Annotated in this window: 103 protein-coding genes; 47 read left to right on the top strand and 56 right to left on the bottom strand. The window is 75.8% G+C overall.

Annotated elements, in window-relative coordinates; all coding sequences use genetic code 11:
• Positions 1–52: 52 nt before the first annotated feature.
• The gene (locus ABT014_RS24835; protein WP_350641313.1) at positions 53–1,648 is read left to right on the top strand and encodes a glycerol-3-phosphate dehydrogenase/oxidase; all 1,596 of its coding nucleotides are present in this window, start codon (positions 53–55) and stop codon (positions 1,646–1,648) included.
• Between the two features lie 113 nt (positions 1,649–1,761).
• Here ABT014_RS24835 and ABT014_RS24830 read toward each other — a convergent pair whose 3' ends face one another.
• From ABT014_RS24830 to ABT014_RS24820, 3 genes are all read right to left on the bottom strand, one after another.
• Entirely contained in the window at positions 1,762–3,447 is a 1,686-nt protein-coding gene (locus ABT014_RS24830; protein ID WP_350641312.1) for a glycosyl hydrolase family 79 C-terminal domain-containing protein, read from the bottom strand.
• Positions 3,448–3,694: 247 nt separating this feature from the next.
• Positions 3,695–5,122, bottom strand: coding sequence for a GntP family permease (locus ABT014_RS24825; RefSeq protein ID WP_502895093.1), 1,428 nt, complete (start codon positions 5,120–5,122; stop codon positions 3,695–3,697).
• Positions 5,119–5,658 carry a gluconokinase gene (locus ABT014_RS24820; protein WP_350641310.1) on the bottom strand — a complete coding sequence of 180 codons (540 nt, stop codon included), beginning with the start codon at positions 5,656–5,658 and terminating at the stop codon, positions 5,119–5,121. The genes ABT014_RS24825 and ABT014_RS24820 overlap by 4 nt, the downstream gene beginning before the upstream one ends.
• A 112-nt stretch (positions 5,659–5,770) precedes the next feature.
• Between ABT014_RS24820 and ABT014_RS24815 the strand changes: the two genes are divergently transcribed.
• Both ABT014_RS24815 and ABT014_RS24810 read left to right on the top strand, forming a co-directional pair.
• Positions 5,771–6,466 (top strand): FadR/GntR family transcriptional regulator, encoded by a 696-nt coding sequence (locus ABT014_RS24815; protein ID WP_350641308.1) that lies wholly within the window; start codon positions 5,771–5,773, stop codon positions 6,464–6,466.
• 113 nt (positions 6,467–6,579) lie between these two features.
• On the top strand, positions 6,580–6,900 hold the full coding sequence (locus ABT014_RS24810; RefSeq protein ID WP_350641307.1) for a hypothetical protein: 321 nt from the start codon (positions 6,580–6,582) through the stop codon (positions 6,898–6,900).
• A gap of 36 nt (positions 6,901–6,936) precedes the next feature.
• On the opposite strand, the gene ABT014_RS24805 is transcribed toward ABT014_RS24810, so the two are convergent.
• From ABT014_RS24805 to ABT014_RS24795, 3 genes are all read right to left on the bottom strand, one after another.
• Positions 6,937–8,253: a diacylglycerol/lipid kinase family protein gene (locus ABT014_RS24805; protein WP_350641306.1), complete on the bottom strand. Its 1,317-nt coding sequence runs from the start codon at positions 8,251–8,253 to the stop codon at positions 6,937–6,939.
• A 793-nt stretch (positions 8,254–9,046) separates the two neighbouring features.
• Positions 9,047–9,325 (bottom strand): PASTA domain-containing protein, encoded by a 279-nt coding sequence (locus ABT014_RS24800; RefSeq protein ID WP_350641305.1) that lies wholly within the window; start codon positions 9,323–9,325, stop codon positions 9,047–9,049.
• A 72-nt stretch (positions 9,326–9,397) separates the two neighbouring features.
• Positions 9,398–10,489: an NADH:flavin oxidoreductase/NADH oxidase gene (locus ABT014_RS24795; RefSeq protein WP_350641304.1), complete on the bottom strand. Its 1,092-nt coding sequence runs from the start codon at positions 10,487–10,489 to the stop codon at positions 9,398–9,400.
• A gap of 101 nt (positions 10,490–10,590) precedes the next feature.
• Between ABT014_RS24795 and ABT014_RS24790 the strand changes: the two genes are divergently transcribed.
• Positions 10,591–10,965 (top strand): ArsR/SmtB family transcription factor, encoded by a 375-nt coding sequence (locus tag ABT014_RS24790; protein ID WP_350641303.1) that lies wholly within the window; start codon positions 10,591–10,593, stop codon positions 10,963–10,965.
• Positions 10,966–10,968: 3 nt separating this feature from the next.
• Here ABT014_RS24790 and ABT014_RS24785 read toward each other — a convergent pair whose 3' ends face one another.
• The gene (locus ABT014_RS24785; protein WP_350641302.1) at positions 10,969–11,163 is read right to left on the bottom strand and encodes a hypothetical protein; all 195 of its coding nucleotides are present in this window, start codon (positions 11,161–11,163) and stop codon (positions 10,969–10,971) included.
• A 282-nt stretch (positions 11,164–11,445) separates the two neighbouring features.
• Here ABT014_RS24785 and ABT014_RS24780 point away from each other — a divergent pair, with 282 nt between their 5' ends.
• Entirely contained in the window at positions 11,446–13,107 is a 1,662-nt protein-coding gene (locus ABT014_RS24780) for a glycosyltransferase family 2 protein (RefSeq protein WP_350641301.1), read from the top strand.
• Between the two features lie 15 nt (positions 13,108–13,122).
• Complete coding sequence (locus ABT014_RS24775; protein WP_502895092.1) at positions 13,123–16,083, top strand: SGNH hydrolase domain-containing protein; 2,961 nt, start codon at positions 13,123–13,125, stop codon at positions 16,081–16,083.
• A gap of 37 nt (positions 16,084–16,120) precedes the next feature.
• Here ABT014_RS24775 and ABT014_RS24770 read toward each other — a convergent pair whose 3' ends face one another.
• From ABT014_RS24770 to ABT014_RS24760, 3 genes are read right to left on the bottom strand one after another with little or no spacing between them, the layout of a single operon-like run.
• Positions 16,121–16,663 (bottom strand): GNAT family N-acetyltransferase, encoded by a 543-nt coding sequence (locus ABT014_RS24770; RefSeq protein WP_350641300.1) that lies wholly within the window; start codon positions 16,661–16,663, stop codon positions 16,121–16,123.
• 57 nt (positions 16,664–16,720) lie between these two features.
• Positions 16,721–16,930 carry a DUF397 domain-containing protein gene (locus tag ABT014_RS24765; RefSeq protein ID WP_350641299.1) on the bottom strand — a complete coding sequence of 70 codons (210 nt, stop codon included), beginning with the start codon at positions 16,928–16,930 and terminating at the stop codon, positions 16,721–16,723.
• The gene (locus ABT014_RS24760) at positions 16,914–17,753 is read right to left on the bottom strand and encodes a helix-turn-helix domain-containing protein (protein WP_350641297.1); all 840 of its coding nucleotides are present in this window, start codon (positions 17,751–17,753) and stop codon (positions 16,914–16,916) included. The genes ABT014_RS24765 and ABT014_RS24760 overlap by 17 nt, the downstream gene beginning before the upstream one ends.
• Before the next feature lie 152 nt (positions 17,754–17,905).
• On the opposite strand from ABT014_RS24760, the gene ABT014_RS24755 reads away from it, so the two are divergent.
• The 3 genes from ABT014_RS24755 (at position 17,906) to ABT014_RS24745 (ending at position 20,636) form a co-directional block, all read left to right on the top strand.
• A complete protein-coding gene (locus ABT014_RS24755) occupies positions 17,906–18,124 on the top strand; it encodes a hypothetical protein (RefSeq protein ID WP_350641296.1) in 219 nt (72 codons plus the stop codon).
• Positions 18,117–18,386 carry a hypothetical protein gene (locus ABT014_RS24750; RefSeq protein WP_350641295.1) on the top strand — a complete coding sequence of 90 codons (270 nt, stop codon included), beginning with the start codon at positions 18,117–18,119 and terminating at the stop codon, positions 18,384–18,386. The genes ABT014_RS24755 and ABT014_RS24750 overlap by 8 nt, the downstream gene beginning before the upstream one ends.
• Before the next feature lie 66 nt (positions 18,387–18,452).
• Complete coding sequence (locus tag ABT014_RS24745) at positions 18,453–20,636, top strand: TerD family protein (RefSeq protein ID WP_350641294.1); 2,184 nt, start codon at positions 18,453–18,455, stop codon at positions 20,634–20,636.
• A 126-nt stretch (positions 20,637–20,762) separates the two neighbouring features.
• Here the strand turns inward: ABT014_RS24745 and ABT014_RS24740 are convergent, their stop codons facing one another.
• From ABT014_RS24740 to ABT014_RS24730, 3 genes are read right to left on the bottom strand one after another with little or no spacing between them, the layout of a single operon-like run.
• Positions 20,763–21,734, bottom strand: coding sequence for an NAD(P)-dependent alcohol dehydrogenase (locus tag ABT014_RS24740; RefSeq protein WP_350641293.1), 972 nt, complete (start codon positions 21,732–21,734; stop codon positions 20,763–20,765).
• The gene (locus ABT014_RS24735) at positions 21,731–21,964 is read right to left on the bottom strand and encodes a helix-turn-helix transcriptional regulator (protein WP_350641292.1); all 234 of its coding nucleotides are present in this window, start codon (positions 21,962–21,964) and stop codon (positions 21,731–21,733) included. Before ABT014_RS24735 ends, ABT014_RS24740 begins: the two co-directional genes overlap by 4 nt.
• Positions 21,958–22,386 carry a hypothetical protein gene (locus tag ABT014_RS24730; RefSeq protein WP_350641291.1) on the bottom strand — a complete coding sequence of 143 codons (429 nt, stop codon included), beginning with the start codon at positions 22,384–22,386 and terminating at the stop codon, positions 21,958–21,960. Before ABT014_RS24730 ends, ABT014_RS24735 begins: the two co-directional genes overlap by 7 nt.
• A gap of 219 nt (positions 22,387–22,605) precedes the next feature.
• Here ABT014_RS24730 and ABT014_RS24725 point away from each other — a divergent pair, with 219 nt between their 5' ends.
• The 3 genes from ABT014_RS24725 (at position 22,606) to ABT014_RS24715 (ending at position 25,078) form a co-directional block, all read left to right on the top strand.
• Entirely contained in the window at positions 22,606–23,685 is a 1,080-nt protein-coding gene (locus ABT014_RS24725) for a beta-ketoacyl-[acyl-carrier-protein] synthase family protein (protein ID WP_350641290.1), read from the top strand.
• Positions 23,682–24,224 carry a hypothetical protein gene (locus ABT014_RS24720; protein WP_350641289.1) on the top strand — a complete coding sequence of 181 codons (543 nt, stop codon included), beginning with the start codon at positions 23,682–23,684 and terminating at the stop codon, positions 24,222–24,224. The genes ABT014_RS24725 and ABT014_RS24720 overlap by 4 nt, the downstream gene beginning before the upstream one ends.
• 62 nt (positions 24,225–24,286) lie before the next feature.
• Entirely contained in the window at positions 24,287–25,078 is a 792-nt protein-coding gene (locus tag ABT014_RS24715) for a hypothetical protein (RefSeq protein ID WP_350641288.1), read from the top strand.
• Between the two features lie 15 nt (positions 25,079–25,093).
• Here the strand turns inward: ABT014_RS24715 and ABT014_RS24710 are convergent, their stop codons facing one another.
• The 3 genes from ABT014_RS24710 to ABT014_RS24700 form a co-directional block, all read right to left on the bottom strand.
• Complete coding sequence (locus ABT014_RS24710) at positions 25,094–29,665, bottom strand: hypothetical protein (protein WP_350641287.1); 4,572 nt, start codon at positions 29,663–29,665, stop codon at positions 25,094–25,096.
• Positions 29,666–29,740: 75 nt separating this feature from the next.
• Positions 29,741–30,613, bottom strand: coding sequence for a hypothetical protein (locus ABT014_RS24705; protein ID WP_350641286.1), 873 nt, complete (start codon positions 30,611–30,613; stop codon positions 29,741–29,743).
• Positions 30,614–30,698: 85 nt separating this feature from the next.
• Complete coding sequence (locus tag ABT014_RS24700) at positions 30,699–32,231, bottom strand: hypothetical protein (RefSeq protein ID WP_502895091.1); 1,533 nt, start codon at positions 32,229–32,231, stop codon at positions 30,699–30,701.
• A 167-nt stretch (positions 32,232–32,398) separates the two neighbouring features.
• Between ABT014_RS24700 and ABT014_RS24695 the strand changes: the two genes are divergently transcribed.
• From ABT014_RS24695 to ABT014_RS24680, 4 genes are all read left to right on the top strand, one after another.
• Positions 32,399–32,929 carry a hypothetical protein gene (locus ABT014_RS24695; protein ID WP_350641284.1) on the top strand — a complete coding sequence of 177 codons (531 nt, stop codon included), beginning with the start codon at positions 32,399–32,401 and terminating at the stop codon, positions 32,927–32,929.
• A 119-nt stretch (positions 32,930–33,048) separates the two neighbouring features.
• Complete coding sequence (locus ABT014_RS24690) at positions 33,049–33,825, top strand: LamB/YcsF family protein (RefSeq protein ID WP_350641283.1); 777 nt, start codon at positions 33,049–33,051, stop codon at positions 33,823–33,825.
• Complete coding sequence (locus ABT014_RS24685; RefSeq protein ID WP_350641282.1) at positions 33,825–34,454, top strand: 5-oxoprolinase subunit B family protein; 630 nt, start codon at positions 33,825–33,827, stop codon at positions 34,452–34,454. The genes ABT014_RS24690 and ABT014_RS24685 overlap by 1 nt, the downstream gene beginning before the upstream one ends.
• Positions 34,455–34,530: 76 nt before the next feature.
• Complete coding sequence (locus ABT014_RS24680) at positions 34,531–35,400, top strand: 5-oxoprolinase subunit C family protein (protein WP_350641325.1); 870 nt, start codon at positions 34,531–34,533, stop codon at positions 35,398–35,400.
• A gap of 129 nt (positions 35,401–35,529) precedes the next feature.
• On the opposite strand, the gene ABT014_RS24675 is transcribed toward ABT014_RS24680, so the two are convergent.
• The gene (locus ABT014_RS24675) at positions 35,530–36,930 is read right to left on the bottom strand and encodes a beta-propeller fold lactonase family protein (protein ID WP_350641281.1); all 1,401 of its coding nucleotides are present in this window, start codon (positions 36,928–36,930) and stop codon (positions 35,530–35,532) included.
• A 368-nt stretch (positions 36,931–37,298) separates the two neighbouring features.
• On the opposite strand from ABT014_RS24675, the gene ABT014_RS24670 reads away from it, so the two are divergent.
• Positions 37,299–38,174, top strand: coding sequence for an alpha/beta fold hydrolase (locus ABT014_RS24670; RefSeq protein WP_350641280.1), 876 nt, complete (start codon positions 37,299–37,301; stop codon positions 38,172–38,174).
• Here ABT014_RS24670 and ABT014_RS24665 read toward each other — a convergent pair.
• Complete coding sequence (locus ABT014_RS24665; RefSeq protein ID WP_350641279.1) at positions 38,171–38,983, bottom strand: SDR family NAD(P)-dependent oxidoreductase; 813 nt, start codon at positions 38,981–38,983, stop codon at positions 38,171–38,173. The genes ABT014_RS24670 and ABT014_RS24665 overlap by 4 nt on opposite strands.
• A gap of 109 nt (positions 38,984–39,092) precedes the next feature.
• A complete protein-coding gene (locus tag ABT014_RS24660) occupies positions 39,093–39,467 on the bottom strand; it encodes a hypothetical protein (protein ID WP_350641278.1) in 375 nt (124 codons plus the stop codon).
• A 230-nt stretch (positions 39,468–39,697) separates the two neighbouring features.
• Here ABT014_RS24660 and ABT014_RS24655 point away from each other — a divergent pair, with 230 nt between their 5' ends.
• A complete protein-coding gene (locus ABT014_RS24655; RefSeq protein WP_502895094.1) occupies positions 39,698–40,543 on the top strand; it encodes an undecaprenyl-diphosphate phosphatase in 846 nt (281 codons plus the stop codon).
• A gap of 38 nt (positions 40,544–40,581) precedes the next feature.
• Here the strand turns inward: ABT014_RS24655 and ABT014_RS24650 are convergent, their stop codons facing one another.
• The 4 genes from ABT014_RS24650 to ABT014_RS24635 all read right to left on the bottom strand — a co-directional run bounded on the left by ABT014_RS24650 (position 40,582) and on the right by ABT014_RS24635 (position 45,168).
• Entirely contained in the window at positions 40,582–40,917 is a 336-nt protein-coding gene (locus tag ABT014_RS24650) for a YnfA family protein (protein WP_350641275.1), read from the bottom strand.
• Positions 40,918–41,021: 104 nt separating this feature from the next.
• Entirely contained in the window at positions 41,022–41,756 is a 735-nt protein-coding gene (locus tag ABT014_RS24645; RefSeq protein WP_350641274.1) for a DUF1775 domain-containing protein, read from the bottom strand.
• Positions 41,757–41,868: 112 nt separating this feature from the next.
• Complete coding sequence (locus ABT014_RS24640) at positions 41,869–43,305, bottom strand: HEAT repeat domain-containing protein (RefSeq protein ID WP_350641273.1); 1,437 nt, start codon at positions 43,303–43,305, stop codon at positions 41,869–41,871.
• 393 nt (positions 43,306–43,698) lie between these two features.
• On the bottom strand, positions 43,699–45,168 hold the full coding sequence (locus ABT014_RS24635) for a DNA-binding protein NsdB (protein WP_350641272.1): 1,470 nt from the start codon (positions 45,166–45,168) through the stop codon (positions 43,699–43,701).
• A 419-nt stretch (positions 45,169–45,587) separates the two neighbouring features.
• Between ABT014_RS24635 and ABT014_RS24630 the strand changes: the two genes are divergently transcribed.
• The gene (locus ABT014_RS24630) at positions 45,588–46,778 is read left to right on the top strand and encodes an aminoglycoside phosphotransferase family protein (protein ID WP_350641271.1); all 1,191 of its coding nucleotides are present in this window, start codon (positions 45,588–45,590) and stop codon (positions 46,776–46,778) included.
• Between the two features lie 31 nt (positions 46,779–46,809).
• Here the strand turns inward: ABT014_RS24630 and ABT014_RS24625 are convergent, their stop codons facing one another.
• From ABT014_RS24625 to ABT014_RS24615, 3 genes are all read right to left on the bottom strand, one after another.
• A complete protein-coding gene (locus ABT014_RS24625) occupies positions 46,810–47,997 on the bottom strand; it encodes an acyl-CoA dehydrogenase family protein (RefSeq protein WP_350641270.1) in 1,188 nt (395 codons plus the stop codon).
• Positions 47,998–48,291: 294 nt separating this feature from the next.
• Entirely contained in the window at positions 48,292–48,786 is a 495-nt protein-coding gene (locus tag ABT014_RS24620; RefSeq protein ID WP_350641269.1) for a hypothetical protein, read from the bottom strand.
• A gap of 744 nt (positions 48,787–49,530) precedes the next feature.
• The gene (locus ABT014_RS24615) at positions 49,531–49,791 is read right to left on the bottom strand and encodes a DUF397 domain-containing protein (protein ID WP_350641268.1); all 261 of its coding nucleotides are present in this window, start codon (positions 49,789–49,791) and stop codon (positions 49,531–49,533) included.
• Between the two features lie 236 nt (positions 49,792–50,027).
• Between ABT014_RS24615 and ABT014_RS24610 the strand changes: the two genes are divergently transcribed.
• Positions 50,028–50,546, top strand: coding sequence for a PTS-dependent dihydroxyacetone kinase phosphotransferase subunit DhaM (locus tag ABT014_RS24610; protein ID WP_350641267.1), 519 nt, complete (start codon positions 50,028–50,030; stop codon positions 50,544–50,546).
• Between the two features lie 114 nt (positions 50,547–50,660).
• The gene (locus ABT014_RS24605; protein WP_350641265.1) at positions 50,661–51,590 is read left to right on the top strand and encodes an NAD-dependent epimerase/dehydratase family protein; all 930 of its coding nucleotides are present in this window, start codon (positions 50,661–50,663) and stop codon (positions 51,588–51,590) included.
• A gap of 41 nt (positions 51,591–51,631) precedes the next feature.
• On the opposite strand, the gene ABT014_RS24600 is transcribed toward ABT014_RS24605, so the two are convergent.
• The 6 genes from ABT014_RS24600 to ABT014_RS24575 form a co-directional block, all read right to left on the bottom strand.
• Positions 51,632–52,126: an NUDIX hydrolase gene (locus ABT014_RS24600; RefSeq protein ID WP_350641264.1), complete on the bottom strand. Its 495-nt coding sequence runs from the start codon at positions 52,124–52,126 to the stop codon at positions 51,632–51,634.
• A gap of 34 nt (positions 52,127–52,160) precedes the next feature.
• Entirely contained in the window at positions 52,161–52,775 is a 615-nt protein-coding gene (locus ABT014_RS24595; RefSeq protein ID WP_350641262.1) for a NeuD/PglB/VioB family sugar acetyltransferase, read from the bottom strand.
• Positions 52,776–52,860: 85 nt separating this feature from the next.
• Positions 52,861–53,529, bottom strand: coding sequence for a sugar transferase (locus tag ABT014_RS24590; protein WP_350641260.1), 669 nt, complete (start codon positions 53,527–53,529; stop codon positions 52,861–52,863).
• 55 nt (positions 53,530–53,584) lie between these two features.
• Positions 53,585–54,754: a glycosyltransferase family 4 protein gene (locus tag ABT014_RS24585; protein WP_350641259.1), complete on the bottom strand. Its 1,170-nt coding sequence runs from the start codon at positions 54,752–54,754 to the stop codon at positions 53,585–53,587.
• A complete protein-coding gene (locus ABT014_RS24580) occupies positions 54,747–55,580 on the bottom strand; it encodes a polysaccharide deacetylase family protein (protein ID WP_350641257.1) in 834 nt (277 codons plus the stop codon). Before ABT014_RS24580 ends, ABT014_RS24585 begins: the two co-directional genes overlap by 8 nt.
• 210 nt (positions 55,581–55,790) lie before the next feature.
• Positions 55,791–56,048: a hypothetical protein gene (locus ABT014_RS24575; RefSeq protein ID WP_350641255.1), complete on the bottom strand. Its 258-nt coding sequence runs from the start codon at positions 56,046–56,048 to the stop codon at positions 55,791–55,793.
• A 297-nt stretch (positions 56,049–56,345) separates the two neighbouring features.
• Here ABT014_RS24575 and ABT014_RS24570 point away from each other — a divergent pair, with 297 nt between their 5' ends.
• On the top strand, positions 56,346–57,362 hold the full coding sequence (locus ABT014_RS24570; RefSeq protein WP_350641253.1) for a polysaccharide deacetylase family protein: 1,017 nt from the start codon (positions 56,346–56,348) through the stop codon (positions 57,360–57,362).
• A gap of 149 nt (positions 57,363–57,511) precedes the next feature.
• Here the strand turns inward: ABT014_RS24570 and ABT014_RS24565 are convergent, their stop codons facing one another.
• Complete coding sequence (locus ABT014_RS24565; protein ID WP_350641252.1) at positions 57,512–58,291, bottom strand: glutamate racemase; 780 nt, start codon at positions 58,289–58,291, stop codon at positions 57,512–57,514.
• Positions 58,292–58,347: 56 nt separating this feature from the next.
• On the opposite strand from ABT014_RS24565, the gene ABT014_RS24560 reads away from it, so the two are divergent.
• Positions 58,348–59,502: a glycosyltransferase gene (locus tag ABT014_RS24560; protein WP_350641251.1), complete on the top strand. Its 1,155-nt coding sequence runs from the start codon at positions 58,348–58,350 to the stop codon at positions 59,500–59,502.
• A 55-nt stretch (positions 59,503–59,557) separates the two neighbouring features.
• On the top strand, positions 59,558–60,304 hold the full coding sequence (locus ABT014_RS24555; RefSeq protein WP_350641249.1) for an SAM-dependent methyltransferase: 747 nt from the start codon (positions 59,558–59,560) through the stop codon (positions 60,302–60,304).
• 105 nt (positions 60,305–60,409) lie between these two features.
• Here ABT014_RS24555 and ABT014_RS24550 read toward each other — a convergent pair whose 3' ends face one another.
• The 5 genes from ABT014_RS24550 to ABT014_RS24530 all read right to left on the bottom strand — a co-directional run bounded on the left by ABT014_RS24550 (position 60,410) and on the right by ABT014_RS24530 (position 65,679).
• Positions 60,410–61,609, bottom strand: a complete 1,200-nt coding sequence (locus ABT014_RS24550; protein ID WP_350641247.1) for a glycosyltransferase family 4 protein — start codon at positions 61,607–61,609, stop codon at positions 60,410–60,412.
• Between the two features lie 2 nt (positions 61,610–61,611).
• Positions 61,612–62,805 (bottom strand): ABC transporter ATP-binding protein, encoded by a 1,194-nt coding sequence (locus tag ABT014_RS24545; RefSeq protein ID WP_350641244.1) that lies wholly within the window; start codon positions 62,803–62,805, stop codon positions 61,612–61,614.
• Positions 62,795–63,694 carry an ABC transporter permease gene (locus ABT014_RS24540; RefSeq protein ID WP_350641242.1) on the bottom strand — a complete coding sequence of 300 codons (900 nt, stop codon included), beginning with the start codon at positions 63,692–63,694 and terminating at the stop codon, positions 62,795–62,797. The genes ABT014_RS24545 and ABT014_RS24540 overlap by 11 nt, the downstream gene beginning before the upstream one ends.
• A 128-nt stretch (positions 63,695–63,822) precedes the next feature.
• A complete protein-coding gene (locus ABT014_RS24535) occupies positions 63,823–64,470 on the bottom strand; it encodes a thiol:disulfide interchange protein DsbA/DsbL (RefSeq protein ID WP_350641240.1) in 648 nt (215 codons plus the stop codon).
• Between the two features lie 120 nt (positions 64,471–64,590).
• Entirely contained in the window at positions 64,591–65,679 is a 1,089-nt protein-coding gene (locus tag ABT014_RS24530) for a glycosyltransferase family 4 protein (RefSeq protein ID WP_350641238.1), read from the bottom strand.
• A gap of 247 nt (positions 65,680–65,926) precedes the next feature.
• Here ABT014_RS24530 and ABT014_RS24525 point away from each other — a divergent pair, with 247 nt between their 5' ends.
• The 11 genes from ABT014_RS24525 (at position 65,927) to ABT014_RS24475 (ending at position 80,425) form a co-directional block, all read left to right on the top strand.
• Positions 65,927–67,057 (top strand): glycosyltransferase family 4 protein, encoded by a 1,131-nt coding sequence (locus tag ABT014_RS24525; protein ID WP_350641236.1) that lies wholly within the window; start codon positions 65,927–65,929, stop codon positions 67,055–67,057.
• A 467-nt stretch (positions 67,058–67,524) separates the two neighbouring features.
• Positions 67,525–69,288 carry a nucleotide-binding protein gene (locus ABT014_RS24520; RefSeq protein ID WP_350641234.1) on the top strand — a complete coding sequence of 588 codons (1,764 nt, stop codon included), beginning with the start codon at positions 67,525–67,527 and terminating at the stop codon, positions 69,286–69,288.
• Complete coding sequence (locus ABT014_RS24515; protein WP_350641232.1) at positions 69,285–70,385, top strand: glycosyltransferase; 1,101 nt, start codon at positions 69,285–69,287, stop codon at positions 70,383–70,385. The genes ABT014_RS24520 and ABT014_RS24515 overlap by 4 nt, the downstream gene beginning before the upstream one ends.
• 34 nt (positions 70,386–70,419) lie before the next feature.
• Positions 70,420–71,481, top strand: a complete 1,062-nt coding sequence (locus ABT014_RS24510) for a GNAT family N-acetyltransferase (protein WP_350641230.1) — start codon at positions 70,420–70,422, stop codon at positions 71,479–71,481.
• The gene (locus ABT014_RS24505) at positions 71,481–73,016 is read left to right on the top strand and encodes a hypothetical protein (protein WP_350641228.1); all 1,536 of its coding nucleotides are present in this window, start codon (positions 71,481–71,483) and stop codon (positions 73,014–73,016) included. The genes ABT014_RS24510 and ABT014_RS24505 overlap by 1 nt, the downstream gene beginning before the upstream one ends.
• Positions 73,013–74,209, top strand: coding sequence for a DegT/DnrJ/EryC1/StrS family aminotransferase (locus ABT014_RS24500; RefSeq protein WP_350641226.1), 1,197 nt, complete (start codon positions 73,013–73,015; stop codon positions 74,207–74,209). The genes ABT014_RS24505 and ABT014_RS24500 overlap by 4 nt, the downstream gene beginning before the upstream one ends.
• A gap of 206 nt (positions 74,210–74,415) precedes the next feature.
• Positions 74,416–74,856 (top strand): large conductance mechanosensitive channel protein MscL, encoded by a 441-nt coding sequence (gene mscL / locus ABT014_RS24495; protein WP_350641224.1) that lies wholly within the window; start codon positions 74,416–74,418, stop codon positions 74,854–74,856.
• Positions 74,857–75,141: 285 nt separating this feature from the next.
• Positions 75,142–75,792 carry a DUF6643 family protein gene (locus ABT014_RS24490; protein WP_350641221.1) on the top strand — a complete coding sequence of 217 codons (651 nt, stop codon included), beginning with the start codon at positions 75,142–75,144 and terminating at the stop codon, positions 75,790–75,792.
• Between the two features lie 191 nt (positions 75,793–75,983).
• Positions 75,984–76,877 carry an MOSC domain-containing protein gene (locus tag ABT014_RS24485; protein ID WP_350641219.1) on the top strand — a complete coding sequence of 298 codons (894 nt, stop codon included), beginning with the start codon at positions 75,984–75,986 and terminating at the stop codon, positions 76,875–76,877.
• 192 nt (positions 76,878–77,069) lie between these two features.
• Complete coding sequence (locus tag ABT014_RS24480; RefSeq protein WP_350641217.1) at positions 77,070–79,529, top strand: right-handed parallel beta-helix repeat-containing protein; 2,460 nt, start codon at positions 77,070–77,072, stop codon at positions 79,527–79,529.
• A 59-nt stretch (positions 79,530–79,588) separates the two neighbouring features.
• The gene (locus tag ABT014_RS24475; RefSeq protein ID WP_350641215.1) at positions 79,589–80,425 is read left to right on the top strand and encodes a DeoR/GlpR family DNA-binding transcription regulator; all 837 of its coding nucleotides are present in this window, start codon (positions 79,589–79,591) and stop codon (positions 80,423–80,425) included.
• A gap of 45 nt (positions 80,426–80,470) precedes the next feature.
• Here ABT014_RS24475 and ABT014_RS24470 read toward each other — a convergent pair whose 3' ends face one another.
• The 4 genes from ABT014_RS24470 to ABT014_RS24455 all read right to left on the bottom strand — a co-directional run bounded on the left by ABT014_RS24470 (position 80,471) and on the right by ABT014_RS24455 (position 85,337).
• The gene (locus ABT014_RS24470; protein WP_350641213.1) at positions 80,471–81,577 is read right to left on the bottom strand and encodes a PLP-dependent cysteine synthase family protein; all 1,107 of its coding nucleotides are present in this window, start codon (positions 81,575–81,577) and stop codon (positions 80,471–80,473) included.
• A 195-nt stretch (positions 81,578–81,772) separates the two neighbouring features.
• The gene (locus ABT014_RS24465; protein ID WP_350641212.1) at positions 81,773–84,340 is read right to left on the bottom strand and encodes an FtsX-like permease family protein; all 2,568 of its coding nucleotides are present in this window, start codon (positions 84,338–84,340) and stop codon (positions 81,773–81,775) included.
• Complete coding sequence (locus ABT014_RS24460; protein WP_350641211.1) at positions 84,337–85,092, bottom strand: ABC transporter ATP-binding protein; 756 nt, start codon at positions 85,090–85,092, stop codon at positions 84,337–84,339. Before ABT014_RS24460 ends, ABT014_RS24465 begins: the two co-directional genes overlap by 4 nt.
• Positions 85,089–85,337, bottom strand: coding sequence for an SHOCT domain-containing protein (locus ABT014_RS24455; RefSeq protein ID WP_350641210.1), 249 nt, complete (start codon positions 85,335–85,337; stop codon positions 85,089–85,091). Before ABT014_RS24455 ends, ABT014_RS24460 begins: the two co-directional genes overlap by 4 nt.
• 270 nt (positions 85,338–85,607) lie before the next feature.
• Here ABT014_RS24455 and ABT014_RS24450 point away from each other — a divergent pair, with 270 nt between their 5' ends.
• Positions 85,608–86,192, top strand: a complete 585-nt coding sequence (locus ABT014_RS24450; RefSeq protein WP_350641209.1) for a hypothetical protein — start codon at positions 85,608–85,610, stop codon at positions 86,190–86,192.
• On the opposite strand, the gene ABT014_RS24445 is transcribed toward ABT014_RS24450, so the two are convergent.
• From ABT014_RS24445 to ABT014_RS24430, 4 genes are all read right to left on the bottom strand, one after another.
• The gene (locus ABT014_RS24445) at positions 86,153–86,824 is read right to left on the bottom strand and encodes a response regulator (RefSeq protein ID WP_350641208.1); all 672 of its coding nucleotides are present in this window, start codon (positions 86,822–86,824) and stop codon (positions 86,153–86,155) included. The two genes, ABT014_RS24450 and ABT014_RS24445, sit on opposite strands and share 40 nt — an antisense overlap.
• A complete protein-coding gene (locus tag ABT014_RS24440) occupies positions 86,821–88,011 on the bottom strand; it encodes a sensor histidine kinase (protein ID WP_350641207.1) in 1,191 nt (396 codons plus the stop codon). The genes ABT014_RS24445 and ABT014_RS24440 overlap by 4 nt, the downstream gene beginning before the upstream one ends.
• An 84-nt stretch (positions 88,012–88,095) precedes the next feature.
• Positions 88,096–88,983 (bottom strand): PhzF family phenazine biosynthesis protein, encoded by an 888-nt coding sequence (locus ABT014_RS24435; protein WP_350641206.1) that lies wholly within the window; start codon positions 88,981–88,983, stop codon positions 88,096–88,098.
• A gap of 58 nt (positions 88,984–89,041) precedes the next feature.
• Positions 89,042–90,601: an MFS transporter gene (locus ABT014_RS24430; protein ID WP_350641205.1), complete on the bottom strand. Its 1,560-nt coding sequence runs from the start codon at positions 90,599–90,601 to the stop codon at positions 89,042–89,044.
• A gap of 97 nt (positions 90,602–90,698) precedes the next feature.
• On the opposite strand from ABT014_RS24430, the gene ABT014_RS24425 reads away from it, so the two are divergent.
• On the top strand, positions 90,699–91,319 hold the full coding sequence (locus ABT014_RS24425) for a TetR/AcrR family transcriptional regulator (RefSeq protein WP_350641324.1): 621 nt from the start codon (positions 90,699–90,701) through the stop codon (positions 91,317–91,319).
• Here the strand turns inward: ABT014_RS24425 and ABT014_RS24420 are convergent.
• Both ABT014_RS24420 and ABT014_RS24415 read right to left on the bottom strand, forming a co-directional pair.
• Positions 91,291–91,713, bottom strand: coding sequence for a VOC family protein (locus ABT014_RS24420; RefSeq protein WP_350641204.1), 423 nt, complete (start codon positions 91,711–91,713; stop codon positions 91,291–91,293). The two genes, ABT014_RS24425 and ABT014_RS24420, sit on opposite strands and share 29 nt — an antisense overlap.
• A 76-nt stretch (positions 91,714–91,789) precedes the next feature.
• Positions 91,790–93,040: an ROK family protein gene (locus tag ABT014_RS24415; protein ID WP_350641203.1), complete on the bottom strand. Its 1,251-nt coding sequence runs from the start codon at positions 93,038–93,040 to the stop codon at positions 91,790–91,792.
• 17 nt (positions 93,041–93,057) lie between these two features.
• On the opposite strand from ABT014_RS24415, the gene ABT014_RS24410 reads away from it, so the two are divergent.
• The 5 genes from ABT014_RS24410 (at position 93,058) to ABT014_RS24390 (ending at position 97,178) form a co-directional block, all read left to right on the top strand.
• The gene (locus tag ABT014_RS24410; protein WP_502895090.1) at positions 93,058–94,356 is read left to right on the top strand and encodes an MFS transporter; all 1,299 of its coding nucleotides are present in this window, start codon (positions 93,058–93,060) and stop codon (positions 94,354–94,356) included.
• A gap of 115 nt (positions 94,357–94,471) precedes the next feature.
• A complete protein-coding gene (locus ABT014_RS24405) occupies positions 94,472–94,678 on the top strand; it encodes a cold-shock protein (RefSeq protein ID WP_350641201.1) in 207 nt (68 codons plus the stop codon).
• 208 nt (positions 94,679–94,886) lie between these two features.
• A complete protein-coding gene (locus ABT014_RS24400) occupies positions 94,887–95,453 on the top strand; it encodes a HutD/Ves family protein (protein WP_350641200.1) in 567 nt (188 codons plus the stop codon).
• A 270-nt stretch (positions 95,454–95,723) separates the two neighbouring features.
• A complete protein-coding gene (locus ABT014_RS24395) occupies positions 95,724–96,617 on the top strand; it encodes an NAD-dependent epimerase/dehydratase family protein (RefSeq protein WP_350641199.1) in 894 nt (297 codons plus the stop codon).
• Between the two features lie 105 nt (positions 96,618–96,722).
• Positions 96,723–97,178 (top strand): group II truncated hemoglobin, encoded by a 456-nt coding sequence (locus tag ABT014_RS24390; RefSeq protein WP_350641198.1) that lies wholly within the window; start codon positions 96,723–96,725, stop codon positions 97,176–97,178.
• Between the two features lie 15 nt (positions 97,179–97,193).
• Here the strand turns inward: ABT014_RS24390 and ABT014_RS24385 are convergent, their stop codons facing one another.
• Positions 97,194–97,940 (bottom strand): acyltransferase, encoded by a 747-nt coding sequence (locus tag ABT014_RS24385; protein WP_350641197.1) that lies wholly within the window; start codon positions 97,938–97,940, stop codon positions 97,194–97,196.
• Positions 97,941–98,021: 81 nt separating this feature from the next.
• Here ABT014_RS24385 and ABT014_RS24380 point away from each other — a divergent pair, with 81 nt between their 5' ends.
• Positions 98,022–98,777 (top strand): maleylpyruvate isomerase family mycothiol-dependent enzyme, encoded by a 756-nt coding sequence (locus ABT014_RS24380; RefSeq protein WP_350641196.1) that lies wholly within the window; start codon positions 98,022–98,024, stop codon positions 98,775–98,777.
• Positions 98,778–98,781: 4 nt separating this feature from the next.
• Here the strand turns inward: ABT014_RS24380 and ABT014_RS24375 are convergent, their stop codons facing one another.
• Positions 98,782–99,546, bottom strand: coding sequence for an enoyl-CoA hydratase family protein (locus ABT014_RS24375; RefSeq protein ID WP_350641195.1), 765 nt, complete (start codon positions 99,544–99,546; stop codon positions 98,782–98,784).
• 129 nt (positions 99,547–99,675) lie between these two features.
• On the opposite strand from ABT014_RS24375, the gene ABT014_RS24370 reads away from it, so the two are divergent.
• Positions 99,676–100,467, top strand: a complete 792-nt coding sequence (locus ABT014_RS24370) for an ATP-grasp domain-containing protein (protein ID WP_350641193.1) — start codon at positions 99,676–99,678, stop codon at positions 100,465–100,467.
• A gap of 433 nt (positions 100,468–100,900) precedes the next feature.
• Here ABT014_RS24370 and ABT014_RS24365 read toward each other — a convergent pair whose 3' ends face one another.
• Positions 100,901–102,169: an MFS transporter gene (locus tag ABT014_RS24365; RefSeq protein WP_350641192.1), complete on the bottom strand. Its 1,269-nt coding sequence runs from the start codon at positions 102,167–102,169 to the stop codon at positions 100,901–100,903.
• A gap of 72 nt (positions 102,170–102,241) precedes the next feature.
• Between ABT014_RS24365 and ABT014_RS24360 the strand changes: the two genes are divergently transcribed.
• Both ABT014_RS24360 and ABT014_RS24355 read left to right on the top strand, forming a co-directional pair.
• A complete protein-coding gene (locus ABT014_RS24360) occupies positions 102,242–103,222 on the top strand; it encodes an ArsR/SmtB family transcription factor (protein WP_350641191.1) in 981 nt (326 codons plus the stop codon).
• Between the two features lie 122 nt (positions 103,223–103,344).
• The gene (locus ABT014_RS24355) at positions 103,345–105,627 is read left to right on the top strand and encodes a glycosyl hydrolase family 18 protein (RefSeq protein ID WP_350641190.1); all 2,283 of its coding nucleotides are present in this window, start codon (positions 103,345–103,347) and stop codon (positions 105,625–105,627) included.
• An 81-nt stretch (positions 105,628–105,708) separates the two neighbouring features.
• Here ABT014_RS24355 and ABT014_RS24350 read toward each other — a convergent pair whose 3' ends face one another.
• Both ABT014_RS24350 and ABT014_RS24345 read right to left on the bottom strand, forming a co-directional pair.
• Positions 105,709–107,016: a geranylgeranyl reductase family protein gene (locus ABT014_RS24350; RefSeq protein WP_350641189.1), complete on the bottom strand. Its 1,308-nt coding sequence runs from the start codon at positions 107,014–107,016 to the stop codon at positions 105,709–105,711.
• A gap of 83 nt (positions 107,017–107,099) precedes the next feature.
• Positions 107,100–107,828, bottom strand: a complete 729-nt coding sequence (locus tag ABT014_RS24345) for a DUF4184 family protein (protein WP_350641188.1) — start codon at positions 107,826–107,828, stop codon at positions 107,100–107,102.
• Between the two features lie 66 nt (positions 107,829–107,894).
• Here ABT014_RS24345 and ABT014_RS24340 point away from each other — a divergent pair, with 66 nt between their 5' ends.
• The gene (locus ABT014_RS24340) at positions 107,895–108,611 is read left to right on the top strand and encodes a hypothetical protein (protein WP_350641186.1); all 717 of its coding nucleotides are present in this window, start codon (positions 107,895–107,897) and stop codon (positions 108,609–108,611) included.
• A gap of 18 nt (positions 108,612–108,629) precedes the next feature.
• Here the strand turns inward: ABT014_RS24340 and ABT014_RS24335 are convergent, their stop codons facing one another.
• The 3 genes from ABT014_RS24335 to ABT014_RS24325 all read right to left on the bottom strand — a co-directional run.
• Positions 108,630–109,685: an NUDIX hydrolase gene (locus tag ABT014_RS24335; protein ID WP_350641184.1), complete on the bottom strand. Its 1,056-nt coding sequence runs from the start codon at positions 109,683–109,685 to the stop codon at positions 108,630–108,632.
• A 133-nt stretch (positions 109,686–109,818) separates the two neighbouring features.
• Entirely contained in the window at positions 109,819–111,234 is a 1,416-nt protein-coding gene (locus ABT014_RS24330; RefSeq protein WP_350641182.1) for an acyl-CoA synthetase, read from the bottom strand.
• Between the two features lie 145 nt (positions 111,235–111,379).
• A partial coding sequence (locus ABT014_RS24325) for an electron transfer flavoprotein subunit alpha/FixB family protein (protein WP_350641180.1) occupies positions 111,380–111,754 on the bottom strand: 375 nt, incomplete at its 5' end.

Genomic DNA, 111,754 nt, shown 5'->3' with positions numbered 1-111,754 from the left:
CACACCGAGAGGAGAAACGGCGCCGCCCGACCCGCGCCGCCGTACACACACCATGGCAACCATCCCGACCCTGGGCGCCGAGCGCACCGCCGGCCGTACCGCCTCCCGCGCCGAGACCCGCGAACTGCTGGGCAAGGCCACCTACGACCTGCTGGTGATCGGCGGCGGCATCCTCGGCACCGCCACCGCCTGGACCGCCGCCCAGGCGGGCCTCAAGGTCGCCATGGTCGACGCCGGCGACTTCGCCGGCGCCACCTCCAGCGCCTCCTCCAAGCTGGTCCACGGCGGTCTGCGCTACCTGCAGACCGGCGCGGTCAAGCTGGTCGCGGAGAACCACAAGGAGCGCCGCGCGCTGGCCACCGACGTGGCCCCGCACCTGGTGAACCCGCTGACCTTCTTCGTCCCGGTCTACAAGGGCGGCCCGCACAGCGCCCCCAAGCTCGGCGCCGGCGTCTTCCTGTACTCCGCGCTGTCCGCCTTCCGCGACGGCATGGGCCGGGTCTCCACCGCCGCGCACGCCGCCCAGCAGGTGCCCGCGCTGCGCACCGAGGGGCTGCAGGCCGTCGCCGTCTACGGCGACCACCAGATGAACGACTCCCGGGTCGCCGTGATGACCGTCCGGGCCGCCGTGGACGCGGGCGCCGTCGCGCTCAACCACGCCGAGGTCACCGGCCTGCGGTTCACCGGCACCCGGGTCACCGGCGCCGAGCTGAAGGACCGGCTGGACGGCACCGAGTTCGGCGTCAGCGCCCGCCTGGTGCTCAACGCCACCGGCCCGTGGGTCGACCACCTGCGCCGGATGGAGGACGCGGGTGCGGCCCCGTCCATCCGCCTCTCCAAGGGCGCCCACGTGGTGGTCAAGCGCCGCAGCCCGTGGCGCGCGGCGCTCACCATCCCGATCGACAAGTACCGCGTCTCCTTCGCCATCCCGTGGGAGGACCACGTCCTGCTCGGCACCACCGACGAGGAGTACACCGGCGACCCGCAGGACGTCCGCGCCACCGAGGCCGACATCGACCAGATCATGGACGAGGCCGGCCACGCGATCCGCGACGAGCACCTCGACCGCGACCTGATCACCTACTCGTTCGCGGGCCTGCGGGTGCTGCCCGGCGGCCCCGGCGACACCGCCGCCGCCAAGCGCGAGACCGTGGTCACCGAGGGCCGCGGCGGCATGCTGTCGGTGGCCGGCGGCAAGTGGACCACCTACCGGCACATCGGGCGCACCGTGCTGGAGAAGCTCAAGCACGTGCCCGGCACCGGCCTGGCCGAGGACGTCTCGCCGTTCCCGGCGACCGTGCCGCTGCCCGGCATCGGCGCCCCGAACGCCGTGGCACACCGCCTGCTGATGGACCGCGAGGCCGGCTCCCGGATGGAGCCGCTGGTCGCCAAGCACCTGGCCAGCCACTACGGCACGCTCTCCTTCGACATCGCGCGCCTGATCGCCGACCGCCCCGAGCTGGGCGAGCCGATCCACGCCGACGGCCCCGACGTGTGGGCCCAGGTCGCGTACGCCGCCGACAGCGAGTGGGCGTACACCGTGGACGACGTGCTGCGCCGCCGCACCACCATGACGGTGCGCGGCCTGGACACCGACGAGGTGCGGGCGAAGGTGGAGTCCTTCCTCGCGGAGCGCCGCCAGGGCTGACCACACCGACGGCCGGAGCCGCCCCGCGGGACTTCCCGCGGGGCGGCTCCGTCGTTCCGGTCGGCGGCGTGCGGCTCGGTCGTTCCGGCCGGCGGCCGTGGCCGGTGGGCGGCTCAGGCCCGGCGGTGGGTGCCGCGGCGGCGCTGGGAGGCGAACACCGCCCCGCCGATCAGGATCAGCCCGGTGCCGGCGGTCAGGGCCATCAGCTCGGTGCCGTCGGCGCCGGTGGAGGCGAGCTCGGGACCGGTGCTCGGGTGCGCGGACGCCGGGTGCGGGGTGCTCGCGGACGGGCTGGGCGCGGCGGTCGGCGTTTCCGGGCGGGAGGCGCTCGGGGTGGCGCTCGGCGTCGGCGTGGCGGTCCGGGTCGGGGCGGGCGTGGCCGGCGCGGGGGCCGGGGTGGCGGCCGTGACGGTGCCGAGCACCACGGCGGTGTACGGCGCCAGGGTGATCCGGCAGGTGCCGCCCGGGCAGTCGGCGTGGTCCGGCGCGCCGGGGGTGAAGCTGCCGTCGGCGGCGACCGAGGCGCCCTGGATGGTCACCCCGGTCTTGGCGTCGAGGCCGGGGGCGGTCATGGTGAGCACCGACACCCGGGTCGCCGACCCCACCTGCACGCCGAGGGTGGCGGGTGCGCCGTCGAGGTTCTCCAGCAGGACCCGGGTGGTGCCGTCGGCGTTGCGCACGGCGTGCGCGGCCAGGTTGCCGCCGCCGGAGATCTTCGCCGGCACCACCTTGCCGGTGCCGAGCTGGTGGGCCAGCAGCATGCCGTAGTAGGACGGCGCGGCGGTGTAGTGGCGCTTGCCGTCGGACAGGATCGGGCTGTAGGCGTTGCCCAGGGCGCCGGTCAGGTAGGTGCCGGAGAGCCCGCCGTGGATGTTGACCCCGGCGGCGCCGTGCTCGGCCGCGGTGAGCAGGAAGTCCGCCATCCACAGTGCGGAGGCGTAGCCGTCGGTGACGCCCGCGATGCCGCCGCAGGAGATCGAGTTGGTCTCCGAGAGCCGCAGCGGGACGCCGAGGCCGGCGGCGGTGGCGGACAGCTTGCCGATGGTGCTCGCCGCCGCCGAGGCGCGCTCACGGGAGAGCAGGCCGGCCGCCGTGGCGTCCTTCGACCTGCAACCGCTGATCGCGTAGTAGTGCTGGTCGAGCAGGCCGATCTTCCCCTTGGCCCAAGCCGCGTAGGCGGGCAGCATCCCGGTACTGGCCAGGTCCGGGCCGGCGAACGGGACCTGCGGGGCGCCCTTGCGGACGGCGTCCAGGCAGCGTTGGGCGTCGGCCGGCAGGTCGTCGGACCCGTAGCCGGCCGGGCGGTAGCCCTTGCTCTGCCAGCTGCTCGGCTCGTTGCCGCAGGCGAGGGCCGTCAGGGCGGGGCCGAGTGCGGCGCTGACCGCGGCCACGTCCTTGGTGACGGCGGCGGCGTCGAAGCGGGCGCCGTTCTCGGAGTAGATCACCCGCCAGCCGGTGGCGTCGGTGAGCCGGCGCAGCGCGGCCAGCGCCTCGGGCGAGGAGGTTTTGAAGTCCTTGTCCACCGTGTTGCCGCCGAAGCGCAGCACGCCGGGACCGAGGTTCTTCAGCAGCTGCGGGTAGCTGCCCTGGGCGTCGAACTCGCCGCTCTCCAGGTGGGTGGACTCGTAGGAGAAGCCGAGGAAGTCGGCGGGCAGGGTGCCGATCGCGGCCTGGTCGGCGCCGATGGTGACGGTGGCCTCCGCGGGGGTGGCCTTCGGCGGCGCCGCGGCGGCGGTCGGCGCGGTCAGCAGGACCAGCGCCACGGCGCTGAGCAGCGAGGCGCTCTTCGGCAGGGCCACGGTGAGGTGCCACCCATCTGTCGGTCGGGGCCCGGGCGGCGGCCCGCCGCGGGCTCGGGCCCGGCGGTCGTCGCCGGACACCGCCATGCGGAACGGCCTGCGGCGCCGGCGGGTTCACCGGGTCGGCACACGAACGGTTGCGCGGGCGGACCGGGTTGACGGTGGGTCACCCCGGGGCAGGCCTCGTCGGGTACGGCGCAGGGGCACCCGGTGGCCCGGGTGCCCCTGCGCGCCGCCCGTACGGCGGTCAGACGATCAGACTCAGCGGCATGATCAGGGCGATGGCGACCACCGAGATCACCGTCTCCATCACCGACCAGGACTTCACGGTCTGGCCGACCGACATCCCGAAGTACTCCTTGACCAGCCAGAATCCGGCGTCGTTGACGTGCGAGAAGAACAGCGAGCCGGCGCCGATGGCGAGCACCAGCAGGGCCGCGTGGGTGCTGGAGAGGTCGGCGGCGAGCGGGGCCACGATGCCGGCCGCGGTGATGGTGGCGACCGTGGCCGAGCCGGTGGCCAGCCGGATCAGGACGGCGATCAGCCAGCCGAGCAGCAGCGCCGAGATGTGCCACTTGCCGGCCCACTCGCTGACCGCGTTGCCGACGCCGACGTCGATCAGGGTCTGCTTGAAGCCGCCGCCGGCGCCGACGATGAAGACGATGCCGGCGATCGGGGCGAGCGAGCGCTCCAGCGTGCGGGAGATCCGGGCCTTGTCGAAGCCGGCCGCCCGGCCGAGGGTGACCATGCCGAGCAGGGTGGCGGCGAGCAGGGCGATCAGCGGCGAGCCGATGAAGTCGAAGATCCGCTGGAGGGTGGCCTTCGGGTCGTCGATCACCACGTCCACCAGGGCCTTGCCGAGCATCAGCACCACCGGCAGCAGGATGGTGGCGAGCACGGCGGCGAACCGCGGGGTGTGCTCGGGGCGTTCGGCCGCGCTGTCTTCGGCCTCGGTCCCGGCGGCCTTGGTCCCGGCGGGGGCGTCGGCGGCGGGCAGGTCGAGCGGGCCGACCCAGCGTTCGGCGACCCGGGCGAACAGCGGGCCGGCCACGATCAGGGTGGGGACGGCGATCAGCAGGCCGAGCGCCAGGGTGATCCCGAGGTCGGCCTTGAGGGCGTCGACGGCGACCAGCGGGCCGGGGTGCGGGGGCACCAGGCCGTGCAGGACGGAGAGTCCGGCCAGCGCGGGGATGCCGATCCGCAGCAGCGGTATGTTCCCGCGCCGGGCGACCAGCAGCACGATCGGGACCAGCAGCACCACGCCGACCTCGAAGAACAGCGGCAGACCGAGCAGGGCCGCGATCAGCGCCATCGACCAGGGCAGCGCCCGGCGGCCGGAGCGGGCCAGCACGGTGTCGGCGATGATGTCGGCCCCGCCGGAGTCGGCGAGCAGCTTGCCGAGCATCGCGCCGAGCCCGATCAGCAGGCCGACGCTGCTCACGGTGGCGCCGAAGCCGGCGGCGAAGCTGCTGGTCAGCTTGTCGAAGGGGGCGCCGGCCACGGCGGCGAGCAGCCCGGAGCCGATGGTCAGGGCGAGGAAGGGGTGCAGCTTCAGCTTGGTGATCAGCAGCACGATGGCGGCGATGCTGACCAGGACCGCGATCAGCAGCGTCGTGTCGTCGCCGGTGTGGGGCAGGGCCGGTGGGGCGGCCGCGAGCAGCGAGGTGGGGGTCACGCGAGGTCTCCATTGACGGGCCGCAGCAGCTGCGCGGCCATCTCGGCGAGGTCGTCGGGGGCAGGTCCGACGTCGAGGACGGCGCCGTGCTCGTCGGGCCGAAGCGGTTCGAGCGCGGCGTACTGCGAGTCGAGCAGGGTGGTGGGCATGAAGTGGCCGCTGCGGTGGGCGAGGCGGTCCTCGACCAGCCGGTGGCTGCCGCTCAGGTGCAGGAAGAAGGCGTCCGGGCAGTGCGCGCGCAGGATGTCGCGGTAGCCGTGCTTCAGCGCGGAGCAGGTCACCACTCCCCCGGTGCCGGCGCGCCGCCGTTCGCCGAGCCAGTCGCCGAGTGCGTGGAGCCAGGGTTCGCGGTCCTGGTCGTCCAGCGGGGTGCCGGCCGACATCTTGGCGATGTTGGCGGCGGGGTGGAAGTCGTCGGCCTCCGCGTACGGCAGGTGGAGGCGCTGGGCGAGCAGCCGGGCGACGGTGGTCTTGCCGACGCCCGAGACGCCCATGACGACGACCGCGGGCGGCTGGTTCTCGACGTTGAGAGCCATCGATGGTGCTCCTGTTCTGCCTGTTCCGTCGGCCACTGTGGCGTAAAGGTATGACTTATTCAAGACGATGAAACTTAATCGTCATACTTTTGCTGCCCGCTAGGCTGTCGGGATGGAGATCCAGGGCCTGCCCGGCCGCCTGCTCGCGGACCTCGGTCCGGCCATCGCCTCGGGCGAGATCCCGGTCGGCACCGTGCTGCGCGCCGAGGAGCTGGAGGCCCGCTACGCGGTCTCGCGCACGGTGGTGCGCGAGGCGGTGCGGATCCTGGAGTCGATGCGGATGGTCGAGTCCCGGCGGCGGGTCGGCAGCACCGTGCTGCCGCTCAGCGCCTGGGACGTCTTCGACCCGCTGGTGATCCGCTGGCGGCTGGCCGGCGCCGACCGGGCGGCCCAGCTGCGCTCGCTCGGCTCGCTGCGGGTCGCGGTGGAGCCGGCCGCGGCCGCCCTGGCCGCGCGGACGGCCAGCGACGACGACCGGCGCGAACTGAGCTCGCTGGCAGTCGAGTTGACCGTCACCGCGCGCGCCGCCGACCTGCAGTCCTTCCTGCGGCACGACATCGCGTTCCACTCGGCCGTGCTGCGCGCCAGCGGCAACGAGATGTTCGCGCACCTGGGCGACACCGTGGGCGCCGTGCTCACCGGCCGCACCGAGCACGACCTGATGCCCCACCAGCCCGCCGATTACGCCGTGCGACTGCACCGGGAGGTCGCCGACGCGATCTGCGCCGGTGACGCGGAATCAGCCGAACGGGCGATGCGCACGATCGTGCTGGGGGCGCTGGAGGAGCTGGACGCGACCCTGGACTGAGCCGAGCGCTGCGCCGGCGGGGTGGATTGTTCCCGGGCGCACGGGGCAGGCTCGGCGTGGGCGCACCGGTACCCGGCACTCCGGCGCGCGCCGAGACCTGGGGGGTTTTCCGCATGGCCGCCGCTCGCCGCCGACTTCCGGACGAGGTACGGTCCGCCGCCGTCCGGGCCGTGCTCTGCATCGCCTTCACCGTGGTGGCGCTGACGATCGCACTTCTGGCCTCGTACGCGCACAGCGGGCTGCTGACGCCTGCCCTGCTCGGCATGGCGCTCGGGGTGTTCGGCTGCGCCTGGTGCCTGCTGGAGATCGTGATCGCCCGTCAGATCGCCGCCCAGCGGCTGCGCGGTCCGAACGCGGCCTCCCCGCTGGCCGGCAGCCGGGAGCGCGGGCGCCACCCGCGCGGGGTGGAGCAGCGGGCACCCTCGCGGGGCTGACGGGCGGGACCACCCCAGGGCCCGGCCGCGACCGGGTCAACGGGCCAGGGTGCCCAGGCGGCGCCAGTTGCGCAGCAGACCGGTCGGCACGCTGCCCGGGCGGTCGCGGGGCACCCGGACCCGCAGCGCGCCCGGCCGCAGGGCGCAGTGGACGGGCACCAGCAGCACCAGGGACTCGCCGTCGACAGCGACCGGGATCTCCCGCTCGGCGGAGGTGACCACCACCTCGCGGGCGGTCAGTTCGGTGAGCCCGGCGGACTGCCCGCCCAGCGCCACCGCCGCGGCCTGCGCCGCGTTCTGGAGCCGCACGCCGAGCACCCCGAGCCGTCCGGTGTCCAGTCGCGGCCGGCGCCCGCCGCCCAGCCGGTCCCGGGTGTCGTACGGGTTGTTGCTGATCAGCAGCGCCTGCGGCTCGGTCAGCAGGACCCCGTCCGCCTCGGCCGTGAACCGCGCGCCGGCCTCGCCCGCCAGCAGCTCCGGGAGCGCGTCGAGCGCCGTCCCCGCCTTGGCGTCGCGGTAGGCCGGGCTCTGCACGATCTCGGCGTAGGCGCCGAAGGAGACCGTGTTGACGAACGGGCGCCCCGCCACCGTGCCCAGGTCGACCCGGAGTTCGACACCGTGCACCAGGGCGTCCAGGCAGCGCGCGGGGTCGGTGCGGTCGAGCCCGAGGTCCATCGCGAAGTGGTTGCGCGTCCCGGCGGAGACCACCAGGAACGGCAGGTCGTGCTCGGCGGCCACCCCGGCGACCAGCGCCTGGGTGCCGTCACCGCCCGCGACACCGAGCAGGTCGGCGCCGTCGGCCACGGCCCGCCGGGCGATCGCGGCGACGTCCTGCGGCGTGCCGGTGTCCAGCACGATCACCTCGGCGCCCAGCGCCTCGGCCCTGGCCACCAGGTCGAACCGCTCGACCTTGCCGCCGCCCGAGCGCGGGTTCATGATCAGCACCGCCCGCTCCGGGCGCGGGCTGACCCGGGCCAGCATGTGCGCGACGGGGCGGGTGAGCCGCAGCGCGCGGTCCGCGCAGACCAGGGCGGTGGCCCACAGCGCCAGCGCGGTGCCGGCGGGCACCCACAGTCCGCTGCTGACGAGGAACGCCAGCACCGCCCCCACGGCCGCCAGCACCAGCGCCGCACCGAGCAGCCGGACCACGCCCCGGCGGGCCAGGGTCCACCATGCCCCCGCGGCCGCCGCGGCCAGTCCGCCCACGGCGACCAGCAGCACCCAGGCCCCGCGCAGCCCCACCATCACCAGGACCGCCACCAGGGCCAGCGCCCCGCAGACCAGCGCCACCCTGGCCAGCCGCCTGGCCCGGACCCCGGCCTCCTTCAGCCCGCTCGTGCTCGGCTTCCGCACCTGTCCCCCGCTCCCCGCACCCGACACGCTCCGCAGGGACGGTAGCGCGGCACCCGCCTCCCGGGCACGCCCGCCCGGCACCACCGGGGGCGGACGGGGGCGGACGCAGGAGGTGCGCCACCCGGTGACCGACGGCAATCGTCGGCGGAGGTGGGGCAGTTGGCACGGTCCCGGGCCGGCGCCGAGCCCGCCGGGCGCGCGGCGGACGGGAGGGCGTGGGGACGATCCCATCGGGTTGGGGGCGGTGGGGTGGTCGGGACGGGGCCCCGGGGTGGTCGCGGCCGTCGCGGAGCGCACCGGAGCAGCCGGCGGCGGTCGGCGTACCGGAATTCCGGCCCGGGAGAAGGGCGTTCGACGGGGCACCCGGCGCTACTGCCGTCGGAGCGTCGTCCGGTCCGGCGATCGGGTGGGCGCACCGGTGCCGGCCGGCGTGCGGGAGCCGGACATCTACCTGGTGCCGGTACGCCCGCTGCTGCGGGGACGCCGGCGGCCCGGGATGCGATGTGGTTCGCGCTGGTGCCGCCGCTGCACCGCCCCTTCTCGCGAGCCCGCTGCGTCCGGCTCGGGCAGCGCCGGTCGGCTGCGCGGTCGGCCTGCTCCTGCCCTGGGGCGCGACCCGGGTACGGCCTGCCCGGCCGGCCGGGCACGGACCGCCTGGTGACGGCGAGGGTGGTCCCGGGCCGGCGCGATCGCGACCGGACGGCGGTGTCTCCGACCGGCCCCGGGTGGCGTTCGCGGTAGCCGTGGCTCCGGACCGGGCGGTGCGCTCGTGGCCGTCGGCATGCCGGGGGCCTCAGGCCGTTGGTGGGGGCGGTTGCTCGTCGGGGCGGGCCCTTCGGAACTCGATGGCCACCGAGCCGCGCCGGTGGAGGCGGGCGCCGGGGGCCGGGGTCTGGGCGGTGACCACCCAGACCCCGGGCCAGGTCAGTGCTCCCACCGGGGGGCCGTCCGGGTCGGTGGCGGCGATCACCACACCCGCCTCCCAGGCGACCTTCCGGGCGTCGGTCACGGTCAGCCCGACCACGTCGGGCACCGTCACCACGTCGGCGTTGCTCGGTCCGATCCAGCTCATGTCGGCCTCCCCGAGGCAGCATCCCGCCGATCGCCGACGGAGGGAAGACCGCGCCCGGCCGGCGGCGCTCGGTCAGCCCCGGTCGCCGACCGCGAAGCCGTACTGCCGGGGCCAGCGGCGCTCGGCGCCGAGGGCGCGGGCGGCGGCGTGCGGCCAGTACGGGTTGCGGAGCAGCTCGCGGCCGAGCATCACCGCGTCGGCGTGGCCCTCGGTGATGATCCGTTCGGCCTGCTCGGGCTCGGTGATCATGCCGACGGCGCTCACCGGGAGGCCGCCGCCGGCGCGGACCCGGGCGGCGAAGGGGACCTGGTAGCCGGGGCCGGCGGCGATCGCCGCGTGCGGGGCCAGGCCGCCGCTGGAGACGTCGACCAGGTCGATCCCGGCGCCTTGGAGCTCCTTCGCGAGCAGCACGCTCTCGTCCACCGTCCAGCTCGGCTCCTCGGGCAGCCAGTCGGTGGCCGACACCCGGAAGAACACCGGCAGTTCGGCCGGCCAGACCTCGCGGACCGCGGCCGAGACCTCCAGGGCGAGCCGCGCCCGCCCGGCGAAGGAGCCGCCGTAGCCGTCGGTGCGGTGGTTGGCGGCGGGCGAGAGGAAGGAGTGGATCAGGTAGCCGTGGGCGCCGTGCACCTCGGCCACCTGGAATCCGGCCGCCAGCGCCCGCTCGGCCGCCTCGGCGAAGGAGCGGACCACCGCGTCGATCTCCGCGACGGTCAGCTCGTGCGGCAGCGGGTTGGCGCCGAAGGCGAGCGCGGAGGGGCCGACCGGCTGCCAGCCGCCCTCGTCCGCCGTCAGCGGCGTGCCGCCGAGCCAGGGCTGCCGGGTGCCGGCCTTGCGCCCGGCGTGGGCGAGCTGGATCGCCGGGACGGCGCCGTGGCTCGCGATCAGGCCGGCGACCCGGGCCAGCGCGTCCTGCTGGTGGTCGTTCCACAACCCCAGGTCGTACGGGGAGATCCGGCCCTCCGGGCGTACGCCGGTGGCCTCGACCATCACCAGTCCGGCCCCGCCGGCGGCCCGGGCGCCGAGGTGGGCGAGGTGGAAGTCGGTCGCCGCACCCTGCTCGGCGCCGTCGGCCGCAGCCGAGTACATGCACATCGGCGACATCCAGGCCCGGTTGGGGATGGTCAGCGAGCGCAGGGTGAGCGGCTGGAACAGGGCACTCATGGCAAGTCCTCCGGGAGGTCGGCCGATCGCGGTGACCCCGCACGATAACCACGCTAGTTCGAGATCTGTCAAACTACGAGAGTTCTCGTACCATGGGAGGCGTGCCCGAGACGGAGACCGCCCCCGACGCCCTGCCGGAGCCCCGCCCGGACGAGATCCGGCTGGAGTCGGTGCTGCATGCGCTGGCCGATCCGGTACGGCTCCGGATCGTCACCGAACTCGCCGAGCCAGGCGCCGAGTTGAACTGCCTGGCGTTCGACCTGCCGGTGACCAAATCCACCAGCACGCACCACTTCCGGGTGCTGCGGGAGGCCGGCGTGCTCCGCCAGGTGCGCCGGGGCACCTCGAAGATGAACACGCTGCGCCGCGCGGACCTGGCACAGCTGTACCCGGGCCTGCTGGAGAGCGTGCTCGCCGCCGCGGCGGACCGCCGGCCCCACGAGCGGGCGGCCCAGGACCGGTCCCCGCAGGGCTGACGCTCAGACCCGCGGGCCCTCCTCCGCCGCACCACCCGGCAGCTCGATGCCGTGCTGGTCGGCGATCCGCCGCAGGGCGGCGATCCGCCCCCGGTACGCCTCGACCCCGTCCTCGTCCCCGTCGGTGCGCGCCTGCTCCAGCGCCCGGCGGGCCGAGGCCAGCTGCTCGCGGAGCTCCACGCCGAATTCCCCTGCCACAGCCGTCCTCCGGTGCCGAAGTGGACGAGACCCGCCGGCCGGGAGACCCGTCCGGGGCGTCCAGCATGGACGAAGGCGGACAAATCATCAACCAACGGCCGTGCCGTCCGCCGCCCCGCCCACGATGGAGTGAACCGGGGCCCGCGCGTCGGCCGCACCCGGCGATCCCGCCATCGGCCCGTCACCGGAGTTGTCCCGCCGTTCATCCTTGATCGACAGATGGTCTATACCAATCCGGTACGGTAGCCCCCTAAGCTGCAATTCGACGGCTGTGGGGGCCTCATGACTGCCGATCACCTACCCGCACCACCCACCGACCGGGAGCTGTACTGGTACTTCGGCCCGCAGCGCCGCTGGGTGCCGATCTGCTCCTCGCTCGCGTTCGTCTGCTCCGCGCTGACCATGGTGTCCTTCGCGCTGCGCACCATCGCGCTCTGGCCGTTCCAGGCCGTGCTCGCGCTCAACCTGGTCGCACTGGCGCTGTCCTGCGTGAACGGGCTGCGCGGGCGCCGCTTCACCCGCCGTTCGCACGAGCTGCTGCTGTCCGCCTGGCAGCCCGCCCGCACCCCGGACGTCGACCTCTACCTGCCGACCTGCGGCGAGCCGCTGCCGGTGCTGGCCAACGCCTACCGCGCCGTCGCGGGCCTGGAGTGGGCCGGCGGCCTGACCGTCTGGGTGCTGGACGACGCCGACCGCCCGGAGGTCGCCGAACTGGCCCGCCGGCACGGCTACCGGTACGTGGTGCGGCCCGACCGCGGCCACCTGAAGAAGGCCGGCAACCTCAACCACGCGCTCGGCCTCAGCGACGGCGAGTTCATCGCCATCCTGGACGCCGACTTCGCGCCCCGCCCGGACTTCCTGCACCACCTGGTGCCGTACCTGGCGGACCCGGGCGTCGGCATCGTGCAGAGCCCGCAGTGCTTCGACACCGACCCGGCCATGGGCTGGATCGAACGGGCCGCCGGCGCCGCCCAGGAGTGGTTCTTCCGCTGGATCCAGCCCTCCCGGGACGCCAGCGACGCCGCGATCTGCTGCGGCAGCAACGCCGTCTACCGGCGCGCCGCCATCGACGCCGCCGGCGGCTTCGCCCGGCTCGACCACAGCGAGGACATGTACACCGGCCTCGCCCTGCACGAGCGCGGGTACCGCACGGTGTACGTGCCGGTGCTGGTCGCCAAGGGCACCTCCCCGGCCGGCCTGGCCCCGTTCGTCAACCAGCAGTACCGCTGGGCGATGGGCAACCTGCACCTGCTCGGCCACCGCGAGCTGGCCCGGATGAAGCTGCCCTGGCGGATGCGCCTGTGCTACTACGAGGGCGTGGTCGGCTACCTGACCATGTTCGTCAACATCCTCACCGCCCCGCTGCCGCCGCTGGTGATGCTGTTCCGGTACCCCGGCCAGATCCGGGCCTGGTACGCGCTGCCGCTGATCTCGCTGCTCTGGCTCTGGCACGTGCTGCTCCCCCGGGTCAGCCGCACCCGCTGGCGGATCGAGGTCATCCGCGCCAACACCCTGATGGCCTTCGCGGCCGGCGCCGCCCTGCTGCACACCCTGCGCGGCCGCAGCGCCGCCTGGGTGCCCACCGGCGCGGGCCGGGCCCGGCCCGGCGGGATGGCCCGGCGGGTGGTGCTGGTGACCATGCTCTGGACCGCCGCCACCGTCGGCGCCACCGCGCTCGGGCTCGGCCTCGCGGTCGCCCGCTACGGCTGGGGCCCGAACTGGGGCCTCGCGCTGTACCTGCTGGTCCAGGCCCAGCTCGGCCTGCCGCTGGTCCGCGACCTGGCCGTGGAACTGCGCGGCGCGGACCGGCCCGGCCCGCGCCGCCCGGGCCCCGCGATGCGCCCCCGCCGCTGGCCGGAGGCGCTCGCCGTGACCAGCTCGCTCGCCCTGACCGCACTGCTCGCCTCCGGCTGGGTGGCCCCGATGCTGCCCTGGCTGGGCTGAAAGGTCGTCACACCCGTGTCCATCCACGCTGTTCCCGACCAGCGGACCGACCTGCTCACCGTGCTCACCCCCGGACCACCGAGAGACCCGGCCCGGTTCCGCCCCGACATCGAGGGGCTGCGCGCCGTCGCCCTGCTCGCCGTGCTCGGCTTCCACGCCGCCGTCCCGGGCCTGGCCGGCGGATTCGTCGGCGTCGACGTCTTCTTCGTACTCTCCGGCTACCTGATCACCGGCCTGCTCGCCCGGGAGGCCGCCACCACCGGCCGGATCCGGCTGGCCGAGTTCTTCTCCCGCCGGGCCCGCCGACTGCTGCCCTCCGCCGCCGTGGTGCTCACCGCGGTCGCCCTCGCCGGCGCCTGGCTCACCGCCCCGCTGCGCCGCACCGACCTCGAGCACGACGTGCTGGCCGCCGCGCTGTCCGTCGCCAACTGGCGGTTCATCGGGCAGCAGACCGACTACCTGGCCGCCGGCCGCGACCAGAGCGCGCTGCTGCACTTCTGGTCGCTGGCCGTGGAGGAGCAGTTCTACCTGTGCTGGGCCCCGCTGATCGCGCTGCTGGTGCTGCTGACCGCCCGGCGGCGGCGCACGCTGCGGCCGCTGCTGGTGGCGCTCACCGCCGGGCTGGGCCTGGCCTCCTTCGCGCTCGCGCTGCACTGGACGGCCGGCTCGGTCTCGCTGGCCTACCTCGGCACCCCGGCCAGGGCCTGGCAGTTCGCGGCCGGCGCGCTGGCGGCGCTGCTGCCCGCGCACGGCGGGACACGATCGGCCGGCGCCGGGCAGCGGCGCCGGCCGGCCCTGCGGTGGCTGCGCGAACTGCTCGGCTGGGGCGGCCTGCTGGCGATCGGCTGGGCCGTGCTGCGGTACGACGCCGGCACCCCGTACCCCGGCCGGGCCGCCCTGCTGCCGACCGCCGGTACCGCGGCCGTCCTGCTCGCCGGCACCGGGAGCGGCGTCGGGCACGGCGTCGGACGGCTGCTCGCCGCCCGGGCCCCGCGCGCGGTCGGCCGGCTCTCGTACAACCTGTACCTGTGGCACTGGCCGGTGCTGGTGCTGGCCGAGGCCCGGTACGGCACGCTGGGCTGGCCGGTGAAGGTAGCGCTGACCGCCGCCGCCGCGCTGCCCGCGTACGCGGCCATGCGCTGGCTGGAACGGCCGCTGCGGCGCAGCCGGGTGGTCGCCGAACTGCCCCGCCGCGGGCTCTCGTTGGGCCTGACCGCGGTGGTGCTGCCGGTGGTGCTGGCGCTGGTGGTCGGCACCGGGACGCTGCGGCTGCTCGGCCCGGCCGGGCCGGTCTCGCTGGCCGGTCTCGCCGCCGGCAACCCCGACGGGACGTCCCTGCTCCTGCCCGGCGGGGCGCGCACCGGCCCGGTGGTGCCCAACCCGGTGCAGGCCCGGCAGGACTTCCCGCCGGACGGCGCCTGCGAGGTGGCGCCCACGGCCGTGACCAGCCCGGACTGCCGGTTCGGCGATCCCGCGGCCACCGACCGGATCGTGCTGCTCGGCGACTCGCACGCGGGTCAGTGGTTCTCACCGCTGCTCGGGATCGCCGCGGAGCGGCACTGGGCGCTGGAGGAACTGGTCAAGCAGGGCTGCCCGTTGGCGCAGGTGCCGGTGGTCAACCCGCAGCTCGGCCGGGTCTACCGCGAGTGCGACGAGTGGCGGACGGCGGCGCTGGAACGGCTGCGCACCGGCCCGAAGCCCCGGCTGATCGTGATCGCCGCGCTGAACCGCTACACCGCCGACCGCGACCTGCTGCTGCGCGGCTGGCAGCAGACCCTGGAGCCGCTGCGCGCCCTCGGCGCCCCGATCGTCTACCTGGAGGACCCGCCCTCCCCCGGCCTGGACGTGCCGGCCTGCCTGTCCGGGCACCCGGAGTCCCCGGCCGCCTGCGCGTTCCCCCGGGCCCGGGGCCTGTGGCCCGATCCGCTGGCCGAGGCCGTCGCGGCGGGCGGCGTCCCCGGGGTGCGCAGCGTGTCGGTCAACCCGGTGCTGTGCCCGGGCGCCGGGGCCGACTGCCCGGCCGTGCTGGACCGGATCCTGCTGTACCGGGACGACGCGCACCTCACCAACACCGCGGCCGTGGTGCTGGCCCCGCGCCTGGAGCGGCTGCTGGCCGAGGCCGGGGTGCTGGAGCCGGCCGGGTCACCGGCGGGCGGCCGCGGCGCCGGCTGGCGCGAGCTGCTGCGGGACGACTTCGACGGCCCGGCGGGCAGTCCGCCCTCCGCCGCGCTGTGGCAGTACGACCTGGGCACCTGCTACCCCGGCTGCCCGGCCCCGCAGTGGGGCACCGGGGAGGTCGAGACGATGACCGACTCCACCGAGAACGTCCGGCTCGACGGCGCGGGCGCGCTGGAGATCCGGCCCACCCTGGTGGACGGGCGCTGGAGTTCGGGACGGATCGAGACCCGGCGCTCGGACCTGACCGCGCCGCCCGGCGGGGTGCTGCGGATCGAGGCCTCGATCGCGCTGCCCGAGGTCACCGGCCCGGCCGCGGCCGGCTACTGGCCCGCCTTCTGGGCGCTGGGCTCGGGCCTGCGGGACGGGTACACCGGCTGGCCGGGCACCGGCGAGCTGGACGTGCTGGAGTCGGTGAACGGCCGGCCCTCGGTCCTCGGCACCCTGCACTGCGGCACCGCCCAGGGCGGCCCCTGCCAGGAGCCGGTCGGCCTCGGCTCGGGCGAGCAGCGGTGCGAGGGCTGCTGGGGCGGCTTCCACACGTACGCGCTGGAGGTCGACCGTTCCACCTCGCCGGAGCAGGTGCGCTGGTACCTGGACGGGCGGGAGTTCCACCGGGTCACGGCGGACCGGATCGACGCGGCCAGCTGGGACCGGGCCGTGCACCACGGGCTGTTCCTGATCCTGAACGTGGCGGTCGGCGGCAGCCTGCCCGGCGCGTACGGCGGCGCGGCCGGCCCGGCCACCGAGCCGGGACACCCGATGCGGGTCCGCTACGTGTCGGCGGCGACCCGCGGCTGACCCGACCCGGGGTGGCGGCCTCCCGGGGCCGCCACCCCTACGCCCTCTCCGCGGGCTTCCAGTGCCGGGCGAGGAGGCCGAGGATGACCTCGTCCAGGAACTCGCCCATGACCCAGGCCGAGGAGTGCAGCACGCCCTCGCGGGCGAAGCCGTTGCGCTCGGCGGCGCGGAGCATCGCGTGGTTGTCCGCGAGCGTCTCGATCTGCAGCCGGTGCAGGCCGCGGACCACGAATCCGTAGTGGCAGAGCGTCGCGACCACGTCCGTCCCGTAGCCCTTGCCGCGGGCGGACGGCAGCAGGCCCAGCCCGATGTGCGCGGACCGGTGGTGGGTGTCGATGCCCCAGAGCGTCGCGGTGCCGACCAGCGTGCCGCCGGCCAGCTCCACCACGGAGAACGGGACGTGCGCCGGATCCGGGTCGTCCCCCACCAGCCGCGAGTCCTTGGAGCCCGGCGGGATGGGCCGCCAGGGCCGGCTCTCGGCCCGCGAGGAGCCGGCCACGTCCTCGTAGAGCTCGGTCCGCAGAATCGGGACGTCGTCCTCGAACCGGGCCCGCAGCCCCACCTTGTCGCCTCGTAGCATGCGACGTTCCTATCCGAACGGGTCTCCGGGCGGCAAGCAGATTTGGCGCGGCGGCTGCTAGACCGCGCCGAACTCGCCGCGTGCGGTGGCCGTCACGAACGCCTGCCACCCGGCCGGGGTGAAGGCGAGCCGGGGGCCGTCCGGGTCCTTGCTGTCGCGGACCACGCCGGGCCTGGTCTCGTCCACCTCGACGCAACTCCCGCCGGTGCCGTCGCTGTACGAGGACTTGCGCCAGCGCGGGGCGCCCGAGTCAGTCACGGTCGGCATCTGTGTGGTCCTCCGCCGCCGACAGGAGCAGGAGCAGGGACGCCTCCGGCGACATCGCGGCGGCCCTGACCAGATCGTACGACCTCTGGCACCGGGCCACCACGCCCGGATCGTCCAGCAGTTGGCCCGAGTGCGGCCCCTCCACGTAGGCGGCGGGCGGGGCGTCCGGGAACGTCATGAGGGAGACGAACCCGGGCATCATGGCGTGCGCCCCGACCGCGAACGGCAGCACCTGGACCAGGGCCTTCCCGGCCCGGGCGACCTCGACCACGTGGCGCAGCTGTTCCGCCATCACGACCGGGCCACCGACCGGGGTGCGGATCACGGCCTCGTGCAGGATCACCCACAACTGCGGGGGTGTTGGGCCCTCCAGCACGCGCGCCCGCTCCAGCCGGGCGGTCACGCCGGCGTCCACGTCGGACTCGGGGGCGAACGGCAGCGCCGCCCGGATCACGGCCCGCGCGTAGCCGGCCGTCTGCAGCAGGCCGGGCACCAGGGCGGGCGCGTACTCGCAGATGGTCTCGGCCATCGCCTCCAGCTCCGCCGCCTGCGCGAAGTACGGCGCGTGCCGCGAGCGTGCGACCAGGGCGTACAGCCGCTTGAAGTGGCCGTCGGTGCCGAGCACCGCGTCCAGCCGCTCGGAGAACTCCTTCTGCGGCTTGCGGGCGGCCGACTCCAGGTAGCCGATGTAGGCGCCCGAGTGGAAGAGCAGCTCGCCCAGGGCTTCCTGGCTCAGGCCCCGGGCCTCCCGCAGGCGCCGGAGCTCCGCGCCGTAGAAGGTCCGCGGAGACTCCGCCGGGTCCAGATCGCGCGGGTTCACCATGGCCGAACACCCCCTTGCCGACAGCACGGCTGTCGGATCGTCACCACTGGCCAAGGCTAGCTCCCCAGCGCGATGCTGCGAGTACGGAACGTGATGACCGGTCGGCGCTCCCGCCGCCCGGTGGTCCCGACGCAGAGAGGGGAAACCCCCGCATGGAGTCGAACAGCGAACCGCCCGGGGCCACCGGAGGACCGGCGCCGGAGGTCGGCGCGTTGGTGCTCGACCTGGCATCCGGCCTGGTCGGCGAGTACCGGGGCGCGGAGGACGGGCTGTGGTACCTGCGGCCGCGCGGCGGTGGGATCGAGTGGTGCGTCCGGCCGGGGCAGGTCACGCCGGTGGTGGCGCGGGACGGGGGCGCACGCCGTGCGTGAGCGGGCGCGGACGGTCGCGGTGGCGCTGGCGGACGCAACCGGGGCGCGGGTGGTGGTGATCGGGACGCGGTCCGGGTACCTGCTGGCCGTGCCCGCCCCCGCCGAGCCGGACCGGTTCGCGGCCGTCCTCCCCGCCCTCGGGCTGGCCGACCGGTTCGGGCACAGCACGCGCTACGGCGGGGTGCTCTGGTGCGAGCTGATCACCACCGGGCGGCCGGTCGCGGCCGAACCCGGGTACGCCGTGGGCGAGGTGGTGTCGTGAGACCGTCCGCGGCGGTGGTCGAAAACCGGTGTGCGCCGGTGCGCGCGGTTCTGGGAGCATGCCCGGATGGTCCAGCACCTCGAAAGCACGCTCGAAGCCATGGTCGTCCGGCACACCCTGCGGATCCCCGCCCCCGCCGGTCCGGCGGGCGAAGGCGGCGCCGCGGCACGGCAGTTCGACACCGCGCTGATGGCGGTCGGTTTCAAGCTGTCCGGGGAGCTGCTGGCCCTGCTGTCCGGGCTGGCCGAGCAGGTGGTGGTGGCGACCGCGGCCCGCACGCTGGACGCCGTGCGCGCGATGGTCGGCGACCACGTGCAGCACAACGCCTACTTCATCGACTTCCCGCACAACGTGCCGGACACCTTCGAGTTCTGGACGGGCTGCCTCGCCGAGGCGCTCGCCGACGACACCTGCCGCCCGAGCACGCTCGCCCAGCTGAGCACCGGCGTGGTGGACCTGCTGACGCTCCCGTCGTACGGCAACTACCGGCACGCGTACGCCGAGTTGCTGGCCGCGCACGAGGAGCTGATCGCCGCCGCGGGCGACCGGCTGACCGTCCTGCACCCGGGCGCGGTCCTGGGCGAGGAGGTCACCGCGCTGTACCTGGCGCTGGCGGGCAGCACCACCCCGCTGGGCGAGGAGGCGCTGCACGACCTCGGGGTGCTCGCCGGGCACTGCGCCGCCGGGCCGCAGCCGGTGGCGATCCCGGTCCGGGAGAACCGGGCGCTGATCAACCTCGCGCGGCTGGGGACCGGCGCCGACCTGCTGCTGGACACCGTCACCGACGTGCTGCGGCTGGCCTGCGCACTGTCGGAGGGGGACGTCACGCTGGTGCAGCCGACCCGGTTCCGGGCGCTGTCGCGGCCGGTGCGCCGGGCGCTGCTGGCGGGCCTGGACCAGGTGGTCGCCGCCGCCCCGGCCAAGCTGGCCGACGTCACCGCGCGCCGCGAGGCGTTCAAGCGCCTCGGCGAGCGGCTGCACCCGCACGAGTACCCGCGCTGGCCGCACGCCGCCGAGGTGTTCGCGGTGGCCCGGGGCGAGCGGCCGGCGCCCTCCTTCGACAGCCGGGTGGAGGCGCTGCTCGCGGCCGGCGAGGTGACCGCGGCGGCCGAGCTGCTGGCGGGCGCGCCCGGCCGGCTGTTCCGCGCCCTGGACCGGCTGCTGCGCAGCTGCCGTACGCCCGAGGAGCGCGAGGCCGTGGTGTCCGCCGCCGAGCGGGCCGCGCCGCTGGCCGCCGGGCGGCTGCTGCTGTCGGTGCGCGAGCACCTGCAGAACCGGACGGCGCCGGCGGGCGGGAGCCGGGTCTTCGTCAACCGGCAGGCCCGTGCCTGGGTCGCCGCCGACACCAGGGCGCCCGTGCCGGCCGCCGACCGCGAACGGCTGGTCGCCGCGCTGGACGCCGAGGTGCGCCGGCGGCTGCCGGCGCCGGCGCACCTGCTGATCGACCCCGACGTCCTCGACGTGGCCCTGCCGCTCAGCGGCAAGGCGACCGCCGCCGGGCTCGGCGTGCTCCCGCGCGGCTCGCTCTCCCCGGTCGACGGCGAGCTGCTCCGGTTCTTCGTGCACTGGAAGCAGACCGCGCGCACCACCGACTTCGACCTGTCCGCCCTGCTGCTGGACGCCTCGTACGGGACGGTCGGCTGGCTGTCGTACACCGAACTCACCCAGGTCGAGGGCGAGCACTCCGGGGACATCACCGACGCTCCGGACGGTGCTTCGGAGTTCATCAACCTGCGGCTGGGGGCGGTGCGCGGCGCCTTCATCGTGCCTCAGGTCAACATCTACGCGGGCGAGGGCTTCGAGGAGGTCGAGGAGTCGTTCTTCGGCTTCATGCTGCGCGAGGGCGAGCAGCAGGGGCAGCCCTTCGAGGCGCGCACCGTGCGGATGAAGTCCGAACTGCGCGGCCCCGGCCGGGTCGCGCTGCCGCTGGCCTTCGAACGCGGCCAGGACGGCGGTTGGCAGGCCCGGTGGCTGCACCTGTACCTCCGGGGCGAGCCCGCCGCCAACCAGGTGGAGGGGAACCGGGTGTCGGTCGCGACGCTGCTGCGCGGCGCCGTCGAGCGCCAGCACCTCACCGTGCGCCATCTGGTGGGGCTGATGGGCGGCGGCGGCACCCGCACCACCCGGTGGGACGGCGGGGAGGTACCGGCAGGCCCGGTCACCTACATCGGGCTGTCCCGCCCGCAGGGTCTGCACCCGGACTCGGTGGTGGTGACGCCGGAAAACCTGCGCGACCTGATCCCCGCCTGACTGCTACGGTTGGCCCCGGCGAGGCCATGGACGGGCTTCCTTCTCACCACCTCCGAAACAGCCCGTCCGCTCTCCTCGCCCTCCATCGCACGCCGCCCCCGCCGGCCGAACGCCCGGGGGCGGCGCTCAGATCCGGATCACCAGCTTTCCGCGGACCTGACCCGTCCGCAGGTGCTCGATCGCGGCGACGACCTCGGCCAGCGGGTAGCTCCGGTCGACCGCCGGGGTCACCGATCCGGCCTCGAGGTACTCCGCCAGCACCCGCAGGTCGGCCGCGCGCGGGACGGCGGCGACGGCCCGCAGGCGGTGGCCGACGAACGGCGACAGCAGCGGCGCCCGCAGCTGCCGGCCGAAACCGCCGGTCCAGTTGCCACTGCCCTCACCGCCGACGATCGCCAGCGTGCCGCCCTTGGTGAGGGCGCGGCGCATCCGGGAGATCGAACGGTTCCCGGCGCTGTCGACGATCAGGTCGTAGCGGCTGCTGCCGTCGAGCGGGTCGGCGCCGGTGCGGTCGATCACCTCGTCGGCCCCGAGCGAGCGGACCAGCTCCACCTTGCCGGTGCTGCACACGCCGGTGACGTGGGCGCCGAGCGCCTTGGCCAGCTGGACCGCGAAGCTGCCCACCCCGCCACCTGCTCCGGTCACCAGCACCCGCTGACCGGCCGTCAACCGCCCGCTGTCGCGCAGCGCCTGGAGCGCGGTGCAGGCCGAGACCGGCACGGCGGCGGCCTGCTCGAAGGAGAGGCCGGCCGGCTTCGGGGCGATCCGGTCGACCTCGGCGCAGGCGTACTCGGCGTACGAGCCGTCGCAGGTGCCATACACCTCGTCGCCGGCGCGGAAGCCGGTGACCTCGGGGCCGACCTCGACCACCACCCCGGCCAGGTCGATGCCGCGGGTGCGGACCTTCGGCGCCCGCAGGCCGAAGCCGAGCGCGCGGACCAGGTAGGGCTTGCCGGTCGTCAGGTGCCAGACGCCCTGGTCGACACCGGCCGCGCGGACCTGTATCAGCACCTGGCCGCGGCCGGGGGCGGGCCGGTCGACCTCGTCGAGACGCAGGACCGAGAGGGGCCCGTAGCTGTCCTGGACGATCGCCTTCATGAGGACTCTCCTGAGGTGTCGGGGTACTGGAACACGGAGTCGAGCGGGAGCCCGAACACCCGGGCGATCTGGAAGGCCATCTCCAGCGAGGGCGAGTAGCGGCCCTGCTCGATGGCGATGACGGTCTGCCGGGTCACGCCGATCCGGCGGGCGAGTTCGGCCTGGGTCATCTCGCCGTGGGCGAAGCGCAGCGCCCGGATCGTGTTGGTGACCCGGGTCGGCTTCACCACGGGTGGAAGCCGAACCGGTAGGAGGCGATCTTCGCGGTGGAGCTGAGCAGCGCCGACAGGACGAAGGCCAGGTAGATCGCGTTGGCGATCCAGAACTGATCCGCGTCCGCCATCGCCAGGCAGAGCGCGGTCACGCTGCCGATCACCACGAAGGACTGGCCGATGTGGTCGCCGAAGCGGTGGATCTCCCGGTCGCGCTGGTCCTTGACGTTGGCGCCCTCGGGGGCGAACACCGAGGCCAGGACCGAGAGCACGATCGAGCCGACGATCGCCAGCCCGACCGACCAGAGCAGCGCCGCCGCGTACGGCGTCTGCGCCAGCGACTCCCCCGCCGGGCGGTCCAGGACGGTGGCCAGGTAGGCCGCGTACGCCGCGACGGTGACCACCACCATGATCCAGGCGCGTTTCTCCTCGAATGCCACTGCCACTCCCCATGTAAAGAAAACCAGACACTGAGGAGTGTCAAGCAGCCCGGACCTGGTGTCAAGTTTTCTGTACATCACTCCCGAGGGCCATTCCCCTGCAATCAATGGCATTCCGTGCGAAGTTGGGCACTCGGGGTGATAACGTCCGTGCTCGATGCACCTCATCGAGATCGGCCCGCGTCCGCTCCCCGCGACCGCCCGCGAGGGGGCGGGCGGATGCCGGTGATCACCGGGCTGGCCACCCTGACGGCCTACGGGCGGGGGGCCGAGCAGCTGTGGGCGGGGCTGCTGGGCGGAGCGCCGGCCCGCACCCCCGTGACCAGGTTCGACGTCGGCGCGCGCCGCGCCCGGTACGCCGCCACCGTGCCGGGGCACCCCGACCTCACCGACGAGCTGGCCGTCCTGATCGAACAGGCCTGCGCCCAGGCCGGATTGACGGTCGATCAGCGCGCCCGCACGCCCTTGCTGCTGGCCCGCCATCCGACCGGCCCGGTGGACCGGGCCACCGCCGGACTGGCCGCCGCCTGCGGGCTGCTCGGCCTGCAGCGGATCCACACCAACGCCTGCGCCGCGGCCGGTTCGGCGGTCGCGGACGCCGCCGCGCTGCTCGTGCTCGGCGAGCACCCCCGCGTGGTGGTGGCGGCCGGGCAGTTGGTGGACGCCGGGAGCTTCGCCTCCTTCGACAGCGCCGGGGTGCTGGCCCCGGACGGGATCGCCCGCCCGTTCAGCCTGGGCCGGCAGGGCCCGGTGCTCGGCGACGGCGCCGGCGCACTGGTCCTCGAGAGCGCCGGGGAGGCCCGCCGGCGCGGCGCCGTCCCGCTGGTCGCACTGGCCGGCTGGGGGCAGGCGGGCGACGCGCACCACGTCGCCCGCCCGCACCCGCAGGGGCTCGGCATCGCCCGCGCCGCCACCGCCGCCCTGCGCCGGGCCGGCCTCGCGCCCGAGGCGATCGGCTACGTGAACGCCCACGCCACCGCGACCCCGCGGTTCGACCCCAGCGAGGCGGCCGGGCTGCGGGCGGCCCTCGGCCCGTACGCGCACCGCGTGCCGGTCAGCTCGACCAAGGCGCTGCACGGCCACTGCCTGATCGCCGCCGGCATGGTCGAACTCGCGGTCTGCGCGCTGGCCCTGCGGCACAGCCTGCTGCCGGTCAACGCCGGCCACCTCGCGGCGGACCCGGACTGCCCGCTGGACCTGGTCCTCGACCGGCCCCGACCGGCCCCGGCACGCCACGCGCTCAGCCTGAGCGCCGGGTTCGGCGGCACCTGCACCGCCCTGCTGCTGGAGGCCGTGTGACCGATCACGGACGCCCCCGCCCCGCCGTGCTCGCCGAGGCCCGCTGGCCACCGCCCGGGGCGCCGCGGGGCGGGCTCGAGCAGGGGCGGTTCCTGCACTCCCGGTTCCCGCCGCTGGTGGTCGCCGTGGCCGAGGCGTGCCTGCGGCAGCGCCACCGCGAGGCGCCGGCGCCGGCCGCCGTCGGCGAGCGGACGGCGGTGCTGCTCTCCTCGCTGCGCGCCGACGAGCCCACCGCCGCCGCGGTGGCCGAGGCCGTCCGGCAGCGCGCGCAGGTGGCGAAGCCGCTGCTCTTCCAGTCCGCGCCGACGGCCGCGCTCGGCGAGCTGGCGGCCCGCTGGGGGCTGGCCGGCCCGATGCTGTCGATCACCCCGCTCGGCGACCGGCTGCGGGAGGGGCTGGCGCTGGCCGGCCGTCTGCTGGCGCTGGAGGAGGCCGACGAGGTGCTGCTGATCTGCGCCGACCTGGCGACCGGCCCCGAGCGGACGGACACCGCGCACGCCCTGCTCCTCGGCCGACCGCCGATCAGCCCGAATCCATGACGGACCGTCAGTCATTCACCTACGCTCATACTCTGGGATCGTGCGGCAGGGAGGGGCTCGCCATGAAGGATCGATCCGGAGCATCCGGAGGGCAGGCGGCGCGGGGCTGGGCCGTCGCCCTGGCCGCGGTGGCGGCGCTGCTCGCCGGGTGCGACTCGGCCGGTCCGACGGCCCCGGCGCCGTCGGACCGGCCGAGCGCCACGGAGAGCGCCGTCGGGAGCGCCGCCGCGACCACGGGCCGGGCCGCCCCCGCGCCCAGCCCGGCCGCCACCCGCTCGGTGGAGGCCGGCTACTTCGCGGTCGGCCAGTGCGCGAAGCCGACCACCAACCTGGGCAGCGACGGCAGCCAGGGCATCGCCCTCGCGGCCGCCGACTGCTCGGAGGCGCTGGTCGTCGCGAAGGTGACCGCGCGCAGCGAGCCGATCCCGGCGGTGGAGGCCGAGGACAGCTTCGGGTCCATCTGCGCGGACGACACCGATTTCGCCCTCGACCTGCTGAACAACCTGTACCGGTCGACCGGCGCCCACACCTCCGGGCAGAACGCGTACGCCTGCCTGCGCTACACCGGCGGCAGCCACCCCGGGGACCCGGGCATGGGCGGCGGCCTGCGGATCGTCGAGGGCGACTGCCTGTACACCTCCACGGCGAGCGACGGCGGGCGCAAGGCCGACGAGGCGCGCTGCGACGGCACCGGGGACCACGCGCCGGAGTACCGGGTGACCAGGCGCTTCACCAAGGGGCTGGCCGCGCGCGGCCAGTCGGACAGCTGCCCGGCGTCCACCGCCGTGGAGTTCGAGCTCAGCGGCGGCCGGCGCTCGCTGCTGACCACGGTGATCTGCGCGGGGCCGCTCTGACGCCGACGGCGGCGGTCAGTCCTCGACCGGGGCGGGCACCTCCGCCGGGCGCTTGAACATCCGGGTGGCGGTGATCTCGCCGTGGACGGCGGGGCCGTCCGGGTCCGGCGCGGCCGGCAGGCCCGGGCGCAGGTGCTCCTCCACCGAGATGTACTTCAGGCCGGCCCGCAGGTCGGCGTCGTTGCGCAGCCGGATCACCAGCGGGAACTCGGCCAGCGCCGTGGTGTCGAACAGCCCGGTGGTGTAGATCAGCTGGACGCCGAGGGCGTCCGCCACGGCCCGCTGGAGCTCCAGCAGGTAGGTGGCGTTCGCCCGGCCGATCGGGTTGTCCAGGAAGAGCGTGCCGGCGTGCCGCAGCTGGGACTGGCCCCGGTCGTTGGCGCGCAGCGCGGCCATCGTGCAGTACAGCGCGATCGCCGCGGTGAGCAGCTGGCCGCCCGAGAAGACGTCGGACATCTGGCCGACGCTGACCCGCTCGGCGCGCAGCACCGCGTCCGGCTTGAGGATCTCCACCCCGACGCCCTTGGGGCCGATCGCGGCGGCGACCCCGCGCAGCAGCAGCGACATGCCGTCCCGGCGCAGGTCGCTGTTCTTGCGGACGGCGGCCCGGGTGGCCTCGTCGATGACCTCGCCGAGGCGCTCGGACAGCACGGTCTGGTCCGGGTCCTCGAAGCGGATCCGCAGGAACTCCTGGCCGGACCACTCCCCCAGTCCCTCGGGGAGCCGGGACAGCCGCTGGGCGGCGCGCAGCGTGGCCAGCGAGGACTCCACCAGGCCGCGCAGCCGGTCCACGATGCTGCTGCGGTTGCGCTCCAGCTGGGCGAGCTCGTCGGTGAGCACCCGCAGCCGCGGGGCGAAGGCGGCCGCCCAGGCGGCGGCGTGGTCGGGCAGCGCGGCGGCCGGCAGCTCGCGGATCTGGTGCCGGGCGGGGGTGCGCACGGCCTCGTAGCGGGCCGCGTTGGCGTGCCGGACCAGCGCGTCGGAGGCGTCCCGGACGGCGATCTCGGCGCCGGTCAGCTCGGTGGCGGCGGTGCGCAGGGCGCGCCGGGTGTCGGTGGCGGCGCTGCGGGCGCCGGCCAGGCCGCCGGGGTAGGGCTCGGCGGGCTGCTCGGGCTCCTCGGTGTGGTCGCGCAGCCCGTCCCGGAGCTGGGCGGCGAGCTCGTCGAAGTCCGTGGTGGCCGCCTGGGCGCTCTCCAGGGTGCGCTGCAGGTCGGCGTGGTCGGTACGGGCCGCGTCGACCCGCTCGCGGCGCTCGGCCAGCCGGCCGGTGGCGGTGCGCAGCAGGACCTGGGCGTGCTCGGGGTCGGCCGGGACCAGCTCCTCGGGCAGCTCGGTGTGCGACTCGCCGTTCGCGGGGGCGGAGCGTTCGGCCTCGCCGCGCAGCCGGCCGAGCTGCTCGCTGGCCGCGGCGGAGCGGGCCTCGATGGTGGCGACCAGCTCCTCGGCGCGGCTCGCCGCGGCCTGGCGGGCCGGGCCGTCGGCGCCGTCGGGGCTGGCGAGCAGCTCCTCGGCGCGGGTACGGACCTTGTTGGTGAGCCGGTCGAGCTCGGTCGCGGCGGCCGCCTCGTCGCCCTCGGCGCGGGCCTGCTCGGCGCGCAGGTCGGCGCCGACGCCGACCTTCTCGTACAGCTGGGAGGCCGCCCGGTAGGACTCGCGCAGGGCGGGCAGCGAGGCGGTGGGCGCGGCCGGCTCCGGGGCGTCCTCGGCGAGGACGGCGAGTTCCGCGCGCTCGGCGCGCAGGGTGCGGGCGGTGCGGCGGGCGTCGTCGGCGGCGCGCTGGGCGGCCCGGCGGTCCTCGTCGCAGGTGCGGGCGCGCTCGGCGCACAGCTGCTGGCGGCGCTCGCACTCGGCGGTGTCCTCGGCGAGTTCGCGCTGGCGGCGGGTCCAGTTGGCGCGCTCGCGCAGCCGGAAGGCGAGCCCGGCCAGCGCGTCGGCGGAGCGGCGGGCCTGCTGGGCGGCCTCCCGCAGCTCCTCGTGCCGGGTGGCGGCCGCGGCGTGGTCGGTCTCGGCCTCGGCGTGGTCGGCGCGCACGGTGGCGAGCCGGGCAGCGGCGGTCTCGGCCTGCTCGGCGGCGGCGCGGGCGGCATCGGCGAGCTCGGCGAGGGTGCCGGGCGGGCACTGGGTGTGCCAGGAGGCAAGCCGGGCGGCCAGCGCCCGGTCGCCGCCGAGCCGGGCGGCGAGTTCGCGGATGTGCTCCTCGCGGGCGGTGGCCCGGGTGCGCAGCTCGCGGCGCTCGTCGTCGGCGGCGCGCTCGTCGTGCATCGCCGGGTTGGGCGGCACCAGGAAGAAGGCCGGTTCGGCCTCGATCGGGGCGATCAGGGCCGCGGCGGTGCCGACGGCCACCGTGGAGCGGGGCAGCAGGGCGGCCGCCTGCAGCGCCTGCCGGGCGCGGTCCAGCGAGGACGGGTCGGTGACCACCACGCCGTCCACCAGCTCGGGACGGGCGGCCAGGATCGCCTCGTGGTCGGCCGGGTCGACGGACTGGGCGAGGTAGCGCCAGCCGGGCAGCGCGGGGATGCCCTGCTCGCCGAGGTGTTCGACGGTGGCGAGCACGTCGGGGCCGGGCGGCAGCAGGCCGCCGTCGCCGAGCGCGGCCAGGATCCGGGAGTCGTCCGCGGCGGCGGTGCGCAGGTCGAACAGGGTGCGCTCGGCGGTCGCCACCGCCTGGTCGAGCTGGTCGCGCAGCGCCTCGGCGTTGGCGTCCAGCAGGCGCGGGGTGAGGAAGCCCTCCGGCTCCTCGCCGCCCTCCTGGTAGGGGGTCAGCGCGAGCAGGTCGGCGAGCCGGGGTTCGGCGGCGAGCAGCGCGGCGGTGCGCTGCTCGGCGGCCAGCGCGCGGTCGGCGGCGGCCCTGGCGTCGGTGGCGCGGGCGGCGGCGAGCTCGGCCCTGGCCTCGGCGGCGGCGGCCTCCCGGACCCGGGCGGCGGACTGCTCGGCGACGCCCCTGGCCTGTCCGAGGGCCTCGGTGGCGGCCTTCTCGGCGTCGGCGGCGTGCAGCGCGGCGCGGGCCGGGTCCGGTTCGTCGGCGGTCGGGTCGATCCAGCCGGCCTCGACGGCCGCGGCGGTCTCCTGCTCCACCTCGGCGAGCCGCTGGCGCAGGTGCTCGGCCTCGCTGCGGGCCTTCTGGGCGGCGGTGGCGGCGGCGGTGGCCTCGGCCTGGGCGGCGGAGCCGTCCTCCTGGAGCTCGCCGGCGCGCAGCTCCTCCTGGTCGGCCCGGGTCTCGGCGGCGAGCGCGGCCGTCTCCAGGGCGCGGGCCAGGGCGCCGGCGGCCTGGGCCCGGGCGGCGAGGGCCGGGGCGGCGTCCAGCTCGGCCTCGCGGATCGCGACGGCGACCCGGGCGGCCCGGTCGGCGGCGGCGCGCTGGCGCAGCACGGCCTCGGCGGCCTGCCAGGCGGAGTGCAGGGTGCGGGCCTCGGTCAGCTCCCGGCGCAGGCCGGCGGCCTCGCCGGTGGCGGCGGCCAGCCCCAGGGCGGCGTGCCGGTAGGTGAGTTCGGCGGTGATCAGGGAGTGCCGGGTGCGGTCGGCCTCGGCGGCGGTGACCGCGCTCGCGGCGGCGGCCACCTCGATGGCCAGGTCGTGCGCCCGGTCGCGCTCGACGGCCGCCCGGGCGGAGAGCGCCTGGGCGAGCCGGCGGGTGCGTCGCTCGGCGGTGCGGTGGCTCTCCCGGACGCCTTCGCGGGCGGCGGTGGACTCGACGATCCGCTCCAGGAGTTCGACCGAGCCGGCGGTGAAGTCCCGTTCGGCGGTGAGCTCGGAGCGGCGGCCGAGCTTGGCGGCGAAGCCGTGCACCAGGTCGGCCAGGCCGTCGGTGTCGCGGGTGTCGGTGACGGCGCGCAGCAGCAGGTCGGTGAAGTCGGAGTCGTGCTTGACCGCGAACAGGCCGGCCGCCTCGCCCTCGTCCGCGTTCATCTCGCGCTGGTAGCGGAAGAGTTCGGGGTCGAGGCCGAGCTCGCCGAGGTGCTCGTTCCAGCGGTCGTGGATGTCCTCGAAGACCAGGTCGAGGTGCGGGTGGGTCTTGCCGGCCTCGGTGAGCGAGTCGCGGAAGCCCTTCATGGTGCGGCGCCGGCCGCGGGCCCTGCTGTCGGGGCCGAGGCTGGGCCGTTCGGCGACCGGCAGGGAGTCGAGGGTGAGGCCGGGGCCGGGGCGGAAGGAGTACCAGGTCTCGGCGAACTTCCGCGGGTCGGAGGAGACTTGGCGCCCGCGCCACTCGCTGACCTTGCCGACCACGATCAGCTCGCCGGTGACGGTGTGCTGCCACTCCAGGGCGACGTGGCCGCAGTCGTCGGCGAGCAGGAACTTGCGCAGCACGCCCGAGCTGGCGCCGCCCAGGGTGTTGCGGTGGCCCGGCAGCATCACCGAGAAGATCAGCTTCAGCAGGACGGACTTGCCGCCGCCGTTCTCCAGGAACAGCACGCCGGCGGGCGCGGGCCGGCGCTGCGGGCCCTCCGGCTCCTCGCCGAACAGCCCGATCTGCTGCGGCCGGGGCTCGGCCACCGGCTCGCCTACGCCGCGCAGGTCGAGCACCGTGTCGGCGTAGCGGGCGCCGGCCGGTCCGATCGAGTACAGGCGGACCCGGTTGAGCTCGTACATGTGCGGCGGTTCTCCAGAGGGCGGGGGTCGGTAGCAGGGGCGCAGGCGCTCGGCCGGGTGGGGGCCGGGCCGGGGTCAGAGCGAGTGGAAGGGCAGGCCCGCGTCGGCGACCAGGTCGTCGGAGTGGTCGGGCGGCAGGAGGGTCGGGGTGCCGTCGGTGACCGGGACCACGCCCAGGTCGGTGAGTTCCGCCATCGCGGCGCTGCCGGCCAGGTCGCGGACCTGGAGCTGGTAGCGGGCGGTGGTGCGGTAGGTGCCGCCGGCGTCGTCGGAGGTCTTCTGCAGGAAGCCGGAGTCGACCAGGAAGAGCACCGCCTTGGAGATGATGCCGATGGTGGAGCCGGCCAGCCGGCGGGCGTCCTTGGTGGCGCCGGTGGCCGAACGGCGGGCCCAGACCCGCCAGGCGGCCTCCAGGCCCGGTGCGTCGCTGGCCGGGTCGGAGTTGGCGCCCTCGGCCTCGGCGCGCTCCTCCAGGCGGCGGCAGGCCTGCCGGACGAACGCGTCCACGCCGTTGACGGTGACCCGGCCGAGGTAGCCCTCGTCGGCGAGGTCCTCGGGGCGGGGGAAGGCGAGCGCGGCGACCGCGAGGTGGGCCAGGCCGTGCAGGAAGCGGTCGGTGGACTCGGAGGCGGCCCGGCGCGAGTAGTCGCCCATCCGGACGGCGAAGACCGAGTCCTCGGCGGCGGCGACGGCCATGCCGGCCCGCGGCGACACCTCCAGCACCACCAGGCCCATGCCGGTGGCGACCGCGTCGGCGATCCGGGCGAAGCCCGGGTCCTCCCGGTGGCGGCGGACCAGCTCGGCGTACTCGGCGTCCCGGGCCGGGAGCAGCTTGGCCTGGAGGCCGAAGGAGACCAGCCGGGCGGCGTCGGCGACATCGGCCGGGGTGAGGGCGGCGGGCGCGGCGGGCGCGCTCTCGGGGGGCCAGGCCGTGTCGTGCGCGGTCATCACGGGCGGGGCTCCTTGGTGCGGGAGGGGGAGGCTTCGGTGCGGGACGGGGACGGCCGGGGGCCGGGGGCCGGCGCGGCGGGCATCAGCCGGCCTCCTTGCGGTCGGCCGCCATGCCCGCGGCGTCGAGGAGGGCGCTGCCGACGATCAGGTCGGCGCCGCCGAACTCCGGGTCGTCGAGGCGGGCGCCGTCGTCGACGGCGAACAGGAGGCGTTCCTCGCCCTGTCGGTAGGCGGTGCCGACCGGGGGGCTGGCGGCGTGCACGGCCAGCAGGGCGACCAGGTAGGGGAGGTCCGGGTCCTGGCGGCGGGCGTCGGCGAGCAGGCCGGAGAGTCGGCGCGGGGCGTCCGCGGGGAGGTCGAGCAGGTCGAGGGCCGCCTCCAGCTGGGCCTCGGAGAAGCGGCTGTCGTCGGGGGTGGCCACCAGGTCCGGTTCGGGCAGCTCGGCGCCCAGGTGCTCGCGCTCGACGGGCGGGGTGAGCAGCAGGTCGACCAGGTCGGCGACCCGCACCGAGACGGGGGTGCGCAGGCCGGCGCCGCGGGCGAAGAAGGCGTCGGTGGGCCGGGTCGCGCGGGCGACCGGGAGCTCCAGCAGCGGGGCGAGCAGGTGCCCGTACAGGTCGATGCCGCTGCGGGCGCCGGGGGTGGCGAAGGCCTGCCGGTCCTGCTCGGCGCGGAACAGCGGGCCGGCCTCCAGCAGCCGGGTCTGCAGCTGGGTGTGGCGGCGGATGCAGTCCTTGACGATGTCGACCAGCTCGGCGGCGCGGCGCTTGTGCTCCGGCTCCTCGGTCTCGTCCCGGGCCTTGCGGATGTTGGTGAGGATCGCGTTCTCGTGCCGGTAGCGGTCGGCGATGTGGTCGAGCGCCTCGTCGATCAGGTCCGGGACGGTCTCCATCCAGTCGACCGCCCGCACGTTGCGCCGGGTGGCCTCCAGGGCGCGGCGCAGCGTCTCGGCGTACTGGACGGTGCGGTAGCGGGCCTGCTCGGCGGCGAGCTGGGCGTCGGCGAGGCGGCCGCGCCGGATCAGCACCTCCAGCTTCACCTCGGCGGCGATCTGGGCGGAGGTGACGTCGGTGTCGAGCGCGCCGACCAGGACGTTGACCGCCTCGTCGGTGGTGCGCAGGTAGACGCCGCCGTCGGGCCCGGGGACCTCCTCGATCAGCTTGAAGTCGTAGTCGCGCCGGACGTAGCCGCCGTCGGGGGCGAAGGTGCCGTAGACGGCGCGGAAGCCGCGGTCGACGCTGCCGACGTTGATCAGCGACTCCAGCACCCAGCGGGCCACCCGCTCGTGCTCGGCGGTGGCCCGGCCGGGGTTCTGCGCGGCGATCCGGGGCAGCAGGCGGCCGAGCACTATGTCGCGGTCGGCGCCGGTGTCGAAGTCCATGTTGAGCGTGACCAGGTCGATCGCGGCCAGGCCGACCTCGGCCATGGTGTACGAGCCGTACTCCCCCGCCAGGTTGACCTTGCGGCTGTCGAGGTCGTGCAGCGGCGCGGTGCAGGCCAGGGCCTTGAGGCGGCGGGCCAGCCCCTCGTCGGCGGCGGGCCCGGGCGCGGGCCGCGCGGCCGCGGCGGGCGGCCGGAGCTGCTGGTCGGCGGGCTGGTCTGCGATGGCGGTCACGGTGGACAACTTTAGAGGTTCGCACCGACAAGGGCCGAAACGAGCCCTGATGTACCGGTTGACCCTTCTCCGAAGCAATGTTGAACATGTTCAATTTTACCTCTAGGGTCATCCCGAGCAGGTCGGGGAGCCTCCCCGGCCGAGCCGTCGAGCTGGGGACGTGGAACATGGCGGACAACCCGGAGCAGCTGCGCCGGAACGTGCGGCGCTGGCTGTGGATCTTCATCGTGTGCCTGGTGCTGAGCGGCCTGACCGCCTTCCCGCTGGAGACCGAGACCCGCTGGCTGGCCGACGCGGTCGGCGGCGGCCCGCTCGGCGACCACTTCCCGGCGCTGGCCGACTGGACCGGGCGGGTCGGCCGCGGCGTGGCCGAGACCAACGCCCGCTACCCCTTCCTCGCCTACGGCACCGACTGGCTGGCCTTCGCCCACCTGGTGATCGCCGCCGCCTTCTGGGGGCCGCTCAAGGACCCGGTGCGCAACGTCTGGGTGATCCGCTGGGCCGTGCTGGCCTGCGCCGGGATCATCCCGCTGGCACTGATCTGCGGCCCGCTCCGCGGCATCCCGCTGTACTGGCGATTCGTCGACATGTCGTTCGGCGTCATCGGCGTGCTGCCGCTGCTCCTCGTGCTCCGCGGCATCCGCCGGCTGGAGTGGGCGCAGGCGCTCGGGAGCGGCCCGGCGGCCCCGGCGGCCTGACCCCGGCCGGGCGCGCCACGCCGCTCGCGGGGCGCGCCCGGCCCGCCGCTGATCCTGCGTCAACGCGGCGCCGCGCAGGCTCTACGATCGGCGCAGGAGCTGCTGGGAGGCGGGCAGGCGTGGCCGAGACGGTGATCGATCTCAACGCGGACCTCGGTGAGGGGTTCGGGCGGTGGACACTGACGGACGACGAGGCACTGTTGTCCGTGGTGACCAGCGCCAACGTGGCGTGCGGCTTCCACGCCGGCGACCCGTCCACGATGCGCCGGGTCTGCGCCCTGGCCGCCGAACGCGGGGTGCGGATCGGCGCCCAGGTCTCCTACCGGGACCTGGCCGGCTTCGGCCGCCGGGCGATGGACGTGCCGCCCGAGGAGCTGGCCGACGAGATCGCGTACCAGATCGGCGCCCTCCAGGTCTTCGCCCGCGCGGCCGGCTCCCGGGTCTCCTACGTGAAACCGCACGGCGCGCTCTACAACCGGGTGGTGCAGGACAGCGAGCAGGCGGAGGCGGTGGTCTCCGGCGTGCTGCGGGCCGGGGCGGTGTGCGACGGCCCGCTGCCGGTGCTCGGCCTGCCCGGCTCGCGGCTGCTGGCGGTGGCCGAGGGGGTGGGGCTGCCGGTGGTGACGGAAGCTTTCGCCGACCGCGCCTACACCTGGGCCGGCACCCTCGTCCCGCGGGGCGATCCGGAGGCCGTGGTGCACGATCCGGAGACGGTCATCGCCCGCGCGGTGAGCATCGCCCGGGACGGCGAGGTGACCGCGGTCGGCGGCGAGCTGGTGGACGTCTCGGCCCGCTCGCTGTGCGTGCACGGCGACACCCCGGGCGCGGCGCAGCTGGCCTGGCGGGTCCGCGGGGCGCTGGCCTCCGCCGGGGTGCGGGTGGAGGCCTTCGTCTGATGGCCGGGCGCCCGGTGGTCCGGTGGGTCGGGGAGGACGCGCTGCTGGTGGAGCTGGACTCGGCCGAACGGGTGGCGGCGCTGTACGCCCTGCTGACAGCCCGGCGGGCCGAGCTCCCGGCGGTCACCGAGATCGTCCCGGCGGCCCGCACCGTGCTGCTGGACGGGGTCGCCGACCGCCCGTCACTGGCCCGGCTGCTGGCCGGTCTCGACCTGGCCGGGCACCCGCCGGCCGACGGACCGCTGGTGGAGATCCCGACCCGCTACGACGGCGCCGACCTGGCCGAGGTCGCGGCCGGCTGGGGCGTCTCCCCCGAGGCCGCCGTCCGGGTCCACAGCACCCCCGAGTACCGGGTCGCCTTCTGCGGCTTCGCCCCCGGCTTCGGCTACCTGACCGGCCTGCCCGACGGGTACGGGGTGCCCCGGCGGGCCACCCCGCGCAGCTCCGTCCCGGCCGGCTCGGTCGCGCTGGCCGGCCCGTACACCGGCGTCTACCCGCGCTCCTCGCCCGGCGGCTGGCAGCTGCTGGGCCGGACCGCCACCGTGCTCTGGGACCTCGACCGGGAGCCGGCCGCGCTGCTCGCCCCCGGGGTCCGGGTGCGGTTCGTCCCGGTGGCCGGCGATGGCTGAGCCGACGGCGACCGGGCCGGCCGGGGCCGAGCGGGCGGCGACCGGGCCGGCCGGGGCCGAGCCGACAGCGACCGGGATGGCCCGGACGGAGCTGGCGGTGGTGCGGCCCGGACCGCTCACCACCGTGCAGGACCTGGGGCGGCGCGGGGTCGCGCACCTGGGCGTGCCGCGCGCCGGGGCGCTCGACGAGCCCGCGCTGCGCGCCGCCAACCGCCTGGTGGGCAACCCGGACGGGGCCGCCGCCCTGGAGACCACCCTCGGCGGGGTCGCGCTGCGGGCGCTCGCCCCCGCCGTGGTGGCGGTGACCGGCGCCCCGGCCCCGGTGACCGTGGACGGCCGGCCGGCGCCCTGGGGCGCGGCCGTCGCGCTGCCGGCGGGCGCGGTGGTCGAGGTCGGGGCGGCCACCCACGGCGTGCGGAGCTACCTGGCGGTGGCGGGCGGCCTCGCGGTGCCGCCGGTGCTGGGCAGCCGCTCGGCGGACCTGCTCTCCGGGCTCGGACCGCCCCCGCTCGCGGCCGGCGACCGACTGCCGGTCGGCCCGGCGGCCGCCGGCCCGCGGGCCGGACTGGTGCCGCTGCCCGGCCCGCCCGGCGAACTCGTGCTGCGGCTGCGGCCGGGACCGCACGACGACTGGTTCGCCGACCTGGCCGGCCTGGCCCGCGCCGTCCACCGGGTCGCCGCGGCCAGCAACCGGGTGGCGCTGCGCACCGAGGGACCGCCGCTGGCACGCGCCCGCGGCGGTGAACTGCCCAGCGCCGGCATGGTGCTGGGAGCCGTCCAGGTGCCGCCCGACGGCCACCCGGTGATCTTCCTGGCCGACCACCCCACCACCGGTGGCTACCCGGTGGTGGGCGTGGTGCCGCGGGCGGATCTGGCCGCCGCCGCGCAGGCCCGGCCGGGCACACCCGTGCGGTTCCTGCTGGTCCGCGGCCCGGGCGGCGGATGACGGCTGCCCAGGCGGCGGGTGACGGCTGCCCGGGCGGGGCGGTGGACGGCCGCCCGGGCGGCGGGTGGCGGCCGCCCGGCCGGCCCTCTGCCGGCCGGCCGGGCGGGGTCCGAGGGGGCCCGCCGGGTCTCAGCAGCGGACCAGCAGCACCGAGACGACCGTGCAGGTGGCGCTGGAGCTGTCGTTGACCGCGACGGGATCGGCCGGGGTCGAGGCGGTGCGCACGGCCGTCGCGGTCACCGGCCCGAGGCCCAGCAGGCCGACCGCGCTGCGGAAGGTCGAGGTGGCACCGGTACCGACCGGGAGCGCGCCGTAGGTGCAGGTGACCGTACGGCCGGCGGTGGTGCAGCCCGCGCTGAGGTTGGTGGCCGTCGCGCCGGCCGGCAGCGTGGTCGTGACGGTGGCCGAACCGGCCGCCGCCGGACCCTGGTTGCGCACCGTCAGGGTGTAGCCGATGGCGCCCGGCAGCAGGGCCGGGGCCTGCGCGGTGAGCGAGACGGCGAGGTCGGCCTTGGGCAGCACCGGCGGGCGCGGCACGAACGCCACCCCGGACGGGAAGGCGCCGACCGCGGTGGTCGTGGTCACCAGGTTGGCGGCGGTGTCCACCACGGCCAGCGTGCCGCTGCCGACCGCGGTGACGTACAGCTGGGCGCCGGAGGGGCTGACGGCGAGGGCGGCGGGTGCCGGGCCGACCGCGATCGTGCCGGTCACCGTGTTGCTGGCGGTGTCGATCACGGAGACGGTGTCGTCCGCCAGATCGGCCACGTACGCCCGGGCGCCCGAGGGGTCGAGCGCGACGGCGTGCGGGATCCGGCCGACCGGGACGGTGGCGGTCACCGTCATGGAGGCGGTGTCGACCACCGAGACGCTCGCGGCGTAGGAGTTGGCCACGTACAGCCGGGTGCCCGCAGGGTTCAGCGCGGCCGCGACCGGGCCGGAGCCGACCGGGACGGTCGCGGACACCGCCCGGGTCGCGAGGTCGATCACGGTCACGGTGTGGCCGCCCGCGTCGGCGGTGAAGGCGTGGGCACCGACCGGGTCGACCACCACGGCGTTGGGGCCCGGGCCGACCGGCACGGTGCCGGTCACCGTGTCGGCGGCGGTGTCGATCACGGACACCGAGTTGTCGCCCGCGTTGGCGACGTAGGCGTGGGCGCCGGTCGGATCCAGCGCCACCGCGCTCGGGAACGCGCCGACCGGGACGGTGGCCGTCACCGTGTTGCTCACGGTGTCGACCACCGAGACCGTCGCGTCGCGCAGGTTCGCCACGTACACCCGGGTGCCGGCCGGATCGACCGCCAGCCCGTCCGGGCCCCGGCCGACCGGGACGGTGGCGATCACCCCGTGGGTGGTGGCGTCCAGCACCGACAGGGTGTTGTCGTCCGTGTTGACCACGTACGCGCGGTCGGCGAGCGCCGTGGCCGCCCCCGCGGGCGGGGCCGCGAGCCCTGCCCCGGCGGCTAACGCAACGGCGGCGGCGGCCAGAACGGCCAGTCTCGGACGGCGGCGACGGGCGACGGCACGGGACATCCGGGTGCTCCTTCTCGGTGGCTTCGCAGCGGGCGGGCTTCGCGGTGAGCAGGGCTTCGCGGTGAGCAGGGCTTCGCGGTGCAGGGCTTCGCGGGGCGGCGGCGGGTCCGGGCGGGGCGCGTTCGTGCTCGTTCGTGCGCGGGTCGGCAGGGCAGCGGAGCAGCGGGCAGCACGGGCGCCGGATCGGGCGCGGTCGCGACGAGTAGCAACCTAGGGGCGCTGCGTGATCGGCACAAGACCCGGTCCCCAGTGCCACGGTGGGGCCGGCGGCGCTCGCGAGCGGCCCCGGCGGCGAACGCCCAGACTGGTGCCGTGACCGGGGACGGCCGGCAGACCGGCGAACCGGCCAGCGGCAGGGAGGAGCGGCGATGGCCGAGCACGTGGTCCGGGTCGACGGCGTCGAGCTGTGCAGCGAGGCCCTCGGCGACCCGACCCACCCGCCGGTCCTGCTCGTGATGGGCGCCGGGGCCTCGATGATCCACTGGGACGAAGGCTTCTGCCGGCTGCTCGCCGCGGGCGGGCGCTTCGTGATCCGGTACGACCACCGCGACACCGGACGCTCCACCTGCTACCCACCGGGCCACCCCGGGTACACCGGCGCCGACCTGGTGGCGGACGCCGTGCGGGTGCTGGACGGCCACCGGATCGGGGCCGCGCACCTGGTGGGCGTCTCGGCTGGCGGCGCGCTGGTCCAGCTGCTCGCGCTGCGCCACCCCGAGCGGGCCTGCTCGCTCACGCTGATCAGCACCACCGCCGCTCTCCCCGGCGGCGGTGAACTCCCGCCGCCGACCGAGGAGTTCCTCCGGTACGTGACGTCCGCGCCGACGGCGGGCGCCGATCCGCAGGCGGCGGTCGAGCAGCAGGTCGACCACGCCCGGGTGCTCTCGGGCGGGCGGCGCCCGTTCGACGAGGCCGCCGCCCGCAGCCTGGCCCGCCGCGACGCCGAGCGCGCCCGCGACCTCGCCGCGGCCCGCAACCACGACGCGCTGCCGGACGGCGACCTCCCGACCGCGCCGCTGTCCTCGATCACCGCGCCCACCCTGGTGATCCACGGCAGCGCCGATCCGATGTTCCCGCTGCCGCACGGCGCCGCGCTGGCACGGCGGATCCCCGGCGCCCGGCTGCTCACCCTCCCCGACGCCGGCCACGGGCTGGAGCCGGCCGACCGCAGCACGGTCGCCACCGCGATCATCGACCACACCGCCCCGGGGCGCAGCGGCCCGGGGCGCAGCAGCCCGCCCTAGTGGGCCAAGTAGCCGCCGTCCACCGGGAGGACGACGCCGGTGATGAACGAGGCCTCGTCGGAGGCCAGGAAGAGGATCGCCCGCGCCACCTCCTCGGGCTCGCCGAGGCGCCCCATCGGGTGCTGGCGGACGATCTCCGAGAGGTACTCGGGGCCGCCCGGCTCCTGCGGCAGCCGGCGGACCCGGTCGGTGTTGATCGTGCCCGGGGCGACCGCGTTGATCCGGATGCCCCGGGCCGCCCATTCGACGGCCAGGTGCTTGGTCAGCCCGCTCGCGACGAACTTGGCGGGCCCGTACACCGCTTGGCCCGACTGACCGGCCAGGCCGGAGATCGAGGAGAGGCAGACGATCGCGCCCCGGCCGGCCGGGGCCATCCGCTCGATCGCGTACTTGCAGGTGAGGAACATGCCGCGGCCGTCGACCGCCATCACCCGGTCCCAGTCCTCGGGGGTGGCGTCCAGGACGGTGTGCAGCGGGAGGATGCCGGCGTTGGCCACCAGGACGTCGATCCCGCCGTAGCAGGTGACCGACTCGTCGATCATGCGCCGGGCGTCGGCCGGCTCCGAGACGTCGCCGACCACCACGCGCACCTGCGCCCCGGTCGCCGCCAACGCCCCGCGCAGGGCTTCGAGTTCGGCCGCGTCCAGGTCGGTGATCACCAGCCGGGCGCCCTCGGCGGCGAAGAGTTCGGCGGTGGCGCGACCGATGCCGCGGGCCGCGCCGGTCACCACCGCGGCCCGGCCGGCCAGTCGCCCGCCGGGTGACCCGGATTCCTCACCCGTCGACCGCGCGCCCGCCGTTGCCGTCATGGTCCGCTCCCGTCCGTCCGGTTCCTGCCCGGGTACCAGGGTGGCGCACCAGGGCGCCCCGGACGGGCGCGGCACGCGGTGCGGGTGCGGTACGTGGCGCAGGCGTGGATCAGCGCCCGACCGCGGCCAGCAGTGCCGCCGGATCGTGGACGCTGAGCCGCAGTTCGCGAAGCCGGACCGGCAGCCCGATCGCCCTGGCCCGCACCCGCGGTTCGAGCTCCAGCCGGACCAGCCCCTGCGCGGAGCCGTTCACCAGCCAGTACCCGCCGAAGCCGTGGACGCCGAAGCCGCTCACCGACCGGGTGTCCGGGACCGCCGCCCGGATCGACGCGAGCGGGATCTCCGCCCGGAACGCCCATCCCATCCGCACCGTCAGCACCCCGCCGGACAGCCGGGCCGCGGCGCGGCGCGGGCCCAGCCCGAGCGGGGTGGCCAGGGCGGTGAACCAACCGTCGTACCTGACCGTGAACTCGTTCGATGACATCCCATCAGCTTCACACCGGGAGGCCGGCACCGGAAGCGGGCCGCTACACGATCTTGATGTACCGGCCAGATTCACGTCATCTCAGCCGCTTATCATCACAGCTCGCGCCGCCACGGTGCCCAGCACCGTTCGCGTCCTGCCCGGGTGCCGGTCCGGCCATGCCTCCCGCCACGACGAACAGGACCGCAGATGCGCATCCACCGACCGACGACCATGGCCGGTGTCCGGTGATCGACTGGTTCCACGGGGCCGTGCTCGGCCTGATCCAGGGGCTGACCGAGTTCCTCCCGATCTCCTCCAGCGCCCATCTGCGGGTGTTCTCCGCCCTGTTGGGCTGGGACGACCCCGGCGCCGCGTTCACGGCGGTGACCCAGCTGGGCACGGAGGCGGCGGTGCTGATCTACTTCCGCAAGGACATCGCCGCGATCGTCTCGGCCTGGACGGTGGCACTCGTCCGCCCCGAGCGCCGGCAGGACCCGAACGCCCGGCTCGGCTGGTTCGTGATCATCGGAACGCTGCCGATCGGCCTGATCGGCGCCGCGTTCCAGGACACCATCGAGACCTCGCTGCGCGACCTGCGGGTGATCGGCACCACCCTGATCGTGTTCGGCCTGATCCTCGCGGTGGCCGACCGCAGCCGCGCCGTCCGCCACGCGCGTCCGATCAGCTCGCTCACCCTGCCGCACGCGGTCGGGTACGGCCTGGCCCAGGCGCTGGCCCTGATCCCCGGGGTGTCCCGCTCCGGCGGCACGATCAGCGCCGGCCTGCTGCTCGGCTACAGCCGGGAGGCGGCGGCGCGGTACTCGTTCCTGCTGGCCGTCCCCGCCGTCCTGGCCTCCGGCACGCTGGAGCTGTTCAAGATCGGCGAGGGGCCGGCCCCGGCCTGGGGACCGACCCTGCTGGCCACCGCGATCGCCTTCGTGGTGGGTTACGCCGCGATCGCGTGGTTCCTGAAGTACATCTCCCGCAACAGCTTCCTGCCGTTCGTGGTGTACCGGGTGCTGCTCGGGGTGGCGCTGATCGTGCTGGTCGGCACCGGCCACCTGGCCGCCGACGCCGGTGCCACCACCGAGTAGCGGGTCCCACCGCCGCGGCGCCGACCTGCGACGGAAGGTCAGCGGCCGCGCGGGGCGTACATGATGACGGCGACGCCGGCCAGGCAGATCAGGGCGCCGATGACGTCGGCGCGGTCCGGCCGGTAGCCGTCCACGGCCATCCCCCAGGCCAGCGATCCGGCGACGAACACACCACCGTAGGCGGCGAGGATCCGCCCGAAGTCGGCGTCCTCCTGGAGGGTGGCGACGAAGCCGTAGATGCCGAGCGCGATGACGCCGGCGCCGATCCAGGCCCAGCCCCTGTGCTCGCGCACGCCTTGCCACACCAGCCAGGCGCCGCCGATCTCGAACAGGGCGGCGGCGGCGAACAGGGCGATGGAGCGCAGGACGGTCATGACCGGCAACCCTACGGGCGTGGGGCGGCGGCCGGTCACCGGCAGGTCGGGCAGCGCGCGAGTCCGGGTACCGGGTGCAGGGGCGGGCGGGGGCGCCGTCCCGGTCAGCCGCGGTCTGCGCGGCGGCGCCAGGTCCAGAACGCGGCCGCCGCCACCAGCAGGACGGCCGCCACCACGGCCAGCGCGGTACGGGTGCCCGAGGAGCCGTCCGACTGCTCCGCCGGGGCCGCGGCGGGCGGTGCCGCCGGGCTCGCGACCGCAGCGGTGGACACGGCGGTCGACGCGGCGGTGGACGGGGCCGCGGACGGCTGCGCGCCGGCGGCCGTGGGGCTCGCGGCGAGCGGTACGGCCCCCGGGGCGGCGGCGGTGAGCTTCAGCACCGGCGCGGGGTGGGCCGGGTTCGGCGCCCCCTGCGGCAGCTCGATCCAGCGGTCGATCCGGCCGTCGGTGTAGCCGACCAGCGACTTGAAGGCGAGCTCCGGGGCGTCCGGCAGCTGCCGGACCTTGATCGAGTACTTGGCGTCCGCTCCCGGCGCCGGGGCGGGCCCGGCCACCGCGTAGCCGTCCGCGATCGGGCTCAGCGTCCACCCCGCGGGGCCCTCGGCCAGGCTCACGTCACCGGGCTGCAGGCCCTCCGGCAGCACCACCCGGATCTCCTTGATCCCCGCGGTGGAGGACTCCCCCTCGGCGTCGAAGGCGATCACGGCGTCCGCCGCCAGCGCCTGCGGGGTGGCGGACTCCACCTCGACGTGGGCGGAGGCGGGGCCGGCCAGGACCAGGGCACCGGCCAGGACCGCGGCCGGAACGGCGACACGGGCGAGCAGACGGGAACGCTGCATGGGTCCAGCACACTCCTGCGGGGCGACGGGACGGCGTCGAGGAGGCGGCGCCGCTTGGCGGGGCGCATCCATCATGCCAGCCCCGGCCGGCGGAGCAGGGGGCCTTGCCGGGTCAACCCCGCTCGCGCGCCGTCAGCCGGCCGCGCACGGCGGCGTGCACCTCGGCCTCCTCGGCCGGATCCGCGGCCAGCCGCCGCAGGCGCTCCAGCACCCGCACGTCGCCGGTGGTGGTGACGTGCCGGGCGGCCAGCTCGCGGGTGGTCTCCTCGCAGTCCCAGAGGCACTCGACGGCAGGACCCTCGCCGAAGTGCGGGTCGGTGACCGAGAGCGCCTGGGCAGCTCTGCCGCGCAGCTCGGAGGAGACCGCCTCGCCGTAGACGTGGCGCAGGGCCGGGACGGCTGCGGCGGCGGCCAGCCGCCCCGCGCCGTCGACCAGCGACCCCAGCCCGTGGCCGGTGACCCCGCGCACCGAGATCCAGCGCCGCAGGGCGTCCACCACCAGCGGACCGTCGGCCGGCTCGCCGGCGTCCGCCAGCAGCTGGCAGGCGCGCTCGCCGAGGGCACTGTCGGCGCCGCCGGTGGCCGGATCGGCCCAGCGGCGGGCGTGCGCCAGCGCCTCGGGGCCGCGCATCCGGCCGAGCACCTCCAGCGCGGCGGCGACCACCCGCTCGTCCACGTCCGCCGCGGCGGCCTCGATCAACTCGGCGGCGGCCGGGTCGCGCTGCTCGACGAGGTGGCGCAGGACGGCGGTGCGGGCGCCGGGGGCGCCCGTCCGGGCGGCCTCCAGCAGGGCGGGCCGGTCCTCCGGGCGGACCACGGCGGTCAGGCAGCGGGCCGCGGCGGCGGCGCGTCGGGCGGGTGCCTCGGGATCGGTGGCGGCCGGGTCGGCCTGGTCGGCCCAGGCGAGCACGTCGGCGGTGCTCCAGCCGGGGGTGACCACACCGCGGCCCAGCTGGCGCTGCCAGAGGTCGAACGGGGACTGCTCGCTCGCGGTGGCGATCCGGGGGTGGTGCGCGGCCCACAGGCGCCAGGGCCTCGGCTCGTACGCGGCCCGGACGGCGGCCCGCAGCTCGGCGTCGCCCTCGGGGCCCTCGGGGAAGCGGCGCAGCACGGAGGGGGCCAGCGCCAGCAGCGAACGGTCGTCGTCGCGCAGCGCCAGCTCGTCCAGGGCCCAGGCCCAGTTCGTCCCGACGGCGGCGTAGCCGCGCAGCAGGTCCAGGGCGTCGCGGCGGCCGTAGGCGGCGAGGTGGCCGAGGACGGCGAGGGCGAGCCCGGTGCGGGCGTCGTCCCGGTCGATGCCGTCCTCGACGGAGTGCAGGTGCAGCTCGAGGCCGGTGAGCGGCGCCTCCAGCTCCATGTACAGCCGGGCGTAGTAGAGGGAGCGGTTCTCGAGCTGCCAGTCGGCGCGGGGGTCCTCGGTGACGCACTGCTCCAGGGCGGCGATCGCCTCGTCGCGGTCGGCGGCCAGGGCATGCAGTTGCCCGTCACCGCGGCCTCGCTGGAGGAGGCCGAGGAGGCTGGCACTTGGCGCTATCACTGGCTCGAACATGAGGTCAGCATCCGTTGCGGCGGTCGTCGAGGCAACGGGATTTCCGTCGCCGGGGTCGGTGAGGTCCTGCTCAGGCGCCCGGGCGCCGGAATCACCGAAGGCTACCGCCTGGTTGGCGGATCCGCACACAGGGCGACTCGAAACGGCCAGGTGCGGGCCACTGTGCCCCGGCCACGCCGCGGGTTGCGAGGGCCCCCGGCACAACCACCCGAAACCCCCACATCCGGGCACGGGCCGACGGGGGCGCCACGCCCCGCCGGCCCGTCACCCGGCGTGCCCGGAACGGAACGCTTCGTACCGGTAGCGCCCTTCGCCCGGCGCTCGACCGGGCGGCGGGTGGCGGGAACCGGGCAGCGGGCAGCGGGTAGCGAGCGCCGATCGCCCGCGGTGGCCTCAGACCGGACGGCGGCGGGCCGGGAGCACCGCCGTGATCTCCTCCCGGAGTTCGGCCACGGCCGGCAGCCCCTGGTAGCGGCCGGCCAGCCGGTACATCTCGCGCAGCCGGTCCCAGGTGCGCAGCGAGGAGGTCTGGTTGATCGCCGCCAGCGCCAGTTTGGCCTGCACCTGGGCGGCGTCCGGCTCGCCCGAGATCCAGTAGACGGAGGCGAGGGTGATCCGGTCCAGCAGCGCGGAACGCTCGCGCCCGGAGCCGGCCCGCAGGTCGATGGCCTGCCGGGCGTGGTACTCGGCGAGCCGGACGGCGCCCGGGTCGTGCTCGGCCAAGGTCCGGTAGACCAGCGCCTGCATGCCGTGCAGCTCGGCCTCGTTGAACAGCTGCATCCAGCTCGGCGGGGCCTCCTGCGGCTCCTGGACGAACAGCTCCTCGGCCTTGCCGAGCACCCGCCGGGTGGCCTCGGAGCGGCCGAGCGAGGCCTGCGCCCAGGCGTCCACGGTGTGCAGCATGGCGCGGGTCCTGGGCAGTGCGCGGTCGCCGGCGCTGGCGCGGGCCAGCTGCATGAGTTCGATCGCGTCGTCGGCCCGGCCGAGGTGGAGCATCTGGCGGGCGGCCCGGGAGATCGCCTCGCCGGCCCGGGGGCGGTCGTCGGCCTCCTTGGCGGCCTGCGCCGCGATCACGAAGTACCGCTGGGCGGTGGGCTCCAGGCCGACGTCGTGGGACATCCAGCCGGCCAGCACGGCCAGGTTGGCGGCCACCGTCCAGAGTCTGCGCTCCAGTGCCGGGTGGTGGCGGTGGGTCAGCAGGCCGCCGACCTCGTTGAGCTGGCCGACCACGGCCTTGCGCTGGAGGCCGCCGCCGCGGGAGGCGTCCCAGGCCCGGAACACCTCGACCGAGCGTTCCAGGGCGGTGACCTCCTCGGCGCCCACCGGGCCCGCGTCGTACACGTCGACCACCGGCCGGGGGCCGGCCTGGGTGAGCACCTGCCGGGGGCCCGGCCGGTCGGCCGCGTACGCCACCTCGCCGCTGTTGAGCCAGTCGTGGAGGTTGTCTGCGATGACGGTGCCCGCGGCGAGCGCGGCTCCCGCGCCCACCAGACCGCGTCGGTTCAGCATGAGGTCCATTCCCGTGAACTCGGTGAGGACCGCAGCCGTTCGATCCGGCTCCCAGGCTCGTTCCGACGCGGTGGTCGAGCCTGACCTGGTGGGCCGGTGTCGTTCCAGACCTAAGTCCTCAGTGGTGACGACACGGCCGAGCCGCTCCGTGAACACGGCGGCCAGCAGCCTGGGCACCGGATCGCGGGGGATCTCCCCCTGCTCGATCCAGCGCCGGACCCGCGAGGTGTCGGTGGACAGCTGCTGCTGCCCCATCGCCGCACCGCGTCGGTTGACCAGCCTCGCCAACTCGCCCTTGGACCAACCGGTCAGGGCGAAGAGGTCGGCCAGTCGGCTGTTCGGCCCCTTGCTCACGTGAAGCCCCCAGGTTCCTCGGCTGATTTCGACAGTAATGGCACTGTCATGTGCCACGCGACCATTCGCCAGGCTTCGCCAGGGTCCGCCACATGGTGTACCAGTGGTGATCGGGTGTCAGGTAGGAATGCGCCACCTCGACCTCGCTCCGAGGGCCCGGATCACCGGGCCGGGGCTTGGTCCCCCCGGCCGTTCGCGGTCTGCGGGGGCATCCTCCGAGGGGGTGGCGCGGCCGGGTGGCGCGGGGGCGTCGGGCACGGCACGGCAGTCGGGCACCACCGCATTTCCCCAGGGTGCGGAGGTCGCCGGACGGCCGGCTCCGCGCCCGACGCCCGCACTCCACCCCGGCCGGCCCCGGCGGAACCAGGAACCGCCGGTCGTCCAGTCGCCGTCGGCCAGGAAGGGACCCTCACCAGCCCATGTACTCCTCCGCCAGCACCGGCGCCCGCCCGTCGAATCCCACCCAGCTCGACGGCGGCGCTCCGCGCTACACCACCGGCCAGCCCCGCACCGGGCTCCGGCCACCCACCGCCGCGGGCGGCGGAAGGCCGGGCCCGCGCGGCGGCGAGCCGCGCGATCCCCGCGCGCTCGGCGTCCGCACCGCGCCGGCCGGCCGCCCGGCCGAGCCCGCCGTCCACCGCCCCGGCGGCGGACGCATGCTGACCTCCCGTACGCCCGAGGGGTTCGTGGACCGGGTCGACCCGGCCTCGCTGCAGACCCCCGCGGTGCGGGCCGCGCTCGCCAACATCTCGCGGATATGCCCCGCCTTCCTCCCCCGCCAGGTGCTCCGGGAGGGCAGCCGCCACATCCTCATCGCGGGCACCATCGGCCGGGCCCCCGTGGTCGCCAAGTGCCTGTCGCCGCAGGCGGCCCGCGGGCCGCAGAGCGAGCAGCTGGTGGAGCGCTTCCACCACGAGATCGCGGTCTACCGGGCCTTCGTCCGGCACCGTCCGCCGGTCCGGCTGCCCCGGCTGGTGGCGGCCGACCAGGACCGCTGCGTCCTGGTGCTGGAGCGGGTGCCCGGCCGGCCGGCCGCCCGCGAGCGGCACCCGGTCAACGCGCCCACCCCGGGCGAGGTGCGGGCCGTACTCGGCGCGGTGCGCACGCTCAACCTGTGGCGCCCGCCGACGGACGTGTTCGGCAAGCCGCTCGACTACCAGCTGGAGGTGGCCCGTTACCACTCGGTCGGCCAGCTCACCGACCGGGACGCGGGCGACCTGCGGCAGCTGCTGCACGGGCTGACGCACCTGCCCTGGCAGCTCTGCCACGGCGACGCGCTGCTGGGCAACCTGCTGCTCGCGCCCTCCGGCCCGGTGCTGCTCGACTGGGAGGAGGCCGGCTGGTACCTGCCCGGCTACGACCTGGCGGTGCTCTGGAGCGTGCTCTCCGGGGACAGCGCGGCCCGCCGCCAGATCAGCCAGCTGGCGCAGTCCGGCGGCACCCTGGCCCGGGACGCCTTCCTGGTCAACCTGGTCCTGGTGCTGATGCGGGAGCTGCGGCTGCACGACGTGCCGGGCGCCGGCGAGGAGCAGCGGATCATGATCCGCCGGCTGCACGACGACGCGGCGCTGGCCCGCCGCGCGGTCCGGGCGGCGGTGGGCACCCGCTGAGCTGCCGCCCACCGGGGCGGCGTACGGGAGTTCAGGGCCGGCGGGCCGTCCGGTCGAGGGCGGCCCGGCCGGCCGCCTCCAGCACGATCTCGTCGGCGGGGACGTAGGTGCGCCCGCTCAGCGCGTCCCGCAGGTAGCGCTCCAACGGGTGGCGCCGGCTCAGGCCCGGGTTGCCGGTGAGGGCGACCGCCTGCTGGACGGCCGTGGTGACGGCCCGGTCGACCAGCAGCTGGGCCGCACCGGTCCGGGCGACGGCGGCGGCCTCGCCGCGGTCCACCCCGGCCGCGAGGCCGTGCACCAGCTCCTCGGCGCCGATCAGCGCGAGCTCCGTCTCGCCCAGCGCGGCGCGGTAGCGCGGCAGCGCGGCGAGCGGCTCGCCCAGGTTGGCCGGGGTGCGCTGCTGGAGGAAGCGGGCCAGCCACTCCTGCGCCGCCCGGGCCACCCCGAGCTGGACGGCGGCGAGCGCCAGGTCCTGCCAGGCGCGGGTGGTCTCGGCCGCCGCCAGCTCGGCCGGTCCGGCACTGCCCGGCGCGGCGAGCCGCAGCGCGCCCTCGGGCCCGACCCGGACCTCGTCGAGCAGGACGTCGTGCCCGGCGCTGGCCCGCAGCCCGAGCTGGTCCCAGGTGGGGTCGATCTCGACGCCCTCGCTGTCGCCGCGCACCAGGAAGACGCCGACCCGGGGCACCTGTTCCTCGGTCCGTGCCCAGACCGCCATCCAGGCCAGCGCCTCGGCGCCCGCGCAGTCCGCCTTGCGGCCCGTCAACCGCCAGGCCTCGCCGTCCCACCGGGCCACGGTGGCGGGCAGCGGGCCGGCCTCGCCGCGTTCCGCGCGCAGGGTGTTGACCAGCGCGGGCCCGCGCCGGGACTCGGTGAGGAACCTGCGGTAGCCGGCCGCGGGCCAGGCCCCGGTCCTGGCCTGCTCGGCGTGCTGGAGCAGGGTGAAGGCGGTGAGCACCGCCACCGAGGCGTCGCCGCGGCCGAGTTGGGCGAGCACCCGGACGGTGTCGGCGAGCGTGCCGGCGGGGCCGCCGTAGCGGGCGGCGACCGTCAGGGTGAGCAGCCCGGCCTCGTGCACCGCCTCGACGCCCTGGTAGGGGAAGGTGCCGTCGCGGTCGTGCTCCTCGGCCCGGGCGGCCAGCAGGTCGACCACCCGGGGCAGCCGGGCGAGGGTCTCGGTGACGGCGGCGCGGTCGTCGACGGCAGGGACGGTCCTGGTCATGGGCGGGTGCCTCCGGGCTGCGGGGGATGCGGCATGGTGCGGGTGGCACGCGGACGGGCGTGCGCCGGCGGGATGCGGCACCCCGGGCTCCGGGGCGGGAGAGGACGGCCGACCGGCCCGTCCGGGTGCCACGGGCGGAGCGTGCTGCTCCGCCTCAGCGGCCCGGACACGACGCGCCGGCGTTCCGTCGCAGGTCGAGATGGGTGCGACGGGTCAGCAGCGGGAGGCGACGTGACATGGTCGTGACTGTACGAAGGGTCGATCGGCAGCGTCAAGCGACCCGGGAAGGCCCGGTCAGCCCTGCTGGAACAGGTCCGCGGGCAGCGGCTTGAGCAGCTGGTACAGGTCGTCCGAGACCGGCCGGTCCCAGGAGGCGATGGTGACCTGGACGCCGTCGCTGCGGCCGAACTGGGAGCAGAACACCCGCTCCTCGGAGACCTTGACCTTCTTGACGATCAGCAGGTCGTCGCCGAGCAGCACCGGGAAGTCCTCGGCCGAGACCAGCTCGACCGGCTCCTCGTGCTCCAGCGCCGCGAGGAGCTGGCGCACCTCGAACGGGACGCCGTCCTCGGACTCGCGGGCCGGGGAGCCCTCCGGCAGGTTGCCGATGAACATCGCCGGGCCCCGGCCGCCGAGCAGGTCGTACCGGAGGAAGATCCCCTGGCAGGAGCCGTCGGCACCGGTCATCATCATGGCCCCGAAGTGGCCGGGCCAGTCGCCCGGGTCCATCGCGAGCACGTCGAAGTCCGGGCCGGCGGGCGAGCCGGAGCGACGGCGGAGAAATGACATGACACCATCGTACGTGCCCCCGACCGGCCACCTCACGGCCGGGGGGCGATCGGGCGGAGATCTACGCTCAGGGACCAATGTTGACTCTGAGCAACCGTCCGGGCTACGTTCGGTTCAGCACGACAGCCGCTGTGGACTCGGTCCACCGGGGGGCGGCTTGTCCCAGCGCGCCGTTTTCCGCGTGTCTTCCAGTCGTTCACCTCGTCGCGCGGAGCACCTGCTCGGCCAGCTCCACCGGAGTCGGACACCGGAACCCCCGGGTCGGCACCGCACAACTCCACAGACCAGGTTCGCGGGGCCCCGGCCTGTCGCATCCGCGGACCTTGCCCGGGACACCGCCGCGTGGGGGCGTGCGGATCCCGGGCGAGGCAGCGCCCTCCGAGTAGCTCTCGGCGGGCGAGGCCGTCCTCCCGGCGACTGCCGGCCCTCTGGTGGGGCCGGGACCGGCAACGCACCTCGGTGCGGTGGGGATCACCACGGGAGGGAGTTCGTCATCGGCGCCGATGACGGGCAACACAGCGGGCGCCGTGCCATTACCGCGTGGGGGCGGTGGGCACGGCGTCTGCCTGCTCTCACTCTGATCCGATGCTTGTCGAACAGTCAACAAGAACCGGTCCATCAGAATTCATTTGTGACCTCGGTGAGCCCCGGATCGACACCACGGGTTCAACCGGGTACGGACGGCGGCACGCCCGGCGCCGGAGAGTGCCGCACCACGGCACCGGGCAGCCACCGCGGGCCGCCTCAGGTGAGGTCGAACTCGCCGTCCCGGGCACCGAGCACGAAGGCCCGCCACTCCGCCGGGGTGAAGATCAGCGCGGGCCCGTCCGGATCCCGGCTGTCCCGCATCGCGATGTAGCCCTCGACGAAGGCGATCTGCACCTCCCCGACCTCGGGATCGGCGCCCTGACTGCTGGACAGCCACTCGGCCCCGGTGAGGTCCAGCTCCGGCTTCCCGCTCACCGCGGGCGCCTGCGGACCGCCGTTCTCCACGCTCGTACTCATGCCGTGCTCCTCCCGATCCGTCCGGTGACCCAGCCTAGTCAGCGCCCTGCCGCCCGGCGGCGGATCGCGCGGGTTCGCCCCCTGGCCGGGCTGTGGTCGGGCGATCCGCCACCGGACCGGCGCACCACTGTGCTATGCGGTGACACGGCCGGATCCCGGCCCCGGCTTCAGCCCGGCGGGCTCGGTCGGCTGCGAGAGTGGGTGGCGACCCGTCCGCACGACCCAGGGAGCCGCCGATGGACCGCCGGGACGCCGTGGGCGCCGATGTCATCCCCATCTCCGACGCGCCGTCCGCGCCCGCCGACCCCCGGACCGCCTCGGTGCCGCGCCCGGCCCGGCCGACCGGCCTCGGCCGGGTGGGCGTGGTGCTGGTCTCGCACAGCCAGGAACTCGCCCTCGCGGTGCGGACGCTGGCGCTCGCGCTGGCCGACAGCCCCGACCCGGCACCGGTCGCCGCCACCGGCGGCAGCCTCGCCGACGGCCCGGGCAGCAGCGCGGTGCTGATCGCGGCGGCGGCCCGCCGGGTCGACCAGGGCCACGGGGTGGCCGTGCTGTGCGACCTGGACACGGCGGTCGGCACGGTGCTCGGCCTGCTCTCCGAGGCGGACGAGCACGGGCTGCCGTTCCCGGTCCGGTTCGCCGACGCGCCGTTCGTGGAAGGAGCGGTGGCCGCGGTGCTGACCGCGACCGCCGGCGGCGACCTCGCGGCCGTCCTCGACGCCGCCGAGGAGACCTACCGCCAGCACAAACTCTGAGGCAGAACGGGCATTTCCGGAGCGATCGGCCACGGGAGCGGCGGTGCGCCGATAACATCGGCCCAGTGCACGGGGCGGGGAGGCCCCGGCTCGAACTTGGGGGGAGTCCCAGCCATGCGTGTGGTCGTGACCGGCGGGGCAGGATTCATCGGCGCCAACCTCGCCCGGGCCCTGCTGGCCCGGCCGGAGGTGGCCGAGGTCCGGGTGGTCGACAACTTCGTCACCGGCCGCAAGGCCAATCTGGAGGGGGTCGACGTGACCCTCTTCGAAGGCACCATCCTGGACCGCGAGCTGCTCGACACCGCCTTCACCGGCGCCGACGCCGTGGTCCACCTGGCCGCCCTGCCCTCCGTCCCGCGCTCGGTGGCCGACCCGCTGGCCAGCCACCACGCCAACGCCACCGGCACCCTGGAGGTGCTGGAGGCGGCCCGCCGGGCCGGCGGCCTGTACGTGGCGGCGGCCTCCTCGTCCTCGGTGTACGGGGCCAACCGGGAGCTGCCCAAGCGCGAGACCATGCGCACCGCCCCGATGAGCCCCTACGCGGTGAGCAAGCTGGCCACCGAGGCGTACCTGGCGGCCTATCACCACTGCTACGGGCTGGGCGTGCTGCCGCTGCGCTTCTTCAACGTCTTCGGGCCGCTGCAGCCGGCCGGGCACGCGTACGCCGCCGTGGTGCCCGCGTTCCTGGACGCCGCGCTGGCCGGCCGGCCGCTGACGGTGCACGGCGACGGCGGCCAGAGCCGGGACTTCACCTACGTCGGGACGGTCACCCAGGTGATCACCGAGGCGGTGCTGCGCCGGGTGGTCCACCCGGACCCGGTCAACCTGGCCTTCGGCACCCGGACCAGCCTGCTGGAGCTGATCGCCGAGCTGGGCTCGGTGCTGGGCACCGAGCCGGTCGCCGAGCACGTCGACCCCCGGCCCGGTGACGTCCGGGACTCGCAGGCGGACAACTCCCGGCTGCGCGAGCTGTTCCCCGAGGTGGTGCCGGTGCCGCTGCGGGAGGGCCTGGAGCGCACCGCGGAGTGGTTCCGCACGCTCTGAGCGCAGCCGCCGCGCACCGCCGGTGCCGGCGCGCCCGGGCGTCAGGACCGGCCGGGTGCGTGGCCGGCGAAGTCGAACACGGTCTCGCCCTTGCCCTCGAGGGCGAGACCGATCCGCCGGCGGGTGTAGTCGTCCAGCTCGGGCAGCGCGTCCTGGGCGTACCAGGCGACCGCCAGCGACTCGTCGTCGTTCACCCGGGCGTCGCCGGAGACGTACCGGCAGCGGAAGGTCAGGTCCAGGTACTGGCACCGGTCGCCGTTCGGGTAGTCGATCACCGGCGAGACCGACACCATGGTCAGCGACTCCGGCTCGACCAGCACCCCGGTCTCCTCCAGGCACTCGCGCACCACGCCGTCGGCGGGCTGCTCGCCCGGGTCGAGGATGCCGCCGACCAGGGCCCAACGGCCGTCGTCGGCCCGGCGGCCGAGCAGCACCCGACCGGACTCGTCCAGCACGACGGCGGCGACCCCGGGGAGCCACAGCGGGCGGTGCCCGACCAGGGTGCGGAGTTCGGCGAGAAACGCGGGAATGGCCATGGGCACCGACCCTATCGCCGAAGGCCCCCGCGCCTCAGCCGCGCCCCGCCATCGGCCGGGCCGGCGAGCCCACCACCACCGCGCCGGGCGGCACGTCCCGGGTGACCACGGCCGCCGCGCCCACGAAGGCGCCCCGGCCGATCTTCCGCCCCTGGAGCACCACCGCGTTGCTGCCCACGGTGGTGTCGTCCTCCAGCAGGACGGAGCCGGAGACGTTGCCGCCCGGATAGACCGTCACCCGCTCGCCGAGCAGGCTGTCGTGGCCGACCGTGGCGTTGTAGTGCACCTGGCTGTGCGCGCCCAGCCGGACGCTGCTGGACACGTACGCGCCGCCCATCACCAGGCAGCCGGGGCCGAGTTCGGTCTCCGGGGCGATCAGCGCCCGGGGGTGGACCAGGGTGGCCGGCCGGCCACCGAGCCCGTCCAGCAGTGCGGCCAGCCGGCGCCGCACGCCCGGGTCGGCGATCCCGATCAGGTACCGGGCGCCGGACGGCAGATCGGCCGGCGCCAGCACCGGCAGTCCGCGCACCGGCACGCCCGGCGCCCGGTCGTCCAGGAAGCCCGCCACCGCCACCCCGGCGGCCAGCGCGGTGTCCAGCGCCTCCCGGCCGACCCCGCCGGCTCCGGCGATCCACAACTGCTCGGTCAACGCTGCCTCCTGGCGCGGGGACGGAAAACCGGCCGGGGCCCGCTGCTGCGGACCCCGGCCGGGACGGGACGTGGGACCCAGGTTCTCAGGAGGCTTCCTCGACCGCCCGGACGGGCAGGCCGGTGAGCCGCGGACCGGTCGCCTGGCGCGGCAGCACGACCCGCTGGACGGAAGCCTCGGCGGGGACCGGGAAGCCCGGGTTGACCCCGCCGGCGGCGGTGATCCCCTGCGGGCGCAGCAGCTGCTGGGCGGTGCGGGCCAGGATCTTGAGGTCCAGCCCCGCCGAACGGTGCTCGATGTACCAGAGGTCGAGCTCGATCCGCTCCGGCCAGCTGATCGAGTTGCGGCCGCAGACCTGGGCCCAGCCGGTGAGGCCGGGCCGGACGGCGAGCCGGCCGCGCTGACGGGTCGAGTAGTGGACCACCTGCTCGGGCAGCGTCGGCCGGGGGCCGATGATGCCCATGTCGCCGCGGGCCACGTTCCACAGCTGCGGCAGCTCGTCCAGGCTGGTCCTGCGGAGCAGGGCGCCGAGCCGGGTGATCCTGGGGGCGTCCTCCTCCTCGGCGAAGCGCCTGTCCCGCATGGTGCGGAACTTGAGGATCTGGAACTCCCTCCCGTCCCGGCCGGTACGGGTCTGACGGAAGATCACCGGTCCGCCCATGGTGCAGCGGATCAGCAGTGCGATCACCAAACCGAGCGGGACCGCGACGGCCCCGGCCAGCGAGGCCACGGCGAGGTCCCCCGCTCGCCGCATTCCTCCCCCAACGGGCATGACTCCCCCAACGTTTGTGGTGCGACGGGTGTGCGGCTCAGCCGACCGACCAGGGCAGACGGCGCGCCCTGGCCACGGCCGCGTAGGTCTCCAGGGAGACCCGGGCGACCGCCCGCTGGTCGAACTGGTCCAGGGCGCGGCGACGGGCCGCCGCGCCCAGCTGCTCACGCAGGGCGGGCTCGGTGAGGAGCCGGTCCAGCGCTGTGGTGAGGGCCCCGGCGTCGCCGGGTGGTGCGAGCAGCAGGTGCTCGCCGTCGGTGCCGATCTCCCGGCAGCCGCGGATGTCGCTGAGCACCATCGGCAGACCGCTGGCGGCGGCCTCCATGGCGGAGCGGGAGAACCCCTCCCGGTAGGAGGGGAGTACGAAGACGTCCAGCGCGGCGTACAGCTCCGGCATGTCGCCGCGGCTGCCGAGGAACTCGATGCCGCTCTCCGCGCCGAGCGCGTCGGGCTTGTCCGGGTCCTCGGGGCCGATCCAGACGAACCTGGCCTTGCCGGCCAGCGCCCGGGCGGCCCCGGCGTACTCCCGGATGCCCTTCTCGGCGACCCGGCGGCCGACCCCGCCGACCAGCAACTCGGACTCGTCGACGCCGAGTTCGGCCCGGATCCGGGCCCGGTCGGCCGGGTCCGCGGTGAACCGGGAGAGGTCCACCCCGTTGCCCACCACCCGCGAGCGCCCGGCGGGGACGGCCCGCGCCAGGGTGGCCCGGTCCTCGCCGTTCTGGTACAGCTCGGCGTGCGAGAAACGGGCCGCGAAGGCCTCCGCGCCGAGCACGAACGCCCGCTTGGCCAGCGGGTCGTGGGCCTGCGCCCAGAGCCCGTGGCAGGTGTTGACCACCACCGGCACCCGGGCCGCGCGGCCGAGCACCCGGCCGAGCACGCCGGTCTTGGGGTTGTGGGTGTGCAGCACGTCCGGTCGGATCCGGCGCAGCACCGCGAGCAGCTCCCGGCCGGCCGCGGCGTCCGCCTTCGGCTCCCAGGCCCGGGTGAGCGCGTGCAGCGGCTCGTGCCGGACGCCGATCGCCTCCAGCTGCGGCACGTACGGGCCGGGCGCGCTGATGCCGTAGGTCTCGAAGCCGGCCTCCAGGTCCACCTTGAGCTCGGTGGCCAGCAGCAACTGCAGGCTCATGTCGACGGTGGTCAGGTGGGCGACCCGCAGCGGACGGCCGCCGGGGCCGCGCAGCCGGGGGGCGAGCTGCTCAGGCACGGGCGCCCACCGCCTTCGCGGTGGCGACGATCCGGGCGTAGGCGCGCTCGGGGATCAGCCGGCCGTACAGCTTGGCGCGGAAGAAGTCGATCGGGTCGGTGCGGCGGACCGGCACCCGGCAGAACCGGACCGGGTCGAACTCCGGCAGGTTGCGGCCGACCCGGCCGGTGGCGGAGGTGCGGAAGCGGGCCCGCAGCGCGGCGTCCATGTGCGGGACGTCGACGCCCCAGGTGTACGCGAAGTGCCGCGGCCGGGTGCCGAGGTGCTCCTCGACGTCGTCGTTGCAGCCGTCCAGCTCGGCCGTGGTGAGCAGCTCGGGGCGGGCGTGGGTGCGGGTGTGGTTGGCGACCGTGCAGAGCCCGGAGTCGGCCATCTCCCTGAGCTGCTCCCAGCTGAGGCCGCGGCCGGTGCTGCCCTTGGCGGTGGAACCCTCCCAGCGCATCTCGCCGCCGACCTGGCCGCTGGCCAGGTAGATGGTGAACGGCAGCGAGCGCTCGCGCAGCAGCGGCCACGCGTTCTCGTACACGTCGGCGAAGCCGTCGTCGAAGGTGAGCACCGTGCCGGGGGTGCGGCGGCCGCAGGCCAGCCGGTCGGCGGCCTCGTCGAGCGAGACCACCCGGCCCGGCGGCAGGTCGGCCAGCAGGTCGACCTGGGCCGTGAAGTCCGCGGTGGTGACGTCGAGTTCGTCGGTGGTGCCGCCGCCGATCCGGTGGTAGATGAGGACCGTGGCGCCCTCTCCGGGGACGCGGCCGGCGGCCCGGGCGAGCTGCTGCTTGACCTGCGCCCTGATGCCTGAGGCTGCCGCGGGCGCCGCGGTGGTGCTCATCGTTCCCCCCTCTGCGGCGCCCTCCCCGGCGCCGGCAAGCGGACTCCTGACCGGTCGCAGCAGTCGGCTGCCACCGGCGGGACCCACAGTAGGGGGAAATATGGGGCTGCTGCCCGGGAAATGTGAAAGAAGGGGGTAGGTGGGCCGAAAATCAGCCGGTCCGACCGGTGATGTCCAGATCCTGGACGTTTGTGACCGGCGGGAGAGCGCCTACAGTGCCGCGCCGCGCCCCGGGCGGAACCGGGTGAGCGCCACCCGGCCGAGCATCAGCAGGCCCGCCGCCAGGCAGCCGACGACCGCCATCAGCCAGGCCGGCCCCTCGCTGTCCGGCACCACGACGGCCACCAGGATGCCGAACGCGACGCAGGCGGCACCCAGCAGGACCAGCAGCACCTGGTGGTGCCGGTGGGCCCGGTGCGTCCGGTGTGTCCGCTGGGTGACGCTGCGGTGACTTCCGGTGTCTGCCATACCTCCACGGTAACCCCGGCCGGGGTGGTCGGCACAGCGATCCGGGTGCGCCCTCCCGTGCGCCCCGCCGCGGTCGAACGCGCCCCCGCGAAAAGTCGCCGCCGACCGTACAACCATCCCGGCCCGTCGGTGGTCTCCACTACATTGAGCGATCCAGGAGCCGTCCGTGGCACGGGTTGGGAGTCCCCAGCCGCGGACCGGATCACCCGGGGGCGGCGCCGCCGCGCCCGGGGTCGGAGGCCGGGCTCCGCCTTCCGACGGTACCGCCACGCCGCACCGGCGACCGAGGGGGGAACCGTGCCGCACTCCGAGACCACGACCATCACCACCCCACCACCGCCCACCACCGCTCCTGCCGGTACCGGTGGTGCAGGTGGTGCTTCTGCTGCTGTTCGGACCGCTCCGGCCGACCACCGGGGCAGCTGGCTGCGGTTCTCACCGGCCCAGCCGCTGTTCCGGGCCCGGGCCGCGCAGCGGCTCGCCGTGCTCGCCTACCACGGCATCACCGAACCCCGCTCCTTCGGCGCCCAGCTGGACCGGCTCCGCCGGCTGGCCACCCCGGTCTCGCTCACCGCGGTCGAGCAGGCGGTGGCCCAGGGCCGCCCGCTGCCCCCGCGCTCCGTACTGATCACCTTCGACGACACCGACCGCACCGTCCTCACCCACGCGCTGCCGGTGCTCGCCGCCCGGCGGATCCCCGCCGCCGCCTTCGTGATCGCCGAGCTGATCGGCACCGACCAGCCGTTCTGGTGGCACGAGGCGGCCTTCCTCGCCCGGCACGGCGGACGGTCCCGGTTGGTGCCCACCGGCCGCCCCGCCGAACTGCTGGCCCGGCTCAAGGCCCTGCCCGACCCGGACCGCCGCCGCAGCCTGCACGAACTGCGGGTCAGCGCCCACCGCAGACCGCCCCGGCAGGAACAGCTCACCCCCGAGGACCTGCGGGCCCTGCGGGACGGCGGGGTCTCGATCGGCAACCACACCCTCGGCCACCCCTCGCTCGGCCGCTGCGACGACGCCACCGTGCACTCGGAGATCGCCGGGGCGCACCTGGCGCTCGACAAGTGGCTGGGCGAGCCGCCGACGGCGTTCGCCTATCCGGACGGGGGGTACGATCCGCGGGCGGATGCGGTGCTGCGGCAGCTGGGGTACCGGCTGGGGTTCCTCTCCGACCACCGGCTCGGGCCGCGCCTGCCGGCCCACCCCCTGCGGATCAGCCGCCTCCAGGTCGACTCGACCACCAGCACCCGCCGCTTCGACACCATCCTCTCCGGGCTGGAGCCCGCCCTCCAGCGCTGGCGGGGGGCGACGGCGTAACGCTCTACCCTCCGGGGGGCGCAACCGTGCTCGCGGCACCCCCCCCGGGGTGCGGGGAACGGCACGCAGCGGGAGGTTGCGGTGCTGCCACTTCCGGTCCGCGCAGTTCCCCGCGCCCCTGGGGGTGCTGCTTCCGGAGTCGGGTCAGGTCAGGGGGTGGGGACCGGGGTGGTGATGAGGCGGCCCTCGGGGTAGTGGGTGGCCGGGGTGGGGAGGGGTTCGGGGCGGCCGCTGCGGAGGACGGTGAGGTGGGCGGTGCCGCGGGTGGGGGTGCGGTCGGCGATGCGGCGCAGGGTCTGCGCGGCCACCGCGTCCGCGGAGCCGTACATGGTGAGGCCGGGGGCGGCGGTGGGGGCGACCGCGGTGCGGATGGCGTCCTCGACCAGTTCGTAGTGGGTGCAGCCGAGGACGATCGCCGCGGTGCCGGCCGGCGTGCGGGCAGCCGCGTCGGCGACCGCGGCCGCGATCGCGGCCTCGTCGCCGTACTCGACCGCGTCGGCCAGCCCCGGGCAGGCCACCTCGGTGATCCTGGCCGTGCCGCCGAACTCCGCGATCAGGCCGCGCTGGTAGGGGCTGCCGGTGGTGGCCGGGGTGGCCCAGATGGCGACCGGGCCGCCGGCCGCCGCCGCGGGCTTGATCGCCGGGACGGTGCCGATCACCGGCAGGCCGGGCTCGAGTTCCGCGCGCAGCAGCTCCAGCCCGTGCACGGAGGCGGTGTTGCAGGCGACCACCAGGGCGTCCGGTCGGTGCTCGGCGGCGGCCCGGGCGCAGGCCAGCGCGTGCTCGGCGATGTCCGCCGGGGTGCGCGGCCCCCAGGGCATGCCGTCGGGGTCGTTGGAGAGCACCAGGTCGGCGTCGGGCCGCAGCCGGCGCAGGGCCGCCGCGGCCGGGAGCAGTCCTAGTCCGGAGTCCACCAGTGCGATCTTCACGAGGCACGACTCTACTTGACCGGGCCCGGCGCCCCCGGGTGCGGCAGACTGCCGGGGTGACGGTGCTGCGGTGGGTCCCGGTGGTGTCCCTGCTGGCGTGGGTGTGGCTGGTCTGCTGCCACGGTTTCTTCTGGCGCACGGACCAGCGGCTGCCCTCCCGCCGCCCGCCGGCGCGGTGGCCCGCGGTGGCGGTGGTGGTCCCGGCCCGGGACGAGGCGGGGGTGCTGCCGCTGAGCCTGCCGGGCCTGCTGGCGCAGCGGTACCCGGGCGAGGCGCGGGTGGTGCTGGTCGACGACCACAGTACGGACGGCACCGGCGCGCTGGCCCGCGAGCTCGGCGCGGCCGGCGGGCTGCCGCTGACGGTGGCCGTGCCGCCCCCGCTGCCGGACGGCTGGACGGGCAAGCTCTGGGCGCTGCGGCACGGGGTCGCCCTGGCCGGCCCGGTGGAGTACCTGCTGCTCACCGATGCCGACATCGCGCACGGGCCGGATTCGCTGGCGGAGCTGGTGGCCGCGGCCGAGCAGCACGGCCTGGACCTGGTCTCGCAGATGGCCCGCTTGCGGGTGGCGACAGGCTGGGAGCGGCTGATCGTGCCGGCGTTCGTGTACTTCTTCGCCCAGCTGTACCCGTTCCGGTGGAGCAACCGCCCGGGCGCCCGGACGGCGGCCGCGGCGGGGGGCTGCTCGCTGGTGCGGCGCGAGGCGCTGGAGCGGGCCGGCGGGGTGGCGGCGATCCGGGGTGCGGTGATCGACGACGTGTCGCTGGCCCGGGCGGTGAAGCGGTCGGGGGGCCGGACCTGGCTGGGGCTGGCCGAGCAGGTGGACAGCGTGCGCCCGTACCCGGGGCTGGCGCCGCTGTGGCGGATGGTGTCGCGCAGCGCGTACGCGCAGTTGCGGCACTCGCCGGTGCTGCTGCTCGGGACGGTGGCCGGGCTGGCGCTGGTGTACCTGGTGCCGCCGGTGGCGGCGGTGGGCGGGGCGGTCGCCGGGTGGCCGGGGGTGGCGGCGGCGGGTGCGCTGGCCTGGGCGCTGATGGCGGGGACGTTCGTGCCGATGCTGCGGTACTACCGGCTGCCGGTGGCGGGTGCGGTGCTGCTGCCGTTCACCGCGCTGCTGTACCTGCTGATGACGGTGGACTCGGCGGTCCAGCACTGGCGCGGACGCGGTGCCGCCTGGAAGGGGCGGACCTACTCGCGACCCCAGGAGGGCTGAGGCGCCGGGCCGCAAACAGCGGGCGCCGCGGCGGCGCAGGCGCCATCATGGGCCGATGGAACGCCACCTGATCTCGCGGATCGCGCACCGCCACCACCCCGTCGCCGCACCGCTTTTCGACGGGTCCGTCGAACGGCTGCTGGCGCGGGCGCTGCCCGAACGGGCCGAACGGCTGCTGGACCTCGGCTGCGGGGAGGGTGCCTGGCTGCTGCGGGCGCTCGCCGCGCGGCCCGCGCTGCGGGCGGTCGGGGTGGACCTCGACGCCGAGGGCCTGACCCGGGCCAGGGAGGGCGCCGACCGGCTCGGCCTGACCCGGCGGATCGGCCTGCACCACCAGGACGCCCGGGAGTTCGAGGCGAAGGAGCCGTTCGACGCGGTGCTCTGCATCGGTTCGACCCATGCCTTCGGCGGCCTCGTGCCGACCCTGGGGGCGATCCGCCCGCTGCTCGCCCCCGGCGGGGTGGCGGTGGTCGGCGAGGGCTACTGGCAGGCCGAGCCCGACCGGGCGTCGCTGGAGATCTTCGGCGACGGCTTCGCCGACCTGAGCGGCACGGTGGCCCGGGTGACGGCCGAGGGCTGGACACCGGTGTACGGACACGCCAGCAGCGCGGCGGAGTTGGACGAGTACGAGTTCGCCTGGACCGGTTCGCTCGCCGAGTGGGCGCTGGACCATCCGGAGGATCCGGGCAGCGCGGAGGCGCTGCGGGTGGCGGGCCGGCATCGGGACGAGTGGCTGGACGGCTACCGGGGCGTGTTCGGGTTCGTCACGCTGGTGCTCCGCCGCTCGGCGGCGCACCCGTAGCGGCCCGGACGCCGGCGCGCCGGGCCCCCAGGTTCGAAGGGGCCCGGCGCGGGGCGGTCGGCGTCCGAACAGGTCAGCGTCCGAACTGGTCGGCGTCCGAACAGGTCAGCGCCCGAACAGGCGCAGCGCGGTCGGCTTGGTGTACTCGTAGCGGGCCATCTGTTCGAGGTCGCGCCACCAGCGGGCGCGGCCGGAGCGGGCGCCGAGCACCTCCAGGTAGATCTGCTCGAAGGCGGTGGTCACGCTCTCCAGCGAGAACCGGCCGACCACCCACTCCCGTCCCCAGGCGCCGAGTTCGGCCCGGCGGCGCGGGTCGTCCAGCAGCTGCTGGATCTGCCCGGCCAGCGCCTTCGGGGAGCGGGAGCCGTCGCCGAAGCCGTACATGCAGCGGGAGGCGTGCGGTTCGACCAGCGGGCCCGGCTCGTGGACGGCGGTGTAGCCGGCGGCGCCGTGCACGATGACCGGCTTGGCGAAGGCCAGTCCGCGCAGCGCGGAGCCGCCCATGCCGAGCACCAGGTCGGCGCCCTGGTAGGCCGGCCGCGGGTCGGCCAGCTGGCCGGGGACCAGGACGGCCTCCCGCCCGAGCTCCCGGTTGACCGAGGCCGCCTGGGCGCGGAGCCGGTCCAGGCTGGGGCCGGTGCCGACGACGGCCAGCCGGATCCTCGGGTCGTCCAGCAGCCGGACCGCCTCCAAGGTCAGCGCGGCGCCGGCGTCCTTCTCCAGGTCCGGCACCAGCCGGGTGACGATGGCGAGCAGCAACTCGTCGTCGGCGACACCGTGCCGGTGGCGGAAGGCGGCGCCGTCCACCACGCCCGGCGCGTCGGTGCCGGTGTTGACCGGCGGCTCGATCAGCCGGACGTCGTGGTGCCCGAAGGCCCGGCCGTCGCCCATCAGCGCGCCGAGCCCGAGCACCAGCGGCTGGTGCCTGGGCAGGCCGCGCAGCATCCGGATGCCGTAGAAGGTGGTGACCACCGGGATCCGGCCGAGCCGGCCCGGCCCGAAGAAGGAGTTGCGGGCGGCCCGCACCTCCCAGGCGTGCAGCACTTCGGTGCCGTGCTCGGCGGCGAGCCTGCCGAGCCGGCGGCGCACCTCGCGGTGCGGGGTGTCCGGGTCGCCGGCCACCACGACCTCCAACCCGTGCCCCGCGGCCACGTCGACCAGCGGCGCCGGCCCGGCCACGCCCTGCGCGAACAGCACCGGGTCGTGGCCTCGAGCGCGCAGCGTCCGGGCGATGTCCACCGCGTTGAGCTGGGCACCGCCCAGCGCCAGGTTGTTCAGGTGCACCAACACCCGGACTGCTCTCACCCTCATTCCTCCCACTGGTGCGGGACGAACACCGGCGCGGCCAGCACCACGGCACGCGGCGGGGTGTCGAGCATCGGGCCGAACACGTCGAACTGGCCGACCGAGTGCCAGCTCATCAGGGTGCCGCCGTCGGTCTTGCCGATGCTGTAGACGCCGGCCCACAGGGTGTACCGGCCGCGCGGCACCGGCAGCCGCGGGATCACGCAGGCGATCTGCCGCTCGTCGCCGGTGAGCCGGACCTCGTGGCTGATCTGGAAGATCGGGCTGGAGGTGCCCTCGCTGACGCCCAGGTGCAGGGTGGCGTCGCCGCGGTAGTCCCCCGCCAGGGTCAGCTCGACGGTCATCTGCTCGTCGGTGGTGAGGTTCTCCCGGCCCTCGCCGCGGATCGCGTGCTTGAGCAGCTGGATCGGCTCGTCGGTGCGGGTGGACGCCTCGGACTGGGCCTCGATCGAGTCCCGGTACCCGGCCAGCGCGTCCTTGATCCCGGCGTCCACCCGGACGGTGCCCTGCTCCAGCCAGATGCCGCGGCGGCAGATCGACTGGACGGCGGGCAGGTCGTGCGAGACGAACACGATGGTGGTGCCCTGTTCGGCGACCTCGCGCATCCGGTCCAGGCAGCGCTGCTGGAAGACCGCGTCGCCGACCGCGAGCACCTCGTCGACCAGCAGCACGTGCGGCTCCAGGTACGCGGCGACCGCGAAGCCGAGCCGCATCTGCATGCCCGAGGAGTAGAACTTCACCTGCCGGTCGATCGCGCCGCCGAGCCGGGCGAACTCCACGATGTCGTCGAACCGGCCGGCCACCTCCCGGCGCTTGAGGCCGAGCAGCGCGCCGAACAGGTAGATGTTCTCCCGGCCGGTGAGGTCGGGGTGGATGCCGGCCCGGATCTCGATCAGCGCGCCGATCCGCCCGCGCACGTCGATCACGCCGGCGTACGGGTACATCACCCTGGTCAGCATCTTGAGCAGGGTCGACTTGCCGGAACCGTTGGAGCCGATCAGGCCGACCGACTCGCCGGGCTCGATGTGCAGGTTGATGTCGCGCAGCGCCCAGCGCCAGTCCTCGCCGCGGCCGCCGCGCAGCTTGCGGGCCAGCTGCTCCACCCGGTCGCGCAGCAGCATCCGCTGCTGGTCGGCCTTGAAGCGCTTCCACACCTGCTCGGTGCGGATGGTGCCCAGCTCCCACTCACGCGACATCGGCGATCCCCGTCTCGAGCTTCTTGAACACCAGGTAGCCGCCGACCAGGTAGACCACGGCGCTCGCCGCGGCGATCAGGGTCAGCCGCAGGTCCGGGGCCTGGCCGTAGAGCAGGGCCCGGCGGTACCCCTCGATGACCGCGCCGAGCGGGTTGATCCCGCAGTAGATCTCCTGCAGTTGCAGCGGGATCCGGTCCAGCGGGTAGGCGACCGGGGTGGCGAAGACGCCCATCTGGGTGATGATCGGCAGCAGGTGCCGGACGTCGCGGAGGTAGACCACGGCGACCGCGAGGACCAGCGCCACCCCGTAGGTGAAGGCGAGTTGGACCACCACCAGCGGGAGCACCCACAGGAAGGTGGCGGCCGGGGCCGTCCAGCTCACCAGGAAGAGCAGGCCGAGCACGCCGATGCCGATCAGCATGTCGACGCTCGCCACCAGCATGGTCGCCAGCGGGAAGACCTCGCGCGGGCAGTAGACCTTGTTCAGCAGGCTGAGGTTGTTGGCCAGGCTGACGGCGCCCTGGTTCATGGTGTTGCTGAAGAACTGCCAGACGATCAGGCCCACGTAGGCGAAGAGCGGGTACGGAACGTCACCGGTCTCGATCTTCACCGCACGGTGGAAGACCAGCGTGAAGATGGCGCAGAGCGCCAGCGGGGTGAGCACCGCCCACGCGAAGCCGAGAACCGCCTGCTTGTACCGGGCGCGCAGGTCCCGCTCGGCGAGGGCGCGCACCAACTCCCTTGCCCCCCACAGCTCCTTGGCCACCTGTCCGGGCCGGAGCCGACGTTTGAACACCAGGTCCGGCGGCGGGCCGGCCGCGAGGGCCGCCGCTCTGCTCTCGGTCTGGCTTCCGCGCTCGTCGATGACCTGCGCGCGTTGTCCCCCCACGGACTCCCGCCCTCTCCGGTGCCGATGTGAACGGCCGCGCGAAACGGACGGCGCGGCCTCGATGTCCACAATGGCACAGAGTGTGCACGGCGGTGGGTGGTTCGGTGAAGGTGACCCTGGTCAGACGGTCACGGCTGTTCGATCAGTCGGTCCAGCTCGGCGGGCATCCCTTCGACCCCGCCGGCCCGGACGGGGGTGGTGCGGTCACGGCCGTCCACGATCACGGTGGGCAGTTCGTCCACCGCGTACCGGGCGAACAGGCCGGGGACGGCGGCCACCGCCCGGTCGACCTCGGCGGAGCGGTAGGCGAGCCGGAAGTCGTGCTCGGCCAGCCCCTGCGCGGCGGCCCAGGCCGCGGCGCCGTCCTCGGTGGTCAGATCGGTGTGCTCGGTGTGGACCGCGGTGAACACCCGGCGCTGCAACCGGTCGACCGCGCCGAGGCGCTCCAGGGTGTAGTAGAGCCTGGCGTGCGCCGTCTGCACCTGCTCGTCGGGCCCGCCGGTCCAGATCGCCGGGATCCGCCGCAGCGTCACCTCGCCGGTGTGCCGGGCCGCCCACTGCTCCAGCGGCTCCTCGAGCCGGGCCGAGTGCGAGCAGTCGTACCAGAAGAACTCCACCGCCTCGTGCGGCGCCGAGACCCGCAGCGGCTGGGGCAGGCCGGGGCGGGCGGCGAGCGCGCCCTCGCGCGGGTGGTCGGGCACGGCGGCGGCGGTGGGTGCGCCGAGCAGCCCGGCGGAGACGGCGAGCAGGACGGCGGAGCGGAGCAGCGTGTTCACGCCCGGCAGCCTGCCAGCCGTCCGGCGGGAGGGCTGCTCCGGACACGGACCGATCACCCGATCGGAGCAGCCGGGCCACCGGATCAGGTAACGGCGGGCCGTGCCCGCCGGCCCGCGGGCTCAGGAGCGCCGGGCGACCTGGTCCAGCAGTTGCTGCCAGCGGTCGGTGGCGCCGGCCAGGTCGAACCGGTCCAGCGCGTGGCGGCGGGCCGCCGCGCCGAGGCCGGCCCGGTCGCCGGCCAGCACCGTGCCGAGCGCCTCGGCCAGCGCGGCCGGGTCGCCGGGCGGGACGACGGCGCCGGTGACCCCGTCCAGGACCACGTCCCGGACCCAGCCCACGTCGGTGGTGACGGCGGGCAGGCCGGCCAGCGCGGCCTCGATCAGGACGCCGGGCACGCCCTCGCTGTCGCTGCTCAGCAGCAGGGCGTCGGCGGCCCGGTAGAGCGGGGCCGGGTCGGCGAGCCGGCCGAGGAAGTGCGCCCGGCCGGTGGTGTCCGCGGCCTCGGTGCGCTCGCGCAGCGGGCCGTCGCCGGCCACCGCCAGGTGCACGTCGGGCAGCAGGGCGAGCGCCTCCAGGGCCAGGTTGGGGCGCTTCTCGGTGGCCAGCGCCCCGATCCAGGCGACCAGCAGACCGTGCGCCGGCAGCCCCAGCTCGGCCCGGGCGGCGCGGCGCTGCGCCTGGTCGGCGGCGGGCGCGAACCCGTCGGCGGGACGGCTGTTGGGGATGGTGCGCACCCGGGCGGCGGGCAGCCGGAAGCGCTCCAGCAGGACCTGCCGGGCGCCGTCGGAGATCGCCGAGACGGCGGCGGCGCGGTGCAGGAAGGCGCCCACCCGCAGGCGCCGGGACCAGCTCGCGGTCCAGTGCCGGGGGTCGCCGATGTTGACGTAGACGAACGGGGTGCCGGTGCCGAGCAGGCCGAGCGCGCAGGCCTGGAGGGTGCTGGAGCCGTGCGCGACCACCACGTCGGCGGAGCGGGCGGCGGCCCGCAGCGCGCGCAGGGTGGCGGGGTGGTGGCGGGACGGGCCGAGCACCGGGGCGTCGTGCCCGGCGGGCGCGTCCGGGTGCGGCTGCAGCGAGCGCAGGGCGGACGGCCGGCCGCGCCGCAGCAGTTCCGCGTGCAGGTCGCGGGCGAGGTTCTGGGCGCCCCGGTGCCGGGGGTCGGTGATCAGGTGGAGGACGCGCGGCGGCGCCGGCACGGGGGCTGACATGGGCTCGACCCTGGCACAGCGGCGGGCGGGCGCGCAGCCGCTTTCGCCGATGCGGGGTGCCCCGGGGCGGGGTGCGGGCGCGGTGCCCGGCATCCGATCGGCAGCGATCCGGAGCGCGACCTCGCCGATTCCCTGGCGGACACCCCTTCCGGCCTGGAATGCTGAGCCGCAGTCAGGCGCGGTCGGCAGGGAGGTCGGCGGCGCCCAGGGGTTCCCCCGGGGGGTTGCGGCTGTGCATGTGCTCTATGTGATCGACAGCGTCAGCCGGGTCGGCGGTGCCGAACAGGGGCTGGTGGCGATGGCGCCCCAGCTGGTCCGGGCCGGTGTCCGGCTCGACGTGGCGTACCTGAAGGAGTCCCCGGGCGGTTTCCAGCCGGAGCTGGCCGCGGCCGGGGCGACGGTGTTCGGCGTGCACCGGCCGGGCCGGGCGGGGCGGGTGGCCGGGCTGCGGGCGCTGGTCCGCGAGCGGCGCCCGGAGCTGGTGCACACCACGCTCTACGAGTCGGACGTGCTGGGCCGGGCGGCGGCGCTGTCGGCCGGCACCCCGGTGGTGTCCAGCCTGGTCAACTCCTCGTACGGGCCGGAGCACCTGCACGCCCGCGGGCTGAACCCGTGGAAGGTGCGGGCGGCGCAGGCCGTGGACGCGGTGACCGCGCAGGGCACCCGCCGGTTCCACGCGCTGACCGAGCACGTGGCGCAGGCGATGGCCGGCCGGCTGCGGGTCTCGCGGGAGCGGATCGACGTGGTTCCGCGCGGCCGGGACCCGCAGCTGCTGGGGTCGGTGACCCCGGAGCGGCGGGCGGCGGTCCGGGCCGCGCTGGAGCTGCCGCAGGACGTCCCGGTGGTGCTGGCGGCGGCCCGCCAGCAGTACCAGAAGGGCCTGGACGTGCTGCTGGAGGCGTGGCCCGCCGTGCGCCGGCACTCCCCGGAGGCGGTGCTGCTGCTGGCCGGCAGCGAGGGCGCGGAGACGCCGCGGCTGAGACGGCTGGCGGAGGAGGCCGGGCAGGTGGTCTTCCTCGGGGCCCGCGGCGACGTGTTCGACCTGATGGCCGCCGCCGACGCGTTCGCCGTGCCGTCCCGCTGGGAGGGCCTGGGCAGCGCCGCGATGGAGGCGATGGGCGTCGGGGTGCCGCTGGTCTGCGCGGACGTCCCGGCGCTGCGGGAGACTGTCGGGTCGGAGGACTACGCGGCGCTGGTGCCGCCGGAGCGCCCGGCCGAACTGGCCGCCGCGCTGGTCGACACGCTGGACGACGCGGCCGCCGCCGCGGTGCGGGTGAAGGCCGCCCGGGCTCGCTTCCTGACCAGTTTCACCCTGCAGCACGTGTCGGCGCGGATGGTGGAGTTCTACGAGCGTTCGCTGCACCGGCGCACACCCTGACACCCCGTCGATTACCGGACATAGCGGCAGCAACCGCCGAGCCCGGCCCAAGCTTCCCGTAACGGCCTGCGTCAGAATGGTGAAAACGCTTGCGCCGCAGGTCCGGGACGACAAGCATCACTGTCGGGGGCCTGTGGATCGTCGGGGGGACGGTGCCGGGTACGCTCCGGGCCGACCACGCCCGGGTGGGGCGATGCCGTCAGGGGGGCTGATGACACCACAGCCGATTCCGCGCCAGCAGCCGCGAGTCCCGTCACCGGACGGCGTCTCGCGGCCGGAGCCGTTGCGCCGCCCGACCGCGGAACCCGCCCACCCCGCCCCGGCGTTACGCCCGACGGGCTGACCCGAGTCACCAACCGCCCGGCTCGCCGGGCTGGCCCGCACCAGTGCGCGCCGCCGATGCCTGGCGGGTGCGGGCCGACCGCCACGCCAGGCGCCTGCACCACGAACGCGAGGGGATCCAACCGGTGGAACCGGCTAACCACTTCACCGTCCTGCGCCGCTACTGGCGACTGCTGGCCGGTTGCACCGCGGCCGCCCTGCTGGTGGGCTTCCTGCTCACCCCGGCCAGTGACGCCGTGGACACGGCCAAGTGGCAGTGCAAAGCAGCCATAACGCCGGTCGCCGGCTCCGGCGACGTGGTCAAGGCCGACCAGGTGCTGTCGTACGCCCAGGGCTCGGAGGTCGCCAACGCGGCGGCCAAGAAGCTCAACCTGCCGACCGCGTCGGTCGCCGGCCGCCGCACGGTCACCGCCGCCGGCCCGCAGATGCTGGTCTTCTCGACCACCGGGCCGACCCAGCAGTCCTGCATGGACCTGGCCGGGGCGCTGGCGAGCGCCACCGTCGACGGCTACAGCGCCGAGACCCAGAAGAGCGCCGACGAGCAGATCAAGCGGGCGCAGGAGCAGCTGAAGACCCAGCAGGCGCAGATCGACGACCTGCAGCGGGCCTCCTCCAAGGCGAGCGGCGCGGACCAGGCCCGGCTGAAGCCGCAGCTGGACGCGGCCACCAACGAGCTGAGCGAGACGCTGAAGCGGATCACCACGCTGCGCTCCACCTCGCAGACCGACGCCATCCAGCAGTGGGGTTCGATCGACGCCAAGGAGACCGGCGGCAGCCTGCTCAGCTCCCCCAGCCGGGGCCTGCGGCTCACCCTGGCCGTGGTGCTGGGCCTGGCGCTCGGCGTGGTGGCCGCGCTGATGCTCAGCCGGATGGACACCCGGCTGCGCGGGCGCAACAGCACCGAGGAGGCGTTCAACCTGCCGGTGATCGGCGAGGTGCCGCTGCTGTCGCGCCGGCTGCGGCGCACCCGCGAGCCGCTGGTGGTGGCCCGGCCGTCCGACCCGGGCGCCGAGGCGTACCGCTCGCTGCGCTCGACCCTGCTGCTGACCGGGCCGGCCTCGCTCTCCGCGCAGTTCGGCGAGGGCGGGATCTCGCAGGCCGAACGGATCTCCCGGCGGCTGGCCGAACCCTCCCCGGTGATCCTGGTGATGTCCGGGCGCAGCGGCGACGGCCGGACCACCACGGTCGCCAACCTGGCGGCGGCGCTGGCCGAGACCGGGCGCGAGGTGCTGGTGCTGGACTGCGACTTCCGCAGCCCGCAGGCGCACGTCCACTTCGGGATCAGCGACGGCCCCGGCATGGCGGAGCTGCTCAGCGGTGAGCAGCTGCCCAACCTGGACGACCTGATCCGCCGGACCAACGTGGACGGCGTGCGGCTGATCACCGGCGGCAACACCAACGCGTACCCGGCGGCGCTGGTGCTGCGGGCCGGCGAGGTGCTGCGCCGGGCCCGGCGGCACGCCGACGTGGTGCTGATCGACAGCTCCCCGCTGCTGCACGCCAACGACGCCTACGACCTGGTGCAGCACGCCGACGGGGTGCTGGTGACCGTGATGGCGGGCAACGTCAAGCCCGAACAGGCCGACCGGGTCAGCGAGTTGCTCTCGCGCACCGGCGTGCCGGTGGCGGGCGTGGTGCTGCTGGGCACCGACGGCCCGTCCGGGCGACGGGCCCGCGAGGCGGTGCGGATGGTTGCCGCTCCGGGTGGCCGCACCGGCGGCCCGGCGGCGGGTGCGGGCACCCCGGCCCCCGCGGCCGCGCAGCCGGCCGCGCCGGCCCGGTCGGCGGAGGACCCGGACCCGTCGACCGGCCCGAGCTGGGCCCGGCGGCGGGCGGCCGAGGCCCCGGCCGAGACCACCATGCAGCTGCGCCTGAACGAGGACCTGTGAGCGCGCCCGGCCGGACCAGGGTGCTCTGGCTGGCCAAGGGCCTGGGCCGGGGCGGCGCCGAGCAGCTGCTGGTCAACTGCGCCCGGCACGCGGACACCTCGCGCTACGAGATCGAGGTCGCGTACGTGCTGCCGTGGAAGGACGCCCTGGTGCCCGCCCTGGAGGCGGCGGGGGTGCGCACGCACTGCCTGGGCGGCTCCCCCGGTGCGCTCTGGCCGTGGCGGCTGCGGCAGTTGCTGGCCGAGCGCCGGTACGGCCTGGTGCACTCGCACATGCCGATCCCGGCGGTGGCGGCCCGGCTGCTGTCGTACGGGCCGCGCGGGCCGCGGCTGGTGCACACCGAGCACAACGTCTGGGAGCGCTACCGGACGGCCACCCGCTGGGCCAACACGCTCACCTACCGGCGCAACGACGCGGTGGTGGCGGTCTCGCACGCGGTGGCGGCCACCATCACCCGGCGCCGGCCCGGGGCCGACTGGGTGACCGTGGTGCACCACGGTCCGGACCTCGCGGGCGCCCCGACCGGGCCGGCCGCCCGGGCCGCGGCGCGGGCCGAACTCGGCCTGCCCGCGGACGCGGTGGTGATCGGCACGGTGGGCAACCTGACGCCGAAGAAGGACCAGGCGACCCTGCTGGCCGCGTTCGCCCGGCTGCGCGCGGAGCAGCCCGGCACCGCGCTGGTGGTGATCGGAGCCGGCCCGCTGGAGGCGGAGCTGAGGTCGAGGGCCGGTGAAGGAGTTGTGTTCGCCGGTTCCCGCCCCGATGTGCCCGCACTGCTGGCAGGCTTGGACGTGTTCACCCTGAGCTCCCGCCAGGAGGGCCTTCCGGTCGCCCTGATGGAGGCGATGACCAGCGGGCTCCCGTCCGTGGTCACCAGGGTCGGCGGCATGCCGGAGGTGCTGGACGACGGGGAGCAGGGCTTCCTGGTGCCGCCGGGCGATCCGGTCGCGCTGGCCGGCGCCCTGGGTCGGCTGACGGCCGACGAACAGCTGCGCCGGCGGCTCGGCGCGGCCGCCCTGGACCGCTCGAAATCCTTCGACGTGGCCGGGGCCCAGCAGGCCATCGAGCAGGTGTACGCGCAGGTGCTGGAGCGCTGAGCGCCCGGCCCACCGGAAGGGATCGACCACCCCCGTGACCACCCCGTCCGACGAGCCGTCAGCTGCTGGCGAGCTGACCGTCCGTCCGCTCACCGAGGCCGACACGCCGGCCGTGCTGGAGCTGCTCACGGCCTCGCTGGCCGGCGGGCCGACCGGCACCCGCAGCGCCGACTTCTTCGACTGGAAACACCGGCACAACCCGTTCGGGGCCAGCCCCGGGCTGCTGGCCGAGACCGCGGACGGCCGGGCCGCCGGCGTCCGGCTGTTCCTGCGCTGGCAGTGGCAGGCGGGCGAGCGCACGGTCCGCGCGGTCCGTCCGGTGGACACCGCCACCCACCCGGACTTCCAGGGCCGGGGGATCTTCCGCCGGCTCACCACCGGCCTGCTGGAGCAGGTCGCGCCCGACACCGAGCTGGTCTTCAACACCCCGAACGGCAACAGCCTGCCGGGCTACCTCCGGATGGGCTGGCGGGTGGTCGGCAAGGTGCCGATCGCGCTGCGGATCGCCCGCCCGGCGGCCTTCGCGCTGGGCGCCCGGGCCGCGCTGACCCGGCGGCCCGCCGCGGCCCGGCGACCGCTGCGCTGCCAGCTGCCGACCGCGGCCGAGTGGTTCGCCCGGCCGCCGGCCGGCCTGCCGGAGCTGCTCGCCGAGCGGGCGCAGGCGGACGCGGCCGACCCCCGGCAGGCCGTCCTGCGCACCGAGTCGTTCCTGCGCTGGCGCTACGGCGACGCCCCGGGCCTGGACTACCGGGTGCTGACCTGCGAGCGCGGCGGGGAGCTGGCCGGGATCGCCTTCGGGCGCCCGCGCCGGCGCGGCCCGCTCACCGAGTTCACCCTCGCCGACGTGCTGGTGCGCCCGGGCGACCGGCACGCCGCGGCCTGGCTGCTGCGGTCGGCGGCCGCGGCCGGCTGCGACCACGCCGCCACCCACCTGGCCCCCGGCACCGAGGCCGCCGCGGCCGCGCTGCGCGGCGGGTTCCTGACCGCGCCGCGGACCGGGATGACGCTGGCCGCGCGCGGCCCGAGCGGGCCGCTGCCCGCCGAACGCACCCTGGACGACTGGCGGTTCAGCCTGGGCGACCTGGAGGTCTTCTGATGGCACGTCCGTCGGCCGCCGCCGCCGGGCGGCCGGACCTGCGCGCCCTCGCCGAGCGGGTGCACTGGCCCACCGCGGTGGCCGTCACCGCGGTGATCGGCTACGTGACCGTGTTCGTGCTGGCGATGGTGCACACCAGTTACGACACCTGGGGCGCGCTGCTGGTCGCCCCCGCCCTGATGGCGATCGGCACCCCGATCCTGGCCCGGGTGGCGGCCGCCAACCCCGAGCGGGGCATCTTCAAGCTGCTGATGCTGGCGATGGGCCTGAAGCTGTTCTGCGCCTTCCCGCGCTACCTGATGGCCTTCGTGCTGTACGGCGGCGCGGCGGACGCCAAGATGTACCACCAGAAGGGCAGCGCGCTGGCGCTGTACCTGGACAACACCGACCTGCTGTCCCAGGGCGTCCACTACGACCTGGGGATGAAGGTGGCCGGCACCGGCTTCGTCATCATCGTCACCGGGGTGGTGTACGCGATCACCGGGCCGACCCTGATCGGCGGGTTCCTGGTGTTCTCCTGGATGGGCTTCTGGGGGCTGCTGCTGTTCTGGCGGGCGGTGCAGATCGCCTTCCCGGAGGCCGACTCGCGGCGCTACGCCAAGCTGGTCTTCTTCCTGCCCTCGCTGCTGTTCTGGCCGTCCAGCATCGGCAAGGACGCCTGGATGATGCTGTGCCTGGGCCTGACCACCTACGGCGTGGCCCGGCTGCTGGACCGCCGGTTCGGCGCCTTCGTCTGCATCGCGCTCGGCTCGCTCGGCACCGCGATGGTCCGCCCGCACGTCACCGTGCTGGCCGGCGCCGGCCTCTCGGTGGCGTACGTGCTGCGCAAGCGGCCGCAGCAGGTCAGCGCACTGGGGCCGCTGCGCACCATCCTGTCGGTGGTGGTGATGGGCGCCGGTGTGATGCTGATGCTGCAGCAGGTCTCGACCTTCTTCGGCACCGAAGGCACCAGTGGTGACAGCCTCAACCACGTGCTGTCGGAGACCTCCCGGCGGACCTCGCAGGGATCCTCGATGATCAACGCGGCGCCGACGGAGGACGCCGCCCCGCAGTTCAGCCTGAACCCGGCGGGGCTGCCGATGGCGGTGATCAGCGTGCTGTTCCGGCCGTTCCCGTTCGAGGCCTCCAACATCCAGAACCTGATCCAGTCGGTGGAGTGCTTCGCCCTGCTGATCATGTTCATCCGGAGCTGGCCGCACCTGCGCCAGCTGCCCCGGCTCTTCCTGCAACGCTCGTACATCGCCTACACGGTGGTCTACACCCTGCTGTTCTGCTGGGCGTTCTCGACCATCAACAACATGGGCATCCTGTCCCGCGAGCGGGTCCAGGTGCTGCCGCTGTTCCTGGTGCTGCTGGCCGTGCCCCGGTCGGAGTCGGCGCGGTCCGCGCCGGTCCGGCGCGCCCGGGCGCCGGTCTGGCGGGTGCAGCCCGGACAGTGGGGCGCGCGCGGCGCGGACGCCGTCCCTCATGAACACCCGGCCCGCGTCGGCGGGCCGGACTCACCACCTCGACCCAGGGGGGATCGAACCGAATGACCACCACCGACCTCGCACGTCCCGCCGCCCTCGGCGGCACCCCGGCCTTCCCGGACGGACTGCCACTGACCCGCGTGCGGGTCCCGGACCGCGAGGCGCTGCTGCAGCGCATCGGCGCGGTGCTGGACAGCGGCCAGCTCACCAACGGCGCCACCGTGCGCGAGCTGGAGGAGCGGGCGGCCGAACTGCTGGAGGTGCCGCACGTGGTGGCGGTCTCCAACTGCACGGCGGGCCTGATGCTGGTGCTCCAGGCGGCCGGCGTCGGGCAGGGCCGCCCGGTGGTGATGCCCGGGTTCACCTTCTCGGCCACCGCGCACGCCGCGCACTGGGCCGGCGGCACCCCCGTGTTCGCCGAGGCCCGCGAGCAGGACATCACCCTGGACGTGGCCGACGCCGAGGCCCGGCTGAAGGCCGCCGACCGGCCGGCCGCGCTGATGGCCACCCACGTCTACGGCACGCCCTGCCAGGTGGAGGACCTCCAGGCGGTCGCGGACGCCGCCGGGGTGCCGCTGGTCTACGACTCGGCGCACGGGTTCGGCAGCCGCCGCAAGGGCGTGCCGATCGGCAACTTCGGCCTGGCCGAGGTGTTCTCGATGAGCCCGACCAAGGTCGCGGTGGCGGGTGAGGGCGGTCTGGTGGCCACCCGGGACGCGGCGCTGGCGCAGACCCTGCGCACCGGCCGGGACTACGGCAACCCCGGTGACTACAACACGCTCTTCCCCGGCCTGAACGCCCGGATGAGCGAGCTGCACGCCGCGGTCGGCCTGGCCTGGCTGGCCGATCTGCCCGCCCGGGTGGCCCACCGGGGCGCGCTGGTCGAGGAGTTCAGGACCGTGGTGGCCGGCCTGCCCGGTCTGCGGCTCGCCCTGCCGGAGGCCGGCGACGTGTCGACCTTCAAGGACCTGACGCTGATCCTGGACGCGGACGCCTTCGGGCTGTCCTCCGCCGAGCTGGCCGCCGCGCTCAAGGCCGAGGGCATCGACACCCGGCGCTACTTCCACCCCCCGGTGCAGCGCCAGCAGTCGTACGCGCACCTGGGGCAGGCCGAGGACCTGCCGGTGACCGACCGGCTGGCGGACTCGGTGCTGACCGTGCCGCTGTGGACCCACATGGACGCGGCCACGGTGCGCCGGGTGGCCGAGGCCGTCCTGCGGATCCAGCCGTACGCGGAGCGTCTGCGCGCCGCCGGCTGAGCCGGGCCACGCCGTGCCGCCGGCCGCCCACGGGCGCCGGCGGCACGGCCGTTCGAGCCGCGAACACCGGTCCTGGCTTAGCCGGATCAGGTGAACTCGGTTGGACCACAGGCCTGTTGAGCCGGGAGGATGGCGGGCCGGGCCGGTCGGCCCGGACCTTCGGCAGGCCGGTCCGGGCCTGTCCCGGCACGGATATGGAGCACTCGGTGTTCAAGGGCTTCCGCAGCTTCCTGCTGCGCGGCAACGTGGTCGACCTCGCGGTCGGCATCGTCATCGGCGCGGCCTTCACCGCCGTCGTCACCGGGTTCGTGGCGGCCTTCCTGACCCCGCTGATCGGGGTCGCCACCGGCGCGGTCGGCGACTACTCCAAGGAAGCCTTCGAGGTCGGCGGCACCAGCTTCCCGTACGGCGCCTTCCTGAACGCGCTGATCAGCTTCCTGCTGGTCAGCGCGGTGATCTACTTCGCCGTGGTGGTCCCGGTCGGGAAGCTGCAGAGCCGCTTCGATCGGCCCGAGGAGCCGGTCGCCAAGATCGACTGCCCGGAGTGCCTGAGCCGCATTCCGGCCGCCGCGTCGCGCTGCTCGTACTGCACCACCGAGCTCACCGGTCGCCAGGGGCTCCCGACCCAGACCCTGCAGAGCCACTGACCGTCGCCGCCGCTCCGGCCGCCGGCCTGCGCCGACGGCCGGAGGGGCACGCACGACCCGTCCGTCCGGGGCATCCCGGGCAGATCGGTCGCCGGACACCCGCCATCGGCCGTTCGATTCACGTTCGACTACCCGTCAGGAACCCTGTCTGGCCGAAATCGGGTGTCGAAATGTCGGATCTTCCCACTTTCGATCCGTTTGTTCGAGCGAAGACTGTGTAAACAGTTGAACTCCCCTGCCTTCCACTCTCCTCAGCAGGCGCATTGTGGGCTTACGGTATGCCCCATGACCTCGCCCCGCTCCTACGACGGAGTCGGCTACCCCTCTCCGTCCTTCGGCTCCGGCACGCCCATCTACGACAGCCTCGTCGCAGAACGCGGTGTCCCGCAGATCGCCCCCATCAACGTGCCGGCGGCGCTGCCCCCGGCCACCGGTGGCTACGGCTCCTCCTACCAGAGCAGCTACGTGCCCTCCTTCGACAGCCCGGCGGGCAACCTCCCGGCGCTGCCCCCGGCCCGCCTCGCGCTGGGCCCCGGCCCGAGCAGCGCCCCGATGACCGGCCACGTCCCGGCCCAGGCCACCCCGGCGATGTACCCGGCGCCGCAGCCCCCGATGCCCGGCTACGCCTCGGCGCCCAGCTTCCAGCAGGCCCCGCCGTCGTACCAGAGCCAGACCGGGCAGAGCTTCGGCGGCCAGAGCTTCGGCGGGCAGAACACCTTCGCCCAGGCCCCGCAGGGCTTCGGCGGCCAGGGGTTCAACGGCCAGAGCTTCGGCGGCCAGAACTCCTTCGCCCAGGCGCCCCAGCAGCAGAGCTTCGGCGACCAGAGCTTCGGCGGCAACCAGCTGCGGCCCACCGCGCCGGTCGCCCCGATGCGCCCGGCGCCGCAGCAGTACGGCGGCCAGACGCAGTACCCGCAGTACCCCCAGGCCGGCTGAGCCCCGGCCCGCAACCCCGCCGAACGAGGGCGTCGGGGTCGGGAGCAGGGCGAGAGGTCGACCTCCAGGGCCGTCCGCACTCCGCAGCACGACGGAGCGCGGGCGGCCCTCGCGCGTCCGCGCGTCCCCGGCCGCCGCACGACCGCCCGGGAGCCGCCACCTCCGCCCGGGCCGGCTGGCAGGATGGGGGCATGCCGCAGCTGACCGGTCTCCACCTGTACCCCGTCAAGTCCACCTACCGGCTGAGCCCGCGCAGCGCCGCGGTCGAGCCCTGGGGCCTGGCCGGGGACCGTCGTTGGATGCTGGTCGACGACCGCGGCCGGGCGGTGACCCAGCGCGACGAACCGCTGCTGGCCCGCTACCGCGCCACCCCCGCACCCGACGGCGGCCTGGTGATGACCGGCCCCGACGGCGCCGCGATCGAGATCGCCGTCCCGTCCGTGGCGGACGGCGACCCGCACGCCGAGGTGGAGATCTTCGGCACCGTCTTCGGCGCGGCCGAGGCCGCCAAGGAGGCCCGGCTCTGGTTCGCCGAACGGCTCGGCGACGTCCGGCTGGTGCACCTGGACCGGCCGCGCACCAGCCGGCCGATCAAGGAGAAGTACCGGCTGCCGGGTGAGACCGTGAGCATGGCCGACGGCTTCCCGCTGCTGCTCACCACCACCGCCTCGCTGGCCGAGCTGAACCGTCGGATCGCCGCGGACCACCCGGACGATCCGGTGAAGGGCGCGCCGCTGCCGATGGAGCGCTTCCGCCCCAACCTGGTGGTCGACGGGGCCGAGCCGTGGGCCGAGGAGAGCTGGCGGCGGGTGGCGATCGGCGGCCTGACCTTCCGCGCGGCCAAGCTGTGCGCCCGCTGCGTGGTCACCACCACCGACCAGGAGAGCGGTGTCCGACGCGGGCCGGAGCCGCTGCGGGCGCTCGGCCGGCACCACCGGATCGGCCAGAAGCTGATCTTCGGGATCAACCTGGTCCCGGAGCGCCCGGCCGGCGTCACCGGCGACCACCTCGGCACCCTCCGGGTCGGCGACGAGCTCACCGTGCTGGTCACCGGCCCGTACGTCGACCCGGAGGCCGGGTCCTGAGCCCGGCCGGAGCACCGGGCCGGACGCCCGGGCGCCCGTTCGCCGGCGTACGCCGCCGGGCCGGTGGGCGCCGTTCCGGAACCGTGCCCGCGCTCACTCGTTGAAGCGCAAGAGCGGCTCCGACCGGTGCCCGGAGCACGCTACGGTGGGGCGGCACGCAGGCCTCGACGAAGGTGGGGACGACAGACCGTCATGGCTGAGCACAGGGTCCGGGTCACACAGGACAGCGGTTCCCGCTGGCGCCGGCGCGCCGCGGACCACGAGACGCTGGGCGACGCCCTGGCCGCCGCCGAGGACGGCGACACCCTCACCCTGCGCCCCGGCACGTTCCGCGAGAGCGTGCTGCTCGACAAGGCGGTCACCCTGGTCGCCGCCGACGGCCCCGGTACCGTCCGCCTCCTCCTGGAGGCCGGGGTCCCGCTCACCGTCACCGCCGCGGCGGCCGTCCACGGCCTGGTGATCGAGGCCTCCGACAGCACCGCCCCCGCCGTCCTGGTCACCGGCGCCGGCGCCGCCGCCGAGCTGGCCGACTGCCGGGTCGAGGCCCGCTCCGCGGTCGGCGTCGAGGTGACCGCCGGGGCCGCCGCCTCGCTGCGCGGCTGCACCGTCGCCAACCCCACCGGCCTCGGCGTACGGCTGCGCGGGGCGGCCCGGGCGGCGCTCCTGGACTGCGAGCTGACCATGGCCGGCCAGGCCGGGCTGGCGGTCCTCGGCGGCTCGACCGCGCGCGCCGAGCGCACCCGGATCCACCACGCCTCGGGCGCCGGGGTGCTGCTCGCCGACCGCGGCTCCGCGGCCGAGCTGACCGGCTGCGAGATCTACGAGGTGCGCGGCAGCGGCGTGCAGGCGGAGGCCGGGGCCACCGGCCGGCTGACCGACTGCACCGTCCACCGGGTGACCGGCAACGGCCTGACCCTGGACACCGAGGCGCAGCTCACCCTGACCGGCTGCCGGCTGCACGACCTGCCGGAGAACGCCGCGGACCTGCGCGGGCGCTCGCGGCTCGGCCTGCACCGCAGCACCGTGCACTCGTTCGGCCGGGGCGCGCTGTCGGTCTGGGACTCCGGCACCCACGCCGAGGCCAGCGCCAGCGAGATCCACTCCTCGACCGGGGACTACCCCGCGCTCTGGGTCAGCGACGGCGCCCGGGTCGAGCTGTCCGACTGCACCCTGCGCGACCTGCCGGACGCCCTGTTCGTGCTGGACCGGGGATCCAGCGCGGTGGTGGCGGACAGCTCGTTCAGCCGGATCCGCAGCTCCGCCGTGTCGGTCAGCGGCGGCGCGACGGCCGACCTGACGGCCTGCCGGATCCAGCAGGCCGGCACCGGCCTGTGGTTCCGCGACCACGGCAGCGGCGGCCGGCTGACCGACTGCGAGATCGCCGAGGTCTCCACCGGAGTGATCGTCACCAAGGGCGCCGACCCCCAGCTCCACGGCTGCACCGTCCGGGCCAGCAGCGACGCCGGGGTGTACGTCTCCGCCCAGGGCCTGGGCAGCTTCGAGGAGTGCCGGGTCTCGCACGGCAAGGGCTTCGGCTTCCACATCATCGACGGCTGCCGGACCAGGCTGACCCGCTGCCGGGCCGAGCAGAACGGCCGGGCCGGCTTCGAGTTCTCCGAGCCGGGCCCGGTCGCCGAGGCCTGCGTCTCGGACGACGTCGCGCCGCCGCCACCGCTCGCCCTGCCCGCGGCCCGGGCCCTCGCCCCGGGCGCCCCGGCCCCCGTGCCCGCGCTCACCTCGGCACTCGCTCCGGCTCGCGCGACGGCGACCGCGGGCACGCCCGCCGGGGTCGGGGCCGCACCGCTCGTCCCCCCGGCGGGCAGCCCGATCGCGCCGCTGCCGGACTGCCGGCCGGCCGACGAGGCGCTGGCCGAACTGGACGCGCTGGTGGGCCTGGCGACCGTCAAGCAGGAGGTCCGGACGCTGGTCGACCTGATCTCGGTCGGCCGCCGCCGGGAGCGGGCCGGGCTGAAGGCCCCCTCCCCCCGGCGCCACCTGGTCTTCACCGGCTCCCCCGGCACCGGCAAGACCACGGTGGCGCGGCTGTACGGGGAGGTCCTGGCCTCGCTCGGGGTGCTGGGCCGGGGCCACCTGGTCGAGGTGGCCCGGGTGGACCTGGTCGGCGAGCACATCGGCTCCACCGCGATCCGCACCCAGGCCGCCTTCGAACAGGCCCGGGGCGGCGTGCTGTTCGTCGACGAGGCGTACGCGCTGGCACCGCCGGACGGCGGCCGGGACTTCGGCCGGGAGGCGATCGACACCCTGGTCAAGCTGATGGAGGACCACCGCGACGAGGTGGTGGTGATCGTGGCCGGCTACACCGCCGAGATGGAGCACTTCCTGACGGCCAACCCCGGGCTGTCCTCACGCTTCTCCCGGACCGTCAGCTTCCCCGACTACAGCGCCGCCGAGCTGCTGGAGATCGCCCGCGCGCAGTGCGCCGAGCACGAGTACGCGATGGCCTCGGCCACCGAGGGCGCCCTGCTGCACCACTTCGCCGGGATCGACCGGGGCCCCGGCTTCGGGAACGGCCGCACCGCCCGGCAGGTCTTCGAGACCATGGTCGAGCGGCACGCGATGCGGGTGGCGCAGCTGCCCGACCCGTCCACCGAGGACCTGCAACTGCTGGTCCCGGCCGATCTGCCCGGCTGACCGGATCGGCACCGCCGCGTGGCAGGATGGGACCAGTTCGAACCGGAGGGGTGTCACACGTGGCCGACAGCAGCAACCTGCTCGCCGAGCAGCGCCGGGCGATGATCCTGGACGAGGTGCGCCGGCGCGGCGGGGTCCGGGTCAACGAGCTCACCCGGCAGCTGAACGTCTCCGACATGACGATCCGCCGGGACCTGGACGCGCTGGCCCGCGCCGGGGTGATCGAGAAGGTGCACGGCGGCGCGGTGCCGACCGAGGCCGCGCGCACCCACGAGCCCGGCTTCGAGGCGAAGTCCGCGCTGGAGCTGAGCGCCAAGGAGGAGATCGCCCGGGCCGCCGCCCGGCTGGTCCAGCCGGGCAGCGCGATCGCGCTCTCCGGCGGCACCACCACCTACGCGCTGGCCCACCACCTCACCGAGATCGAGCAGTTGACGGTGGTGACCAACTCGGTGCGGGTCGCGGACGTGTTCGACCGGGCGCAGCGTCAGCTCAGCCGGCAGCCCGCCACGGTGGTGCTGACCGGTGGGGTGCGCACGCCCTCGGACGCGCTGGTCGGGCCGGTGGCGGACCGGGCGATCCGCTCGCTCCACTTCGACCTGCTGTTCCTCGGCACGCACGGGCTGTCCGCGACCGCCGGGCTGTCCACGCCGAACCTGGCGGAGGCCGAGACCAACCGGACCTTCATCGCCTCGGCCCGCCGCACCGTGCTGGTGGCCGACCACACCAAGTGGGGCACCATCGGCCTGTCCAGCTTCGCCGAACTCTCCGACGTGGACACCTGGGTGGCGGACGCGGCGCTGCCGGTGGACGCGGTGGACGCGGCCCGCGAGCAGGTCCGGGAGCTGATCCTGGCCGGCGCGGAGCCGGCCGAGGACGAGGACGAGCCGCAGCCCTGAGCCGCAGCCGTGAGCCGCGGCCCTCGCGGCCCGCGCCGGCCCCGGTCAGTCCAGGCCGGGTGCGGAGCCGTCGAGGAAGCGCTCCATCAGCTCCAGGTACGGGGCGATCTCGATGCCCTGCTCGGCCAGCCAGGCGTCCGCGTAGTACTTGTCGAGGTAGCGGTCGCCCGGGTCGCAGATCAGCGTGACCACGCTGCCGCGCTGCCCGGCCGCCTTCATCTCGGCGACGATCCGCAGCGCGCTCCACAGCCCGGTGCCGGTGGAGGCACCGGCCTTCTTGTCGATCGCCCGCTCCAGCAGTCGCATCGCCGCGATCGAGGCGGCGTCCGGGACCTTCATCATCCGGTCGACCGCGCCGGGGACGAAGCTGGGCTCCATCCGGGGCCGCCCGATGCCCTCGATCCGCGAGCCGGTCGCGCAGGTGGCGTCCGGGTCGGACTTGACCCAGCCGTCGAAGAAGCAGGAGCTCTCCGGGTCGGCGACGCAGATCCGGGTGTCGTGCTGGAGGTAGTGCACGTAGCGGGCGATGGTGGCGGAGGTGCCGCCGGTGCCTGCGGTGGCGACGATCCAGGCCGGTTCGGGGTGCGGCTCCAGCCGGAGCTGGGCGAAGATCGACTCGGCGATGTTGTTGTTGCCGCGCCAGTCGGTGGCGCGCTCGGCGTAGGTGAACTGGTCCATGTAGTGGCCGCCGGTCCGCTCGGCCAGCCGGGCCGACACCTCGTACACCTCGCCCGGGCTGTCCACCAGGTGGCAGCGGCCGCCGTGGAACTCGATCAGCTCGATCTTGGCGCGGCTGGTGCTGCGGGCCATCACCGCGACGAACGGCACGCCGATCAGCTTGGCGAAGTACGCCTCGGAGACGGCGGTGGAGCCGCTGGAGGCCTCGATCACCGGCTTGCCCGGTCGGATCCAGCCGTTGCACAGGCCGTAGAGGAAGAGCGAGCGGGCCAGCCGGTGCTTGAGGCTCCCGGTGGGGTGGGTGGACTCGTCCTTCAGGTAGAGGTCGATCCCCCAGTCCTCGGGGAGCGGGAAGCGCAGCAGGTGGGTGTCGGCGGAGCGGTTGGCGTCCGCCTGGACCTTGCGGACCGCCTCCTTGAGCCAGGCCCGGTACTCGCCGTCGGAACGGTCCACGTCCGTGGTCTGCACAACCATCGCGCCTTCTCCCTCGCCTCGGCCGTCGCCGGCCGTCCCGTGCATCACTCCCACTCAGTGTAACAATCAACTACGATAAGTAACCTTAACGGGCGATCCAGGTTCCGCTTATCGGCTGCGGCTTGTCGGCTGCGGCGGCCACGTGCGGGCCCGCGCGGCGTACGCGACGTACGCGGCGCGGGCCCGCACGGCGGCTCAGTCGGCCGCGATCGCCCGCAGCACGTCCAGCCGGGCGGCCCGGGCCGCCGGCCGCAGGCCCGCCACCGCCCCGGCGAGCAGCCCGGCCAGCAGGACCACCGCCAGCTGCCCGGGCGGGAGCGCGAAGGCCGCCGTGCCCGCCCGGTCCGAGGCCCGCACCAGCGCCCAGCCCAGGAAGGCGCCCAGGAGCAGCCCGCCCACCGTGCCGAACGCCGCGACCAGCACCGACTCCCAGCGCACGGTGGCGCGCAGCTCGCCCCTGGTCTGGCCGACCGCGCGCAGCAGCCCGAGCTCCCTGGTCCGCTCGTGGACGGCCAGGCCGAGGGTGTTGGCGATGCCCAGCAGCGCGATCAGCACCGCCAGCGCCAGCAGCGCGTAGACCACCGAGAGCATCATGTCGACGCCGCCGGCCGCGCTCGCCGCGTACTCGTCCCGGGTCTGCACCCGGGGGTTGCCGTAGTCGGCGGCGGTCCGCTCCACCGCCGCCCGGCCGGCGGCCGGGTCGACGCCCGGGCGCAGCGCCACGGCCACCAGGCCGGCGCTGTCCTGCCCTCGGTGCGGGGCCCAGGCCTGCGGGGTCATCAGGTAGTCGCCGGCCACCCCGCCGCCCTCGAACAGGGCCCGGACGGTGAAGCGGGCGTGCGCGTCGGCGAAGGCCACCTCGACGGTGCTGCCGACCTGCCAGCGCCGGGCGGCCGCCTCGGTGCGGGAGACCGCCAGGCCGTCGGTGCCCAGCGCGGCGAGCGAGCCGTCGATCCGGCCGAGCGCCACCACGCCGTCCAGGGCGGCCGGATCGGTGATGTCCAGGCTCCGGCCGTGACCGTCGATCCGGGCCACCCCGCGCCCCAGCGCGACCGCCCGGCGGACCTCGGGCAGCTGCGCCAGCGCGTCGGCGAGCCGGGGGCTGACGCCGCTGCCGCCGGCCCCGAAGGCAGGGGCGGTGACGGCCAGGTCGCCGGCGAAGGAGCGGTCCACGGTGCGGTCCAGGGTGGCCCGGACCGAGGCGCCGAACACGGTGAACATGGCCACCACGGCGACGCCGACCATCAGCGCGGTCGCCGTGGCGGCGGTCCGGCGGGGGTTGCGGGCGGCGTTGCGGCGGGCCAGTGCGCCGGTCACCCCGCGCAGCCGGGCCAGCGGGGCGCCGAGCAGCCGGACGGTGAGCGCCGCCGCGACGGGTCCGAGCACCACCACCCCCGCGAGGGTGGCCACCGCCCCGGCGGCCGTCCGCCACACCGAGGGTCCAGCGGTAACGCCGGCCACGGTCAGTCCGGCGCCGCCGGCGGCGAGCAGCCCGCCGGCCAGCGCCCGCCACCGGGCCGGGCGTCCGGCGGCGGCGTCGTCCACGGCGGTCGCGCGCAGGGCGGCCAGCGGAGCCGTCCGCCCGGCCCGGACGGCCGGCAGGAGTGCCGAGCCGACGGCGACCGCGGTGCCGACCGCCGGCGGCAGCAGGACGGCCGCCGCGCTGATCACCGTGCCGCCGGTCGGCAGGCTGAAGCCGATCGCGGCGAACAGCGCCTTCAGGGCGGTGGCGATGCCGACCCCGCCGAGCAGCCCGGCGGCGGAGGCGAGCAGCCCGACCGCCAGGGCCTCGCCGAGGGTGGCGCCGAGCACCTGGCGGCGGGTCGCGCCGAGCGCCCGGAGCAGGGCGTTCTCCCTGGTCCGCTGGGCGACCACGATGGCGAAGGTGTTGTGGATGGTGAAGGTCGCCACCAGCAGCGCGATCCCGGCGAAGACCAGCAGCAGGGTGGTGAACAGGGTGAGGAAGCGCCCGGAGACCTGCGCGGTGCTCTCCGCCGCGGCGGCCTCGCCGGTCAGCGCCTCGGTCCCGGCGGGCAGCGCCGGCCGGAGCCGGTCGACCAGGTCGCGCTGGGAGAGGCCGTCGACCGCGCGGACCCGGATCGCGCTGGCCTGTCCCCCGCCGGCGGGCATCAGGTGGCGCTGGGCGTCCGCGAGGGTGAGCGCGGTGAAGGTGCTGGGGCCCATCCCGTCGGCGTCGGCGCCGAAGGTGGCGATCCCGACCACGGTGATCCGGACCGGGTCCGGGGTGCGCAGCACCGCGGTGTCGCCCAGGTGCAGGCCGCCGGCGCGGGCGGCGCCGCGGTTGAGCACCGCCTCGCCGGGCGCGGCCGGGGCGCGGCCCTCGGCCAGCCGGTACGGGTTCAGCCGCGCGTCGGTGATCCAGTTCCCGGCGAGCGTGGGCGGGCCCTGGCCGCCGACCGGCCGGCCGTCCCGGCCGACCAGCTGGCCGCTGCCCTGGACGGACGGTTCGGCCGCCGCCACCCCGGGGACGGCCCGCACCCGGTCGGCCAGCGTGCTGTCGACCGGGGCCCGGACGCCGCCGGGGGTGCCGGCCGCGTCCAGCACGTCGGCGCTGCGGACCACCGCGTCGGTGCCCCGCTCGGCGTCCGCGAACAGGGTGTCGAAGTTGGCCCGCAGGGTGTCGCCGAGCACCATCGTGCCGGTCAGGAAGGCGACGCCGAGCAGGACGGCGAGGAAGGTCCCGGTCAGCCGGCGGCGGTGGGCGCGCAGCGAGCGCAGCGCGATCCGCCGGGTGGCGCTCACCGGCCCTCCCCGCGGTCCAGGTCCTTCATCCGGTCGAGCACCCGGTCGGCGGTGGGGGCGTCCATGGTGTCGACCAGCCGGCCGTCGGCCAGGAACAGCACCCGGTCGGCGTGGCCGGCGGCGGTCGGGTCGTGGGTGACCATGACGACGGCCCGGCCGAGCGTGTCCACGGCCCGGCGCAGCAGGGTGAGCACCCCGGTGCCGGTCCTGGAGTCGAGGTTGCCGGTGGGTTCGTCGGCGAAGACCACGTCGGGCTGCCCGACCAGGGCGCGGGCCACGGCGACCCGCTGCTGCTGGCCGCCGGAGAGCTCGCTCGGCCGGTGCGCGAGCCGGTCGCCGAGGCCGACCACCTCGATCAGGTCGGCCAGCCGGCGCGGGTCGGGGGCCCGGCCGGCCAGGTCGAGCGGCAGGGTGATGTTCTCCCGGACGGTGAGCGTGGGGACCAGGTTGAAGGCCTGGAAGACGAAGCCGACCCGCTCCCGGCGCAGCAGGGTCAGGCGCCGGTCGTCGAGCGGGCCGAGTTCGGTGTCGCCGAGGTAGGCGTGGCCCTCGGTGAGGGTGTCCAGACCGGCGGCGCAGTGCATCAGGGTGGACTTGCCGGAGCCCGAGGGGCCCATGATCGCGGTGAACCGCTCGGCCGGGAAGTCGACGCTGACGCCGTCCAGGGCGCGGACCCGGGTGTCGCCGGTGCCGTACTCCTTGACGGCGCCGGCGACCCGGGCGGCGTGGCGCGGGGCGGTGCCGCCGCTCATCCGGCGTCGCCCGGCCGGCGCTCCGCCAGGACGGCGCGGCGGGTGCGGTACTCCTCGACGTCGATCTCGCCGTTGGCGTAGCGGCGGCCGAGCACGGCCAGCGGGGCGTCGCCGCAGTGCCGGCGCAGGCCCGCCCGGCGGGCGAACGTCACCACCAGCGCGACCACGGCCAGCCAGAACAGCGGGACCAGCAGGATCCACGGGCCGGGCCAGTGGCCGCCGGTCTCGGCAAGCAGGGTGTTCATCGGGGACCATCTCCCTCGTCGGCGCTCTCGCGGCCCGGTCTCCCCGGGCCCTTCGAGCCTCCCGCCGCGGGCCGTCCCGGCGCGTCCTCCGGGCAGCGGCTCCCGGGCTGCTCCCCGGGGAGTACGGCGGCCGCCGAAGCCCTCCGGAGCGCGGACCTGCTCGGCTAGGATCGCTGGCACGGCGCCGTGTCCCCGGGGAGCCCTCCCGGGCGCGACCCGGCCGTGCGACCGGCGGAAGCGGTCGCCGGTGGCACCACCGGGAGGTACGCGATGACCGTTCCCTACGTCGGACCGGGGGCGAACCCCACCGACTGGGTCACCCGCCACTACCCCGGACCGCTGCGCTCGGCCCTGGAGCAGCGCGGCGGCGTCCCGCACTCCGCCCGCAGCATCGTCGCCCGGCAGCTCGGGCTGCGCACCGCCGAGCAGTTGCGCGAGCGGATCGAGCGGCGCTGGTACCAGCGGTACGCCGACCTGACCGGCCCCACGCTGCTGGCGCGGGCGGACGAGATCGCCGAGCTCCTGGTGGCCGGCCCGGACTGCGAGGTCTCGGACCTGTGCGAGGACGGCTGGCTGCTGGACGAGGAGGCGAACTGCACCTGGTGCCGCCCGAGCCGGACCGAGTTCGACCTGACCGGCCAGGACGAGACCGAGGGGCGGCGCGCCTCCCCGGACACGGTGGCGCGGATGGCCGGCAGCATCCGGGCGCAGATGCGTGCGGGCCGGCGCTCGGTGCGGGCGGCGAACGAGCGGGCCCGGGTCGAGCGGGAGCGGCGCTCCGGTGATCCGGACCCGGCCCCGCCGACCGCGATCCGTCAGCCCAGCCAGCCCGGCCGGACCAGCCCGGACTCGTAGGCGAGCACCACGAGTTGGGCCCGGTCGCGGGCGCCGAGCTTCACCATCGCCCGGCTGACGTGGGTCTTCGCGGTGAGCGGGCTGACCACCAGGCGGCGGGCGATGTCCTCGTTCGACAGGCCGAGGCCGACCAGGGCGAGCACCTCGCGTTCGCGGTCGGTCAGGGCGGCCAGGCTCGCGGCGGCGGGCTGCGCGGGGCGCTTGGAGCGGGTGGCGAACTCGCCGATCAGGCGGCGGGTGACGCCCGGTGAGAGCAGCGCGTCCCCGGCGGCGGCGACCCGCACGGCCCGGACCAGGTCGGCCGGTTCGGTGTCCTTGACCAGGAACCCGGCGGCGCCGGCCCGGAGCGCCTCGAAGACGTACTCGTCGAGTTCGAAGGTGGTCAGCACGACCACCCGGACGGCGGCCAGCGCGGGGTCGAGGCCGATCCGGCGGGTGGCCTCCAGGCCGTCCAGGCGGGGCATCCGGATGTCCATCAGGACGACGTCGGGGCGCAGCTCGGCGGCGAGCGCCACGGCCTGCTCGCCGTCGTCCGCCTCGCCGACCACGACCAGGTCGCTCTGGGCCTCCAGCAGGGCCCGGAAGCCGGCCCGGACCAGCAGCTGGTCGTCCGCCAGCAGGACCCGGATCACCGCGCCTCCCCGGGCTCCGCGACGGGCAGCCAGGCCTCGACCCGGAAGCCGGCGCCGGCCGGCCCCGCGGTCAGGGTGCCGCCGAGCGCGGTGGCGCGTTCGCGCATGCCGATCAGGCCGGTGCCGGAGCCGCCGGGCTCCCCCGCGCCGGCCGGGCCGGGGTCCTCGACCAGCACCAGCAGGCCGTCCGGGCGCCAGCCGAGGGTGATCGCGGCGGTGCGGGCGGCGGAGTGCCGCAGCACGTTGGTCAGCGCCTCCTGGGCGATCCGGAACGCGGCCAGGCCGAGGCCGACCGGGGCTGCGCGGACGGTGCCGGTGGTGCGCACGGTGACGGTGAGCCCGGCGTGGGCCGCCTGGTCGACCAGCTCGCCGAGCCGGTCCAGGCCGGGGGCCGGGTCGCGCGGGGCGGCGCCGGCCGGGTCGCGCAGGGTGCCGAGCACCTGGCGGACCTCGCCCAGCGCGGCCTTGCTGGCGCCCTTGATGGTGACCAGCGCGCTGCGCGCCTGCTCGGGGCGGCTGTCCATCAACTCCAGGGCCACCCCGGCCTGGAGGTGGATCAGCGAGATGCTGTGGGCGAGGATGTCGTGCAGCTCGCGGGCCATCCGCAGGCGCTCCTCGTCGACCCGGCGGCGCTCGGCCTGGGCCGCGGCCTCCCGGACGGCGGCCATCCGCTCCCGCCGGAAGCGCAGGATCTCGGCGCCGGCCAGGACCAGCAGCAGCCAGGCGGCGACGCCCAGTTCCTGCCAGCCGTTGGGCGCTCCGCCGGGCGCGCGCAGCCAGGCCGCCGGCAGCGCGTGGCCGATCAGCAGGTGCACGCCGTAGAAGACGGCGGCGCAGGCCCACACCACCCGGCGCCGGCCGAGCTGGACCGCCACCGCGTACGCCACCACCAGGCTGAGGAACACCGGCCCGTACGGGTACCCGGCGACCAGGTACACCACGGTGACGGCGGTGGTGCCGACGGCGACCGCGGCCGGGTGGCGGCGGCGCAGCACCAGCAGGGCGGGCCCGGCCAGCAGCAGCAGGTAGCCGAGGGCGTCCAGCGGGGCCCGTTGCGGCTGGTGCCGGCCGGCGGCGACGGTGCCGGCCACCTGCACCACGGCGACCAGCACGGCGAGCGCCACCGGCAGGCCGGCCTTGGCCGCGCGGACCCAGGGGGGCTGCCAGGGCGGCTGCGGATCGCTCATGCCGTGAGGCTAGCCGGGCCGGGCCCGCCCGGTCGTCAGCCCGACGGGGTGGGCGCGGCTACTCCCGTCGTAGTACGCGCCCGGTCATCCCGCCGCCCGGGGGCGGGGGTCGAGCGGGATCGCCACCGCCGTACCGCTGACCCGGACCCGGGGGTCGCCGGCGCGCAGCCCCACCCGCAGGATGCCGGGGCGGCCGAGGTCGTCGCCCTGGTGGAGGGTGAGCTCCGCCTCCGTCAGGCCGTGCAGCTCGCGCAGGTACGCGCCGAAGGCCGCCGCCGCCGCGCCGGTGGCCGGGTCCTCCACCACGCCGCCGACCGGGAACGGGTCGCGGACGTCGAACTCCCGCTCGCCGGTGCGGTGCACCAGCTGGAGGGTGGTCAGGTCGAGCGCGGTCATCAGCGCGGCCAGCCGCTCGAAGTCGTAGGACAGGTCGGCCAGCCGGGCCCGGGTCGCGGCCGCCAGCACCAGGTGGCGGGCGCCTGCGTAGGCGATCCGCGGCGGCAGCAGCGGGTCGAGCTCCTCCTCCTGCCAGCCGAGCGCGGCCAGTGCCTCCGTCAGGTCCTGCGGCGCGACCGGTTCGACGTGCGGTTCGACGCTGGTCAGGGTAGCCGCCAGGGTGTCGCCGGGGCCCGGCTCGACCAGGACCGGCACCGGCCCGGCGAGGGTGTCGAACAGCAGCTCCCCCGCGCCGATCCGCTCGCCGAGCGCGACGGCGGCGGCCACCGTGGCGTGCCCGCAGAACGGCACCTCCGCCTTGGGGCTGAAGTAGCGCACCGCGAACCGGCGCCCGTCCCCCGCCACCGGCAGCAGGAAGGCGGTCTCGGAGTACCCGAGTTCGGCGGCGACGGCGAGCTGGGTGGCGTCGTCGAGGCCGGTGGCGTCCAGCACCACCCCGGCCGGGTTGCCACCGGCCGGGTCGGTGGTGAAGGCGGCGTAGCGGAGTACTTCGGCGGCGGCGGTGTAGTCGTCCATGGCGGCGCCAACGCCGGGACGGCGGACGGGATTCCCGTCCGCCGCCGTCGGTCGCGGCTCAGTGCAGCGCCGGTACGGGCTGCACCGCGGCGCGCTCGTCCGCCGCGGGCTCACCGGCGCGGCGCAGCAGCAGGGCCACCAGGGCCGCCGCCAGCAGGGTGACGGCCGCGCCGCCGAGCAGGGCCAGGTGCATGCCGTCGACGAAGGCGGCCCTGGCGTGCTCGGCCACCGGCGCGGGGGCGGTGGCGGCCGCGCCGAGCGAGGAGCGGAACCGGTCGGCGAGCCCGGCGGGCACCCCGGTCAGGTCGAGGTGGCTGCGGTAGGTGGCGCTGAGCACGCTGCCGAGCACGGCGATGCCGAGCGCGCCGCCGAGTTCCCTGGAGAGGTCGTTGACGGCGGAGCCGACGTTCTGCAGGGCCCGCGGCAGGGCGTCGGTGACGGCGGTGGTGGCCGGGGTCATGGCCAGCCCCATGCCGGCCCCGAGCGGCAGCAGCCCGGCCGCGACCAGGCCGTACGGGCTGGCGCCGTCGAGTGCGGAGAGCACGGTGAAGGCGGCGGCGATCAGCAGCAGCCCGAGCACCCAGGGGCCGCGGGCGCCGAACCGGGCGGTCAGCCGCGGGGAGAGCCGGGAGACCGGGACCATCGCGGCCGCCATCGGCAGCACGCTCACGGCGGCGACCAACGCGTTGTCGCCCCGGACCAGCTGCAGGTACTGCATCACCACGAAGATGAAGCCGAAGAAGGCGAAGAACTGGAGCATGATCGAGATCGAGCCGGCCGCGAACCGGCGGTTGCGGAACAGCCGCGGGTCCAGCAGCGGGTGACGCTGCCGCAGCTCCCAGCCGACGAAGCCGGCCAGCACCACGAGCCCGAGCCCGATGCCGCCGAGGGTGGCGGGATCGCCCCAACCGCGGCCGGGCGCCTCGATCACCGAGTACACCAGCGCGGCCAGCCCGGCCGCGACCAGCAGGGCGCCGCCGGTGTCGATCCGCGGGGCGCCGGGCTCGGCGGACTCCGGCACCACCAGCAGGGTGCCGACCAGCGCGACCGCGGCGAGCAGCACGTTCAGCAGGAACACCGAGCGCCAGGACCAGAACTCCAGCAGCGTGCCGGAGGCCAGCAGGCCGACCACCGCGCTGGCGCCGGCCACGGCCGCCCAGACGCTGACCGCCCTGGTCCGCTGGGCGCGCGGGAAGGTGCTGGTGATGGTCGACAGGGTGGCGGGCATCACCAGGGCGGCGCCGACGCCCAGCACGCCGCGCAGCACGATCAGGGCGTTCGGGTCGGTGGTCAGCGCGGCCAGCCCGGATCCGGCGCCGAACACCGCCAGCCCGACGAGCAGGGCGCGGCGGCGGCCGAAGCGGTCGCCGATCGCCCCGGCCGGCAGCAGCAGGGCGGCGAACACCAGGCTGTAGGCGTCGATGATCCAGGAGAGCTGGGTCTGGTCGGCGTGGGTCTCCCGGCCGAGGTCGGGCAGCGCGACGTTGAGCGAGGCCATCGCGGCGACCACGGCGCCCAGCGCGAGGCAGCTGACGAACAGGACGGCGCCGGGCCGGACCGGCCGGTCGGGGGCGGCGGCCGCGCGGCCGGGCGGCGGTGCGGCTGGCGTGACGGGCATGGCGGGCCTTCTTCCTGGCGTCCTGGCGGCGTCCGCCGGTCGGCTCCGGCGGCACGTGACCCAGGCTGGCGAGGAGGCGGCTAGCATTTCAACCGTGATGAATAAATCCCCGGGCCGCGGGCGGCGGGCCGGCAGTCCGGACACCAAGGCGCAGATCCTCGCGGTCGCGCACCGGCGCTTCCTGGTCGAGGGCTACCACGCGGTCACGCTGCGCTCGATCGCCGCCGAGGCGGGCGTGGACGTCGCGCTGGTCAGCTACCACTTCGGCGCCAAGAAGGGCCTGTTCGGAGCGGCCCTGGCGCTGGCCGCCAACCCGGCCGAGATCCTGGTCGCCACCCTGGAGGGCGATCCGGCGACCTTCCCGCAGCGCGCGCTGCGGGCCATGCTCACCGTCTGGGACGACCCGCAGGTGGCCGCCCCGCTGCGCGCCATGCTGGGCGGCGCGGCCCAGGACGAGGCGCTGGCGGTGCTGGTCGAGCAGGTGGTGGAGCGGGAGATGATCGACAAGGTGGCGGCCCGGATCGGCGGCCCGGACGCCCACCGCAGGGCGTGCGACTTCTGCACGGTGATGGCCGGCCTGATCGTCACCCGCTGCGTGCTGCACCTGCAACCGATCGCCGCGCAGCCGGTTGATGAAATCGTCCGGCACTGGACCCCGCCGCTGCGGTACGCCCTGCGGGGGCCGGCCGCTACCCGGCGTAGTGCCGGGCCTCGATGACGTTGCCGTCCGGGTCGCGGAAGTAGCAGGAGCGCGGGGCGAGGCCGCGGGCGCCGTACAGGTCGGCCTGGTCCGGGCCGACCGGGTGCCCGCCGGCGGCGAGCCGGGCGCGCAGCGCCTCGTACTCCTCGGCGTCCATCGCCAGGCACAGGTGGTTGACCGGGTGGCCGGCGCTGCCGGGTGCGCCGAGTGCGGCGTCCAGGCCCGGGGCGCTGCGGCGCGGGGTGAGGTCCACGATGGTGGCCGGGGTGATCCGGACGCTGACGAACGGCGCCTCGCCGCGCCGGTACTCGGCCAGCCGCAGCGGCTCCAGCCCGAGCACGTCCCGGTAGAACTCCGCCGACCGGACCGGGTCCGCCACCCAGAGCACCACGTGGTCGAGCTGGTACGCCATCACGTCTCCCGCCTCGCGCCGTCCGCCACGGGGCCGCCCGGCCCGCTCCGAGCGTACGCCGCGGGCACCGCCCCGGTCAGGCCGCGGCGGCCTGCGGGTCGTCCAGGTAGGGCTCCCAGGCGAGTTCGGCGGCGCCGACCAACCCGGCGTGCCGCACCAGCGCGGGGACGATCGGCACCCGGCCGCTGCGGCCCCACAGGCAGCGGTCGGCGACCACCGCGGCGAGCCGATCGGGAGCCGCGGCCAGCAGGTCCAGGTGCAGGCCGCTGAGCACGATCCGGTCCGGGTTGAGGATGTTGACCAGCCCGGCCAGGCCCAGTCCGAGCCGGTCCACCACGTGCTCCAGCGCGGCCCGGGCGGCCGGGCCGGCCGCGGCCGAGCGAGCCAGCTCGCGGGCCTGCGCCAGCACCGGCCGGGCCGGGTCAGGGGTACGGCCGGCCGCCGCGAGCAGGGCCTCCGGGTCGGTCTCCGCGTTGAGGCAGCCGCGGTTGCCGCAGGCGCACCGGCGACCTTGCGGATCGACCGTCAGGTGGCCGACCTCCAGGGCGAGTCCGGCGCTGCCGGTGTGCAGCCGGCCGTCGATCACCAGCGCCCCGCCGACGCCGCGGTGGCCGGAGGTGACCAGCAGCAGGTGGCGGGCCTCGCGTCCGGCGCCGTGCCGGTGCTCGGCGAGGGCGGCCAGGTTGGCGTCGTTGGCGACGGCGCTGGGCAGCCCCGGGCGGGCCCGCGGGCCGAAGTCGACCCGCGCCACCTCGGCCGCGAACAGGTCGGCGACCGGGGTGCCGCTCGGCCAGGCGAAGTGCAGCGCGGCGAGCGCCGTGCCGTCCGGCTCGGTGACCGGGTTGGGCAGCGCGAGCGCGATGCCCAGGCAGCGCCGCTCGCTCTCGGCGGCCAGCCGGGCCCCGGTCTGCGCGACCGCCCGCAGCAGTCGCACCGGGTCGGTCGCGGCGGGCAGCGGCAGGTGGACCGGGTCGAGCAGGCGCCCGCCGAGGCCGGCCAGGGACACGCTGACCCCGTCGGCGTGCAGCTGGGCGGCGACCACCAGCGGGCCGTCCGGGTCGACGGCCAGCCGGTGCGAGGGCCGGCCCCGGCCGCCGCCGGCCGGCCTGGAGTCGATGGTGATCAGGCCGAGCGCCTCCAGCTCGGCGCTGACGGCGCCGGCGGTGGCCCGGGTCACCTCCAGGCGGCCGGTGAGCGCCGAGCGGGTGGGGGCCTGCCCGGTGTGGACCAGGCGCAGCGCCGGGCCGAGCAGGGTGCGTCCCCGGTCGGGGACGGGGCGGCGCCGGGGGTCGGGCGCGGCGGGCGGGCTTGTCGGTGAGTGCTGCACTCCCCTATTCTGACTTTGTGCCGCCAATAAACAAAACCACCGCCCCGTCCCGCACCCACGACCACCCGATCGGCCGCACCCCGAAGGCCCCCGACACCGCGGCGCCGGCGCCCGCGACCTGGTCCGCCGCCCGCCTCGCCCTCACCGCCTTCTTCGCCGTCGACGGCTTCCTGTTCGCCGCCTGGGTGGTCCGGATCCCGGACGTCCGCGCCCAGGTGGCGGCCTCGCACAGCGCGCTCGGCCTCGCCCTGCTGTGCGTGTCGGCCGGCGCGGTCGTCACCATGCCGCTGGTCGGCCGGCTCTGCCTGCGGTACGGCAGCCGGCCGGTGACCGTCGGCTCGCTCACCCTGCTCGCGCTCGCGGTGCCGCTGCCGGCGCACACCCACTCGGTCGCCACCCTGGGCGCCGTCCTGCTGCTGTTCGGCGCGGGCTACGGCGCCGCCAACGTCGCCATGAACAGCGCCGCCGTCGACCTGGTGGCCGAGCTGCGCCGGCCCGTGATGCCGAGCTTCCACGCCGGGTACAGCCTCGGCGGCCTGCTCGGCGCGGCGGTCGGCGGACTGCTGGCCGGCACCCTCAGCGCCGCCTGGGCGCTGGCCCTCGGCGGCCTGCTCGGCCTCGCCGTCAGCGCCGCCGCGGGCACCGTCCTGCTGCGCGCCCCCGGCGGGCGGCCGGCCCCCACCGGAGCGCCGCGCCCCCGCGCGACCGGCGGCGCCGCCCCGCGGCACGCCCGGCTGCTGGTGCTGCTGCTCGGCCTGACCGCACTGTGCACCGCGTACGGCGAGGGCGCGCTGGCCGACTGGGCGACCCTGCACCTGACCGACGACGTGCACGCGGGCGCCGGGCTCGCGGCGGCCGGCTACGCCACGTACGCGCTGGCGATGACCACCGGGCGGGTCGGCGGCACCTGGCTGTCCGTGCGGCTCGGCCAGCGCCGGCTGATGCTGCTCGGCGGACTGACCGCGGGACTGGGCATGGTGGTGGCCGCGTCCGTCCCGTCGGTGCTGGCGGTGCTCGGCGGGTTCGTGCTGGTCGGCCTGGGGCTGGCCAACCTCTTCCCGCTCGCCATCGCCGAGGCCGGGGCGGCCGGCGGCCCGCAGGGCGTGGCCACCGCCTCGACGCTCGGCTACGCCGGCATGCTGATCGGCCCGCCGGTGATCGGCTTCCTGGCCGACGCCAGCAGCCTGCCGACCGCGCTGCTGACGGTGGCGGCCACCTCCGTGCTGGCCGGACTGCTCGCGCTGGCCGTCGGCACGGGCCGCCGGAGCGCCTCGCGCGGGGCCGCGGACACGCTCCGCGACACACCGGCAGCCTGACGGGCCGAACGGCACCGCGCCAGGAGGATGGTTCCGCCCGGTCCCGGCAGCAGCGGGCTGCGACGGGCGCGTGCGCGGGGCGCACGCGGTGGCGGCGAAGGAGAAAGACGTACCGATGGCAACAGGCACCGTGAAGTGGTTCAACGCCGACAAGGGGTTCGGTTTCATCCAGCAGGACGACGGCGGCCCGGACGTGTTCGTCCACTTCTCGGCCATCCAGACGACCGGCTTCAAGTCGCTGGAGGAGGGCAACCGGGTGGAGTACTCCGTCACCCAGGGGCCGAAGGGGCCGCAGGCCGAGCAGGTCTTCCCGGTCGGCTGACACCCGGACCACCGCGTCCCGTCCCGCAGCGCGCGGGACGGGACGTTCGCGTTCCCGGGCGGCGGTGACGGACGGCCGGCCACCGGCCGCGGGTGGCGCGGGCGCCGGGGCCGGGGCCGCCGGCCGGGCCGGGCGTGGCAGGATGCGGCGCAGGGACGACGGGCAGGAACCACGGGCAGGCGCCCACGAGCAGGGACGGACCGGGCGGATGGCGATCGAGGTACTGCGGGCGGACGGGCGGGCGGCCACCCGCTGGCTGAACGGCGGCGGCGTGACCCGGGAGGTGGCCGGAGCGCCGGCCGGCTCCGGGCTGACCGACTTCGCCTGGCGGGTGAGCCTCGCGGACGTCGCCCAGGGCGGGCCGTTCTCCCGCTTCGAGGGCGTCGACCGGGTGATCACCGTGGTGGAGGGCGCCGGGATGGCGTTGACGGTGGACGGCACCGAGCACCGGATCGCGGAACCGTTCCGGCCGTTCGCGTTCGCCGGCGAGGCCGGGACCGACTGCCGGCTGCTGGCCGGACCGGTGGTCGACTTCAATGTGATGACCCGCCGGGGCCGGGCCTCGGCCGAGGTCGAGATCACCGACTTCCAGCGCGAACTGCGCGTGCCCGAGGGCGCCGAGCTGCTGCTGGTCTGCCTGGCCGGCGGCGCCGCGCTGGGCGCCGCCGACCTACGGCTGGAACGCTTCGACGCGGCCCTGCTGCCCGCCGGCACCGAGGACCTGCTCCGGGTGGACGGCGTGGCCGCCCTGGTGACGCTCCGCCGGGTCGGCTAGGTCTTCTCTTTCGGGTCTTGTCGGATCAGCGCGCGGCGGTGGGCGCCCGGCTGGGCGTGCCGGCGGAACGTCCTCGTGCTGGGTGCACTTGGGCGTTTCGCCGGTGCGTCCAGGCGAGGCTGGATGCCTGGGGGTACCTCCCGGCCGGAGGCTGGGGGAGCGTCGTGCGCCCGGCAAGATCCGAGAGAGAGGACCTGCCCCCCGGGGCCGGGGGCGACGGTCCGTTCAGCAGGGTGCCGGCCGAGGCCGGCGCAGGGAGGAGTGCGGCAGGTGCGGGTACTGGTGACGGGGGCCTTCGGGTTCGTCGGCGGGGCCGTGGTGCGGCAGTTGGCCGCGGCCGGCCATCAGGTGTGGGCGTTCGGGCGCCACGTGCGGGGTGCGCTGCCGGTGGACCGGGTCTGGACCGGCGACATCCGGGACAGCTCGGCGCTGGAACCGGCCCTGGACGGCGTCGACGCGGTCTGCCACCTGGCCGCGCTCACCCGCAGCCGGGAGTCGCTCGGCCGGCCCGAGGCGCACTGGGAGGTCAACCACGGCGGCATGGCCGCCCTGCTGGACGCGCTCGCCGCCCGACCGGGCCGCGCCCGGGTGGTGTTCGGCTCGACGGCGGCGGTCTACGGCGCACCCGAGCGCCAGCCGATCGACGAGCGGGCCGCGCCGGCGCCCGGGAACCCGTACGGCGCCTCCAAGCTGGCGGCCGAGGAGCTGCTGCACGAGCGGTCCGCCGCGGGCGGGCCGAGCGCGGTGGTGCTGCGCTGCTTCAACGCCGCCGGCACCGGGGACGTGGACGAGGCCCGGATCATCCCCAAGGCGCTGGCCGTGGCCGCCGGGCGCCACCCCTTCCTGGAGCTGAACGGCGACGGCAGCGTGGTCCGGGACTTCGTCCACGTCGAGGACGTGGCGCGGGCGTACCTGCTGGCGCTGGAGGCCGCGCCGGCGGGGCGGACGTACAACGTCGGGGCGACGCCGGCCAGCATGCGGGAGATCATCGCGACCGTCGAACGGGTGACCGGCCGGCCGGTGCCCGTGGAGCACCGCCCGGCCCAGCCGGAGGCGCCGCGGCTGGTCGCCGACACCGCGCTGATCCGCCGCGAGCTCGGCTGGCGGCCGGAGCGCTCCGACCTCGGCCAACTGATCTCCGACGCCTGGACATCGACCTCCTGACGACCGATCAGGAGCCGGCCCGCCTATGATCGGCCCGGGGCTCCGCGCCGCCGCGGGGCCCTCCCGCGACCGGTCAGCGCCGCCCGCCGGTCCGAAGGAGACCCCGTGCCCGAGCAGGCCGAGACCCTGTACCAGGCCGTCGGCGGCGCCGACGCCCTGAGCCGGCTGAGCCGGACCTTCTACGCACTCGTGCTGGCCGACCCGGTGCTGGCGCCGGTGTTCGCCGACTTCACCCCGACCCACATCGAGCACGTCGCCGTCTGGCTGGCCGAGGTGTTCGGCGGCCCGGACCGCTTCACCACCGAACTCGGCGGCCACCAGGCCCTGCTGGTCGTCCACCAGGGCCTGGCCATCACCGAGCAGCAGCGGCTGCGGTGGATGGAGCTGATGACCACCGCGGTCGAGCGGGAACTGCCGCCGGACGAGCTGCTGCGCCGACGCGTGATGGAGTACTTCGACTGGGGCACCCGGATCGCCCGCGACGTCTCCGCCGAGCCGGTCGGCCAGGACCTCGGCTCCCCGGGTCCGACCCCGCGCTGGGGCTGGCACGGCCTGGAGTGAGGCACCGCCCGCGGCCTACTCGGGGATGTGCAGGTCCCAGCCGACCAGCGCGCGCAGCTGCTCGGCGGTGACGCCCTCCGGGAGCGGCCGCGGGGCGTCGTGGCGGATCGGCGGCTGCCAGCCCTCGGCCGGCGTCCAGGAGCGGACCACCCGGGCCGGGGCGCCGGCGACCACGCTGTGGTCGGGGATCTCGCCGCGCACCACCGCGTTGGCGGCGACCACCACGTTGCGGCCGATCCGGGCCCCGGGCAGGATCACCGCGCCGGTGCCGATCCAGGAGCCGGCCCCGATCTCCACCGGCTCGTTGCGCGGCCACTGCTTGCCGATCGGCAGCTCGGTGTCGCGGTACTCGTGCGCCTGGTCGGTGATGTAGACGCCCGGGCCGGTCCAGACGTTGTCGCCGAGCACGATCGACTGGTGCCCGACCAGGTGGCTGCCGCGGCCGATCACGCAGCCGCCGCCGATCCGTACGATCGGCTCCGGCCCCAGGTCCAGCCCCGGCAGGAAGCCCGCCGAGATGGTGACCCGCTCGCCGATGATGCAGAACGGCCCGATCGCGATCGACTGCTCGTTGAAGACCGTGCCCAGCGGGAAGGCCAGCTTGCTGCCGTCGCCCAGCTCGCCGAACCGGTACGGCCCGGGCTGCTGGTTGGAGACCGCGCCGACCTCCTGCACCCAGCGCCACCCGCGGTGCACCAGCCGCCCCGCGGCCCGCCGGCCTCGCGAGCGGGCAGCGGTCAGGAGCGAACGGGTGATCGACATGTCGCCACCGTATCCGCCGGCCGCCCCCGGGCGGACGGTGGAGGGATCAACATCACACCGTCCGGCTGGCAGACTGCACCCGTGAAGATCTCCGAGCACCTCGACGCCCTGCGCCGGGACGGCGCCCTGCTGGCCGGCGTGGCCGAGCACACCGACCCCGGCGCCCCGGTCCCCACCTGTCCCGACTGGCGCCTGCGCGACCTCGTCGTCCACACCGGCCAGGTGCACCGCTGGGCCACCGCGCACGTCCGCGACGGGCTGCGCCACCCGCTGGACGAGGCCGGTACGCAGGCCGCCTGGGGCCCGGCCCCGGCCGACCACGAGCTGGCCGCCTGGTTCCGGGACGGGCACACCGCCCTGCTGGACGCCTTCGACCGGGCGCCCGAGGACCTGGACTGCTGGACCTTCCTGCCCGCCCCGTCGCCGCTCGCCTTCTGGGCGCGGCGCCAGGCCCACGAGACCGCCGTCCACCGGGCGGACGCCGAGTACGCCGCCGGGCCGACCGCCACCCCGGCCGGCCCCGAGTTCGCCGAGGACGGCCTCGCCGAGCTGCTGACCGACTTCGTGACCCGCCCGTTCGGCCGGCTGCGCAGCGAGCGGCCGCGCCGCCTGCTGGTCCGGCCCACCGACCGGCCCGCCTCCTGGGTGCTGACGATCAGCCAGGAGCCGGTGGCCACGGTCGAGGCCGACGGGCCGGCCGACTGCACGGTGGCCGGGCCCGCGAGCGACCTCTACCTGCTGCTGTGGAACCGGCTGCCGGCCGACCGGCTCCAGGTGACCGGCGACCGCTCGCTGCTCGACCTGTGGCGGCGCGACTCCGCGATCAGCTGGAGCTGACGGCTCACTCGGCCCACGGGGCCGGGCGGCGCTCCAGGAACGCCCGCATGCCCTGCTGCGCCTCGGCCGAGCCGAACAGCCGCGCGGACTGGCCGACCCGCTCCTCCGCGTCCCGCTCGAAGGAGGCCACCACCTCGGCGTTGGCCAGCCGCTTCGACTCGGCGAGCCCCTGGGGCGAGCCGAGCCGGACGGCCTCCAGCACCGACTTCAGGGCCGCCTGCGGGTCCTCGGCCGCCTCGGTGATCAGGCCGATCCGGGCCGCCTCGGCGGCGTGGAAGGTCTCACCGGTCAGGTAGTAGCGGGAGGCCGCCCGCGGGTCCAGCTTGGGGCGCAGCGGGAGCGAGATCACCGCGGGCGCCAGGCCGAGCCGGACCTCGGTGAACGCGAAGGTGGAGGCGGGCCCGGCGATCGCCAGGTCCGCCGCCCCGAGCAGGCCGAGGCCGCCGGCCCGGACGTGGCCGTCGACCACGGCGATCACCGGCTTCGGGCAGTCGACGATCGCGCGCTGGAGGTCGACCAGGCCGCGCGGGCCGACCGTCGGGTCGTCGCCGGTGGCCTCGGAGAGGTCGGCGCCCGCGCAGAACACCTTGCCGGTGTGGCCGAGCACCACGGCCCGCACCGCGGGGTCGGCGGCCGCGTCCGCCAGCCCCCGGGTCAGTTCGGCCATCAGCCGGGTGGAGAGCGCGTTGCGGTTGTGCGGGGAGTCCAGCTCCAGGGTGGTGACGGCATCGGCGGTGGTGATGCGGACGAAGGGTGCTTCGCGGGTCATCGCGGCTGCCTGCTTTCCGGCTGAGGGTGGGTCGGACGGTGGTGACTCTCGCACGAGCGGGTCGCCCCGGGCCAGGGTGGAGCGGAAAACGGCTGGTCGGCGGCGGGTCGGCTGCGGGAGCATCGGGCGATGACCGATCGACTGCTGCTGCTCGCGCCCCGGATCAACGAGACCGGCCTGCAGCTGCTCACCGCCGCCCGGCGGCGCGGCCTGCGCGCGCACTCCGCCACCCGCTGGGCGGTCCCCGAGGAACTGTCGGCCCTCCGCCCGGCCCACCTGTACGGCGGCCCGCTGTTCGCCGACACGGTCGGCCGGGAGCTGGGCATCGGGGCGCTGGAGGACCCGGCCGGCTGGCTGCCCGCGCTGCCGTACGGGCTGACCGGGCGCCGGGTCGAGTGCACGACGCTCGCCGAGGCCCGCCGGCTGCGCCGCCCCGCGTTCGTCAAGCCGCCCAACGACAAGCTGTTCCCGGCCCGGATCTACCCGGACGGCACCGGCCTGCCGGGCCCGGACGCGCTGGCGGACGACTTCCCGGTGCTGGTCAGCGACATCGTCACGTTCGAGCGGGAGTACCGGCTGTTCGTCCTGGACGGCGAGGTGCGGGCGGCCAGCCGCTACGCGGTCGACGGCCGGCTGGACGTGGCGCCGCTCGACCTGGACCCGTACCGGGCCGTGGTGCCGGCCTTCGCCGCCGAGGTGCTGGCCTGCGGCGGCCTGCCGAGCGCCGTCACCCTCGACGTCGGCCTGCTGGCGGGCGGCAACTGGGCCGTGGTCGAGGCCAACCCGGCCTGGGCCAGCGGCGGTTACGCGTGCGACCCGGAGCGCGTGCTCGACGTGGTGCTGCGCGCGGCGGGCCCGCTGGACGCGGTCGCCGCACCCGACCTGCCGTACTGCCGGCCCCCGGTCACCGTGCTGCGCTGACGCCCGCCGGCGCCGCGCCCGAGTCCTTGCACCGCCGCCGATCAGAGGTCCTCGGGCGGGGCTCCCGGCCGGACGCACCTGGGCTTGCCAGGGCCGTCCCGGGTCGGCCCCGGCCGTGACTCTCCCGGCCGGTGGCCGGCCGCCACCTCGCCGGGCGTGTCCGACCGACGCTGTCGGACCGGCCGCCCTACCCCTCGGCCGGAGTCCCGCCCCCCGGCCTCGCGTACCTGGGCTTGCCCGGCCCGTCCCCGCGTCGGCCCCGACCCTGACTCCCCCGGCCGGTGGCCGTCCGTCACCTCGCTGGGCATGTCCGGCCGACGGTGACCGACCGGCGCCCGACCCCTCGGCCGAAGTCCCGTCCCTCCCCCGGCCGTCCCGGGTCGGCCCCGGCCGGAGGCCGCCGGACGCCCGGCAGGATCCCCGCCGGACGGCGCTACGCGGCGAGGGCCGGTTCGGCGCGGCGGCCCGCCCAGCGGACGGTCGGGCCCATGGCCAGCGCGCCCGCCGTGAACAGCGCGGCGAGGATGAGCCAGCCGGCCAGGCCGTGGCCGATCACCAGCCAGGTGACCAGGGCCGGGCCGAGCATCAGGGCGACGGCCTGGCCGGTGTTGAGGACGCCCTGGTAGGCGCCGTGGGCGCCGTCGGCCGCCAGGTCGTAGCCGAGCGACCAGGTGCCGGCCTGGCCGAGCACCTCGCCGAGCGCCTGCAGGCCGACGCCCGCCACCACCAGCAGCGCGGCGGCGGCCGCGGGCACCGCGTGGGCGAGCGCCAGCACCCCGCAGGAGCAGGCCGTGAGCAGCCCGCCGCGGCGGAACGCCCGGGCGGCCGCCGAGGGCCGGTCGACACCGCGGGCGGCGCGTACCTGGAGGGCGATCACCAGCGCGGTGTTGACCAGCATCGAGCCGGCGACCATCGCGCGCGGCGCCTCGGTCTGCTGGACGACCCACAGCGGCACCCCGACCTCCAGCATCGCGAACTGCAGGGTGAGCACGCCGTTCAGCGCGCTGACGGCCAGGAACGGCAGGTTGCGCAGCGCCGGGTTGGGGCCGGCGGGCCCGGCCGGACCGCCCTCGGCGGTGGCCCGGGGGCGGTCCGGGACCAGGACCGCGAACAGGACCGCGACCACGGCGAACGAGGCCGAGTCGGTGATCAGCGCGGCCAGGTAGGCGTCCCGGGTGTCGGCCTGCAGGACGAGGGCGGCGAGGCAGGCCCCGACGGCGATCCCGACGTTGGTGACCGAGCGCAGGTAGGCCCGGGAGGCGACCCGGTCGGCGGGCGGCAGCACCTCGGCGTACAGGGCGGCGCGCACCGCGTTGGCACCGCGGTCGGCGGCGGCGACCACGCAGGCCAGCGGGACGAACTGGGCGTAGCCGTGGATGGTCGCGTACCCGGCGGTGCCGAGCGCCTGGACGCAGACCAGGGCGATCAGCACCGGTCGGGCGCCCCACCGGTCGGCGGCCCGGCCGGCGGGCACGCCGGCGAGGACCCCGCAGAGGCCGGCCGCGGTGAGGCCGAGGCCGACCTGCGCGGCGCCGAACCCGAGCATCCGGGTGAACCACAACACACCGAGGGTCATCGACAGGCCGCTGCCGACGGTGTTCACGAGGACGATCGCGCTGAGCCGGCGGACCAGCGGATCGGGGTGCAGCAGGCGGGCGGGCAGGGCGAGGAGGCCGGTCGGGCCGGTGTTGCTGGTGCTCATGGCATGATCAGAGCGCAGCGTGGGCGGCCGGAACAGCGATTTAGCCCCGGTCTGAAACCTGGGGGGGGTCGTGTGCACCGTTTCCGGCTCGGCCTGGCCGATCTGGCCGACGCCTCCTTCGCCTGCTCCCCGCTCCAGGAGGCGGTGCTGAGCCTGCAGATGTGGACCAGGCCGGAGCGCCATCCCCGTCAGCGGCCCTGGTTCGAGGAGATGCGCCCGGCCTTCGAGCGCCTGGACGGCACGCTGCTGCGCTCACTGGTCGCCGACAACGGGTACGTGCCGGACTTCCTCACCCCGCGCCCGGCGGTGCCGTTCCCGGACGTCCGGGCGGAGCTGGCCGAGGTGCGGGCCCTGCCGCCCGGGGAGCTGGCCGGCCAGCTGGCCCGGACCTTCGCCCCGGGGAACCTGCCCGTTCCCGGGCCGCTGGCCGCCGGCCTGGCCGATCCGGCCCGGCTGCTCGGGCGGATCGCCGACGAGCTGGCGGCGTACTGGGAGGAGTGCCTGCGCCCGGCCTGGTGGCCGCAGGCCCGTTCGGTGCTGCACGCCGACATCGTGCACCGCTCCCGGGTGCTGGCGGAGCGCGGCGCGGCGGCGGTCTTCCGGGACCTGGACGGCCGCCTGCTCTGGGAGGAGGGGGTGCTGACCATCCGCCGGAGCTGCCGGCACGGCGACGTGGAGGTCGAGGTGGGGCGGCGCGGCCTGGTCTTCCTGCCGACCTGTTTCGCCCGCGGCGCGATCACCTCGATCAGCGACCACCACCCGCCGGCCATCACCTACCCGGCCCGCGGGCTGGCCACCCTGGGCGGCCCGGTGCGGCCGCCGTCCGTACCGCAGGCGCTGGAACTGCTGGTCGGCGGCCCGAAGGCGCGGCTGCTGGCGCTGCTGGCGGAGCCGTGTTCGACCACCGAGCTGGCCCGCCGGCTCGGCGTCACCCCGGGCGCGGTCAGCCAGCACCTGGCGGTGCTGTCGGCCACCCGGCTGGTGACCCGGGCCCGGCACGGCCGGATGGTGCTGTACGCGCGCAGCCCGCTCGGCGACCGGCTGTGCGAATGACCTGCTGAACATCAACTCCGTTGCCCTGACGCCCTGTTGACGATGTGGTCCAGACCACCTACGGTGTGCTTGGCTCCCCGGCACCCCTGTACGGAATCCCCCACACCACACAGGGAGTACCGATGCTCGTCCGGTTGAGGCACCGCGCCAGAGGCAGGGTCCTGGCCCTGCTGGCTTCGCTCGTCCTACCGCTCGCCCTGCTCGCCGCCACCCCCGCGCACGCGGCGGGGAAGCTCACCGCCGCCTTCACCAGCGCCGACAACGGCTCCTGGTGGAAGGGCACCTTCGTGGTGCGCAACGACAACGCGGCCGCCGTCACCGGCTGGACGCTGGAGTTCGACCTGCCCGCCGGGGTCACCCTCGCCAGCAGCTACAACGGCACCGCGACGGTCAGCGGCCGCCACGTCACCGCCGTCAACGCCTACTACAACGCGACCGTGCAGCCGCACGCCAGCACCGAGCCGTACAGCTTCTGGTTCGTGGCCACCGGCCCGATCGCGACGCCCGCCAACTGCCGGATCAACGGCGACAAGTGCGACGGCAGCGCGGACCTGCCGCCCGGCGCGCCCGGCACGCCGCAGCTGACCGGCGCCACCGCGCACACCCTGGCGCTGAGCTGGCCGGCCGCCACCCCCGGCGACTTCCCGGTCGCCTCCTACGAGGTGCTCTCCGGCGCCACCGTGCTGGCCACCTCCGCCACCACCGCGGTCACCGTCACCGGCCTGACCCCGGCGACCGCCTACAGCCTGGCGGTCCGGGCCAGGGACAGCCGGGGCAACCCCGGCCCCACCGGCCCCGTGCTCGCCGCCCGCACGGTCGACCCGGCCACCGACCCGACACCGCCGACCGCCCCCGGCGCGCTCCGCTCCACCGCCGTCACCAGCAACAGCGTCACGCTGGCGTGGAACCCCGCCACCGACAACCAGGGCGTGGCCGCCTACGACCTCTACCAGGACGGCGCCCTGGTGCAGACCGTCACCGGCACCGCCGCGACCGCCACCGGCCTGTCCCCCGCGACCGCGTACACCTTCACGGTCCGGGCCCGGGACGCCGCCGACAACGCCTCCCCCGCCTCCGCGCCGCTCACCGTCACCACCGGCGACCTGGCCGGGGCCGGCAAGTACACCCGGGTCGGCTACTTCGCCCAGTGGGGCATCTACGGCCGCCAGTACTTCGTCAAGAACCTCGACACCTCGGGCAGCGCGGCCAAGCTGGACGTGATCAACTACGCCTTCGAGAACATCGACCCGGTCAACCTGACCTGCCTGGCCGGCGTCACCAAGGGCACCACCGCCGACCCGCAGGACCCGGACCAGGGGACGGGAGCGGGCGACGCGGACGCCGACTACGCCCGGCCGTTCAGCGCCGCCCAGTCCGTGGACGGGGTGGCCGACGACGGCTGGGGCAAGCTGCGCGGCAACTTCAACCAGCTGAAGAAGCTCAAGGCCAAGTACCCCGACCTCAAGGTGGTGGTCTCGCTCGGCGGCTGGACCTACTCCAAGTACTTCTCCGACGCTGCGGCCACCGACGCCTCCCGGCAGAAGTTCGTCAAGTCCTGCGTGGACACCTGGATCAAGGGCAACCTGCCCGCGTACGGCGGCGCCGGCGGCGACGGGGTGGCCGCCGGGATCTTCGACGGGATCGACCTCGACTGGGAGTGGCCCGGCTCCCCCGACGGGCACGCCGGCAACCACTGGTCGGCGAACGACAAGGACAACCTGACCCTGCTGCTGGCCGAGTTCCGCCGCCAGCTCGACGCCCTCGGCGGCCCGCACAAGCTGCTCACCGCGTTCACCCCGGCCGACCCGACCAAGATCGGCCAGGGCTGGGACCTCTCGAAGATCTTCAAGTCGCTGGACGTGGCCAACATCCAGGGCTACGACTTCCACGGCGCCGGCAGCGACAACTCCTGGGAGCCGAACCGCACCGGCCACCAGGCCAACCTCTACACCGACGCCCAGGACCCGTACGGCTTCCACTTCAGCGTCGACGGCGCCGTGCAGACCTACCTGGGCGCCGGGGTCAACCCGCGCAAGCTCACCATCGGCTTCCCGTTCTACGGCCGCGGCTGGCAGGGCGTCACCGACGGCGGTGCGAGCGGCGAGTGGCAGGCGGCCACGGGCGCGGCACCGGGCCAGTTCGCCGAGGAGGCGGGTACCCGCGGCTACCAGAACCTGATCACCGGCGTGCCCAACCTCACCGTCCACCACGACACCCAGTCGGTCTCGACCTACGCCTACACCGGCGCCGGCGGGCAGTGGTGGACCTTCGACGACCCGTGGGCGATCGGCCAGAAGACCGCCTACCTGAAGTCGAAGAACCTGCTCGGCGCGATGATCTGGGAGATGTCGGGCGACACCCCGACCGGGACCCTGATCTCCGCGCTCGACACCGGCCTCAAGTAGCCGGTCGACCGCCGGGCGGGGTGTGCCGGTCACCCGACACCCCGCCCGGCGGCCGGCTCAGCAGTCGGCTCGGCCGCCGGCTCAGCGGCCGGCGATCGAGGCCAGCTTCCGGGCGGCCCGGTGGTCGCGCATCACCTCGGCGAAGGTGGTGTGCCCCTGGGTCGCCCGGGCGAACGCCCGCCAGGCGGCACCGATCAGGCAGACCGCCGCGTGGAAGACCTCCGGACGGCGCTCGAAGGCCGCCAGCATCACCTTCCCCGCGCGCATCTCCACGCCCAGTCCTGCCTTGATCGCGAAGGCGTAGTTGAGCCCCTGGCGCCGCACGTCCGCGCCGCCCTCCGCCTCGGCCACCTTGACCGCCCACTCGCCCGCCAGCCGGCCCGAGCGCAGCGCGTACGAGATGCCCTCGCGGGTCCACGGCTCCAGCAGGCCGGCGGCGTCACCGGCCACCAGCACCCGGCCGCGGGACAGCGGCGAGTCCTCGGCCCGGCAGCGGGTCAGGTGGCCGGACTCGACGCTCGGGGTGAACCCTGACAGGCCCAGCCGGCGGATGTAGTCGGCGAGGTACTCCTTGGTCCGCTCGCCGTCGCCGCGGGCGGAGATCACACCGACCGTCAGGGTGCCGGAGTCGGTCTTCGGGAACACCCAGCCGTACGAACCCGGCAGCGGCCCCCAGTCCAGGTGGATCCGGCCGGCCCAGGCCCGGGACACCGACTCCGGGACCGGGATCTCGGCCTCCAGGCCCAGGTCGATCTGGTCGAAGTCGACCCCGACGTGACGGCCGATCCGGCTGGCCGAGCCGTCCGCGCCGACCACCGAGCGGGCCTCCACCCGGCGCCCGTCCGCCGTGGTGACGACCACCGTGCGGCCGTCCTCGGCGCCCTGCTCGACACCGGTGACCGTGACACCGGTGACCAGCACCGCGCCGGCCTGCTCGGCGGACTGGGTCAGCCGCAGGTCGAACTCGTCCCGGTTGACCAGCCCGAAGAGCATCCGGCGGGAGCGGCGGGTGCGGGTGTACCGGCCGTCCAGCGCGAAGGTGACGGCGTGGATGCGGTCCTGGAGCGGCAGCTTGAAGTCCGCCGGGAGGTTGTCCCGGGAGAAACCGATGATGCCGCCGCCGCAGGTCTTGTAGCGGGGGTGCTCGGCCTTGTCGAGCAGCAGCACCCGCCGCCCCTGCGTGGCGGCGGCGTACGCGGCGGAGGAGCCCGCCGGGCCCGCTCCGACCACCACCACGTCCCAGACGCCGGCCAGCGGGTCCGGCCCGGCCTCCTCGGGGTCGACCGCCGCCCCGGCCGCCGGAACGGCCTCGGGAAGGGTCGCGGAATCGGGGTCGGAGTCGGTGAAGTCCATCGGATCCTGGCCAAGCGAGCTACCGGTATCTGTCACGTCGGCCAATGGTAGACGCCCCGGCCGCCACGGCTCGCGGCGGCGGCGCCACCAGGCCTTTCGAGCCGCTCCGCTGACGCCCCCTACGCTCCCCGCACACCCGCCCGCCGCAGCAGCAGCGACCACCCCGCCAGACCCACCGCCGCCCCCGCCCCGGCGCCGAAGCAGAACTCGTCGACCGGCGGGCGCTGACGCCGCGCCAGCCGGTGCGCCGCCCCGGCGGCCGCCGCCGCTGCCACCACCCACCGCGCCGCGCCGGGCCCCGGCCGCGCGCCGGCAGCCGGGGCGGCCACCACGCGCAGGCGCGGGGCCAGCACCGCCAGCCCGGCCAGCGAGCTGCCGTACTGCAGCGCCCGGTACACCGGTACGCCCGCGACCGTCCGCCCGAGCACCGGCAGCGCCCGCACGCCGGCCCGGCCCCGGTGGGTGAAGGAGTCCCAGCACAGATGGCTCGCGGCGCCGACGGCGGCCGAGACCGCGAACCGGACCGGCCCGCCCGCGGGACGGCCCGCCGCGCTCCCGGACACCCACCCCGCCCGCCCCGGCAGCAGCTCGGCCACCGCCGGCCGCCACAGCCCCCGCCAGAGCGCCACCGAGACCGCCGCCAGCGCCACGTCCAGCGTCGGCACCGCCCACCACCGGTGCGCGACATCGCCGTACCGGTGGACCCCGGGCAGCAGCGAATCCGCGAAGAACGGCAGGTCAGGCGCCATCGACCCGGCCACCAAGCCCGCCGCGACCAGCGGCCCGCGGGCCCGGGCACCGTCCAGCAGCGCGAGCACGGCGGCCGGGTGGCTGAAGGTGAACGGCATGTGTCCATCCTGCCCCTCGCCCAGGCGGCCGCATCCGCTGTCGGTGGTGCTCGCTACGCTGCGGCCATGACCTCCTACCACCGGCGCTACGCCGCGGGCGAGCACGAAGCCGTCTGGGCGGAGCTGCGCGCGCTCGGGCCGGTGGGCGACCCGCTGCGCGAGGACGTGGCGGCGGTCGCCGAGCTGACCATGCACCGGGCCGAGCGGCACCTCGACCGGATCGAGGAGCAGCTGGCCGGGCTCGGCTTCGCCGCCGCCTGGCAGGTCCGCGAGCGGCCCACCCTCGAGTGCCTGGCCGACCTCGACCGGCTCGCCGCGGCGATCGGCCCGCTGCCGGCCGCGTACGAGGCCGGGCTGCGGGTGCTCGGCGGGGTCTCCTTCGTCGGCGACTGCCCCGCCCTCGGGCTCGGCCACCGCCGGCCCGCCGGCGCACCCGTCTACCCCGATCCGCTCTGGCTGCCGTCGGTGCCGTCGCTGCGCGAGGAGTGGGACGACTACCGGGCGGACACCGCGGAGTACCCGGACCTCGCCGCCGACGGCTTCTACCAGGGCGCGCCGGACGAGCCGCACCAGGCCAAGGTCAGCGGCGCCAGCTTCGACCTGGCCCTGCCGGACGGCTGCGCCGATCCGGTGGTGGACGGGGTCCACGGGCGGCCGGGGATCACCCTGGTCCAGTACCTGCGCACCTCCGTCGCCTGGGGCGGCTTCCCCGGCTGGTCCTTCGCCCCGCCCCGGGCGGTGCCGCCCGCGCTGGCCGCGCTCCGGGCCCACCCGGATTTCTGAGCCGGGGCCGCACCCGGCTCAGCCCGCGGGGGCGACCGCCGCCGCCGGGATCCCGGCCTCCAGGTAGCGCAGCCGGCCCTCGGCGCGCGCCTCCAGCGCGCCGACCAGCCGGCGGTGACGGTGCGGCGGCAGCAGCCCGGCCGCCTCGTCCGCGGTGACGAACCGCCAGCCGCGCAGCTCGTCCCGGGGCAGCCGGATCCGGGCCCGGGCGGCCTCGTCCAGCCGGCCGCCGTCGAACATCAGCCGCAGGCCGCCGCGCCGCGGGCCGGTGCAGGGCTCCCAGTCGACCGCCAGCAGCCGCAGCGCCTCTCCGTCCAGCCGCAGGCCCAGCTCCTCCTCGGTCTCCCGCAGCGCGGCGTCGCTGGGCGCCTCGCCGCGCTCCACGACCCCGCCGGGGAACTCCCAGGACGGCTTGTACACCGGGTCGACCAGCAGCACCCGGTCCTGCTCGTCGAAGAACAGCACGGCGGCGGCCACCGTGTCCCCGGTGGCGTCGTCGCTGCGCACGATCGGGCAGCGGGCCTCGCCGCCCTCGACCAGCTCGGCGAGGCGCTCGGCGGTCCGGCGCGGGGTGAGTCCGTCGGTGTCGAGCAGCTGGGCGTCGCGGCCGAGCCACCGTCTGGCCTGCCGGTAGTGCGGGAGGTGCTCCAGCCGCCACTGCCGGACCCGCGCGCTGCGCTCCGGGTGGCCCGGGTACTCGTCCGCGGACTCGATGCGGTCGCGCAGGATCGTTTCCGCAGGGTCCAGCACGATGTGGTGCACCGCGAGCCCGCGGGTGGCCAGCGCACCGAAGATCTCGTCCCGGTAGTCCTCCCGGAGCAGGGTCATCGGGACCACCAGCGGCCCGGGCACCTCGGCCAGCAGCGCCGCCGCGACCTCGGGCACCAGCCGGCGCCAGGAGGGCAGGTCCTGGAAGTCGGACACCGGAGCCAGCCGGTCCGCCGGCAGCATGCCGCGCAGCCCGGCCCCGACCTGCTCGGGGTCGAACAGCAGGCTCCCCGGCAGCAGCTCCACCAGCTCGCGGCAGGCGGTGGTCTTGCCGGCCCCGAACGGGCCATTGACCCAGACGATCACTGTCTCCCCTGTCGTCGGCCGGCCCGGGCGCGACCGCGCCGGGGCCCCGGCGCCGCGCCGTCGGGCCGCCGCGCCACCCGAGGTGGTACCCGCCGACGCCCGGTCCCCATGCCTGACACCCCGGCGGTGCTCGCTACACCGGCCCGGAGGCGGACTCCAGCAGCTGCTTCTTCAGCACCTTGCCCATCGCGTTGCGCGGCAGCTCCGCCACCAGCACCACCCGCCGGGGGCGCTTGTGGACGGACAGCCGTTCGGCCACGAAGGCCGTCAACTGCTCGCCGGTGACGGCGCCGTCGGCGATCACGTACGCCACCACGGCCTGGCCGAGGTCGCTGTCGGGCGCGCCGACCACGGCGGCGTCGGCGACCGCCGGGTGGTCGCGCAGGGCCGCCTCCACCTCGCCGGCGCCGATCCGGTAGCCGCCGCTCTTGATCAGGTCGACCGAGGCGCGGCCGACGATCCGGTGGAAGCCGTCCGGGCCGATCACGGCGACGTCCCCGGTGCGGAACCAGCCGTCCGCGGTCCAGGACTCGGCGTCGGCGTCCGGGCGGTTGAGGTAGCCGGAGAACAGCGTCGGCCCGGCCACCTGCAGCTCGCCCACGCTCTCGCCGTCGGCCGGCACCGGGGCCCCGTCCTCGCCCACCAGCCGGGTGCGGACGCCGTCCACCGGCAGGCCGACGCTGCCCGGACGGCGCTCGCCGGCCGCCCGGGTGGAGACGGTGATCAGCGACTCGGTCATCCCGTACCGCTCGATCGGTGCCCGGCCGGTCAGCGCGGCCAGCCGCTCGAACACCGGCACCGGCAGCGGGGCGCTGCCGGAGACCAGCAGCCGGGCGGCGGCCAGCTCGCGGGCCGCCGCCTCGTCGGCGGCGACCCGGGACCAGACCGTCGGGACCCCGAAGTACAGGCTGCCGCCCGCACCGGCGTACGCCGCCGGGGTGGGGCGCCCGGTGTGCACCAGCCGGCTGCCGGTGCGCAGCGCGCCCAGCACACCGAGCACCAGACCGTGCACGTGGAACAGCGGCAGCCCGTGCACCAGCGTGTCCTCGGCGGTCCACTGCCAGGCGGCGGCCAGCGCGTCCAGGTCCGCGGCGACGGCCGCGCGGGACAGCAGCGCGCCCTTCGGCGCCCCCGTGGTCCCGGAGGTGTAGAGCACGAAGGCCGGGCGCTCGGCGGCGGGTTCGGGCGTGCCGGGCTCCGCGCGCGCCGCCAGGTCCACCGGCAGCGCCTCGATGTCCTCGGCCCGCTCGCCCGGGCCCACCGCGAGCAGGCTCGCGCCGGAGTCCCGCAGGATGTGCCCGCGCTCCTTGGGCCCGGAGTCCGGCGCCAGCGGCACCACCGGCACCCCGGCCAGCAGGCCGCCGACCACGGCCACCACCGTCTCGGGCGTCGGCCGCGCGAGCACCGCCAGCGCGGGCGCACCGGCCACCCGGCGGGCCACCACCGCGGCCGCGCCGAGCAGTTGCTCGCGCGACAGCGCCCGGCCGTCGATCACCAGCGCGTCGGCGGCGTCGCCGAAGCCGCCCTCAAGTGCCGTCAGCAGTCCCATGCCCGGGAGCCTACCGGCGGCCCGCCCGCCCGTGGCGGGATCACCGTGGGCCCGTCCGGCGGGCGCGGCCCCGGCCTGCTCCGGGTACGCCGAAGGGCGCGGTCCCCGGTGGGTGCCGCGCCCTTCGTCCAGCCCTGTGCGGTGATCAGCCCTTGCGGGACTTGACCTCGTCGGTGAGTTGGGGGAGGACGGTGAAGAGGTCTCCGACGACGCCGTAGTCGACGAGTTCGAAGATGGGGGCTTCGGGGTCCTTGTTGACGGCGACGATGGTCTTGGAGGTCTGCATGCCGGCGCGGTGCTGGATGGCGCCGGAGATGCCGGCGGCGACGTAGAGCTGGGGGGAGACCTGCTTGCCGGTCTGGCCGACCTGGTTGCTGTGGGGGTACCAGCCGGCGTCGACGGCGGCGCGGGAGGCGCCGACGGCGGCGCCGAGTGCGTCGGCGAGGTCCTCGACGACGCCGAAGCCTTCCTTGGCGCCGACGCCGCGGCCGCCGGAGACGACGATGGCGGCCTCGGTGAG

Source organism: Kitasatospora sp. NPDC094015 (assembly GCF_040304075.1).
Lineage (GTDB): Bacteria > Actinomycetota > Actinomycetes > Streptomycetales > Streptomycetaceae > Kitasatospora.
This window is presented reverse-complemented; position numbering and strand designations above follow the sequence as displayed.

What these genes read in the sequence shown, in the direction of transcription:
- ABT014_RS24835 (WP_350641313.1), top strand. Translation starts at nt 53, where the DNA reads ATGGCAACCATCCCGACCCTGGGCGCCGAGCGCACCGCCGGCCGTACC.
- ABT014_RS24820 (WP_350641310.1), bottom strand. Translation starts at nt 5,658, where the DNA reads ATGGCTCTCAACGTCGAGAACCAGCCGCCCGCGGTCGTCGTCATGGGC.
- ABT014_RS24815 (WP_350641308.1), top strand. Translation starts at nt 5,771, where the DNA reads ATGGAGATCCAGGGCCTGCCCGGCCGCCTGCTCGCGGACCTCGGTCCG.
- ABT014_RS24810 (WP_350641307.1), top strand. Translation starts at nt 6,580, where the DNA reads ATGGCCGCCGCTCGCCGCCGACTTCCGGACGAGGTACGGTCCGCCGCC.
- ABT014_RS24800 (WP_350641305.1), bottom strand. Translation starts at nt 9,325, where the DNA reads ATGAGCTGGATCGGACCGAGCAACGCCGACGTGGTGACGGTGCCCGAC.
- ABT014_RS24795 (WP_350641304.1), bottom strand. Translation starts at nt 10,489, where the DNA reads ATGAGTGCCCTGTTCCAGCCGCTCACCCTGCGCTCGCTGACCATCCCC.
- ABT014_RS24780 (WP_350641301.1), top strand. Translation starts at nt 11,446, where the DNA reads ATGACTGCCGATCACCTACCCGCACCACCCACCGACCGGGAGCTGTAC.
- ABT014_RS24770 (WP_350641300.1), bottom strand. Translation starts at nt 16,663, where the DNA reads ATGCTACGAGGCGACAAGGTGGGGCTGCGGGCCCGGTTCGAGGACGAC.
- ABT014_RS24765 (WP_350641299.1), bottom strand. Translation starts at nt 16,930, where the DNA reads ATGCCGACCGTGACTGACTCGGGCGCCCCGCGCTGGCGCAAGTCCTCG.
- ABT014_RS24760 (WP_350641297.1), bottom strand. Translation starts at nt 17,753, where the DNA reads ATGGTGAACCCGCGCGATCTGGACCCGGCGGAGTCTCCGCGGACCTTC.
- ABT014_RS24755 (WP_350641296.1), top strand. Translation starts at nt 17,906, where the DNA reads ATGGAGTCGAACAGCGAACCGCCCGGGGCCACCGGAGGACCGGCGCCG.
- ABT014_RS24745 (WP_350641294.1), top strand. Translation starts at nt 18,453, where the DNA reads ATGGTCCAGCACCTCGAAAGCACGCTCGAAGCCATGGTCGTCCGGCAC.
- ABT014_RS24740 (WP_350641293.1), bottom strand. Translation starts at nt 21,734, where the DNA reads ATGAAGGCGATCGTCCAGGACAGCTACGGGCCCCTCTCGGTCCTGCGT.
- ABT014_RS24725 (WP_350641290.1), top strand. Translation starts at nt 22,606, where the DNA reads ATGCCGGTGATCACCGGGCTGGCCACCCTGACGGCCTACGGGCGGGGG.
- ABT014_RS24715 (WP_350641288.1), top strand. Translation starts at nt 24,287, where the DNA reads ATGAAGGATCGATCCGGAGCATCCGGAGGGCAGGCGGCGCGGGGCTGG.
- ABT014_RS24710 (WP_350641287.1), bottom strand. Translation starts at nt 29,665, where the DNA reads ATGTACGAGCTCAACCGGGTCCGCCTGTACTCGATCGGACCGGCCGGC.
- ABT014_RS24705 (WP_350641286.1), bottom strand. Translation starts at nt 30,613, where the DNA reads ATGACCGCGCACGACACGGCCTGGCCCCCCGAGAGCGCGCCCGCCGCG.
- ABT014_RS24695 (WP_350641284.1), top strand. Translation starts at nt 32,399, where the DNA reads ATGGCGGACAACCCGGAGCAGCTGCGCCGGAACGTGCGGCGCTGGCTG.
- ABT014_RS24685 (WP_350641282.1), top strand. Translation starts at nt 33,825, where the DNA reads ATGGCCGGGCGCCCGGTGGTCCGGTGGGTCGGGGAGGACGCGCTGCTG.
- ABT014_RS24680 (WP_350641325.1), top strand. Translation starts at nt 34,531, where the DNA reads ATGGCCCGGACGGAGCTGGCGGTGGTGCGGCCCGGACCGCTCACCACC.
- ABT014_RS24675 (WP_350641281.1), bottom strand. Translation starts at nt 36,930, where the DNA reads ATGTCCCGTGCCGTCGCCCGTCGCCGCCGTCCGAGACTGGCCGTTCTG.
- ABT014_RS24670 (WP_350641280.1), top strand. Translation starts at nt 37,299, where the DNA reads ATGGCCGAGCACGTGGTCCGGGTCGACGGCGTCGAGCTGTGCAGCGAG.
- ABT014_RS24665 (WP_350641279.1), bottom strand. Translation starts at nt 38,983, where the DNA reads ATGACGGCAACGGCGGGCGCGCGGTCGACGGGTGAGGAATCCGGGTCA.
- ABT014_RS24660 (WP_350641278.1), bottom strand. Translation starts at nt 39,467, where the DNA reads ATGTCATCGAACGAGTTCACGGTCAGGTACGACGGTTGGTTCACCGCC.
- ABT014_RS24650 (WP_350641275.1), bottom strand. Translation starts at nt 40,917, where the DNA reads ATGACCGTCCTGCGCTCCATCGCCCTGTTCGCCGCCGCCGCCCTGTTC.
- ABT014_RS24645 (WP_350641274.1), bottom strand. Translation starts at nt 41,756, where the DNA reads ATGCAGCGTTCCCGTCTGCTCGCCCGTGTCGCCGTTCCGGCCGCGGTC.
- ABT014_RS24640 (WP_350641273.1), bottom strand. Translation starts at nt 43,305, where the DNA reads ATGTTCGAGCCAGTGATAGCGCCAAGTGCCAGCCTCCTCGGCCTCCTC.
- ABT014_RS24630 (WP_350641271.1), top strand. Translation starts at nt 45,588, where the DNA reads ATGTACTCCTCCGCCAGCACCGGCGCCCGCCCGTCGAATCCCACCCAG.
- ABT014_RS24625 (WP_350641270.1), bottom strand. Translation starts at nt 47,997, where the DNA reads ATGACCAGGACCGTCCCTGCCGTCGACGACCGCGCCGCCGTCACCGAG.
- ABT014_RS24620 (WP_350641269.1), bottom strand. Translation starts at nt 48,786, where the DNA reads ATGTCATTTCTCCGCCGTCGCTCCGGCTCGCCCGCCGGCCCGGACTTC.
- ABT014_RS24615 (WP_350641268.1), bottom strand. Translation starts at nt 49,791, where the DNA reads ATGAGTACGAGCGTGGAGAACGGCGGTCCGCAGGCGCCCGCGGTGAGC.
- ABT014_RS24610 (WP_350641267.1), top strand. Translation starts at nt 50,028, where the DNA reads ATGGACCGCCGGGACGCCGTGGGCGCCGATGTCATCCCCATCTCCGAC.
- ABT014_RS24605 (WP_350641265.1), top strand. Translation starts at nt 50,661, where the DNA reads ATGCGTGTGGTCGTGACCGGCGGGGCAGGATTCATCGGCGCCAACCTC.
- ABT014_RS24600 (WP_350641264.1), bottom strand. Translation starts at nt 52,126, where the DNA reads ATGGCCATTCCCGCGTTTCTCGCCGAACTCCGCACCCTGGTCGGGCAC.
- ABT014_RS24590 (WP_350641260.1), bottom strand. Translation starts at nt 53,529, where the DNA reads ATGCGGCGAGCGGGGGACCTCGCCGTGGCCTCGCTGGCCGGGGCCGTC.
- ABT014_RS24580 (WP_350641257.1), bottom strand. Translation starts at nt 55,580, where the DNA reads ATGAGCACCACCGCGGCGCCCGCGGCAGCCTCAGGCATCAGGGCGCAG.
- ABT014_RS24575 (WP_350641255.1), bottom strand. Translation starts at nt 56,048, where the DNA reads ATGGCAGACACCGGAAGTCACCGCAGCGTCACCCAGCGGACACACCGG.
- ABT014_RS24555 (WP_350641249.1), top strand. Translation starts at nt 59,558, where the DNA reads ATGGAACGCCACCTGATCTCGCGGATCGCGCACCGCCACCACCCCGTC.
- ABT014_RS24545 (WP_350641244.1), bottom strand. Translation starts at nt 62,805, where the DNA reads ATGTCGCGTGAGTGGGAGCTGGGCACCATCCGCACCGAGCAGGTGTGG.
- ABT014_RS24530 (WP_350641238.1), bottom strand. Translation starts at nt 65,679, where the DNA reads ATGTCAGCCCCCGTGCCGGCGCCGCCGCGCGTCCTCCACCTGATCACC.
- ABT014_RS24505 (WP_350641228.1), top strand. Translation starts at nt 71,481, where the DNA reads ATGGCACGTCCGTCGGCCGCCGCCGCCGGGCGGCCGGACCTGCGCGCC.
- ABT014_RS24500 (WP_350641226.1), top strand. Translation starts at nt 73,013, where the DNA reads ATGACCACCACCGACCTCGCACGTCCCGCCGCCCTCGGCGGCACCCCG.
- ABT014_RS24490 (WP_350641221.1), top strand. Translation starts at nt 75,142, where the DNA reads ATGACCTCGCCCCGCTCCTACGACGGAGTCGGCTACCCCTCTCCGTCC.
- ABT014_RS24485 (WP_350641219.1), top strand. Translation starts at nt 75,984, where the DNA reads ATGCCGCAGCTGACCGGTCTCCACCTGTACCCCGTCAAGTCCACCTAC.
- ABT014_RS24480 (WP_350641217.1), top strand. Translation starts at nt 77,070, where the DNA reads ATGGCTGAGCACAGGGTCCGGGTCACACAGGACAGCGGTTCCCGCTGG.
- ABT014_RS24470 (WP_350641213.1), bottom strand. Translation starts at nt 81,577, where the DNA reads ATGGTTGTGCAGACCACGGACGTGGACCGTTCCGACGGCGAGTACCGG.
- ABT014_RS24460 (WP_350641211.1), bottom strand. Translation starts at nt 85,092, where the DNA reads ATGAGCGGCGGCACCGCCCCGCGCCACGCCGCCCGGGTCGCCGGCGCC.
- ABT014_RS24455 (WP_350641210.1), bottom strand. Translation starts at nt 85,337, where the DNA reads ATGAACACCCTGCTTGCCGAGACCGGCGGCCACTGGCCCGGCCCGTGG.
- ABT014_RS24450 (WP_350641209.1), top strand. Translation starts at nt 85,608, where the DNA reads ATGACCGTTCCCTACGTCGGACCGGGGGCGAACCCCACCGACTGGGTC.
- ABT014_RS24440 (WP_350641207.1), bottom strand. Translation starts at nt 88,011, where the DNA reads ATGAGCGATCCGCAGCCGCCCTGGCAGCCCCCCTGGGTCCGCGCGGCC.
- ABT014_RS24435 (WP_350641206.1), bottom strand. Translation starts at nt 88,983, where the DNA reads ATGGACGACTACACCGCCGCCGCCGAAGTACTCCGCTACGCCGCCTTC.
- ABT014_RS24430 (WP_350641205.1), bottom strand. Translation starts at nt 90,601, where the DNA reads ATGCCCGTCACGCCAGCCGCACCGCCGCCCGGCCGCGCGGCCGCCGCC.
- ABT014_RS24425 (WP_350641324.1), top strand. Translation starts at nt 90,699, where the DNA reads ATGAATAAATCCCCGGGCCGCGGGCGGCGGGCCGGCAGTCCGGACACC.
- ABT014_RS24420 (WP_350641204.1), bottom strand. Translation starts at nt 91,713, where the DNA reads ATGGCGTACCAGCTCGACCACGTGGTGCTCTGGGTGGCGGACCCGGTC.
- ABT014_RS24405 (WP_350641201.1), top strand. Translation starts at nt 94,472, where the DNA reads ATGGCAACAGGCACCGTGAAGTGGTTCAACGCCGACAAGGGGTTCGGT.
- ABT014_RS24400 (WP_350641200.1), top strand. Translation starts at nt 94,887, where the DNA reads ATGGCGATCGAGGTACTGCGGGCGGACGGGCGGGCGGCCACCCGCTGG.
- ABT014_RS24385 (WP_350641197.1), bottom strand. Translation starts at nt 97,940, where the DNA reads ATGTCGATCACCCGTTCGCTCCTGACCGCTGCCCGCTCGCGAGGCCGG.
- ABT014_RS24375 (WP_350641195.1), bottom strand. Translation starts at nt 99,546, where the DNA reads ATGACCCGCGAAGCACCCTTCGTCCGCATCACCACCGCCGATGCCGTC.
- ABT014_RS24370 (WP_350641193.1), top strand. Translation starts at nt 99,676, where the DNA reads ATGACCGATCGACTGCTGCTGCTCGCGCCCCGGATCAACGAGACCGGC.
- ABT014_RS24365 (WP_350641192.1), bottom strand. Translation starts at nt 102,169, where the DNA reads ATGAGCACCAGCAACACCGGCCCGACCGGCCTCCTCGCCCTGCCCGCC.
- ABT014_RS24355 (WP_350641190.1), top strand. Translation starts at nt 103,345, where the DNA reads ATGCTCGTCCGGTTGAGGCACCGCGCCAGAGGCAGGGTCCTGGCCCTG.
- ABT014_RS24345 (WP_350641188.1), bottom strand. Translation starts at nt 107,828, where the DNA reads ATGCCGTTCACCTTCAGCCACCCGGCCGCCGTGCTCGCGCTGCTGGAC.
- ABT014_RS24340 (WP_350641186.1), top strand. Translation starts at nt 107,895, where the DNA reads ATGACCTCCTACCACCGGCGCTACGCCGCGGGCGAGCACGAAGCCGTC.
- ABT014_RS24330 (WP_350641182.1), bottom strand. Translation starts at nt 111,234, where the DNA reads ATGGGACTGCTGACGGCACTTGAGGGCGGCTTCGGCGACGCCGCCGAC.